The sequence below is a fragment of the Idiomarina sp. 29L genome, assembly GCF_004123135.1.
Lineage (GTDB): Bacteria > Pseudomonadota > Gammaproteobacteria > Enterobacterales > Alteromonadaceae > Idiomarina.
The window spans coordinates 113,316-228,658 of sequence record NZ_SDJS01000003.1; the positions used below are offsets into that span (position 1 = coordinate 113,316).

At 48.0% G+C, this 115,343-nt stretch carries 115 protein-coding genes, 1 other RNA gene and 1 pseudogene (2 of these 117 cut by a window edge); 40 read left to right on the forward strand and 77 right to left on the reverse strand.

Annotation, left to right across the window (positions count from 1 at the left end; translation table 11 throughout):
* The 3 genes from EST55_RS07910 to nspC form a co-directional block, all read left to right on the forward strand.
* Window positions 1-99 carry the final stretch of a prolyl oligopeptidase family serine peptidase gene (locus EST55_RS07910; RefSeq protein ID WP_129497085.1) on the forward strand. It extends 2,070 nt beyond the left edge of the window, so only the last 99 of its 2,169 coding nucleotides appear in the window; its start codon lies off the left edge, out of view; it ends in the stop codon at window positions 97-99.
* 84 nt (window positions 100-183) lie between these two features.
* Window positions 184-1,383: a saccharopine dehydrogenase family protein gene (locus tag EST55_RS07915; protein WP_129497086.1), complete on the forward strand. Its 1,200-nt coding sequence runs from the start codon at window positions 184-186 to the stop codon at window positions 1,381-1,383.
* An 11-nt stretch (window positions 1,384-1,394) separates the two neighbouring features.
* Window positions 1,395-2,528, forward strand: a complete 1,134-nt coding sequence (gene nspC / locus EST55_RS07920; RefSeq protein ID WP_129497087.1) for a carboxynorspermidine decarboxylase — start codon at window positions 1,395-1,397, stop codon at window positions 2,526-2,528.
* A gap of 30 nt (window positions 2,529-2,558) precedes the next feature.
* Here the strand turns inward: nspC and EST55_RS07925 are convergent, their stop codons facing one another.
* From EST55_RS07925 to acs, 7 genes are read right to left on the reverse strand one after another with little or no spacing between them, the layout of a single operon-like run.
* Entirely contained in the window at window positions 2,559-3,191 is a 633-nt protein-coding gene (locus EST55_RS07925; RefSeq protein ID WP_100691593.1) for a tetratricopeptide repeat protein, read from the reverse strand.
* A gap of 28 nt (window positions 3,192-3,219) precedes the next feature.
* Window positions 3,220-4,005: a type III pantothenate kinase gene (locus EST55_RS07930; RefSeq protein ID WP_129497088.1), complete on the reverse strand. Its 786-nt coding sequence runs from the start codon at window positions 4,003-4,005 to the stop codon at window positions 3,220-3,222.
* A gap of 9 nt (window positions 4,006-4,014) precedes the next feature.
* On the reverse strand, window positions 4,015-4,998 hold the full coding sequence (birA, locus tag EST55_RS07935; protein ID WP_129497089.1) for a bifunctional biotin--[acetyl-CoA-carboxylase] ligase/biotin operon repressor BirA: 984 nt from the start codon (window positions 4,996-4,998) through the stop codon (window positions 4,015-4,017).
* 28 nt (window positions 4,999-5,026) lie between these two features.
* Window positions 5,027-6,016, reverse strand: coding sequence for a UDP-N-acetylmuramate dehydrogenase (murB, locus tag EST55_RS07940; protein ID WP_129497090.1), 990 nt, complete (start codon window positions 6,014-6,016; stop codon window positions 5,027-5,029).
* A 23-nt stretch (window positions 6,017-6,039) separates the two neighbouring features.
* Entirely contained in the window at window positions 6,040-9,495 is a 3,456-nt protein-coding gene (locus tag EST55_RS07945; RefSeq protein WP_129497091.1) for a PAS domain-containing hybrid sensor histidine kinase/response regulator, read from the reverse strand.
* A complete protein-coding gene (locus tag EST55_RS07950; protein ID WP_100691588.1) occupies window positions 9,492-10,124 on the reverse strand; it encodes a response regulator transcription factor in 633 nt (210 codons plus the stop codon). The genes EST55_RS07945 and EST55_RS07950 overlap by 4 nt, the downstream gene beginning before the upstream one ends.
* A gap of 21 nt (window positions 10,125-10,145) precedes the next feature.
* The gene (gene acs / locus EST55_RS07955) at window positions 10,146-12,086 is read right to left on the reverse strand and encodes an acetate--CoA ligase (protein ID WP_129497092.1); all 1,941 of its coding nucleotides are present in this window, start codon (window positions 12,084-12,086) and stop codon (window positions 10,146-10,148) included.
* Window positions 12,087-12,287: 201 nt separating this feature from the next.
* Here acs and EST55_RS07960 point away from each other — a divergent pair, with 201 nt between their 5' ends.
* A complete protein-coding gene (locus EST55_RS07960) occupies window positions 12,288-13,457 on the forward strand; it encodes a DcaP family trimeric outer membrane transporter (RefSeq protein ID WP_129497093.1) in 1,170 nt (389 codons plus the stop codon).
* Between the two features lie 84 nt (window positions 13,458-13,541).
* On the opposite strand, the gene EST55_RS07965 is transcribed toward EST55_RS07960, so the two are convergent.
* Window positions 13,542-14,849 (reverse strand): alkaline phosphatase, encoded by a 1,308-nt coding sequence (locus tag EST55_RS07965; RefSeq protein WP_129497094.1) that lies wholly within the window; start codon window positions 14,847-14,849, stop codon window positions 13,542-13,544.
* Window positions 14,850-14,942: 93 nt separating this feature from the next.
* Entirely contained in the window at window positions 14,943-16,253 is a 1,311-nt protein-coding gene (xseA, locus tag EST55_RS07970) for an exodeoxyribonuclease VII large subunit (RefSeq protein WP_129497226.1), read from the reverse strand.
* 148 nt (window positions 16,254-16,401) lie between these two features.
* On the opposite strand from xseA, the gene EST55_RS07975 reads away from it, so the two are divergent.
* A complete protein-coding gene (locus EST55_RS07975; protein ID WP_129497095.1) occupies window positions 16,402-17,316 on the forward strand; it encodes an alpha/beta fold hydrolase in 915 nt (304 codons plus the stop codon).
* Window positions 17,313-18,584 (forward strand): O-acetylhomoserine aminocarboxypropyltransferase/cysteine synthase family protein, encoded by a 1,272-nt coding sequence (locus tag EST55_RS07980; protein WP_129497096.1) that lies wholly within the window; start codon window positions 17,313-17,315, stop codon window positions 18,582-18,584. Before EST55_RS07975 ends, EST55_RS07980 begins: the two co-directional genes overlap by 4 nt.
* A gap of 64 nt (window positions 18,585-18,648) precedes the next feature.
* Here the strand turns inward: EST55_RS07980 and EST55_RS07985 are convergent, their stop codons facing one another.
* From EST55_RS07985 to gspC, 13 genes are all read right to left on the reverse strand, one after another.
* A complete protein-coding gene (locus EST55_RS07985; RefSeq protein WP_100691583.1) occupies window positions 18,649-19,470 on the reverse strand; it encodes a mechanosensitive ion channel domain-containing protein in 822 nt (273 codons plus the stop codon).
* Window positions 19,471-19,546: 76 nt separating this feature from the next.
* Window positions 19,547-20,293 (reverse strand): type II secretion system protein N, encoded by a 747-nt coding sequence (locus EST55_RS07990; protein ID WP_129497097.1) that lies wholly within the window; start codon window positions 20,291-20,293, stop codon window positions 19,547-19,549.
* The gene (locus tag EST55_RS07995) at window positions 20,290-20,808 is read right to left on the reverse strand and encodes a type II secretion system protein M (RefSeq protein ID WP_129497098.1); all 519 of its coding nucleotides are present in this window, start codon (window positions 20,806-20,808) and stop codon (window positions 20,290-20,292) included. The genes EST55_RS07990 and EST55_RS07995 overlap by 4 nt, the downstream gene beginning before the upstream one ends.
* Window positions 20,809-20,812: 4 nt before the next feature.
* Window positions 20,813-22,018, reverse strand: a complete 1,206-nt coding sequence (gene gspL, locus EST55_RS08000) for a type II secretion system protein GspL (protein WP_129497099.1) — start codon at window positions 22,016-22,018, stop codon at window positions 20,813-20,815.
* Window positions 22,019-22,021: 3 nt separating this feature from the next.
* Window positions 22,022-23,002, reverse strand: coding sequence for a type II secretion system minor pseudopilin GspK (gene gspK, locus EST55_RS08005; RefSeq protein WP_129497100.1), 981 nt, complete (start codon window positions 23,000-23,002; stop codon window positions 22,022-22,024).
* Window positions 22,992-23,675, reverse strand: a complete 684-nt coding sequence (gene gspJ / locus EST55_RS08010; protein WP_129497101.1) for a type II secretion system minor pseudopilin GspJ — start codon at window positions 23,673-23,675, stop codon at window positions 22,992-22,994. Before gspJ ends, gspK begins: the two co-directional genes overlap by 11 nt.
* Window positions 23,665-24,057: a type II secretion system minor pseudopilin GspI gene (gspI, locus tag EST55_RS08015; RefSeq protein WP_129497102.1), complete on the reverse strand. Its 393-nt coding sequence runs from the start codon at window positions 24,055-24,057 to the stop codon at window positions 23,665-23,667. Before gspI ends, gspJ begins: the two co-directional genes overlap by 11 nt.
* The gene (gene gspH, locus EST55_RS08020; RefSeq protein ID WP_240665282.1) at window positions 24,054-24,641 is read right to left on the reverse strand and encodes a type II secretion system minor pseudopilin GspH; all 588 of its coding nucleotides are present in this window, start codon (window positions 24,639-24,641) and stop codon (window positions 24,054-24,056) included. Before gspH ends, gspI begins: the two co-directional genes overlap by 4 nt.
* On the reverse strand, window positions 24,616-25,053 hold the full coding sequence (gene gspG, locus EST55_RS08025; RefSeq protein ID WP_088767601.1) for a type II secretion system major pseudopilin GspG: 438 nt from the start codon (window positions 25,051-25,053) through the stop codon (window positions 24,616-24,618). Before gspG ends, gspH begins: the two co-directional genes overlap by 26 nt.
* Window positions 25,054-25,055: 2 nt before the next feature.
* The gene (gene gspF / locus EST55_RS08030; protein ID WP_088767600.1) at window positions 25,056-26,282 is read right to left on the reverse strand and encodes a type II secretion system inner membrane protein GspF; all 1,227 of its coding nucleotides are present in this window, start codon (window positions 26,280-26,282) and stop codon (window positions 25,056-25,058) included.
* A gap of 3 nt (window positions 26,283-26,285) precedes the next feature.
* Window positions 26,286-27,770, reverse strand: coding sequence for a type II secretion system ATPase GspE (gspE, locus tag EST55_RS08035; protein ID WP_129497103.1), 1,485 nt, complete (start codon window positions 27,768-27,770; stop codon window positions 26,286-26,288).
* Window positions 27,763-29,826, reverse strand: a complete 2,064-nt coding sequence (gspD, locus tag EST55_RS08040; RefSeq protein WP_129497104.1) for a type II secretion system secretin GspD — start codon at window positions 29,824-29,826, stop codon at window positions 27,763-27,765. The genes gspE and gspD overlap by 8 nt, the downstream gene beginning before the upstream one ends.
* Before the next feature lies 1 nt (window position 29,827).
* Window positions 29,828-30,676 (reverse strand): type II secretion system protein GspC, encoded by an 849-nt coding sequence (gene gspC / locus EST55_RS08045; RefSeq protein ID WP_240665283.1) that lies wholly within the window; start codon window positions 30,674-30,676, stop codon window positions 29,828-29,830.
* 164 nt (window positions 30,677-30,840) lie between these two features.
* Here gspC and hslR point away from each other — a divergent pair, with 164 nt between their 5' ends.
* Both hslR and hslO read left to right on the forward strand, forming a co-directional pair.
* On the forward strand, window positions 30,841-31,248 hold the full coding sequence (gene hslR / locus EST55_RS08050; RefSeq protein ID WP_129497106.1) for a ribosome-associated heat shock protein Hsp15: 408 nt from the start codon (window positions 30,841-30,843) through the stop codon (window positions 31,246-31,248).
* A gap of 2 nt (window positions 31,249-31,250) precedes the next feature.
* Window positions 31,251-32,075, forward strand: a complete 825-nt coding sequence (hslO, locus tag EST55_RS08055) for an Hsp33 family molecular chaperone HslO (protein ID WP_100691571.1) — start codon at window positions 31,251-31,253, stop codon at window positions 32,073-32,075.
* 53 nt (window positions 32,076-32,128) lie between these two features.
* On the opposite strand, the gene der is transcribed toward hslO, so the two are convergent.
* The 9 genes from der to ndk form a co-directional block, all read right to left on the reverse strand.
* Window positions 32,129-33,568 (reverse strand): ribosome biogenesis GTPase Der, encoded by a 1,440-nt coding sequence (der, locus tag EST55_RS08060; protein ID WP_100691570.1) that lies wholly within the window; start codon window positions 33,566-33,568, stop codon window positions 32,129-32,131.
* A 3-nt stretch (window positions 33,569-33,571) separates the two neighbouring features.
* Window positions 33,572-34,807, reverse strand: coding sequence for an outer membrane protein assembly factor BamB (gene bamB / locus EST55_RS08065; protein WP_129497107.1), 1,236 nt, complete (start codon window positions 34,805-34,807; stop codon window positions 33,572-33,574).
* The gene (locus EST55_RS08070) at window positions 34,807-35,421 is read right to left on the reverse strand and encodes a tetratricopeptide repeat protein (protein WP_100691568.1); all 615 of its coding nucleotides are present in this window, start codon (window positions 35,419-35,421) and stop codon (window positions 34,807-34,809) included. The genes bamB and EST55_RS08070 overlap by 1 nt, the downstream gene beginning before the upstream one ends.
* Window positions 35,422-35,425: 4 nt before the next feature.
* Window positions 35,426-36,703: a histidine--tRNA ligase gene (hisS, locus tag EST55_RS08075; RefSeq protein ID WP_100691567.1), complete on the reverse strand. Its 1,278-nt coding sequence runs from the start codon at window positions 36,701-36,703 to the stop codon at window positions 35,426-35,428.
* 71 nt (window positions 36,704-36,774) lie between these two features.
* A complete protein-coding gene (gene ispG / locus EST55_RS08080; protein ID WP_088767591.1) occupies window positions 36,775-37,893 on the reverse strand; it encodes a flavodoxin-dependent (E)-4-hydroxy-3-methylbut-2-enyl-diphosphate synthase in 1,119 nt (372 codons plus the stop codon).
* Window positions 37,894-37,941: 48 nt separating this feature from the next.
* Window positions 37,942-39,027, reverse strand: a complete 1,086-nt coding sequence (locus EST55_RS08085; RefSeq protein ID WP_100691566.1) for a RodZ domain-containing protein — start codon at window positions 39,025-39,027, stop codon at window positions 37,942-37,944.
* 20 nt (window positions 39,028-39,047) lie between these two features.
* Window positions 39,048-39,503 (reverse strand): tetratricopeptide repeat protein, encoded by a 456-nt coding sequence (locus tag EST55_RS08090; protein WP_100691565.1) that lies wholly within the window; start codon window positions 39,501-39,503, stop codon window positions 39,048-39,050.
* Window positions 39,504-39,536: 33 nt separating this feature from the next.
* Window positions 39,537-40,673 carry a bifunctional tRNA (adenosine(37)-C2)-methyltransferase TrmG/ribosomal RNA large subunit methyltransferase RlmN gene (locus EST55_RS08095; RefSeq protein ID WP_100691564.1) on the reverse strand — a complete coding sequence of 379 codons (1,137 nt, stop codon included), beginning with the start codon at window positions 40,671-40,673 and terminating at the stop codon, window positions 39,537-39,539.
* A gap of 12 nt (window positions 40,674-40,685) precedes the next feature.
* Window positions 40,686-41,117, reverse strand: coding sequence for a nucleoside-diphosphate kinase (gene ndk, locus EST55_RS08100; protein ID WP_053953948.1), 432 nt, complete (start codon window positions 41,115-41,117; stop codon window positions 40,686-40,688).
* A gap of 174 nt (window positions 41,118-41,291) precedes the next feature.
* On the opposite strand from ndk, the gene msrA reads away from it, so the two are divergent.
* Window positions 41,292-41,837 carry a peptide-methionine (S)-S-oxide reductase MsrA gene (gene msrA / locus EST55_RS08105; protein WP_100691563.1) on the forward strand — a complete coding sequence of 182 codons (546 nt, stop codon included), beginning with the start codon at window positions 41,292-41,294 and terminating at the stop codon, window positions 41,835-41,837.
* Between the two features lie 21 nt (window positions 41,838-41,858).
* On the opposite strand, the gene EST55_RS08110 is transcribed toward msrA, so the two are convergent.
* The 3 genes from EST55_RS08110 to trmJ are packed head-to-tail and all read right to left on the reverse strand — an operon-like array spanning window position 41,859 to window position 44,296.
* Window positions 41,859-43,013, reverse strand: a complete 1,155-nt coding sequence (locus EST55_RS08110; protein ID WP_100691562.1) for an IscS subfamily cysteine desulfurase — start codon at window positions 43,011-43,013, stop codon at window positions 41,859-41,861.
* Window positions 43,014-43,036: 23 nt separating this feature from the next.
* Window positions 43,037-43,513: a Fe-S cluster assembly transcriptional regulator IscR gene (gene iscR / locus EST55_RS08115; protein ID WP_088767585.1), complete on the reverse strand. Its 477-nt coding sequence runs from the start codon at window positions 43,511-43,513 to the stop codon at window positions 43,037-43,039.
* Window positions 43,514-43,573: 60 nt separating this feature from the next.
* Window positions 43,574-44,296, reverse strand: coding sequence for a tRNA (cytosine(32)/uridine(32)-2'-O)-methyltransferase TrmJ (gene trmJ, locus EST55_RS08120; RefSeq protein ID WP_100691561.1), 723 nt, complete (start codon window positions 44,294-44,296; stop codon window positions 43,574-43,576).
* 131 nt (window positions 44,297-44,427) lie between these two features.
* Here trmJ and suhB point away from each other — a divergent pair, with 131 nt between their 5' ends.
* Complete coding sequence (gene suhB / locus EST55_RS08125) at window positions 44,428-45,204, forward strand: inositol-1-monophosphatase (protein ID WP_100691560.1); 777 nt, start codon at window positions 44,428-44,430, stop codon at window positions 45,202-45,204.
* A 41-nt stretch (window positions 45,205-45,245) separates the two neighbouring features.
* Here suhB and EST55_RS08130 read toward each other — a convergent pair whose 3' ends face one another.
* The 10 genes and pseudogenes from EST55_RS08130 to EST55_RS08175 form a co-directional block, all read right to left on the reverse strand.
* A complete protein-coding gene (locus EST55_RS08130; RefSeq protein WP_088767582.1) occupies window positions 45,246-45,416 on the reverse strand; it encodes a DUF3545 family protein in 171 nt (56 codons plus the stop codon).
* A 165-nt stretch (window positions 45,417-45,581) separates the two neighbouring features.
* Window positions 45,582-46,037, reverse strand: a complete 456-nt coding sequence (locus EST55_RS08135; protein ID WP_100691559.1) for a hypothetical protein — start codon at window positions 46,035-46,037, stop codon at window positions 45,582-45,584.
* Complete coding sequence (locus EST55_RS08140; protein WP_100691558.1) at window positions 46,034-47,377, reverse strand: diguanylate cyclase; 1,344 nt, start codon at window positions 47,375-47,377, stop codon at window positions 46,034-46,036. The genes EST55_RS08135 and EST55_RS08140 overlap by 4 nt, the downstream gene beginning before the upstream one ends.
* Before the next feature lie 11 nt (window positions 47,378-47,388).
* On the reverse strand, window positions 47,389-48,192 hold the full coding sequence (locus EST55_RS08145) for an SDR family oxidoreductase (RefSeq protein WP_100691557.1): 804 nt from the start codon (window positions 48,190-48,192) through the stop codon (window positions 47,389-47,391).
* A gap of 78 nt (window positions 48,193-48,270) precedes the next feature.
* Window positions 48,271-48,978: a nuclease-related domain-containing protein gene (locus tag EST55_RS08150; RefSeq protein WP_100691556.1), complete on the reverse strand. Its 708-nt coding sequence runs from the start codon at window positions 48,976-48,978 to the stop codon at window positions 48,271-48,273.
* Between the two features lie 66 nt (window positions 48,979-49,044).
* Complete coding sequence (locus tag EST55_RS08155) at window positions 49,045-49,344, reverse strand: Rho termination factor N-terminal domain-containing protein (RefSeq protein ID WP_088767577.1); 300 nt, start codon at window positions 49,342-49,344, stop codon at window positions 49,045-49,047.
* Between the two features lie 14 nt (window positions 49,345-49,358).
* The gene (locus EST55_RS08160) at window positions 49,359-49,556 is read right to left on the reverse strand and encodes a hypothetical protein (RefSeq protein ID WP_088767576.1); all 198 of its coding nucleotides are present in this window, start codon (window positions 49,554-49,556) and stop codon (window positions 49,359-49,361) included.
* A 125-nt stretch (window positions 49,557-49,681) separates the two neighbouring features.
* Window positions 49,682-49,867, reverse strand: coding sequence for a cytochrome b/b6 domain-containing protein (locus EST55_RS12405; RefSeq protein WP_276318899.1), 186 nt, complete (start codon window positions 49,865-49,867; stop codon window positions 49,682-49,684).
* 64 nt (window positions 49,868-49,931) lie between these two features.
* Window positions 49,932-50,255 (reverse strand): annotated as a pseudogene (locus tag EST55_RS08170) (catalase); the annotation flags it as partial.
* 84 nt (window positions 50,256-50,339) lie between these two features.
* Window positions 50,340-50,738: a DUF393 domain-containing protein gene (locus EST55_RS08175; protein WP_100691555.1), complete on the reverse strand. Its 399-nt coding sequence runs from the start codon at window positions 50,736-50,738 to the stop codon at window positions 50,340-50,342.
* 193 nt (window positions 50,739-50,931) lie between these two features.
* Here EST55_RS08175 and EST55_RS08180 point away from each other — a divergent pair, with 193 nt between their 5' ends.
* From EST55_RS08180 to EST55_RS08195, 4 genes are all read left to right on the forward strand, one after another.
* Complete coding sequence (locus EST55_RS08180) at window positions 50,932-51,807, forward strand: DNA ligase (protein ID WP_100691554.1); 876 nt, start codon at window positions 50,932-50,934, stop codon at window positions 51,805-51,807.
* Window positions 51,808-51,888: 81 nt separating this feature from the next.
* A complete protein-coding gene (locus tag EST55_RS08185; RefSeq protein ID WP_100691553.1) occupies window positions 51,889-52,167 on the forward strand; it encodes a type II toxin-antitoxin system RelE/ParE family toxin in 279 nt (92 codons plus the stop codon).
* Between the two features lie 9 nt (window positions 52,168-52,176).
* Window positions 52,177-52,464, forward strand: coding sequence for a HigA family addiction module antitoxin (locus EST55_RS08190; RefSeq protein WP_100691552.1), 288 nt, complete (start codon window positions 52,177-52,179; stop codon window positions 52,462-52,464).
* An 18-nt stretch (window positions 52,465-52,482) separates the two neighbouring features.
* Window positions 52,483-52,833, forward strand: a complete 351-nt coding sequence (locus EST55_RS08195) for a VOC family protein (RefSeq protein ID WP_198511816.1) — start codon at window positions 52,483-52,485, stop codon at window positions 52,831-52,833.
* Between the two features lie 46 nt (window positions 52,834-52,879).
* On the opposite strand, the gene EST55_RS08200 is transcribed toward EST55_RS08195, so the two are convergent.
* From EST55_RS08200 to EST55_RS08210, 3 genes are all read right to left on the reverse strand, one after another.
* Window positions 52,880-54,205 (reverse strand): type II toxin-antitoxin system HipA family toxin, encoded by a 1,326-nt coding sequence (locus EST55_RS08200; RefSeq protein ID WP_100691551.1) that lies wholly within the window; start codon window positions 54,203-54,205, stop codon window positions 52,880-52,882.
* Window positions 54,202-54,522, reverse strand: coding sequence for a helix-turn-helix domain-containing protein (locus EST55_RS08205; protein ID WP_100691550.1), 321 nt, complete (start codon window positions 54,520-54,522; stop codon window positions 54,202-54,204). Before EST55_RS08205 ends, EST55_RS08200 begins: the two co-directional genes overlap by 4 nt.
* Before the next feature lie 365 nt (window positions 54,523-54,887).
* Window positions 54,888-55,961, reverse strand: a complete 1,074-nt coding sequence (locus tag EST55_RS08210; protein WP_129497109.1) for a PIN domain-containing protein — start codon at window positions 55,959-55,961, stop codon at window positions 54,888-54,890.
* 231 nt (window positions 55,962-56,192) lie between these two features.
* On the opposite strand from EST55_RS08210, the gene EST55_RS08215 reads away from it, so the two are divergent.
* From EST55_RS08215 to EST55_RS08225, 3 genes are read left to right on the forward strand one after another with little or no spacing between them, the layout of a single operon-like run.
* On the forward strand, window positions 56,193-57,200 hold the full coding sequence (locus EST55_RS08215) for a histidine kinase (RefSeq protein WP_092842133.1): 1,008 nt from the start codon (window positions 56,193-56,195) through the stop codon (window positions 57,198-57,200).
* A complete protein-coding gene (locus EST55_RS08220) occupies window positions 57,193-57,906 on the forward strand; it encodes a response regulator (RefSeq protein WP_164976534.1) in 714 nt (237 codons plus the stop codon). The genes EST55_RS08215 and EST55_RS08220 overlap by 8 nt, the downstream gene beginning before the upstream one ends.
* A gap of 29 nt (window positions 57,907-57,935) precedes the next feature.
* Entirely contained in the window at window positions 57,936-58,784 is an 849-nt protein-coding gene (locus tag EST55_RS08225) for an acyl-CoA thioester hydrolase/BAAT C-terminal domain-containing protein (RefSeq protein ID WP_100691547.1), read from the forward strand.
* A 157-nt stretch (window positions 58,785-58,941) separates the two neighbouring features.
* Here the strand turns inward: EST55_RS08225 and EST55_RS08230 are convergent, their stop codons facing one another.
* Window positions 58,942-60,933 carry an LTA synthase family protein gene (locus tag EST55_RS08230; RefSeq protein ID WP_129497110.1) on the reverse strand — a complete coding sequence of 664 codons (1,992 nt, stop codon included), beginning with the start codon at window positions 60,931-60,933 and terminating at the stop codon, window positions 58,942-58,944.
* Between the two features lie 109 nt (window positions 60,934-61,042).
* On the opposite strand from EST55_RS08230, the gene EST55_RS08235 reads away from it, so the two are divergent.
* Genes EST55_RS08235 through EST55_RS08255 form a run of 5 tightly spaced genes read left to right on the forward strand, consistent with a single transcriptional unit; the run spans window position 61,043 to window position 65,674 of the window.
* A complete protein-coding gene (locus EST55_RS08235; protein ID WP_110076790.1) occupies window positions 61,043-61,405 on the forward strand; it encodes a diacylglycerol kinase in 363 nt (120 codons plus the stop codon).
* On the forward strand, window positions 61,393-62,088 hold the full coding sequence (locus tag EST55_RS08240) for a phosphatase PAP2 family protein (protein WP_100691544.1): 696 nt from the start codon (window positions 61,393-61,395) through the stop codon (window positions 62,086-62,088). Before EST55_RS08235 ends, EST55_RS08240 begins: the two co-directional genes overlap by 13 nt.
* Window positions 62,069-63,658 (forward strand): phosphoethanolamine--lipid A transferase, encoded by a 1,590-nt coding sequence (locus EST55_RS08245; protein ID WP_100691543.1) that lies wholly within the window; start codon window positions 62,069-62,071, stop codon window positions 63,656-63,658. Before EST55_RS08240 ends, EST55_RS08245 begins: the two co-directional genes overlap by 20 nt.
* 40 nt (window positions 63,659-63,698) lie before the next feature.
* Window positions 63,699-64,298: a response regulator transcription factor gene (locus EST55_RS08250; protein WP_232709775.1), complete on the forward strand. Its 600-nt coding sequence runs from the start codon at window positions 63,699-63,701 to the stop codon at window positions 64,296-64,298.
* Window positions 64,295-65,674: an ATP-binding protein gene (locus EST55_RS08255; protein ID WP_100691541.1), complete on the forward strand. Its 1,380-nt coding sequence runs from the start codon at window positions 64,295-64,297 to the stop codon at window positions 65,672-65,674. The genes EST55_RS08250 and EST55_RS08255 overlap by 4 nt, the downstream gene beginning before the upstream one ends.
* A 108-nt stretch (window positions 65,675-65,782) precedes the next feature.
* Here EST55_RS08255 and EST55_RS08260 read toward each other — a convergent pair whose 3' ends face one another.
* The 4 genes from EST55_RS08260 to gcvT all read right to left on the reverse strand — a co-directional run bounded on the left by EST55_RS08260 (window position 65,783) and on the right by gcvT (window position 71,031).
* Window positions 65,783-66,394: a tyrosine-type recombinase/integrase gene (locus tag EST55_RS08260; protein WP_129497111.1), complete on the reverse strand. Its 612-nt coding sequence runs from the start codon at window positions 66,392-66,394 to the stop codon at window positions 65,783-65,785.
* A gap of 134 nt (window positions 66,395-66,528) precedes the next feature.
* The gene (gene gcvP / locus EST55_RS08265) at window positions 66,529-69,417 is read right to left on the reverse strand and encodes an aminomethyl-transferring glycine dehydrogenase (protein ID WP_100691539.1); all 2,889 of its coding nucleotides are present in this window, start codon (window positions 69,415-69,417) and stop codon (window positions 66,529-66,531) included.
* 99 nt (window positions 69,418-69,516) lie between these two features.
* Window positions 69,517-69,906: a glycine cleavage system protein GcvH gene (gene gcvH, locus EST55_RS08270; protein ID WP_088767557.1), complete on the reverse strand. Its 390-nt coding sequence runs from the start codon at window positions 69,904-69,906 to the stop codon at window positions 69,517-69,519.
* 45 nt (window positions 69,907-69,951) lie between these two features.
* Complete coding sequence (gene gcvT / locus EST55_RS08275; RefSeq protein ID WP_129497112.1) at window positions 69,952-71,031, reverse strand: glycine cleavage system aminomethyltransferase GcvT; 1,080 nt, start codon at window positions 71,029-71,031, stop codon at window positions 69,952-69,954.
* A gap of 141 nt (window positions 71,032-71,172) precedes the next feature.
* Here gcvT and EST55_RS08280 point away from each other — a divergent pair, with 141 nt between their 5' ends.
* Window positions 71,173-72,015, forward strand: coding sequence for a LysR family transcriptional regulator (locus EST55_RS08280; RefSeq protein WP_100691537.1), 843 nt, complete (start codon window positions 71,173-71,175; stop codon window positions 72,013-72,015).
* Window positions 72,016-72,130: 115 nt separating this feature from the next.
* Here the strand turns inward: EST55_RS08280 and EST55_RS08285 are convergent, their stop codons facing one another.
* Genes EST55_RS08285 through EST55_RS08300 form a run of 4 tightly spaced genes read right to left on the reverse strand, consistent with a single transcriptional unit; the run spans window position 72,131 to window position 76,343 of the window.
* Complete coding sequence (locus EST55_RS08285) at window positions 72,131-73,303, reverse strand: FAD-dependent oxidoreductase (RefSeq protein ID WP_100691536.1); 1,173 nt, start codon at window positions 73,301-73,303, stop codon at window positions 72,131-72,133.
* A complete protein-coding gene (gene ubiH / locus EST55_RS08290) occupies window positions 73,300-74,466 on the reverse strand; it encodes a 2-octaprenyl-6-methoxyphenyl hydroxylase (RefSeq protein WP_100691535.1) in 1,167 nt (388 codons plus the stop codon). Before ubiH ends, EST55_RS08285 begins: the two co-directional genes overlap by 4 nt.
* Window positions 74,448-75,770, reverse strand: a complete 1,323-nt coding sequence (pepP, locus tag EST55_RS08295; RefSeq protein ID WP_100691534.1) for a Xaa-Pro aminopeptidase — start codon at window positions 75,768-75,770, stop codon at window positions 74,448-74,450. The genes ubiH and pepP overlap by 19 nt, the downstream gene beginning before the upstream one ends.
* A gap of 3 nt (window positions 75,771-75,773) precedes the next feature.
* The gene (locus tag EST55_RS08300; protein WP_088767551.1) at window positions 75,774-76,343 is read right to left on the reverse strand and encodes a UPF0149 family protein; all 570 of its coding nucleotides are present in this window, start codon (window positions 76,341-76,343) and stop codon (window positions 75,774-75,776) included.
* Window positions 76,344-76,476: 133 nt separating this feature from the next.
* On the opposite strand from EST55_RS08300, the gene zapA reads away from it, so the two are divergent.
* Window positions 76,477-76,788: a cell division protein ZapA gene (gene zapA / locus EST55_RS08305; RefSeq protein ID WP_100691533.1), complete on the forward strand. Its 312-nt coding sequence runs from the start codon at window positions 76,477-76,479 to the stop codon at window positions 76,786-76,788.
* Between the two features lie 27 nt (window positions 76,789-76,815).
* Window positions 76,816-77,000, forward strand: a non-coding RNA gene (gene ssrS / locus EST55_RS08310) — 6S RNA.
* A 12-nt stretch (window positions 77,001-77,012) separates the two neighbouring features.
* Here ssrS and EST55_RS08315 read toward each other — a convergent pair.
* Window positions 77,013-78,599 carry an amidohydrolase family protein gene (locus EST55_RS08315; protein ID WP_129497113.1) on the reverse strand — a complete coding sequence of 529 codons (1,587 nt, stop codon included), beginning with the start codon at window positions 78,597-78,599 and terminating at the stop codon, window positions 77,013-77,015.
* A 47-nt stretch (window positions 78,600-78,646) separates the two neighbouring features.
* On the opposite strand from EST55_RS08315, the gene EST55_RS08320 reads away from it, so the two are divergent.
* From EST55_RS08320 to serA, 3 genes are all read left to right on the forward strand, one after another.
* The gene (locus EST55_RS08320) at window positions 78,647-79,234 is read left to right on the forward strand and encodes a 5-formyltetrahydrofolate cyclo-ligase (RefSeq protein WP_100691531.1); all 588 of its coding nucleotides are present in this window, start codon (window positions 78,647-78,649) and stop codon (window positions 79,232-79,234) included.
* Window positions 79,235-79,313: 79 nt separating this feature from the next.
* A complete protein-coding gene (gene rpiA / locus EST55_RS08325; protein ID WP_088767548.1) occupies window positions 79,314-79,985 on the forward strand; it encodes a ribose-5-phosphate isomerase RpiA in 672 nt (223 codons plus the stop codon).
* The gene (gene serA / locus EST55_RS08330) at window positions 79,985-81,211 is read left to right on the forward strand and encodes a phosphoglycerate dehydrogenase (RefSeq protein WP_100691530.1); all 1,227 of its coding nucleotides are present in this window, start codon (window positions 79,985-79,987) and stop codon (window positions 81,209-81,211) included. Before rpiA ends, serA begins: the two co-directional genes overlap by 1 nt.
* On the opposite strand, the gene phoU is transcribed toward serA, so the two are convergent.
* From phoU to EST55_RS08405, 15 genes are all read right to left on the reverse strand, one after another.
* Window positions 81,208-81,930, reverse strand: coding sequence for a phosphate signaling complex protein PhoU (gene phoU, locus EST55_RS08335; RefSeq protein WP_088767546.1), 723 nt, complete (start codon window positions 81,928-81,930; stop codon window positions 81,208-81,210). The genes serA and phoU overlap by 4 nt on opposite strands.
* 10 nt (window positions 81,931-81,940) lie before the next feature.
* Complete coding sequence (gene pstB, locus EST55_RS08340; RefSeq protein WP_088769337.1) at window positions 81,941-82,759, reverse strand: phosphate ABC transporter ATP-binding protein PstB; 819 nt, start codon at window positions 82,757-82,759, stop codon at window positions 81,941-81,943.
* A gap of 32 nt (window positions 82,760-82,791) precedes the next feature.
* Window positions 82,792-84,453 (reverse strand): phosphate ABC transporter permease PstA, encoded by a 1,662-nt coding sequence (pstA, locus tag EST55_RS08345; RefSeq protein ID WP_129497114.1) that lies wholly within the window; start codon window positions 84,451-84,453, stop codon window positions 82,792-82,794.
* A 22-nt stretch (window positions 84,454-84,475) separates the two neighbouring features.
* On the reverse strand, window positions 84,476-86,743 hold the full coding sequence (locus EST55_RS08350; protein ID WP_129497115.1) for an ABC transporter permease subunit: 2,268 nt from the start codon (window positions 86,741-86,743) through the stop codon (window positions 84,476-84,478).
* A 164-nt stretch (window positions 86,744-86,907) separates the two neighbouring features.
* A complete protein-coding gene (locus tag EST55_RS08355; RefSeq protein WP_129497116.1) occupies window positions 86,908-87,888 on the reverse strand; it encodes a phosphate ABC transporter substrate-binding protein in 981 nt (326 codons plus the stop codon).
* Between the two features lie 101 nt (window positions 87,889-87,989).
* On the reverse strand, window positions 87,990-89,285 hold the full coding sequence (gene phoR / locus EST55_RS08360; RefSeq protein ID WP_129497117.1) for a phosphate regulon sensor histidine kinase PhoR: 1,296 nt from the start codon (window positions 89,283-89,285) through the stop codon (window positions 87,990-87,992).
* A 17-nt stretch (window positions 89,286-89,302) separates the two neighbouring features.
* Window positions 89,303-89,989 (reverse strand): phosphate regulon transcriptional regulator PhoB, encoded by a 687-nt coding sequence (phoB, locus tag EST55_RS08365; RefSeq protein WP_129497118.1) that lies wholly within the window; start codon window positions 89,987-89,989, stop codon window positions 89,303-89,305.
* 96 nt (window positions 89,990-90,085) lie between these two features.
* Complete coding sequence (locus tag EST55_RS08370; protein WP_129497119.1) at window positions 90,086-90,997, reverse strand: AEC family transporter; 912 nt, start codon at window positions 90,995-90,997, stop codon at window positions 90,086-90,088.
* Window positions 90,998-91,077: 80 nt separating this feature from the next.
* On the reverse strand, window positions 91,078-92,043 hold the full coding sequence (locus EST55_RS08375; RefSeq protein WP_129497120.1) for a porin: 966 nt from the start codon (window positions 92,041-92,043) through the stop codon (window positions 91,078-91,080).
* A gap of 128 nt (window positions 92,044-92,171) precedes the next feature.
* On the reverse strand, window positions 92,172-93,449 hold the full coding sequence (locus tag EST55_RS08380) for a tetratricopeptide repeat protein (protein WP_129497121.1): 1,278 nt from the start codon (window positions 93,447-93,449) through the stop codon (window positions 92,172-92,174).
* 11 nt (window positions 93,450-93,460) lie between these two features.
* A complete protein-coding gene (locus EST55_RS08385) occupies window positions 93,461-94,066 on the reverse strand; it encodes an energy transducer TonB (RefSeq protein ID WP_126752433.1) in 606 nt (201 codons plus the stop codon).
* 6 nt (window positions 94,067-94,072) lie between these two features.
* Window positions 94,073-94,480, reverse strand: coding sequence for a biopolymer transporter ExbD (locus tag EST55_RS08390; RefSeq protein WP_053953732.1), 408 nt, complete (start codon window positions 94,478-94,480; stop codon window positions 94,073-94,075).
* Window positions 94,481-94,501: 21 nt separating this feature from the next.
* Window positions 94,502-95,032: a MotA/TolQ/ExbB proton channel family protein gene (locus EST55_RS08395; protein ID WP_088767536.1), complete on the reverse strand. Its 531-nt coding sequence runs from the start codon at window positions 95,030-95,032 to the stop codon at window positions 94,502-94,504.
* Between the two features lie 2 nt (window positions 95,033-95,034).
* A complete protein-coding gene (locus EST55_RS08400; RefSeq protein ID WP_129497122.1) occupies window positions 95,035-96,414 on the reverse strand; it encodes a MotA/TolQ/ExbB proton channel family protein in 1,380 nt (459 codons plus the stop codon).
* A gap of 12 nt (window positions 96,415-96,426) precedes the next feature.
* Complete coding sequence (locus tag EST55_RS08405) at window positions 96,427-97,227, reverse strand: DUF3450 domain-containing protein (RefSeq protein ID WP_129497123.1); 801 nt, start codon at window positions 97,225-97,227, stop codon at window positions 96,427-96,429.
* A gap of 188 nt (window positions 97,228-97,415) precedes the next feature.
* Between EST55_RS08405 and EST55_RS08410 the strand changes: the two genes are divergently transcribed.
* The gene (locus tag EST55_RS08410) at window positions 97,416-99,149 is read left to right on the forward strand and encodes an ATP-binding protein (RefSeq protein ID WP_129497124.1); all 1,734 of its coding nucleotides are present in this window, start codon (window positions 97,416-97,418) and stop codon (window positions 99,147-99,149) included.
* 60 nt (window positions 99,150-99,209) lie between these two features.
* On the forward strand, window positions 99,210-100,100 hold the full coding sequence (gene rdgC, locus EST55_RS08415) for a recombination-associated protein RdgC (protein ID WP_129497125.1): 891 nt from the start codon (window positions 99,210-99,212) through the stop codon (window positions 100,098-100,100).
* Between the two features lie 6 nt (window positions 100,101-100,106).
* Here rdgC and EST55_RS08420 read toward each other — a convergent pair whose 3' ends face one another.
* Window positions 100,107-100,955, reverse strand: coding sequence for an HDOD domain-containing protein (locus tag EST55_RS08420; RefSeq protein ID WP_129497126.1), 849 nt, complete (start codon window positions 100,953-100,955; stop codon window positions 100,107-100,109).
* 98 nt (window positions 100,956-101,053) lie between these two features.
* Between EST55_RS08420 and EST55_RS08425 the strand changes: the two genes are divergently transcribed.
* The 8 genes from EST55_RS08425 to srmB all read left to right on the forward strand — a co-directional run bounded on the left by EST55_RS08425 (window position 101,054) and on the right by srmB (window position 111,008).
* Window positions 101,054-102,715 carry a Zn-dependent hydrolase gene (locus EST55_RS08425; protein ID WP_129497127.1) on the forward strand — a complete coding sequence of 554 codons (1,662 nt, stop codon included), beginning with the start codon at window positions 101,054-101,056 and terminating at the stop codon, window positions 102,713-102,715.
* A 417-nt stretch (window positions 102,716-103,132) separates the two neighbouring features.
* Window positions 103,133-103,873 (forward strand): metalloregulator ArsR/SmtB family transcription factor, encoded by a 741-nt coding sequence (locus EST55_RS08430; RefSeq protein WP_129497128.1) that lies wholly within the window; start codon window positions 103,133-103,135, stop codon window positions 103,871-103,873.
* Window positions 103,860-104,900 (forward strand): ACR3 family arsenite efflux transporter, encoded by a 1,041-nt coding sequence (gene arsB, locus EST55_RS08435; RefSeq protein ID WP_129497129.1) that lies wholly within the window; start codon window positions 103,860-103,862, stop codon window positions 104,898-104,900. The genes EST55_RS08430 and arsB overlap by 14 nt, the downstream gene beginning before the upstream one ends.
* Window positions 104,901-104,902: 2 nt before the next feature.
* Window positions 104,903-105,898: an ArsJ-associated glyceraldehyde-3-phosphate dehydrogenase gene (locus EST55_RS08440; RefSeq protein WP_129497130.1), complete on the forward strand. Its 996-nt coding sequence runs from the start codon at window positions 104,903-104,905 to the stop codon at window positions 105,896-105,898.
* On the forward strand, window positions 105,898-107,106 hold the full coding sequence (gene arsJ, locus EST55_RS08445) for an organoarsenical effux MFS transporter ArsJ (protein ID WP_129497131.1): 1,209 nt from the start codon (window positions 105,898-105,900) through the stop codon (window positions 107,104-107,106). The genes EST55_RS08440 and arsJ overlap by 1 nt, the downstream gene beginning before the upstream one ends.
* 272 nt (window positions 107,107-107,378) lie before the next feature.
* Window positions 107,379-108,869 carry a SulP family inorganic anion transporter gene (locus tag EST55_RS08450; protein WP_129497132.1) on the forward strand — a complete coding sequence of 497 codons (1,491 nt, stop codon included), beginning with the start codon at window positions 107,379-107,381 and terminating at the stop codon, window positions 108,867-108,869.
* A gap of 14 nt (window positions 108,870-108,883) precedes the next feature.
* On the forward strand, window positions 108,884-109,732 hold the full coding sequence (locus tag EST55_RS08455) for a universal stress protein (RefSeq protein WP_129497228.1): 849 nt from the start codon (window positions 108,884-108,886) through the stop codon (window positions 109,730-109,732).
* A gap of 22 nt (window positions 109,733-109,754) precedes the next feature.
* Window positions 109,755-111,008, forward strand: coding sequence for an ATP-dependent RNA helicase SrmB (srmB, locus tag EST55_RS08460; protein ID WP_129497133.1), 1,254 nt, complete (start codon window positions 109,755-109,757; stop codon window positions 111,006-111,008).
* Here srmB and EST55_RS08465 read toward each other — a convergent pair.
* The 4 genes from EST55_RS08465 to pomA all read right to left on the reverse strand — a co-directional run bounded on the left by EST55_RS08465 (window position 111,005) and on the right by pomA (window position 114,580).
* Complete coding sequence (locus EST55_RS08465) at window positions 111,005-111,337, reverse strand: VanZ family protein (RefSeq protein WP_129497134.1); 333 nt, start codon at window positions 111,335-111,337, stop codon at window positions 111,005-111,007. The two genes, srmB and EST55_RS08465, sit on opposite strands and share 4 nt — an antisense overlap.
* A 12-nt stretch (window positions 111,338-111,349) precedes the next feature.
* Window positions 111,350-112,804 (reverse strand): tRNA uracil 4-sulfurtransferase ThiI, encoded by a 1,455-nt coding sequence (gene thiI / locus EST55_RS08470; protein ID WP_129497135.1) that lies wholly within the window; start codon window positions 112,802-112,804, stop codon window positions 111,350-111,352.
* Between the two features lie 67 nt (window positions 112,805-112,871).
* Window positions 112,872-113,810: a flagellar motor protein MotB gene (locus EST55_RS08475; RefSeq protein WP_129497136.1), complete on the reverse strand. Its 939-nt coding sequence runs from the start codon at window positions 113,808-113,810 to the stop codon at window positions 112,872-112,874.
* A gap of 2 nt (window positions 113,811-113,812) precedes the next feature.
* A complete protein-coding gene (gene pomA, locus EST55_RS08480) occupies window positions 113,813-114,580 on the reverse strand; it encodes a flagellar motor protein PomA (protein WP_100691507.1) in 768 nt (255 codons plus the stop codon).
* 180 nt (window positions 114,581-114,760) lie between these two features.
* Here pomA and EST55_RS08485 point away from each other — a divergent pair, with 180 nt between their 5' ends.
* Together EST55_RS08485 and EST55_RS08490 are read left to right on the forward strand one after the other, a co-directional pair.
* The gene (locus EST55_RS08485; RefSeq protein WP_129497137.1) at window positions 114,761-114,997 is read left to right on the forward strand and encodes an exodeoxyribonuclease VII small subunit; all 237 of its coding nucleotides are present in this window, start codon (window positions 114,761-114,763) and stop codon (window positions 114,995-114,997) included.
* Window positions 114,994-115,343 carry the start of a farnesyl diphosphate synthase gene (locus tag EST55_RS08490; RefSeq protein ID WP_129497138.1) on the forward strand. It continues 538 nt past the right edge of the window, so 350 of the gene's 888 nt are visible here — the first part of the coding sequence; the start codon lies at window positions 114,994-114,996; its stop codon lies beyond the right edge, outside the window. The genes EST55_RS08485 and EST55_RS08490 overlap by 4 nt, the downstream gene beginning before the upstream one ends.

The following is a 115,343-nucleotide window of genomic DNA, read 5'->3' on the forward strand; positions in this document are numbered from 1 at the left end:
CCAACGTGGATGAAAATTGAGTCAGCAGCTGAGAAATGGGCATTTTTACACAAAGAACTCAATGTAAACAAAGAGAAGAGAAGCTCGGCTTCTCAATGATGATTTTCAAAAAATGTGCTATCTTTCGCGACAATCTTATTCGTAAAATAAGTCCGTTAACGATTTCTGTGAAGGATAGCATTCATGTCTAAAGTTCTTATTATTGGCGCTGGCGGTGTCGCCGGTGTTGTTGTTCAAAAATGTGCGCGCTTGCCGGAAGTATTCTCTGAAATACACTTAGCCAGCCGTACCTTATCTAAATGTCAGGCACTTCAAGAAAAAGCCGGCAAAGAGCGCGTTGTTGGCGTGTATCAGGTTGATGCTGATGACGCTGCAGAAGTCGCCGAGCTTATTCGTGGCATTAACCCGTCGCTGGTTATCAATGTCGCTCTACCCTATCAGGATTTACCAATTATGGACGCTTGTTTAGAAACTGGCGTTCACTACTTGGATACCGCTAACTACGAGCCGAAAGACGAAGCGAAATTCGAGTACTCGTGGCAGTGGGCGTACCAAGATAAGTTTAAAGAAAAAGGCTTAATGGCGCTTTTAGGTGCTGGCTTTGACCCGGGTGTAACCAACGTATTTACTGCTTACGCGGCTAAACATTACTTTGACGAGGTTCATTACTTAGACATTGTTGACTGCAACGGTGGTGATCATGGCCAAGCCTTTGCAACCAACTTTAACCCGGAAATTAATATCCGCGAAATTACTCAGCGCGGCAAATACTGGGAGAATGGTGAGTGGCATGAAACCGACCCTATCAGTGTTCGTAAAGACTTAGACTATCCAAATGTTGGTGTGCGTCCGTCTTACCTGCTGTTCCACGAAGAGTTGGAGTCTCTGGTTAAGCACTTCCCAACCATTAAGCGTGCGCGCTTCTGGATGACGTTTGGCGACCAATACTTAACTCACCTGCGTGTTTTAGAAAACGTGGGCATGACCTCTATTGACCCGGTAGAGTTCGAAGGCAAAAAAATTGTGCCTCTGGAGTTCTTAAAAGCGGTATTACCTAACCCGGGGTCACTGGCAGAAGGTTACACCGGCAAAACTTGTATCGGTACTTATGTCACCGGTATGAAAGACGGCCAAGAGAAAACCATTTTCATCTACAACAACTGTGACCACGCCGAAACGAACAAAGAAGTTGGCGCGCAGGCCGTGTCATACACTACCGGTGTTCCAGCCATGATAGCTGCTTCCCTCATGCTTCAGGGCGAGTGGATGAAGCCCGGTGTATGGAACATGGAACAATTTGACCCGGATGAGTTCATGAACCGTTTGAACCAGTATGGTTTGCCATGGCACGTACAAGAGTGCGACAAGCCATTTGAGAAGTAAGTGAGTCATCGATGAGCCATTATTTATCGCCGGATATTCCGTCGCCATGTTACGTGCTGGATGAAAAACTACTGCACCGCAACCTAGAGCTTATGCAATACGTCCAGGAGCAAAGTGGTGCAGACATTATTCTTGCGCTGAAAGGCTACTCTATGTGGTCAGCGTTTCCGCTCATTAAACAGTACTTAAAAGGCTGCACCGCAAGCTCGGTATGGGAAGCTAAACTGGCCGCCTACGAATTTGGTCGTGAAGTTCATGCCTACGCGCCGGCTTATAAACAAAGCGATATTGATGAGCTAATGCCGCTGGTAAATCACTTGTCGTTTAATAGCGTGACCCAGTGGCAGCGCTATCGCGATCAAGTGGCAGAAGCTGGCGTTTCTATTGGTTTACGCATAAACCCGGAACACCAAGAGGCGGACACCGAGCTGTACGATCCGAGCGCTCCCGGCTCGCGACTAGGCATTAGAGCCAGCGAGTTAAGCCAGCACGATTTAACGGGCGTTGAGGGCTTACACGTGCACAACTTGTGCGAGTGTGACTCCTTCGCATTAGAGCGTACGCTGGAAGCGGTAGAAAGTCGCTTCGGTGAACAACTTAAGCAGGTTAAATGGCTTAATTTAGGTGGTGGTCACTTAATGACCCGAAAAGGTTATGATGTCGAGCACCTAATAAGCCAACTTAAGCGGCTGCGCGAAACTTACGACCTTCAGGTGATTTTAGAGCCCGGGTCTGCGGTTGCCTGGCAAACCGGACCATTGGTTTGTGAAGTGGTGGATATTGTCGAGAACAATGGCTCTATCGCGTTGCTTGATATTTCAGCGACAGCGCACATGCCTGACGTACTGGAAATGCCTTACCGACCAGTAATTACCGGTGCGGCTCTACCAGGGGAAAAGGCCTTCAGCTACCGCTTAGGCGGCAATAGCTGCTTAGCCGGCGATGTCATTGGTGAGTACAGTTTTGATCAAGCACTGGCTGTGGGTGACCGCTTAATATTTGAAGATATGATGCATTACACCATGGTGAAGACATCGTTTTTTAATGGTGTACAGCATCCTGCTATTGGTATATTGCGCGAAGACGGACGCTTTGACTGCATACGAGAGTTTAGTTACGAGGACTTCCGCAGCCGTCTCTCATAGTCTATTAGAGACGAAAAACGTAAGCGGCCACTATTCCAGTGGCCGTTTTGCTTCTTCTACCACAGAAGGCGGCATGCGCTCTGATAATTGCGCTAATTGTTGCTGAATTTCCCGATGTTTAGCCGTATCGCCGGTCACCGAGTTATGCAGCCAATGGTAGGCGTTTTCGTAATCATACGGACTGCCATGACCATTCAGTAAGATACTGGCAAAGCGCTGCTGGGCACGGAGGTTTCCGAGAGACGCCGCCTCACGCAAATATAAAATGGCGCGTTCAATGTCCTGCTGTACCAACCGCCCCTCATGATAATATCGCCCTAGCTGCTCAAGAGCCTCGACTAAACCTTGTTCTGCCGCCTTTTCCATATACAGCAAGCCAATTTCAGCATCTCGCTCGTAGCAAATCCCCCAGGCTTTCATATCACCGTATAAGAATTGATACGTTGGTCGACGTTCCAGCTCTGCCTGAGCTTCAATGTCTTGTGCCAACTGGCAACGATCAATATCGCGAACCTGAGTAATGTGCTCATTGGTGGCAAACATCTCGACCAATTCTGCGTCAGAATACAGCTGAACCGCTTCTATGTCTTGAGACTTCGCTGGTAAAGTTAATAAAAGACCACTTATTGCGGCTGCCACTAACGCTGCTTTATGCCACGCCATTTTTGACTCCAGTTCGCTTATTCAATCACTACTGTTCGTTATCGGCACAAAGTCGCAAACCCTTAAACGTTAAGTCATCAATACGACAGACACTATCACTTAAATGAGAGGCCAATTGCTCGCTATCACCGCCGGTCACAACTACGGTAAAGGCTTCATCGTTAAATAACGAAGGAGACAGTTTAGCGGCTTCATACACAACACCTACTAAACTTGCTTCAATACCGTGCAACATTCCCTCTCGGGTACTGACGCCCGGCTCCAGCTTTGCCTTAGCACTATGCTCAACAGGAACATTCCCCAGCTGTGCGGTGCCCTGACCAAGGGCATTGAGCATTAGCTGTCGACCGGGCACTATCCAGCCACCTAAATGCTGACCTTCGCGAGTCAGCCAGTCCACCGTCAATGCTGTCCCCGCATCGATGATAACAGCATGCCCTTTGACCGCTTTGTGACATCCCAATAGAACCAACCAACGGTCAGCGCCTAAGGCTTCCGGCTTGTTTTTATACGCATTCTCTACGCCCAACTGCGACGCCCGAGTGCGTTGCCAACGTACACTAATACCAAGCTCAGCCAATGACTGATTAAGCATATCAACCACTTGTACGGACGCCACACTGACACCTAGGGCTTCTGTCGTTTTTTTAATTTGCTCACGGTTAATCACACCAAGCAAAATGTCCTTTAATGAACGACTCAAGTCATTCAACCAATGTTGATGTTCAATCGCACCTAAGGCTTGAATAGAGTCAGTGGACTTATCCCACCAAGCAAACTTACAGCGCGTGTTACCCGCATCAATGAGTAGCATCTAATGACCTTAATGTTGTAAACGTAAACTAATTTCGCCGCCAAAATAGCGTTTCACGCCCGCTTCATCCTGAACCAACAACGCACCGTTTTCATCAATGCCGCGACAGGTTCCTATACATTCGCGTTGTCCCATTATTAAGCGTACCGGCTTATCAAGAAACTGATCGTAAGCACGCCAGCGCGCCTGAAATGCACTAAGACCGGCTGAATCATATTCAGACAGGCACGCCAGAACTAACTCCCGGACTCGCGCTGCTATCAGGTTACGCGACATAAAAGCAGGCGCTTCACTACTGATATCCGTCCATGCCTGATCAATGCTTTCAGCCACACGTTCAGGCATTTTTAAATTAATACCTATGCCAATAATGCTATGCGCAGAGCCATCTGCCAGCGTTTCTAAGTCGACTAAAATACCAGACACCTTTTTGCCTTTTATATAGACATCATTCGGCCATTTTAGACCAACACCTTCAATACCCAACGACTCAAAACACTCGGCCAAGGCAACACCTACCGCCAGGCTCAGCCCCATAGCCCCATGAATGCCCTCTGCCAACGGCCAATAAACACTGAAATATAAATTACTGCCAAAAGGCGAGATCCAGCGTTTACCCCGCCGCCCCCGACCTGCTGTTTGAGCCTCAGCAAATACCGAATAGCCGGCGGCCAGAGGCTGCTTTTGCGCCAGTAATTTAAGCTCATCATTACTGGAGTCAACAACCGAGTAAACCGCAAAATCAGGTGCTTCATGAAAATGTTCAGTGGCCTGCTTTATCTTTTCTTTATCGAGCAACTCCAGCTGTTGTGACAGTTTGTAACCTTTACCGCTAACCGAAAACAGTTCGAGGCCGAGCTCCTCTAACTTATGAATATGTTGGTTCACCGCCGCTCTGGAAATGCTCAGCTGCTCCCCCAGCGACTGCCCGGAGTGAAATTCGCCATCTGATAATTGCTGAATCAGTTGATCAAGTCGCTGTGACTGCTTCATTATGCTCGTTCCTTGCTCTTTGAAGCGTTCATAAATCAATTAGTCCGTGAGCGCCTACCAGCCGAACTTCCGGCTCAAGTGTGACACCCGTTACATCATAGACTCTGTCCTGAATTTCTTGTGCTAACGCCACCAAATCAGAGCCCTGAGCTTGTCCGTTATTAATTAAGACCAAAGCCTGTTGAGGGTTGACCCCAACATCCCCCACCGACAATGATTTCAAACCCAGCTTGTCGATAAGCCAACCCGCCGCCAGCTTTACAGAGCTGTCGGAAACAGGGTATGACACTAATCCGGGCAATTTAGCCTCCAGCGCCTTTAAGTGCTCCACCGATACCACCGGGTTTTTAAAGAAACTGCCGGCATTAGGTGTCACTGCCGGATCCGGTAGTTTCCGCTGGCGAGTTTCAATCACTTTGTCAAAGACAGCCTGTGCAGTCACCGGCGTGGACAGGTCATTTAACGGCGCGTAATGCGTCACCGGCTGCCAGTTTTTAGGCAAAAGGAAGCTGACTTCGGTTATAAACCAACGTCCCGGCGTTTGTTTGAAAATACTGTCGCGATAACCGAACTGGCAATCCAACGGCGTAAAATACGCCCAGTGACGTTTTTCAACGTCCCATGCGGTCACCAGCTCAATGAACTGCGATACTTCAACACCATAAGCGCCAATATTTTGCACAGGTGCGGCTCCGACAGAGCCAGGGATCAGCGCCAGGTTTTCCAAACCGTTAATGTCTTTTGAGCGAAGTTCGCTAACCAACGCATGCCAGTTTTCGCCACCGGCAACGGTCACCCGGAAAAACTCAGGCAACTCATCAACCTGAATGCCTTTCAGGGCGTTATGAATGATGGTTCCCTGAAAGTCTTCAATAAACGCTGTGTTGCTGCCTTCCCCCAGCAAATACCAGGGCTCTCGCGGTTGTAGCGTGGTCAAATCATCCGTGTGCGTAATCTCAACAAAATCAAAGCACTGTGCCGGTAAGCGAAATGTGTGTAAATTCGATAAATCCCTCAAGCGAGGCCTCGTAATATTGCTGGTTATTTTCGCATGCTAATATATTTCAAAAACGCTTTTAACGCAGCCGGTTTTACGGGTTTTGGTAAAAACTGCAGGCCTAATTGTCGTGCCGACTGCTTCACCGCGTCGTCACTCATTGCCGTTACCAAGGCAGTAGGCACTTTATGTTGCCATTGCTCCCATAGCGCTTCAGCAAGTGACAAACCATCGCCATCACCCAATTGATAATCGACCAGTATGCCGTGTGGCACTTCTTCAGGGTGGCTTTTCGCGTAATCTACCGCTTTGGCGAAGCTATTCACGGTCACCGCCTCGCACTCCCATTTATTCAACAGAGCACTGACGGCATTCAGGTTTTCACGGTCGTCATCCACCACAAACAACCGCAACGATGCATTCGGACCTTCGTCCTGCTGACGCTTAGGTTTGTTCACCACTTGGGCGCTATTACCCAGAGGCACACGAACGGAAAACCGCGAGCCTTTCCCCTCAACAGAAGTAACCTCAACCTCGCAGCCCAACTGCTCGCCCATTCGCTGAGCGACGCTCAATCCAAGTCCAACGCCTTCGACGTTCTGGTTTTGAATGCGATAGAAGGCGTCAAATACTTTGTCTTGCTGCTGAGCGGCTATGCCAGGTCCTGTATCCCATACCGAGATTTCCAGTTCACCGCCTTTTTTACGGACCCCGAGCAAGACACTGCCCTTAGGAGTGTATTTAATAGCATTAGACAAGAAGTTCTGCACAATACGACGTAAATACGTCGGGTCAGTGAATACCGGTCGGTCAACATAAAATGCCCTAAAATCCAGATGCTTCTGATCGGCCAGCATGGCGTATTCTTCGATTAATGGGTTCAGAACCGAGCTTAATTGCACGTGCCGGAACTTCGGCTGTAAAGCGCCTTGGTCCATTTTAGCTATCGACAGCAGCGTAGAAAGCAAGTGTTCAGTAGAGCCAAGTGCGGTATCCAGTTTACCCAATAACTGCTGGTTTTTATCGGACAGCTCTTTTTCATGTATGGCGGACAAGTACAGGCGTGCGGCATTCAACGGCTGCAAAATATCGTGACTGGCCAGCGCCAGAAAACGCGTTTTTGACGCGTTAGCTGCCTCGGCTTCCGCTTTCGCCTTTTTAAGCTCTTCTTCTACCTCGCGACGGCGATCAATTTCTGCGGTTAACTCTTGGTTTATCTCACGAATTTCCTGTGTACGAACATCAACCCGCTGCTCAAGATCGATATTAGCGTCTTCCAACGCCTGCTGTGTTTCTACGTGCGAAGTAATATCGGTAAAACTGGTGACAAAGCCCCCGGTGGGTAATGGGTTACCGACCATTTCGATGACACGACCGTCGGCTCGTCGACGAATGAATCGGTGCGCTGACCCCATTTGCATATACCGCAAACGCTTATTAACAAGCTCATCGACGTCGCCCGGACCACATTCGCCCCGTTCTGCGTTGTAGCGAATGAGAGTGGCAATAGGCTGCCCCGGTTTCACCATGCCTTCCGGATACTCAAACAAGTCTAAATAGCGTTTATTCCAGGCAACCAAACGAAGCTCGGCATCGACTACGCTAATGCCCTGCGCTAAATTTTCAAGTGAGCTGAACAGTATCGATTGCTGAGTTTGCAGGGCTTGCGTGGTGTCGTCAAAAAAGTGCACCACTTCTTCTAAGTTAAGCTGTTTGTCCCGCAGTGCCGCATCAACCAATGAACGCGCCGTGGCAGATCCTAACACGCCAGCTATCGCGCGCTCGACAAAGCCAATAAACGACTTATCAGCCAGCTCCTCAGGAACTAAATCTTTCTCTTCCGGCTGCTGAAAATACTGCATAAGCTGTTGCGCACGCTGGCCGCCTAAAAAGGTCTTCAGCAACAGCATCATGTCGGCGTTAGTAGCATTGTAGTCTTTGTGCAAATGTTGCTGTTCGGGGAGTTTTGCTTTGGGTTTAACAAAGGCGGTTGCCTGAATCCGGTCAACCAGCCTGGGCCGTGCTAACAGTGAAAATGCAATGAAACTAAAGGCGTTGAGCGCCAGGGAAACAACCGTGCCCCGGGTTATAATTTCAACGTCGGTGAGCTCAGGGTAAGAATACAACGGAATTAACACTGCCAGTACCCAACCAATAGACCCCGCGCCAAGTCCAGCATAAACACCACGAGCGTGACCTTTACGCCAGTATAATGCCCCCAGTAACGCAGGCAGCAACTGCAATACCAGTGAGAACGCCAGCAAACCGATACTCACTAAATTGGTCTTCGCCGCCCAGAAGTAATAACAAAAGAACGACAGCACCATCGTGACTGCGATGGCGACCCGACGAATTAACAGCAGCGCCCGATCATATTCCCGCTTGCGCTGCTGCAACGGCAGCTTAGAATCGCGTTGCAGTAATATCGGCATGATAACGTCATTGGTTATCATGGTACTTAGTGTCACCGACGCGATAATCACCATCGCGGTAGCCGCTGAAATACCGCCTATAAAGATAATAAGCGACAACCACAGCTGGTCTTTAAGCAGCGGCAACTGTAATGAAAAGGTTGAACCGTCTCCGCCGTTGCCTATGAAAAAACTTCCGGCAATAGCAATAGGAATAATCGCTGCGGCGGTTAAACTTAAATAAACAGGAAATCCCCAGCGGGCGGTTTTTAAATGCCGAGTGTCAACGTTATCAACCACCGCTACGTGGAACTGTCTGGGCAGACACAAAATAGCGCCAGCTGCCATCAAGGTTTGAACAATAAACTCAAACTCACCAAACTTCGCAAAAGACCATTGTGGCGCTGTTACCGAAGTGAATTGACTCAGCAGCGACGGACCAGAGCTTTCTGCAAGTAGCGACCAGGCAAATACCGCTGCTGCCATTAACGCCACCAGTTTTATCATCGACTCAACCGCAATGGCTAAAATCATACCACTACGATATTCAGTCACTTCCACATGACGTGTTCCAAAAAGCATGGCAAATATCGCCATCAACGCCGCAGCACCCAGTTCTTTTATAGAAAACTCATCCATCACACCGGTGCTTTCCGTTAGCACCGAAAAGCTGACACCCACCGCTTTCAACTGCAGCGCAATATAAGGAATAATGGCGGTAGCCGCTATGGCAGTAACGGCAACGGCTAAGCGCCGACGCTTACCAAAGCGAGAAGAAATAAAGTCGGCAATTGAAGTGATGTTCTGTTGCTTACTGACAGACACCAGCTTTTCGAGCACCCGAATGCCAAACAGAAACAGTAATATGGGTCCCAATAAAATAGGGAAAAACGCCCAGCCTTCGGTAGCGGCATTACCAACCGCTCCGTAGTAAGTCCAGGAGGTGCAGTAAATAGCCAATGACATGGAATAAACCATTGGCTTGTGGCTGATTTTATTTGCCCAGGAGCCTAAACGGTCGCCCCAGGTCGCTACGGCAAACAGAAAAATGACATACGCCAGAGAGGCGAATACCAGCAACCAAGTCATAACTGTAAGCGTTCAGCAACCAGTACAGCTTGAGTACGGCTGTACACTCCGAGTTTACGGAATATAGCCGTGATGTGGGCTTTAACCGTCGCTTCAGTAATACTTAACTGATAAGCGATTTGTTTATTCAGAAGGCCTTCATGTAAAAAGTGAAGTACTCGATATTGCTGCGGTGTTAGTTCAGAGACTTTACGTGCCAGCTCCTGATCTTCGTCAGAAATCACGTCCAAACGTTCACGCGACTCTTTAGGCACCCAGGTTTCACCTTGCAATATGGTGTCTATTGCTTCGGCTATTTCCGCTGACGGCAATGACTTAGGAATAAAACCAAGCGCCCCAAAACCAATGCATTTAGCGACAATGGAAGCCTCCTCACTGCCGGAAATGATAGCAACAGGTAATAACGGATAATCTTCGCGCACCCGAATAAGACCATATAAATCGCCACTGCCCGGCATATGTAAGTCGAGTAACAATAAATCGACGTCATCATCCTTGTTTAGCGCGGCTAATGTCGAATCTAAATCTTCGGCTTCGCGTAGGGTAAGTTCAGAAAAGTGATTCGCGAGAGCGCCTTGCAGCGCCTCGCGAAACAATGGGTGGTCATCTGCGATTAAAAATTTCGCCATGAGATTCCAAATTAAGTGACATTATTTATTCATTCTGTTTTCTATCAATGAATCTACCACACTTGGATCAGCAAGCGTAGAGGTGTCCCCCAAATTCTCATACTCGTTGGCAGCAATCTTACGCAGAATACGACGCATGATTTTACCTGAACGGGTTTTCGGCAAGCCCGTTGTCCAGTGAATCAGGTCAGGCGTTGCAATTGGGCTAAGCTCAGAGCGTACCCAGTTACGAACCTCTTTGGTCAGCTCTTCCGTCACTTCCACACCTTCAACTGGCGTAATATAGACATAAATGCCCTGACCTTTTAAGTCATGCGGGTAACCAACAACCGCCGCTTCGGCCACCGACTTATGCGCGACCAATGCACTTTCAATTTCAGCCGTACCTAAACGGTGTCCCGACACATTCAGGACGTCATCCATACGACCCGTGATCCAGTAGTAACCATCGGCATCACGACGAGCACCGTCGCCACTGAAGTAACGGTTTTTGAACGTTGAGAAGTAGGTTTGCTCAAAACGCTCGTGGTCGCCCCACAGTGTCCGCATTTGGCCCGGCCATGAGTCATTAATCACCAAGCCACCTTCGGCTTCACCCTCTTGTACATTGCCTTCACTATCGACTAATGCAGGTTGAATACCGAAGAAAGGGCGTGTGGCAGAGCCCGGTTTCAGGTCAGTTGCGCCCGGTAACGGCGTAATCAAAATACCGCCGTTTTCGGTCTGCCACCAGGTATCCATGATTGGGCATTTACCATTACCAATAGCACGGTGATACCACTCCCAGGCTTCCGGGTTTATCGGCTCACCGACACTACCTAAAATACGCAGGCTTTCACGGGTCGATGTTTTCGCCGCCTCATCACCTTTTGCCATTAATGCGCGAATAGCGGTTGGCGCGGTATAAAGAATATTCACCTTATGTTTATCGACTATTTCACCGATACGGCCAACCCCCGGGTACGTTGGCACCCCTTCAAACATCAATGTGGTTGCACCGTTGGCCAGTGGCCCGTACACAATATAAGAGTGTCCGGTTATCCAACCAACATCGGCTGCACACCAGTAAACATCGTCATCATGATAATCGAAGACATATTCATGCGTCATCGACGCATATACCATGTAACCGCCGGTGGTGTGCACTACCCCTTTCGGCTTACCGGTAGAACCAGAAGTGTAAAGAATAAACAGGGGATCTTCGGCGCTCATCACTTCCGCCTGACACTCGTCACTGACATCGCCAATAAGCTCGTGCCACCAAACATCGCGCCCCTCTGTCCAGTCCACATTACCCTCTGTCACACGACACACAATACTGTGTTCTAATGAAGGACAGGCACCGTCAGACAAGGCTTTGTCGACATTCGCTTTAAGTCCAATGGTGCTGCCGCCGCGACGACCTTCATCAGCGGTAATAATGGCCTTTGCCTGACAGTCGTTGATACGGTCAGCAATGGCGTTTGGCGAGAAGCCACCAAAGATAACTGAATGAACCGCACCAATACGCGCACAAGCTAACATAGCGTATGCCGCTTCCGGCACCATCGGCATATAAATAGCGACACGGTCACCTTTACCAATACCTAATTTTTTCAAGCCATTAGCAAAACGAGATACCTCTTTATGTAACTCGCGGTAGGTGATGTGTTTGTCTACACTAGGGTCGTCGCCTTCCCAGATAATCGCTGTTTTATCCGCTTTATCGGCAAGGTGGCGGTCGACACAGTTATAACAAGCGTTTAAAGTGCCGTCCTCGTACCATTTGATGCTGACTTTACCCGGCTCAAACGTTGTATTTTTGACTTTGTTATAGGGTGTGAACCAAGTAATGCGCTTTCCGTGTTCACTCCAAAAGCCTTCAGGATCATCAATGGACTGCTGGTACAGTTTTTTATAACCGTCATTGTCGACTTTAGCTTTTGATTTTATGTGGTCTGGAACTGGATACAGTTGCGACATTACCTCTTCCTCCTTATTCGCAAGATGGTAACTGTTGTACGTTTTACGCGCGTTAAACACTATTAGACCATAGTCTAGATTGATAAAAATTGACCAATTAACGACACTTAACGGCAATATTTCTTAGTTATTATCAAATAATAACGACGTAAGGCTTCTCTATAATTAATAACAAACTTGGCTGACATGGGAGAACACACGATGGCCTCAAGTAAAACAAACAAGTTTAAGTATACGGCGGCAGCAGCGGCTGTACTTGGTGTGGCAAGCTTTGGTGCGCAAGCTCAAAGTTCAGAGTTTGACTTTGGTGGTTTTGTAAAGCTCGATATGATGGTATCGGATTATGCGGATGGCTCTGCGCCAAGCAGTGGTAGCATCGCACGTCAACAGTATATACCCAGCTTAACTCCAGTCGGTAGTGAAGGTGACGACATGGCTACTGACTTTCACGCCCGCCAGTCTCGCTTTTTTATAACCAATAAAACAGAACTTGATAATGGCGAAACTATTACTGGTCATATAGAGATGGACTTTATGTTGACGCCTGACGGCGACCAACGTATTTCTAACTCCTACAACCCGCGCCTACGTCACGCTTTTCTTAAATACGGTAACTGGACATTCGGTCAAACCTGGTCAAACTTCCAGGACTTAAACATTCTGGCAGAATCCGTCGACTTCATCGGTATCACTGACGGTATTGTCTTTAACCGTCAGGCTCAAATTCGTTATACCTCTGGTGGTTTTAGCGCCTCAATTGAAAACCCTGAAACCACAGTAACTCCCGCTGGTGGCGGTCGCATCGTTTCCAGCGATGGCTTTATGCCAGACGTCACCTTCAAATACACGGGTAAGTCTGACAACTTGACCTGGCAGGCTTCTGCACTGTTGCGCCAGCTGACTTATGACGTGACGCAAACCGGTGATGACGAAACGACTTTCGGTTACGGTGTGAGCTTTGGTGCTAAATACACCTTTGGCATGGATGACATTCGTGCATCCATTACCACCGGCTCGGGTTTAGGCCGCTACTTAGGTCTTAACACCTGGAACGGCGCCTATATCGATGCTAACGGCGAATTAGAAGCCATTGACTCGACCGGTATCTCATTTGCGTACCGCCATTTCTGGACTGAGAAACTGCGTTCAAATGTTGTTTATTCACGAGGCTGGGCTGACAACGATGGAGAATTACTGGCTCTTGCTGGCGACATGACTGAGTACACACAACGCCTGGCGTTTAACCTCATGTATTCACCGGCTTCAAACCTGACCTTTGGCGCAGAAATTTCACAAGCCAATCGTGAAACCGAAGCCAATGTTGACGGCGACTTAAACCGTCTACAACTGATGGCGATGTACAAGTTTTAAACGATATACCCAACCAAAAACGCCGGTAACCACAATGGGTTACCGGCGTTTTTTCTGTTTGGATACTCTCTAATCAGACAGCGTTTACTTCACAATCTCAATAAGCCGCTTGCCAATATCCGTATTATTCATGTACCCACGAAAACCTTCCGCATAAGGTCCTTTAGCAAACACAGGAACATCAACAGCCGTATGGCCACTTGTTGTCCAACCTGTACCGGTAATATCACCCGTAATATAAACCAGCGCATCGTGGATGGCGTCTTCTCGCTCTTTACCTTCTTGCTCAGCAGCCAGCGCCAGCTCGTCGATATAGTCTTGAGTCAGTTCAAAATTCACTTTGTCAGCCACATACTCAGGCCACTGCTCGGCGTCCATATTCAACAGTTCATTGCGCATTGTCGCAATAGAGCTTTCAATGGACATGACCCGATCGGAATACCATGCGTACTCACCATCGCGTCCAAGGGTTAACCCTCCAGTTGAGTGGTCTGCCGTCATCACTAATAACGTATTAGGGTTGTCTTGCATAAAATCAGCGACAACCGATAACGCTTTATTGAGCGAGTCCATCTCATGCACAGCACAGGCAATGTCGTTAGCATGACCGCACCAGTCAATTTGGCTGCCTTCAATCATGAGCGCGAACGGCTTGTCGTCACCTGACAATAAACGTAACGCATTGCTGGTCATTTGAGCCAGCGAGTCTTTACCTTCATCAATTGCATGCGGCAGACCTTTTGGTGCGAACAAGCCCATGACCGGCGCCTGCTCCACTTGATCTAACATTTGCATGTCCTGAACTACCTTCAGGCCACGTTGCTCAAGCAGTTCGACCCAGTTCTTGTCGTCACGAATAAAATACTGCTGACCGCCGCCGAGCAGGACGTCATAAGATGCTTCGTCTTCTATGTACTGCTGCGCCATTAAGTCAGCAATTTGATTGTATTCATAGCGCGACGGATGATGAGAGAAAAATGACGCCGGTGTCGCATGATTAATTTGTGAGGTCGATACAGAGCCTGTCATATAACCACTATTTTTAGCGTATTCCATGACTGTTTTTAACGACGTTTTATCGTTATCCACGCCAATAGCGCCGTTATACGACTTTTCGCCTGTCGCTAATGCCGTCGCGCCCGCCGCCGAATCGGTTACCCAGGTATCGTCTTCAGGATAGGTCGTTGCTGCTCCGGTTAGATAGTGATCAAACTGTGTTTCTGCAATCTTTTTGGTGTCTAAATCTGACGTGGCATAGCGGTAAGCACTGATAAACTCGAAGCCCATACCGTCGCCAATCACATAAATAATATTGGGCTTCTGCTCTTCGGCTACTGCGCCTGATGCACTCATTGCAAGCCCGATAGCTGCGGCCGTTAATGTTTTTTTCATACAACAACTCCGTCTGGTTCTGTAACACTCATAAGACTATGAGCAAGATTATATCAAGCACTCAATGTCAGTGATATGACAACGAACCGCAATTTAATTGCGCCTCGCCGTAAATGAACTGTCGGCCAGGCGCACATCCACTTGCTCGCCGCTGGCAACATCATCGGCCCGGCGCACCACCGTGCCATTGTCTTTACGAACAATGGCATAACCCCGTTCCAGCGTATTCAGTGGGCTCACCAAATTCAGTGCCTGCATCAACTGCCCCTGCCGAGACGTTTTGTCTTTTAATAATCGTGTCATGGCTTGTGGCAAACGTTGCTGAAGCGTTGTCAGCTGCTGTTGGTGCTGTGCCAACCGTTTTTCCGGGTGTACCGCTTTTAAACGCCCGCTGAGGTGCGTGTGCTGCTGACGCTGACGCATCAGCTGCTGAGTCAGTGCCCGGCTCGCACGTGCCTGCAATTCGTCTGCCAGTTGCGACTGTTGTTGCAACAATCGTTGTGGGTGCTGCTGTTGCAATCGGGTTTGCAGAAATTGCCACTGCTTCTTAAGGCGCTGGACATGCCTGAGCTGAGCCTGTTGCAACCGCTGCATCAGGGTTTGCGCTCGCTGCAACTGTTGTTGCTGATCTTGTGTGACCAACTCTGCTGCGGCAGATGGTGTTGGCGCACGGACATCTGCCACAAAGTCAGCTATGGTAAAGTCAATTTCGTGACCCACCGCACTAATAATTGGCATTGGCGCGGTCGCAAGCAGTCGAGCAAAGCCTTCATCATTAAAACACCAAAGGTCTTCAAGAGAGCCACCACCTCGCGATACCAGCAGCACATCGACTTCATTCCGTTCAAAAGCCGTTTGAGCCGTAGACTGCAGCTGACCAACGGCAGCTTCTCCCTGAACCGAAGTGGGGTAGATAATCACTTCGACGCTGGGGTCTCGCCGTTTCATCACCGCTAATATGTCTTTTATTGCCGCCCCGGTTGGTGAGGTCAGCACCCCAACTTTGCGAATGTGTTCAGGTAACGGTCGTTTGCGGTCTGACGCAAACAGGCCTTCAGCACCGAGCTTTGCTTTTAACTGCTCGTAACGCTGTTGCAGTAAGCCCTGTCCGGCGTCTTCCAGGTGTTCGACAATAAGCTGATAGTCACCGCGAGGCTCGTACAGGGTCACTTTTGCTTTCACTAAAACTTGAGAGCCATTTTGTGGACGCATAGTCGCCCGCTGATTAGCCCCGCGAAACATGGCACAGCGCACCTGTGAACGTTCATCTTTCAGCGTGAAATACCAATGCCCAGAACCCGGCGCCGCAAAATTTGAAATTTCGCCTACCAGGCTTATTTGGCGGAAACCCTGCTCAAGTAATTGCCGAATCTCACCATTTAACTGACTGACCGAGTAAACCATCGACATATTCGACCTCCATTCAATGCGCTGATACTAGCACAGAATGCAAAATAATAATTTTACATTTAGACGTCTAAATGTCTTGACGGCTTTATATCTGTTTATTATTGTCGCTGTATTGTTTTTTTTTGAATTAACGGAGGCCGCTATGGTTCTTCCTATCGCTCGTTCATTTCATGCTCAAACACCTTATGGTCGTTTAAAAGGCTACCGTTATGGCTTTCCCGACACTCCAGCGATAGTCGTGCAGGGTGGAATCAGCGCGACCGGAAAGCTTTGGACGCCTTCCGGCGACGGGTGGTGGCAATCCCTGCATCGCCTTTTTGCAAACACAGACGATTACCAATTTATTAGCTTTGACTACTTTGGTGGGTTAGGCGGTTCAGATTGCCCGGACACTCCGTTGTCTGTAAAAGAGCACAGCAACGCCATTCATCATGCGGTGCAATCAATATTACCCGATGAATCACTACACGGCTGGATAGGCGGATCATTTGGTGGTGTTTTAGGCCTGCAGTGCGCACTGGACCACCCTGACGCCATTGACCGGCTAAGCGTCGTTGGCGCGGCTCATAAACCATCGGTGCACTCATCGTTATTGCGTTATTTCCAACAAGCGCTCATACAGCGCTGCAATGATGCTCAGTTGGGTGTGGTTCTAGCCAGAGCACTGGCCATGCTTAGCTATCGCAGCGCTGAAGAATTTGAGTCGCGGTTTCGTAACAGTGATGACGCTTTCGAATACTTGCTTTACAAGGGCGAGCAACTGCTTAAAGAAAACGGTAACAGCTCGCGTAGTTTGTTCACTCATTTAACACCCATATTAAACGAGTACACCATCAACCCAGAGCTCATTGAGACGCCCGTGCATCTGGTCGATTTCACCAGCGACGCCATTGCGCCACCCAGTTTAGTGGCTGAACTTGAAGCCTTGCTACCTAACTGTACTTCACGTGTGTCGGTTGAAAGTGAATACGGCCACGACGGATTTATTAAAAACGTGCCTGAGTACGGCACGTCGTTAAAACACTTTTTATTTGAAACGCATTTGGAGACCACATGAAAGACGAGACGTTATCCATCCATCATGGCTACGACACCGACCCCACTACCAAGTCGGTCGCCACACCCATTTATCAAACGGCATCTTACGAGTTCGATAGCGCGCAGCACGGGGCTGATCTCTTCGACTTGGCGGTAGAAGGCAATATCTATTCACGCATTATGAACCCGACTAATGATGTGCTCGAAAAGCGGGTTGCCGCGCTTGAAGGTGGTGTTGCCGGGTTGGCGGTCGCGTCAGGCATGGCGGCTATTGAATACACGCTCATTACTCTGGCCAGCCAGGGCGACAACATTGTTACCACTCCGCAGCTTTACGGAGGCACCTATACGCTGTTTCGTCATATGCTCCCGTCGCTGGGTATCGAAGTACGCTTTGCTGCATCAGACAATGCGAAAGACATTGACGCACTCATTGATGAGCACACCAAAGCCGTTTACTGCGAAAGTATTGGTAACCCTGCGGGCAACATTGCCGACTTAGAAGCATTAGCAGGCATAGCGCATGGTCATGGTGTCCCCCTGGTTGTCGATAACACTGTCGCCACGCCGATTCTATGCAAGCCCATTGAACACGGCGCAGACATAGTCATCCACTCGTTGACGAAATACATTGGCGGGCATGGTAATTCCATCGGTGGACTTATTGTTGACTCCGGGCGCTTTGACTGGCTGGCTCACAAAGAACGGTTTCCTCAATTCAGTCACCCCGAGCCTGCTTATCACGGTGTGATTTATACTGACGCCTTTGGGCCGGCTGCGTTTATCGCGCGAGTGAGAACCGTCGCTTTGCGCAACACCGGTGCCTGTTTGTCGCCATTTAATGCCTTTTTATTGTTACAGGGGCTGGAAACTCTGGCTTTGCGTATTGAGCGACACTGCGAGAACGCAAAAGCAGTGGCCGACTATCTGCTGCAACATCCGAATGTCGACTGGGTTAACTATGCCGGTCTGGCGCAGCACCCACATTATGAACTTGCCAATAAATACATCTCCGGAGGGCTGCCAGCTTCATTATTGACCTTTGGTATAAAAGGCAGCTACGAGGCCGGGGTTCGGTTTTACGACAAGCTTGGCTTGTTTAAACGGTTAGTTAATATCGGTGACGCTAAGTCTCTGGCCTGTCATCCGGCGTCTACTACTCACAGACAGCTGTCAGAACAAGAGCAAGTGGCGGTTGGTGTGAAACCCGAAGCCATTCGCTTGTGTGTCGGCATTGAACACATTAGCGATATTATTGCTGATATAGAACAAGCTTTAGCGGTTTAACCCCCAGAAAAAAGAAAAGCCACCGACCGGTGGCTTTTTAAAGCGAATAAAACAACGCGTGCTCTTATGCGTCGTCTTTTTTCAAATGCACATCCATTTGTGGGAATGGAATACCAATGCCTTCCTCGTCTAAGCGATCTTTAATGCGCTCCAGTAAATCCCAACGGGTTGGCCAGTAATCTTCGTTTTTGACCCACGGGCGCACGTTAAAGTCGACAGAAGAGTTACCCAAATTTGTCACCGTAACCACGGGCTCTGGGTCTTTTAGCACTCGCTCGTCATTGGTAATAACGTCCATTAATACTTGCTTGGTTTTCTGCAAGTTGGCGCTATAGCTCACGCCAATAACCAAATCGATACGGCGCAACTCTTCGCGGTTATAGTTAGTAATGGGGCCGCCAATAATCTCCGAATTCGGTACGAAGACAATTTTACGATCCGGTGTTTTTAAAATGGTTTGGAAAATATTAATTTGCTCGACCGTACCGGATACGCCACCGGCATCAACGTACTCGCCAGCACGGAACGGACGAAACATAATGAGCAATACGCCCGACGCAATATTTGATAGTGAACCCTGCAGCGCAAGGCCAATAGCCAAACCGGCGGCACCTAGAATCGCAATAAAGGAAGTGGTTTCAACACCGACGTGTGACAGTGCCATCATTATAGCCGCAATGAAGATAACCGCTTTTACAATTGCGCTCACAAAACTGATAACCGCGCCGTCTACTTCACGCTTTTTCATGCCTCGCGACATCACTCGTGTCACGCCATTCGCGACTAATTTACCAATAATTAAAATGGCAATCGCGATAATGAACTTAATCGAAAACTCGATAAGCATATTCTGATTGTCATTTATCCACTGAACAATACTGTCCATAACACGTCCTTATTTAACAAAAGCTGAATGAGTATTCTTTAAAAGTAACGCTTATTGCGACGCCTCGCAAATAACTTCACAGGCGGAACGAATAACGTCCCTGCTCATCTGGCTGCCCCATATATTGAATAAGCTTTGCCAGACCTTCCGGCGTTCGCGGTGTTGGCTTGACCGTACCTGACGCTTGAATATCCTGGCTGTTAATACTGGCATCCACTTCCAAACTCAAGTCGTTGTCGCCTCTCATGATTAACGCAACAGAGTTATTATCATGGCAACCCAGCTCTACCGGGAAGCTACCCAGCGACTGCCACTGTCCGTTGACCAGCACCTGTATATTGTCCCCGCTGGCATTGCCAACAAGATTGTCGCACCAACGAACAGGGCCCGGCGCGGTCACTACATACTCGCTCACATCAAGTTCCCAGCGACCTTTTGTTTGCAGTGGTAGTCTGGTTTGGGCCATTTCAAGTAGCGCGGCTAAACTGCCACTCGCCTTGATATTCTGCGCCCCAACACGGGTCGAACTAGCTAATAAACGTCCCTGCAGCGAAAATGGATTATTCTGTTTTGGTACTTTGACATCAACAACCAGATCACCGAGGAAAATCGATGACACTTGCCAGTCCCAGCTAAGATCGTTAATGACATTACCATCGACCACGACTTGCCCGGCGGCTCCTTGCCATAGGGTTCCGGACACTTGTGACAACTGGACGTTATTAGGCAATGGCAGCCAATAAACAACGCGCGCGGGCAATAGCACCAGCAAAGTGACTAAATACACCAAAATTAACCAAGGCAACCAGCGCTTTAATTTCATGAGACGTCTTTCACCAATAGTTTTCTTAAACGGACGTTACCGGGCTGCTCCAAACGCGCAATATCAGCGCCAGTTAGCTGCAAACCAAAGTCACTTTCCAGTGCATTCATAAACTGAAGCAACTGGTTAAATGGTACGGTATCAACAGTCACCAAATACTCTTCCCCCTGAGGCTGAATGCGCGCCAGCTCAATATCATATTGTGCCGCTGCCTGATTAATACGTTGGCTTAACGACCCCTTCACTGTCGAGTTGGTTGACGCTTTACCCTCCAGGCTTTTATAACGAGCGATAGCCTGCTGTACCCATTGATACTGATTTTGTTGTGCTGCCAACTGAGTCTCGGCCTGAGCAACCGCTTGCGCACTCGGCAACCAAATAACGAAGTACAAAAACGCCGCACCCACAACAATTGCTAAAGCGCTTAGCAGACGCTGTTCACGGCTGTTAAATTGCTGCCAGCGGTTATAAGCAAGCTGTCGGTAAGGTTCAAAAGTTGCTTTCAATTTGTCCATAACGTTACCCCTGAAGCTCAATGGTCAATGCGCCCGACACCTGGTCTCCGCGATTATTCATAGAGCCAGCTTCTATCGCCACGCCGTTATTTTGAGCCGCTCGCTGAAAGGCTTCTAACTGTGAAAAGCTGTCCGCCGTTGCTTGTAGCCTTAACTCATTATTCTGAAAACGCAGCAATTCAAGCTTAACCGACGGCTCAGCCTGAAATGCAGGCTGCAAGCTGTCGAGAGCAGCTAAAACGGAACGGTCTGAGCCCCCAGAGCCGCCAGCTCTATCGATTTTTTGCTGCAACTGTGCTCTTAAATTGACAATACGGGTTTCGTTTGGAAAAGCATCACGGTAAAGCTGCTCAGACTTTGCTTGTAACGAAGCGCGCTGCTGCTCCAGTTGCCAGTATTTTATGCCGTTTAGCGCAACGGCCAACACAAATAATACGCTGGCAGCTATTGCCAGCGGCTTCCATGGCAGGCTTGATGACTGCCGCTGCTTCTTAGCTCGGAAAGCGCCTTGCCGAAGGTTAATTTCGGCGTTGCTTTGCAGCGCTGCCACAGCAATTGTCATGGGAACTTCAATGTCGGCCGACTCTAATACGGTAGGAGGCTGAGGCCAATCCAGCGGCCCATAGTGAACAATTTTTTCCGGCGAGTCATACTCACTGCTTAGAATGGGCGCAAGTTCAGAGAACGCCGCTTGCTCCACGGCGAAACCTTGCCAGGTCGACGTTCTGACCAACACGCTGTGACCAAGCTCAATAGCGTGCCATTCGTTATCGTGGGTCGGCAGTAGGAAAGTATCAGGCAACCAACGGTTAGACTCAATTCCTGATTCTGACAGAACACCCAACCACTGCTGCATATGGGCTTTCTCTACAACAGCTACAGGTACGGTCGAGGCTTTTGTCTCAGGCCAGGCAAAATGCAACGTGTCTATGTCTGCCGCAAGCTCCTCTTCTAAAGCATAAGGGATGACTTTATCCAAATGCTTTTTACTACCCGCTGGTAGGGTCACCTGGGTTAAGAAAACGTCTTGACCCGGAATAGCAATTATCACCTCACTGCGGGCCGCTTTATCGGCTAACTGTGACAGCTCAGCGGTTGATTCCAGCTCGCCGCTTGCAATAAGTTCCTGCTGTTGTGAATGCCACAACAACCAGGGAATGCTTTCCGATGTTCCAAAAGCAGGCAGTCGTATTATTAGCGTTTCCTGCATTCTCTATTCTCCCATTGCACGATATAACGTCGTCACTTCGCCGTTACTCACATGCAGTACTGAACGGGCTTTCATTTCAACCTCGCCCCATTGTATGTATGCGGTTAACTGAAAGTATTCACTTTCAACATCAAGCTCTGACAGTTCAGCGTTAAGCTCGGCTTTAACTGTACTTATCGCTTCAAGCTCACTCACCTCGTCGTTAGACTCATAGCCCGCTTCCGGCCGGTTTGCTAAGAGCGACTGTGCGTCCTGAAACGACATTTTTCCTTCGGTAAGAGCAGTCAGTAAAACTGCCTGTTCTTCTTTAAGTGTATTCACATTAATCGCTAAGGCGGTTTCATGCGGAATAGCGCAGACATAAGGTCTCAACTTCCTGACAATTTCCTGACTGTATCCTCTAACCATGCGCAGTTCACTAATATCCAACAGTAAGCTGTTTGCCGCTAAATAAGGCTTTGGCAACCCTTGATAATCAGGGTCTTCTGCTCCGTTAGAGCCTGAAAGTTGAGTATCTTCGTCAAGCCAGTCAACCAAGCTGTCGGTTAAACTTTCTGCCTGGTATTCGTCAAGCTCTACGCTTTGTAATAACGCTTTGTACTGACGTTTGCGTCGCTCCAGCGTGCCTGGGTCTTCGTCGTCTGTCACCAGACTGTTTACATTAAAACAACTGGATAAGTCTCTCACACGAGCGGCAATCTGCCCACCTTCCACGGGAAAAGGCCCCGTCCGACTGGCCCAGCCCTGCTGGTTATTAGCCACGCCGTCATTCTCATTGAGCTCGCGTTTTAGTGCTTCTTTTAGAACCTCTTCGGCACTTAACCACATCCAATAGCTTTGTTCCGCCTGCTGCAAATTACCCATCCGGGTTATTTGCATTTGCAGTTTGCTACCAAGGTTCACCGCAATGACCGACACCAGAGCAATCACCAACATGACCGTTATAAGCGCAGCACCGTTATTACGAGACACTTTAGTCCGCATTCGACTCTCCCGCACTTTGTCGTTCAGCCAAACCTTCACCGGCAACCAGAAATACCCGTTTAATTTCGCCGTACTTCTCAGTTTGCAGCGTCACTTCGATGGCTTTGGGTAGGTCGCCTTCGCTACGCCACTCCGCGTTCCAACCTTGGTCCAGGCCTCTATTACCGTCACTTTGGCCTGCGTCCCTGTAAAAGCGGAACGACAAATCAGTCACGCCATCCAATAACGTCTGTATTGTCGGCTCGTTACTCCTGTCATTCACAAACGAATAACTGACTCGCTGTAACTGACCGTTCATAACTCGATAAATAACCGGCTGCAACTCTGCTCGCGGCAGTACGTCACCCGGATTGTCAAAACCACTGCGTACAAAAGCCAGCACACCACGTTCTGAATCAAAATAACCCACGTCATTGCTTAAATACTGATGCGTCACCTCGGTATCGTTAGGCCGAGTCGGCTTTGCTACTATTTGCCGAATGTCCTGCTGCATTAGCAACTGACTGAATTGCAGTTGCTCCAGCGCTTCACGGCGATCGCTCGACTGCTGCTCGGTACTCACCATTTGGCTAAGCACTTGATAACTGGCTATACCTATCACCGCAAAAATCGCCATGGTGACCAACACTTCAACCAAGGTGAAGCCGGATTGTTGCTTAGGGTTAACGCCCATTTCCACCACCTTTGCCAGCGGAGTCAGGCTTTCGCAAATAGCGCGTTAGTCGGTAATGTTCTCGCCCATTTTCAGATTTTGACACCGTCACTGTGACAGCGACCACGTTAGGTGTCACCGTTTCGACCACCTGTTGCTGCCAATGCCATATCGTGCCGGCTTGCTTTGCGGTGCCTTTTTTATTGTCCTTTACCGGCCAAGCCTGGGTCAGAGACAATTCTGCGATTCGGTTTGACGCCACATACTGAGCAAAGGTTTTGCTCTGTAAGTCGCTTAAGCTGGTTAAATGACTGCTCGCCGCCTGTAGCGCAGCCAAAGCAGCCAATCCGAAAATTGACAGTGCAACCATGACTTCAATAAGTGTAAAACCTTTTACCCTCATTGCTCAGGCGCCTCTTTTAATACCATCAGTTGCCAGCTATTCTCGGTTTTTACCCAACGTTCTGCACTCATATCATTCGCATTTTCAATTTTTACGCTGAAAGCCGTCATTTCACCACTTGGTAAAATCAGCACGTCAGGTTGCTTTGTTTCAGAATCATCGTCCTGCTCGGCCTCATCGCCGTTACCAAAGACACCTTCATTAAGTTCTTCGTTTTGTGCCAGCTCGGCCATGTCCTGGCTAAGCAACTGCCAACTTATCGGCCATTCAGTCTGTTGAGGTTTCAGTCCTCGCGCACTAAACGTCTGCCAACTTTCATCCTGCCATACCAGGAACTCGTAGCCATTGTCATTAAAGGCGATAGCAAGAGGCTGCTGTCGTACCATGGCATACTCTCGAGCGTATTGAAGTTGTTGCTGCAGTGCAATTGCTGAATCTTGAGCAGAGTTTTGCTGACGATTACTGCCCGGTAACGTCAGCATTACTGAGCTGGCAATAAGACCAAGAATGGCCATGACCAGCATCAGTTCAATCAGTGTGAATCCTTGTTGCTGCGGCCTATTGGTCACGATCGTTGTTGCCAATCATCCAACTACCGAAGTCGTCTTCAGTACCTGGTTGACCATCTGGACCCGCTGAGAAAATATCAATATCGTCGTACTGCCCGGGGTTCAACAGCAAGTAGTCATTACCATAAGGGTCTTGGGGCAAGCGACGAATGTACCCACCCGTGCGGTAGCTGCGCGGCTGTGGATCCAGGTTTGGTTCATTAACAAGCGCCTCTAACCCCTGCTCAGTGGTCGGGAACATGCCGTTATCCAAGTGATACTGAGCCAGGGCATTTTCCAACGCCACAATATCAGCAATGACTTTTTGCTGGTTCGCTTTTTCCTGGTTACCCAGCACGTTAGGTAAAACCATGGTCGCCAAAATACCAATAATGGCAATAACCACCATAACTTCAACGAGTGAAAAACCGGATTGATTACGTCTCATAACTAAAGTCCTACACTATTATTTAACTGCAATATGGGCTGAATTATCGACAATACAATAAAGAAGACGATGCCCGCCATGGTGACAATCAGCACAGGCTCAAACACCTTTAAGCTGACGGTTACTAAGTTTTCAAATTCTTTGTCCTGGTTGTCGGCACAACGCTTTAGCATCTGCTCAAGCTCACCTGACTTTTCACCCGCGGCTATCATGTGCAGCATCATGGGTGGGAACAGACCGGTTTCCTGAAGCGCCGCTCTCAATGACGAACCTTCTCTGACTCGGTCAGCGGCTTCGTCAACCGCTTCCCTTATGGCTAAGTTACCAATAACCGAAGAGGTAATGCGTAAGCCATCCAGTAATGGCACCGCCGATGAGGTTAAAATGCTTAGCGTTCTGGCAAAGCGTGCCGTACTGACTCCTCGTATGACTTTCCCCAACATGGGAAGTTTCAGCAAACGATAGTGATATTTTAAACGATTCGTGTCTTTTCTTAGCCACTGACCGAACAGTAATAATACAACCACCAACCCCACTACGAGCCAAAGTCCCCAGTTTTGCAAAAACTCACTAATAGCTATCATCGCCAGCGTTGTCGGAGGCAGCTCTTGCCCCATCGTCGCAAAGTTTTCGACAATTTGAGGTACTATTGATACCAACAGGAAAACGACGATACCAATAGCCACCAGAGTCAGCATCAGCGGATAAATAAGCGCCTGCGTCAACTGACTTTTCATGTGTTGCCGTTGTTCTGTGTAATCGGCTAGCTCTTCAAGTACTTGGTCTAAGTGGCCTGACTTTTCACCGGCAGCAACCATTGCCGTATACAGCGAGTCAAACACCCCGGGGAATTCCGCCATTGCTTCAGCAAGACCATAACCTTCAACCACTTTACTTCGTACAGACATCACCAGCTTTTTCATGCGTGGCTTCTCGGTTTGATCAGCAACAGCCAGTAAAGCCTGTTCAATGGGGAGTGCTGAACCAACTAAGGTCGACAGTTGACGTGTAATAAGGGCAAGATCCTGCGCCTTCACCTTGCGCAGTGTAAAGCCCCAGCGGTTTTGTGCACTTTGTTTCTTTTCTTTTTCGGCAGCCGCTGCAATCGCAACAGGCATCAACCCTTGTTCACGGAGCATTTGCCGAACCTGACGCTCGGTATCGGCTTCAAGCACGCCCTTTTTCTTACGCCCATTATTGGCTATTGCCTGATACTCAAATGCTGCCACGTATTACTCCTCGCGAGTGACTCGCAAGACTTCCTCTAATGTCGTCTTGCCTTCCAGCACTTTTTGCAAACCATCCTGCCGTATACTGGGGGTGGACTGACGAATGTATTTTTCAATTGCCTGTTCACCATGCCCGTTATGCACCAATTCGCGCACATGGTCATCTATCTGAAGCAGCTCGTGAATACCGGTACGCCCTCTATAACCGGTATGGTTACATTCATCGCAACTGCCCGCCCGGTAAATAATTTCATCCGAGTCATCACTCAGCCCTAATATCTGACGCTCTTCAGCATCAGGCGTGTGTGGTTGGCGACAACTACTACACAAGGTACGAACTAAGCGCTGAGACAGCACCGCCAGTAGACTTGAGGACAACAGGAATGGTTCAACCCCCATATCTTCCAGGCGAGTAATAGCACCAGCCGCGGTGTTAGTATGCAGCGTGGATAACACTAAATGCCCAGTAAGTGACGCCTGTACCGCTATTTGGGCGGTTTCTACGTCTCGAATCTCACCCACCATCACCACGTCAGGATCCTGACGGAGAATGGCCCGCAAACCACGCGCAAACGTCATATCAACTCTCGGGTTTACCTGCGTTTGGCCAATGCCGTCAATGGCGTATTCAATGGGGTCTTCCACCGTCAGAATATTGCGATCTTTCGAGTTAATCTCGCTCAGTCCGGCATACAAGGTCGTACTTTTACCCGAGCCGGTAGGACCCGTCACAAGAATAATGCCATGCGGCTTATGAATCAGCTGTTGGAAGATATTGCGGTTCGTCTGTGTCATTCCCAGCTGCATTAAATTCAGGCGGGCATTATTTTTATCAAGCAAACGCAGAACGACTCGCTCACCGTGGTTCGACGGCATTGTCGATACCCGCACGTCGACCGCTCGACCGGCTATCAGCAAAGAGATACGACCATCCTGAGGCACCCGTTTCTCTGCAATATCCAGTTGCGCCATGACTTTAATGCGCGAGACCAGCAGCGACGAGAGCTTTCGATTCGGCCGTAATACTTCACGCAAGACACCGTCAATACGGAAGCGAATCAGCAACGATTTTTCGAACGTCTCTATGTGAATATCCGATGCGCCTTCTTTTATCGCCTCACTTAACATGGCGTTAATGAGTTTGATAATAGGTGCATCGTCTTCACTTTCTAATAGATCTTCGGTTTGCGGTAATTCGTCCGCGAGTGAGAACAAGTCAGACTCATTCCCAATGTCTTCCATTAGCTGTTTCGCTTCCGACGAATCACGCTGATACGCTTGCGTCAACAGCGCTTCAAAGTCGTTGGCAGGGTGTTCTTGCAAGGTAAATGGTTGACCCAGTTTGCGTCGCACTTCCCTAAGCGCTTGTGCAGAGACGCCAGCTCGGCAATGCACAACCATAGGTTCGCCCGACTCCACCACAACGCCGAAGCGTTTGGCAAAACCAAAAGGCAGTCGTGTTGTCGCAATAGCACTCGCGTCAGTCATTCTCTGTCTCTGGCTGTTTGGTATCCATGTACTCCTCAAAGCCCGGCGGCAGCGTCAGTTCGCTGTCCCACTCATTCATTACCGGAGACTCTTCCATTGGCATTAAGGAAATACCGCGCGAACGTTCATCCAACTGCAGTGCCCGCATGTAATTATACTTGGTCGAGCTGATTTCGCGCATGCGCTTGCCGTCGCGAACTATCGTGGGGCGAATAAATACCATTAAGTTACGCTTTTGCTTAGACGTTGAGGTCGAGCTAAACAGTCGTCCTAATACCGGGATATCGCCTAACAGTGGTATTTTAGACACCGACTCTTGCACGTCTTCATCAATCAGCCCACCCAACACAATGGTTTCACCATCGTCTGCCATGACAGTGGTTTTCATTTCGCGCTTATTAATAATAACGTCCACAGAGGTTGCGCCACTTAAGCTGGATACTTCCTGCTCAATGGTCATTTGCACGGCGTCGCCTTCGTTAATTTGCGGTGTGACTTTTAACTTTATACCCACTTCCGTTCGATCGACCGTCTGGAATGGATTGTCATTGTTGTCACCCGTGGTTGAACCGGTAATGGTGGGAACTTCCTGCCCCACTAAGAAGCTGGCTTCTTCGTTATCAACCGTCACAATACTTGGCGTTGCCAAAATATTGGAATTGGTATCTTGAGTTACGGCTTGCACGACGGCAGCCCAGTCATTTTGAATGGTGCCAAACATCATACCGTTAACCGAGCCTAGCAAGTTGGCTAGTAAAGAGATGTCGCCGGGTTCGTCGGGTTCAGTGGTTGTCACCTCGACACCGCCATCAGTAATTCGAGTCGTCGTCGTACCCGGTCTTTCTCGCGCCTGATAAGCACCCGCAGCCAGGCTACCAATAGGCACCTGATTGCCGGTATTGTACTGAACCATACCGCCATCTTCGCTTATCCACTGCACGCCAAAGTCGACGTTATCGCCTTCCATAATTTCGACAATAATCGCTTCAACCTGGACCTGCGCACGGCGAATATCCAGGTCATGAATGACCTTCTCTAAGGACGCCATCATGTCTTGCTGAGCCGTTATCACAACAGAGTTCGTCGGTTCATGCGGACTAATGCTCACAGAGTCGTTATTATTGCGTCGGCGAGTTGTGTTGGTATTTGACGTTTGTTGTTCACTTTCAGCCTGTATTGAGCGACTCACGTCGTTTAAAACCTCGACCACTTCCGGCGCCTTTGCGTACTTCAGATAGAAAACTCGGGTATTACCTTCCGACTTTAAGTCCTGATCGAGCTGTTTAATTAGCTTAACGACACGCGCTCTGGCCCGCGGCTCACCACTGACAATCACTGAGTTACTGCGCTCATCCGCGACAATTTTAGGAATGAGTAACGGCGGCGTACCGTCATTGTTACTTTTTTCATAAAGCGACTGAGCAATGCGTACTATTTCACTGGCCGATGCGTACTCAAGGTGAATCATGTCAACGTCCTGGTCACCAGCACGGTCCACTCGCTCAATAATTTCAACCAAACGCTGCACCGTTTCAGAACGGCCCGTCATCATAATGACATTAGACGGATCATAACTGACCACCATGCCACCGCCACTTTGATCGTTCAGCTGACGCAGTAACGGCGCTAACTCACGTACAGACACATTCTCAACCGGCACAACACGCGTGACCATCGCATCGCCGGAGCCTCGGTTATCAGCGCCCATAACAGGGATTGAAGACGTTTTCGCATCGCGGTCGCGAATGACTTTAAGTACCCCTGACTCCATTTCAACCACGGCAAAGCCATAGACTTCCAATACATTCAGGAAAAACTGATAGTACTGCTCTTCGTTCATAACATCGTAACTGCGCACATCAATTTTTCCGCGCACATTCGGGTCAATAATGATGGTTTTTCCAAGGTTACGACCAACCACCTGAATAAACTCGTTGATGTCGGTATTTTTAAAGCTGGCTGCGTACTCTTCCGCCGTTAATGGCGTACTCATGACCGTTACTGCCAACCCCAGGGCTCCGAGCCAATTTCTTAAGCCTCTTCTTGCCACTGACATATTAATTTTCCTGTTGTTCCGGTAGCTCAAACGACAGCTCCATCCGTTCACCATCGCGCTCTATTTCAATTGATACTTGTGTTTGATTAGCCAACTCTTCGCTGGCTAACATGGCTTGTTCCATATCGGTTAAATCGTAGCCATTGATAGCGACCGCCAGGTCGCCATTTTGAAACCCTGCCTGCTTAAAAAGTTCAGGATTTTTAGCCGACTTCAAGCGATAACCGATTAGCGAACCACCTTCCATTGCCGGCGAGATACTGACGTACTCCATAATGGACGACGGATCACTCGCTATCGTGCCAAGCTGAGTTTCAACAAATTCGGTGCGGCTACTCTCGGCGGGCTCATCTGTGCTTTTTTGTTCTGCCGCAGCCTCATCCACCGTGAGCGATAATGCGGGACGATCCTCACCAACATCTTCCATTACTAGCGTTTCAAGTCGTCCGTTGTTATCCAAAATGACTCTGTCTGCGTAAATTTCTTCTACCGTTACACGAGAACTGCCGATACTTTCGCCGATAATATAAGTTCGCTGCTGGCTGCCTTGCTGAATAATGGCCGCGGAGCGCTCAGGGTTAGAGCTTGCCGATACACCAATAAGACGTACATTTAGCGTGGTTTTCGGCGCATTGCGCGAGTTTCTCGGACCTTGCACTTCTGACTGACCAAAAAGATTCAGTGCCTGAATACGGTTAATATCGATGGTATTGCCGGACTGTGACGTCGAGTTAAACTTCGGTACCGTCGGCTGAAGGTTCTGAGGTTCACTGGGTGACAGCAACGACCAGGTGAACTCGGCAAGCAGCACCGCAACGCAGAACCACAGAAAAGCGGTTAACGCGAGCATGAGTCTGCGCCAATGGGCTGAATTCGTAAAATACTGTTTAAGTCTGGCAGTCACTTTATTCTTATTCTTGTTACACTGACAAAAGAGATTCATGCATTCTAGCGCAGCGAACATGAGTCAACAATCGCTTAACACAAACTTTATAACGAAATGATTGCGGTTTTATGACAAAGAAGCAAAAGAGTACATCGTCTGACACGGGTGTTCGTCTGGATAAATGGCTTTGGGCGGCGCGCTTTTACAAAACCCGCGCTTTAGCCAGAGAGATGGTTCAATCGGGTAAAGTCCACTATGACGGACAACGCAGCAAGCCATCTAAAGTGGTTCAGGTGGGTGCTATTATTACATTGCGTCAAGGCTTCGATAGCAAAGAGGTTGAGGTGCTTGAGTTAAGTGAGCAACGCCGCGGTGCTCCGGAAGCTCAGCTTCTGTATCGTGAAACAGAAAAAAGCATCGCAAAACGCGAAGAAAACGCAGAAGCAAGAAAGCTTAATGCATTGTATAATCCACATCCTGACAGACGTCCTGACAAAAAGCAGCGACGTCAGCTAATTCGTTTTAAAAAGGAGTGACCATGGAGTACCCAACGGACCAACTATCGCGTTATACCTTTAACGACCATGATGTTCGCGGCGAGCTGGTTCAGCTGACCAGCAGCTACCAGACCTTAATCCGTGGTCATAACTACCCGGCGGCCGTACAAGAAGTGTTAGGCCACATGATGGCTGCGGTTTCTCTACTGACCGCAACATTGAAATTTGAAGGGCATATTGCGGTTCAGTTGCAAGGCGACGGTCCCCTCAACTTCGTTGCCGTTAACGGTAACCATAAGCAAGAGCTTCGCGGTATTGCCCGTTTAAGAGCAGAGCTGGAAGGCACGGACTTACGTTCAATGATTGGCAAAGGTCAATTAATTATCACATTGACGCCGGACACAGGCGAGCGTTATCAGGGCGTCGTTAGTGGCGACGCCGACTCTATTGCTGAAATGTTGGAAAATTACTTTGAGCAGTCCGAGCAATTACACACCAAGGTATGGCTTCATGCTGACGGCGAGCACGCAGCGGGCATGTTATTGCAGCGATTGCCGTCGTCAGGTCAGGATTTAACAGGGTTTGAACACTTAGCAACCCTGACTGACACCATCACCGCTCAAGAGCTTTACACCGTGCCGGCTGAAGAGCTGCTGCACCGTTTGTACCATGAAGAAACCGTGCACTTGTACCCGGCTCAGCCCGTCAGCTTTGTGTGTGGCTGTTCTCGTGACAAGACTCTTGATGCATTAGCGTCGGTTAAGCCTGAAGAGCTAAAAGAGATATTGGACAGAGACGGCGAAATTGTCATGACTTGTGACTATTGCCTAACCGAATATGTTTTTAAGCCGTCTGATTTTAACTGAGTGACGCTTGGCAACAAAAAAGCCCGATATTTGTTGATATCGGGCTTTTTTCATTACTTCTTCTTTTTCAAAAACTTCATTAACCGCTTTCGCTTGCGTTGCTGCGACAAGGTCAGCTGGTTTTTCTTGCCGGCAAACGGGTTCTTCGGTTCTTTAAATTCAATCTTTATCGGCGTTCCCATAATGCCTAATGCTTTTCTAAAGTAGTTCATTAGGTAACGCTTATACGAGCCTGGTAAGTCAGTCACCTGGTTACCATGAATAACGATTCTCGGCGGATTATAGCCGCCTGCATGCGCATACTTGAGTTTAACCCGGCGTCCACTAACCAACGGCGGTTGGTGCTCATCTTGCGCCATTTCCATTATTTTGGTCAATTTAGACGTACCGATACGCTGTGTTGCACTAGCATAAGCTTCTTCAACCGACTCAAATAAATGACCAACACCGGTTCCATGCAAAGCAGAAATGAAATGCAAGCGGGCAAAGTCAACAAAACCTAAGCGACGATCGAGCTCACGCTTAATTTCTTCTTTATGGTCACTTTCCAGGCCGTCCCACTTATTCACGGCAATCACAATGGAACGCCCTGCATTCAGCGCGAAACCGATAAGATTCAAATCCTGATCGGTAATGGTTTCTCGTGCGTCAATAACGACAAGAACAACATTGGCATCTTCAATGGCTTGTAACGTCTTCACCACTGAAAACTTCTCAATGGCTTCGCCAATACGACCTCGACGACGAACCCCGGCAGTATCAATTAAGATGTACTCGCGCTCGTCACGCTGCATCGGAATATAAACCGAATCTCGGGTAGTGCCTGGCATATCGTAAACGACAACCCGCTCTTCACCCAGAATGCGGTTAGTGAGTGTTGATTTACCCACATTAGGTCGACCGACAATGGCGAGCTTAAGCGGCAGAGCTTCATAATCTATCTCGTCATGTTCGAGATCTTCAGAATCCTCTTTGGTCGACGCAATAACATCAGGGTAGTCATCAGCCAACGGCTTAAAGCACGTTGTCAGTAGCTGTTCAACACCTCGTCCGTGCGCCGCCGCAATACCATATAACTCACCCAGCGACAGCGAGTAAAAGTCCGCCATTGCAGAGGTTGCATCAATGCCATCAATTTTATTGCAGACCAAATACACTTTTTTATTCTGTTTGCGCAGGTGAGTCGCTATCGCTTGGTCGCCGACGGTGACACCATCTCGCGCATCAACCAGAAACAAAACCACATCGGCTTCATCGACTGCCAGCAATGACTGCTTAGCCATCTCTTCATCGATACCCTCTTCATCACCGTGAATACCGCCGGTATCGACGACGATAAACTGATAACCGTCGTAGTTTGCTTGTCCATACTTTCGGTCTCGGGTCAGCCCGGGAAAGTCCGCTACCAACGCATCGCGAGTGCGTGTTAACCGATTAAACAAGGTGGATTTCCCAACGTTTGGGCGCCCCACGAGCGCAACAACTGGTAGCATTATTTATTCATTTCCTGAGTTTATATCAATAGCGATAATGTCGCCGTCACGAGTTTGCACGTAAGCAACGTTATCACTAATAGCGGGAGCAACGTAAACGCCGTCGCCGCCGACATGATAACGTCCTTTAATTTCGCCTGTGTCATCATCAAGCCAATGCAAATAACCTTCAAAGTCGCCTACAAGTATGTGACCTCGATGTCTCGCCGGCGCGGATAGTTCACGGCCAAACAGGCGAGTATTGCTCCAACGTTCAATACCACCGTTTTGGTCTAACGCATAAACATGGCTATTTACATCGGTTAAGAAAATTCGACTTGCGGTTACCAGCATATTTTCGAAGGATTTATAGTCACGTTTCCAGCGAACTTCGCCGCTCATCAATTCAAGTGCGACCAATTCACCGTTATAAGCAACCATATACAGAGTGGTTCCTTGTGACGCCGGTGCCGCATCAACGTCGGCTAAGCGCTCAAGCTCAGTACCACCGCTGGCTTCGCCAATCGTCTGCGTCCACGCTTGCTGGCCGCTGTCAGAAATCAGTACCATGCCGTTGCCGTTGCTGTCACCGACAATGACACCGCCGCTGATAATAGCGGGCGCTGAAGCACCACGAACCGACAGCATAGGTGTTTGATACTCATATTCCCACTGCTGCTCACCGGTCGATGCATCAAGACTAATCACCTTGCCACCACCCGTATGAACGACGACTCGGCCTTCGCCGACAGCCGGATCCGACATGACCTCGTTACCCACCTCGGTGTGCCAAATCAAGTCACCGGTCTGCGCATCTAGCGCAATAACATCGCCATTCTCGGTGCCAAGAAACACACTGTCATACTGGGCAACTAAGCCGCCAGAAATTCGTGCCGGGAAGGGGCTGGCAAAAAGACCATCGAACCAACCTTCATCACGTGCCTCGTCAAAAGTAATAAGGTTACGTAAATCAGTCTGCCAAACCTTTTTACCGTTGGTTTTGTCCATAGCTCGCACTATGCCAGCTCGGTCAGCCGCATAGACATTGCCATACTCAACCACCGGGCTTAAACGAGAAAAGTACTCGCCGATGCCATCACCGACAGACTCACTCCAAAGTACTCGCGGCGACACCTCTTCGTTAATTGATTGAAGGGTTGCGAATTTAGGCTCTTCGTCGTCTGAGCTTGAACAGCCCACGGCGATTAACGCTGCCGACACTAGCGCGACACTTTTTACCAGAGATTTAATAGACTGCATTATGATTTAGCCAGACTGTTGAGTTTCATTTGCAGCGCAGGAGTCAAAGACTCATCCGCTTCCAACGCGCGTTGATACGCTGCCCGTGCGTCTTCGTTTTGGCCTTTATCAGCCAAAATATCACCTTCAATTTCAGCGGCAAAACCTTGATAGGCATCCGGGTAGGTACCACGGACTAATTCAAGCGCTGCATCCGTTTGCTCCTGAGCAACAAGTACACGAGCAAGGCGAATACTCGCCAGCGCTCTAAGGTTATTGTCCTCTGTGTTATCGACCACTAACTGCAGCGAGGTTACCGCTGTTGCCAGATCGTTTTCATCGACCGCTTCTTTGGCTAATTGCAACGCGACCAAGTGCGCATATGTGTTTTCGGTATTCTCTGAAACAAAGTTTTGTGCTTCTACAAGCGCATTATCACTGCCTTCCGACAGTGCTGCAGTTAACTGCTCGTACTTTGATGAAGCCAGCTGTTGCTGTTCCATTGTGTGTTGGTCGTAAAAGCGCCAGCCATAAAACAGACCGAAACCGATAACCGCACCGGCGACGATACCCTTACCGTGCTCTTTCCAAAACTCTTTAATTCGTTCGACTTGTTGTTCTTCTGTATTGTCCACCAGACTACCCTCTTGTCAGTGGCTGCAAACGTTCTATCAGCGCTTGCCAGCTCAAAGTTTCTTGCTGCTCGTCAGTACGTAATGGCTTAACCGTTACTTGCTGTTGAGCGATTTCATCTGCGCCGATAATCAGAGCAACTTCAGCCCCGGATTTATCCGCTTTTTTCATTTGTTTCTTCATCGCACCGCCACCACAGTGCGAAACTAATCTTAAATCCGGTAATTCATTTCTCAGCTGTTCGGCAATGCGTGGCGCATTAAGTTCCGCATCTTCACCCAGAGGCATTAAGTAAGCATCGACCGTGCGTCGTGGTGTCAGCTTATTTTGCTCTTGAAGCAAGAGCACCAATCGCTCCATGCCCATAGCAAACCCAACGGCCGGTGTCGCTTTGCCACCAAGCTGCTCTACCAAGCCATCATAACGACCACCTGCACATACGGTGCCCTGCGCTCCCAGTGCTGTCGTGACCCATTCAAATACAGTCCGGTTGTAATAATCAAGTCCACGAACTAAACGTTCATTTAATGTGTACTTCACACCTGCGTTCTCTAATCGAGATGTCAGCTGCTGGAAATGCTCACGAGACTCGTCGTCCCAATAGTCCGATAACTTTGGTGCGTTCTCGAGAAGCTTTTGCGTGTTCGCGTCTTTACTATCAAGTATGCGTAGCGGGTTTGTCTCCAAACGGCGCTGGCTGTCTTCGTCCAGTTCGCTTGCGTATTCGCTCAAATAGCTCTTTAAGGCGTCTCGGTAATTTGCGCGCGCGTCATTGGAGCCAAGAGAGTTCAGTTGTAGCTCAACTTGATCCGCGATACCAAAGGCTTGCCATAAACGCGCAGATAATAAAATCACTTCCGCGTCAGCGTCAGCGCTATCAATACCAAAAGTTTCAATACCAAACTGATGAAACTGACGATAGCGCCCTTTCTGAGGACGCTCGTAACGAAACATCGGTCCCATGTACCACAGTCGCTGAATTTGGTTATACAGCAAACCATGCTGGTTACCGGCACGAACGCAACTTGCTGTACCTTCAGGACGCAGAGTGACGCTCTCTCCGTTTCTGTCGTCAAACGTATACATTTCTTTTTCAACGATATCAGTCACTTCACCGATAGAGCGTTTGAATAGCTGAGTGCTTTCCAGCACCGGCATACGAATTTCACTGTAGCCATAACTGGCTGCGACTTTACGGATAATGGACTCAACTTGCTGCCAGGCTGGACTTTGATCAGGCAACAAGTCGTTCATGCCACGAATTGCTTGTATTGTATTCGCCACGGAACCTTCTCGTTTGGTAATCGCTACAAAAATAAGCGGGTATTATAAGGATTTTCGGGGTGCGGGTAAAATTAACCGTTAATTTCTTTTACGTCGATTTTATTAGCTTCTGCCGCCTTCACCTGCGCTCTAATTTGCGCTTCAAGCTCATCCACCAAATTTGAGTTATCTAGACGTTGTTTTTGGCGTTGTCCATCTATGTACAAGCCACTTTTATTTTTAGCACCAGCCAAACCGACTTTTGACACTAAAGCTTCACCCGGACCATTTACGACACAACCGATAACAGAAACATCCAACGGCGTGGTAATGTCTTCCAGACGTTGCTCGAGCTGGTTAACCGTATCAATCACATCGAATTCCTGACGTGAACAACTCGGGCAGGCAATAAAGTTGATTCCCCGCGAGCGAATCCGCAGAGATTTGAGAATATCGAATCCGACTTTAATTTCTTCGACCGGGTCTGCTGCTAACGACACCCGCAGAGTGTCACCAATACCTTCGGCAAGTAGCATCCCTAAGCCAACAGCCGACTTAACCGAGCCACTTCGCTTACCACCTGCTTCAGTAATGCCCAGATGCAGAGGCTGGTCAATTTTCTTGGCCAACAGTCGGTAGGAGTCGACCGCTAAGAAAACGTCAGATGCTTTGACGCTGACTTTAAAGTCGTGAAAATCGAGCCGGTCAAGAATATCGACGTGTCGCATTGCTGATTCGACCAATGCTTCGGCAGTCGGCTCGCCATACTTTTCTTGTATGTCCTTTTCCAGAGAGCCACCATTCACGCCGATGCGAATAGGGATGTTTTTGTCACGAGCCGCATCAACCACGGCACGAATGCGATCTTCCTTACCGATATTACCTGGGTTAATTCGTAAGCAGTCAGCGCCGTATTCAGCAACCTTAAGTGCAATACGGTAATCAAAGTGGATATCGGTAACCAACGGCACAGAACTGCGTTGCTTTATCTCTTTAAAAGCTTCCGCAGCGTCCATCGTGGGAACAGATACTCGAACGATATCAGCACCCGCCTTGGCTAGCGCATCGATTTGAGCAACCGTCGCATTAACATCTGTTGTTTCCGTATTGGTCATAGATTGCACGGCAATCGGCGCACCATCACCAATAGGCACATTACCTACATATATACGGCGTGACGGACGGCGCTTAATTGGACTTTCGTGCATCATATTACTTACTTAACCTCTACGACTATTTAGGTTTTAATGTACTTGTCTTTACTCAGACATTGGCACAGTAAAGCGTGCAACTCGTTCACGGCGGAACTGACTCATATCAACGTCTTCACCATCAAAGGTAATGGTTGCAGCTTCCGGCTTACACATAGTTATTGAGAACGGAGGTTCGCCCGGAACCGCCATAGTATACCCCGCGGCCTTCACACCGACAGCTTGTGTTTCGCCTTCTGCATCGTCCACTTTAACCCAGCACTCTTGGTTAAACTCGAAGATTAAGCGGCTCGCAACGGCTTCTTCTACCACTGGTTCATCTTGAGCTGTCGACGCCTCTTCCTCGTCGACCACAGCCGATTCAGTTTGCGGGTCAACATTCGTATCTTCTTCAGCAGGCTGTTCTGTCCGAGTGTCCGCAGCGTCTGTGTTTGTCTCAGTTTGAGCTTCAACTTCTGGCTCTGAAGACTCCGGCGCTGCCTCTGTATTATTTTGAGAGCTCAACTCATTTGTCGATATATTAGTGTCAGACGATGACACCTCTGATTCCAGTACCGCTTCTTCAGTATTCGGTTCAATATCCGGTTGTCGCGGTTCTGAACTGATTTCTATAGAACCAACATCACCAGTCTCTTCAACCTGACTATCAATCGCGGATGACTGAGCAGGTTCTTCAGAACTCATGCCTGAATCCTGCCACCACCAAATCACCAAACCCACCACGATAATAATAACCGCGTACGTAATGAGCATTAGACGATTGTCACTTTCCTGGTGCTTCTTACGTCGCGAAAAGCTTTGCATTTGCGTACTTTGAACTTCTTGGTAGCCTTTTGCTTTATAGGCTTCAAAAAGCATTTTTTCGTCAACATCTAATAGCTTTGCATAAGCACGCAAATAACCTTTAATAAAGGTCGGGGTCGAAAACGTTTCGTAATCGTCCGCTTCTAGTAATTCTATGATTTGTTTTCGCAAACGCAGCTCATCAGCAACTTCTCGCTGACTTAACCCTTTAGCTTCACGCGCTTGTCGCAGAATATCACCGGGTCCCTGAACTGGCTGTTGTTGTGATTCTTGCGCCGCGTCAGAGTCCGCTGGATTGTTCTCTTTATTTGGTTCGTTTTCAGCAGTCATGATTGTTAGGGTGTTCCCTGTTAAGGCTGACTTGCGTAATGACCTTTGTTCTTCTCACACTGAGCTCTGTTTTGCTGGCTCTTTGCATGATAGGGATACTGGGCATCAAGTGAAACTTTATCGAAATACCTGAGCGCATCGTCCCATTTTCCAGCCATACACAATGCAACCGCATAGTTGTTATACAATGCACCGCTCATAGGTTGCCATGATAATGCCTGTTGGTAAAGTGACAAAGCAGAATCTGTCTCATTTGCTGCCAAATGCCATTGCGCCATAGCGATTACAGCATTTAAAGAGTGAGGACTATCTTCCAGCGCTGCTTGCAAATGCGGTTTAGCCAACGCCAACTTACCTTGAGTAAGGTAAGCAACGCCAAGCTGTAACCGTACGTCTTTACTTACAGGCAATGGGTCATTGGAACTGGCGGTACAACCCATTAACGCCAGTGCTATCAATAGCAAAGCGGCTCGCATTATCACACTCCTTGTGGTTGCGATTCATTGGTTTTACGAAGTCTTTACAGCAATCCCTTCACCACCACGCTGCATTTGTTGGCGCTTAAGAATACGCTTGGTTCGGTCAATAACATCACCAACCAGCTGACCGCAGGCTGCGTCGATATCATCCCCGCGGGTTTTACGAACCATAACAGTAAAACCGTATTCCATCAGGACTTTAGCAAAGCGGTCAATACGCGAGTTGCTTGAACGCCCGTAGTCTGACCCAGGGAACGGATTAAATGGAATTAAGTTTATTTTACTCGGGGTATCTTTTAGTGTTTTTGCCAGCTCATGTGCTTGATCAGTCGAGTCATTCACATGATCTAACATGACGTATTCAACCGTGACTTTATGCTGAGCTTTGGACTGTTCAACATAACGGCGGCTGGACGCCAGAAATTCTTCAATATCGTATTTCTTATTGATGGGTACTATTTCATTACGCAATTCGTCATTTGGAGCGTGCAACGAAATAGCCAACATCACGTCTATGCGTTCGCGCAGTTTCTCAAGCGCAGGAACCACGCCCGAAGTACTTAACGTTACGCGACGTTTTGACAGACCAAAACCAAAGTCATCCAGCATTAACTCCATTGCCGGAACGACATTGTTCAAGTTTAACAGAGGCTCACCCATGCCCATCATAACAACGTTGGTCACCGGTTTAATGCCGGTTTTACCGTACGCGCCTAATAGCTGGTTCACTCTCCATACCTGGCCAATAATTTCTGCAACCGTCAGGTTACGGTTAAAGCCTTGCGCGCCTGTTGAACAGAAAGTGCACTCAAGCGCACAGCCGACCTGCGAGGACACACATAGAGTTGCGCGATCGCGCTCCGGAATCCAGACCGTTTCCACGTCCTGGCCGTCAAACAACGTCATTGCAAACTTGATGGTTCCGTCTGACGACTGTTGTTGTTCGCGAATTTCCGGTGCGCGTATTTCCGCAACTTGCTTGAGCTTTTCACGCAATTTCTTGTTGAGATTCGACATCTCGTCGAAGTCATCGACACAAAAATGATACAACCATTTCATAACCTGATCGGCACGAAATGGCTTCTCTCCCATCTCGCGGAAGAACTCTCTCATTCCTTCGCGATTCAGGTCGAGTAAATTCACTTTTTTATCAATTGCGTTGGTCATAAAGCTCCGTTCTTAGCGTGTACGTGGGCAGATTTCTTCGTCGCTGAAGAAGTAAGCGATTTCGCGCGCAGCTGTTTCAGTTGCGTCTGAACCGTGTACCGCATTTTCGTCGATAGTTTCAGCATAGTCGGCACGCAGAGTTCCTGCCAGTGCTTCTGCTGGGTTCGTTGCACCCATGATTTCACGGTTTTTCAGTACCGCATTTTCGCCTTCAAGTACTTGAACAACGATAGGGCCTGAGGTCATGAACTCAACCAATGCACCAAAGAAAGGACGCTCTTTGTGTTCAGCGTAGAAGCCTTCTGCTTGTTCTTTGCTTAAGTGCATCATTTTTGATGCAACAATGCGCAGACCAGCAGACTCAAAACGGTTGTAGATAGCGCCGATAAGGTTTTTAGCAACCGCATCAGGCTTGATGATTGATAAAGTGCGCTCTAAAGCCATGTGTATTCACTCCAATAAAGATAGGAAAAATTAGTCGCGCGGATTATACGTGAGAATACGCTCGAGATCGAATCCAGAATGATTGTTTTTTCGTTCATTCTGATTTAGCATGGCAAAACAAATTAGCCATATAGACGTCTATTTAAACTTAAGTAGACATATGAGGAGTAAATCATGGCAACGAACAAAACAGAGCAAGCAACACTTGGCGGTGGGTGCTTTTGGTGTGTGGAGTCGGCATTCTTACAAGTCAAAGGCATCGAGTCGGTCAAGTCGGGGTACACGGGCGGTCACGTCGAAACCCCAACCTATGAGCAAGTTTGTACGGGCGACACAGGTCATGCTGAAGTTGCACAACTCACCTATGATCCTGAGCAAATCTCTTACCGCCAAATCTTAGAAATCTTTTTTACGCTGCATGATCCGACGCAGGTGAATCGCCAAGGCAACGATGTTGGTACTCAATACCGTACCTCTATTTTTTACCATAACGATGCGCAAAAGCAGGAAGCTGAAAGCATTATTAAGGAATTAGAAAACGACGGCGCCTTTGCTGACCCAATAGTCACCGAAGTGACTGAGCTGGAGACCTTTTACCCGGCTGAGGACTACCACGAGAACTACTATGCGAGAAACCCGGAAAACCCCTATTGTCAGGCGGTGATTTCACCGAAACTGGCAAAATTCCGTAAAACGTTTTCAGGGTTATTAAAAGACTAAGTGCTTGGCGCAGCGCTTTTACTAGCGTTGCGCCAGAGTTTTATAGGTCTTCAAAATATGCTCAACCGCATGCTCAATATCGGCTGAGATTGTGCCTCGACCAAAACTAAACCTCAGTGAAGCATGCGCCAACTCATCGTTGACACCAATGGCTCTTAGCACATAGGAAGGTTCTACACTGGCAGAGGTACACGCCGAGCCAGAGGACACCGCCAAGTCTTTAAGCGACATGAGCAAAAGCTCACCTTCAACATTAGCGAATTGCACATTCACAATATGAGGCACACGCTGAGTGTCGCTGCCATTAAGCTGAATGCCCTCTTCAGCCAGTAACGGCGACAGAAAATGCTGACGCATAGTTTCAAAGCGCTCAATGTCGGTACTGAGTTTTTCTGCAGCTAACTCTGCCGCCACACCCATACCAACAATTTGGTGTGTTGCCAGTGTTCCTGAGCGCATTCCGCGCTCATGACCGCCGCCGTGCATTTGAGCCGCAATGCGAACACGCGGTTGACGACGCACGTATAAAGCACCAATACCTTTCGGACCATACATTTTGTGGGCAGAAATCGACATTAAATCGATAGGTACATTTGCCACGTCTATCGGTAATTTACCGGCGGCCTGTGCTGCGTCAACATGAAACAAGGTGCCATTCTCACGGCAGATAGTGCCAATAGTGTCTATATCCTGAATAACACCAATTTCATTGTTGACCCACATAACACTGGCCAAAATGGTGTCTTCACGCAGAGCTGAACGAAGCTCATCCAAGTCAATAAGGCCGTCACTGTTGACGTCTAAGTAAGTGACTTCAAAGCCTTCCTTTTCAAGCTGAGCACAGGGGTCAAGCACGGCTTTGTGCTCGGTTTTGACAGTAATAATGTGCTTGCCTTTATCGGCGTGGTAGTGCGCAACACCTTTTAACGCGAGATTGTCTGACTCGGTCGCACCCGAGGTGAAAACAATTTCGCGGGCATCGGCATTAATTAAGTCGGCAACTTGGTGCCTTGCAATATCAACTAACTCTTCAGCTTGCCAACCGTATTTATGAGAACGTGACGCTGGGTTTCCAAATACCCCGTCCATGGTTAAGCAGGTTGCCATTTTTTCTGCCGCTTCAGGCGCTACTGGTGTGGTTGCGGCATAATCCATGTAGATGGGTTGTTTAGGCACGAAAGTCCTCCTGAAAAGTGCCGTTACAGTTGGCAGTTAACTTTTATGTCTTCGTCCGATGCATGGCGTAAGTGCTGGCGTTGCATAACATCACCCACATCAGAGTTCTTCATCAACTCGGCTAGCGTAATGCCATCCAAAAAGTCAGAAATTCGATCGCTCAAACCTTCCCACAATGAGTGCGTCAAACAGCGCTCGCCACCTTGGCAGTTGGCTTTACCCTGGCACCGCGTTGCATCAATTGACTCATCGACGGCATGAATCACTGAGCCTACCGAAATATCAGCGGGCTCACGTCCTAGTCGGTAACCACCACCAGGTCCCCGCACACTGTCGACTAATCCATGCTTGCGCAAACGAGCAAACAACTGCTCTAAATAGGACAAGGAAATGCCCTGACGCTCTGAGATGTCCGCCAATGGGATGGGACCTTTTGCTGAAAACAAAGCCACATCAAGCATTGCGGTTACCGCGTATCGGCCTTTTGATGTCAGACGCATAGCAATTTCCTCGGGAAGTGTTATTCGTAAGTTGAAATTCTACATTCCCGACTATTTTAGTCAAGTATTGTCGACCGATTTATCCACAGACGCGAGCATTCCTCGCAAAATATTGATCTCGCTCTCTTCCGGACGCGCCCGATTATAAAGACGTCGCAATTTCGTCATCACCTGCCCCGGATGCTTCGGATTAATAAAGCCCGTATTTGTCAGTGTGGCTTCTAAATGGTCATAAAAACGCTCTAAATCATCCACTCGCGGGTACTCAGGAATCTCGGCTTCGACTTTCTCCTCCGCCTCAAGCCATTGCATGCGCACTTCGTAACAGACTGACTGAACGGCCATTGCTAAGTTCAGTGAACCATATTCCGGGTTGGTCGGAATATGCAGGTGAAAGTGACTTTGCTGAAGCTCTTCGTTCGTTAATCCACTACTCTCACGACCAAAAACCAGCGCAACCTTATGCTGACTAGACTCTTGCAACACTTTTGCAGCTGACTCACGAGGACCGAGTAAAGGCCAATCCAGAGTACGGTTGCGAGCACTTGTCGCGACCACCAGTCCACAATCTGAAATTGCATCGTGCAAGTTATCAACAATGGTCGCGTTCGCCAGAATATCTGTTGCGCCAGCGGCGAGTGCTGATGCATGACTGTCTGGCTCCTGCACCGGGTCAACCAAGGCTAAGTCAGACAGCCCCATGGTTTTCATAGCGCGGGCGACTGAGCCGATATTTCCGGTATGAGAAGTGTTCACCAACACAATGCGTATATTGTCGAGCATGAGTATTTCCTTTGCTTTGCGCGTTAACGTCTCGGCCTATTCTGCGAGGTTATCGAAAAGTTTGGCATGATACCCCAACACTGGTATGATCCGCGACCGAAAATTGTTCTTTTACAGCACAGGTAATTGGTATGCATCCGATGTTAAATATTGCGGTGCGCGCAGCGCGTGCGGCCGGCAAAATTTTAGTTAAAAATTTCGATCAGGGTAACCCTGTAGAAGCCGAATCTAAAGGCTTAAACGACTGGGTCACTGACATGGATAAAGCCGCTGAACAGGCTATTATCAACACAATTAAGAAGTCTTACCCCGATCACGGTATTATTGCAGAGGAAAGCGGTACTCAGGCTGGAAAAGAAAATGATTTCCAATGGGTTATCGATCCGCTGGACGGTACGACCAATTACATGCGCGGTATCCCCCATTTCTGTATTTCTATTGCATTGCTTCACAAAGGTTCTGTGCAGCAAGCTGTTGTTTATGATCCCATTCGAGAAGAGCTCTTCACTGCTTCACGCGGTGCGGGCGCGCAATTGAATGGTCGTCGCTTGCGTATTTCTCCAAAAGTTGAGTTGAAAGGCGCCATTTTATCAACAGGCTTCCCGTTCAAAATGAAAAGTCGATTGCCTGAATACCTGGAAATGTTTAATAAGTTATTTGAGCACTGTGCGGATGTACGCAGAGCCGGTGCAGCGGCACTGGACTTAGCCTACGTTGCAGCCGGACGCCACGACGCATTCTGGGAAATGGGCTTAAAGCCCTGGGACATACTCGCCGGTGAATTATTGGTTCGCGAAGCCGGGGGTATTGTTAGTGACTTCCAGGGCGGCCATAACTATGTACAGTCAGGCAACATTGCCGCGGGCGCCCCTAAAGCCCTCAAGCAAATGCTCGCAAAAATTCGCTAAAGCAAAAACGCCGCTTGAAATGAATCAAGCGGCGTTTCTTTTTAGAGTTCGATTTCTTCTAAGTCGAGGTCTAGCGAGTAATCCATTTCGGAGAGTTCTTCCCGCAGCCGATACTTTTCTTTCAGCTGCTCTATTTCACGCCATTTACGTTTTGCGGCGCGACCTTTGCCAGATTTGTCATTTACCTTTTGCAGTTCTTCTGAATGATCCATGGTAAGACCTCCTGCTTTTTATACGACTTTATTCTTATGGTTTTTGCGATGGTGTTAGCGCACTTGTTAACAAAAACACCACAACTCATAAGTACCACACACTTTGATACTTTAAAAGCTTTTTGTTGCAGTTTTGTTAACTAATAATGGCAAAGCTGTGAAGAATCAGGTGATAAGATCTATTTGCGGATAGTTGGTTTTAAAGAACTCTCGCACCGAGTCTAGCTGTTGGATGGGAAAGACATAATGGTGGCTAATTTGATAGTTAAAAGGAAAACTCAGAATAGCCGAGCTTTTATTGTACTCACCAACCGCTACGCGCTTTAACTTAGTTGAAGGTACCTGCTCAAGGCCGACCCGAAGCTTATCACCTTGAGCATCGAGCAATGCCATAATATTTTTCACCTCACTTCTATTATGAGACCGAGAAAAGGCATCGGGAGTGATATAAAACGCAAACAAAACCATTAACGCGCCATACAGCTGCCCCCAAAGACTTAGATCGAAATAGAAAAAAGTCACATACGGAGCGAAAATCAAAACAAACTGAAGCCACTTGGGTAAATCACGAAGATAGTTCGCGAGGTTATCTTTCAATTTGCCGGCTTCAACGAATTTCATGACGTTTTATCCTGCTTATTTTTATACATTCTTTCATCGGCTATTTTTAATAGGCTCGGTATTCCATTATTCGTTTCAGAGCTTAAAGAAAAGCCGATACTTAAAGAAGGAGCGATAGAGCCTGTTTCGGTCTGGAGCGCTTTAGATTCGACATACTGTTTTATCTGATTTAGCTTTTGCTCAGCAACGTTATTATTATCAACCCGATTGAGTATCACCAGAAACTCGTCCCCACCTAAGCGGGCAACAATATCAGACGCTCGCGTTGATTCTTCAAGCGACTCAGCAACAAGCCTCAGCATGTCGTCACCGACTTCATGGCCAAGAAGATCGTTAATTTCTTTGAACCGATTTAAATCAATTGCCAATATACAAAACTGTGCACTATCTCGTTGCTTACTAAGGAGCTTTTCCAAGTAGCTGAAAACAAAGCGCCTGTTAAAAAGGCCCGTCAATGGATCTTGATTAGCCAGCTTCCTCTCTGCTCTATAGTACCGCCATAATAAGTAAACTCCCCCATAAAGTATGGCGTAGAGTGCGATTATGCCCCAGTAACTAGCCGTCAATGCTAACTTCTGCCTATCGGTCAGCGTCGTATCGAAGTTCGCCGCAATCCACCACTCACCATTAGGAACAACAATTTTTCCTTGGTAATCTGCATTATTAAAAGAGCTTACATCTCCTTCAAATACCTCACCCTGTTGCCCAAGACCATTGACTCCCCGAAGAGCGATTTTCGCATTGCTCATGTTCGATAACCCAGAAGCTTTCATCAGCTTCTCGTAGTCAATAACAACGCTTATTGAGCCCCAGTAATTTTCGCTTCGTGGGTAATCGTCAAATATCGGTAGTCGGGCAATAATTGCCGTCCCGCCCTGCACTAGCTCCAATGGCCCTGCAAGATAAACGTCTTTTGATAGTCTCGCAGCTAGTACGGTTTCGTACTGCGAAGGAACCGTTCGAAAGTCCAGGCCAATCGCCTTCTCATTTCCCTCTGCTGGAAAGTTCTTAGCGATAATGTCGTCTGGAGCAACCCCTATATTTCTTACATTCTCGGACTTTTCCAGCATTCTGCGGGCTATGGCGTGAAAATTTTTATAAGCTATTTCAGGGTCAATACTAAATACGGTCGCTAAGCTGTCTGATAGAAAGACATCTCTAAATAAAGAAGCTTCCAAAGTGGACTTGGCGAGCAGCAGTTCTTCTAAAGCTTCGTCATTGGCGCTTTGCTGCAGCCTGTCCGCCGAAAGGCTAGTCACCCAGCTCGACAAAAACACGACTGGAATAAGTCCAATAACAAATAAAACCAGCGCCACTAACGGGCTTTTCTTCTTAACCACATACTCACCAATTAATCGCTTGTTGCAGAAAAACTTCCAGCTAAAACGCCACCGTCTATTGTGAGTTCAGACGCGTTAATATAGTTTGCCTCGTCTGAAGCTAACATGACACAAAGTAGCGCAACTTCCTTAACATCCCCAAACCGTCGCATCGGGCAGGCATCAACAATTTTCTTAAAGTTAACTTCACGCTGTGGTCCTGAGCCCAGCATAGGATCCCAAATAGGTGTCATAATGGCGGCAGGATGGACGGAGTTGCATCGAATCGGCAGCCCTTCCTGAGCACAATAAAGCGCTACCGTTTTCGTGTGATTCCGAATTGCAGCTTTCGAAGAGGCATAGGCAGCCGCTCCGGGAATGCCTACCAGGCCCGAACGCGACGACATATTAATGATACTTCCTGCACTTTGGGTTTTACGCATAAATTGAATGGCATGTTTACACCCCAGAAACGTACCATCCAAATTAACCGCATGCACTTTGCGCCAGGCTTCCAATGATGCTTTTTCTGGGTTATGTACTTCGTTAGCTGACTCCAAACCAGTAACACCTGCATTATTAACCAAGCCGTTTAGACGACCCAGCTTGTCTTCAATCCAGCCAAATAGTTCTATCCACTGCTGCTCCTCAGACACATCCAGGGGATGGAAGAACGCGTTCTCGCCTAACTCTTTAGCTATTGCTTCAATATCGCTTTTAAGCGTATCCGTTAAAATAACGGTCGCGCCCTGGGCATGGAATTCTCGAGCGATACCTTCACCGATACCTCTCGCAGCTCCTGTAATTAATATGACTTTATCCTTTAAACGGTTCATAACACTCATCCCCTTACACGAGCTTACTGACTCAACATTAAAGTTTATAACACTGGATTAACATAAGCGAAATAGCAACTAGCAAGAACGTCGCTTAAGACTGACCAATTGTTGAATAACCTTTTCCGTGTTCTTCGGTGACCGCTTCGGCTGATAGCTAAGAATATATTCAACCAGCCCTTTGCGCTGGAAAACGGGTACACTGGGTTGTGAAGACAATTTAATCCGTGCGTTACGGTGCGAGAAAAAAACAGCCCCCTCTATCCAGGTGGATGCGCGATTTTTCTTCAGGTGTTCAGCTAAAACATGAACCTGTTTTTTTAACTGCTTTATTGGGTTGCGGACTTTGGTTTTATAACAGCCACCCTTACGCCCTATTTTATGAGCTGTCCAATTAGCCGCCTGCTCATCCCCCGTTACTTTAGAGTTGTTGTTCTTCACTTCTATTACGAATACACCGTTAGGACCCACCACAATCAAATCCAGCTCAGTAAAGCCGCGTTTGGTTCGTGGGTTAGGTACATCAATTTGGTTAAACAAAATATAGCTATCGGGGAGTTTTTCTAAAAGCTTCAGTGTTTTTAATTCGCCCTTTGCACCTGAACGCTTAGTGGATGCTGCACCTAAAATACTGAACAGATAAATTAACCCAACAATCCACCAAAATTTTGGCAAGTTATACATTAAAAAGCCCGCAATAGGTGCGCCAATAACAGCGACCCAAATGCGGGCTTTATTCACTTCCTGAGAGAGACGATTCCGAGTTATATAACGTGTGTCGGCCATGACAAATTGACTGCTTGTCCTTATTACTGATGACCCTATTAAACCACCAAAGCCGCCAATCGTCAGCTACTGCTTTTGCCGTATCGCCTCAATCAATTCGTCTTTACTCATTTGGCTACGATTATCAATATCAAGCTGCTGGGCTCTGTTATAAAGTTCTTCCTTGGTACGTTCTTCCAGCCGAGTGTTAGGGTTACCAGTACCTTGAGTGGTGGTGTTATCGGTAACCCCTTCCTCTCGCCGCTGCTTGTTCACGGTGCGGCTGGCAATTTCCTCGGCTTCGTCTTCACTCTTGCCGTCATCCAGCTGCGTCTGCTTGATATGCTGATACATGCGCTCGTCTTTATCACGCCAAACGTCAGGCATAAGCACTTATCTCCTTAGCGAGAGTCCTTGCCACGCTGCTCAGGGGCAATTTGCTTGTCTTTCTGAGAGTGCGTGTCATGCGTTGAGTTTGGCCGACGATGATCTTCGCGGCTCTGGTTCTCTTTGTCCTGCTGTGACTGTAGCTTGCGCTTTTCTTCCTCAGTCAGGTTTTCATCGTGTTCACTCACTTTCGATTTCATTGGACCAGTCATACAAACTCCTTAACCGTCAAAAGGTATCGATGTATTTTGTGACCTTCATAGTTAAGTGTAGTAAAGATAAGCCTAAATAAAAGATCGCCTGCTGATCTTTACTCCCCCATTAATAAAAACAGTAGCTAGAGCATGCTTCTCAGCACCTTGTCCTTGCGAATAAAGTGATGATGTAGTGCAGCTGCGACATGCAAAGCAACCAGTGCCATAAGGGATATTGCTAACCAGCCGTGCAATTCTCTAAATACGGCATAGTTCTCAATATCGACATTCAGCGCAGCCGGTAAGCGGAACCAGCCAAATACGTCAATGGGTCGCCCGGCTCCTCCAGCTCACCCATTAACACTTCTTTTGCTCTGCGTCGGTAAGACTCCGCATAACCGGCGGCGTATTCATCGCGATGCGCCACTGCTGGGTTGGGCTCATAGCAAAGCTTAAAGCGAAGCGGCGCACAGGTGCTTTTAAGTCGGGTGCGGTTGGGTTGTTACCCGCTACCGAAAACCGCCCAACAAAAGGCGTTACCTCTCGCCCAAATAGAGAAGCTACGGAGTAATCAGCTAACTGCCCATTAGAACGAAACTCCCCTGTCACGCAAATGCCCTTAGCGTGGGCTCTTCGGAACCCTTCGTGAACAGTTTCGCCCTGCTGCAAGTTCACAAATTGCTGCGCAGTGACTTGAGGGGGCTTTTCGGCTGCCATTGTGAAAACTGGTGCTAGCAATAACGCCAAAGATATCTTTTTCATATTGAAAGTACTCTGCTTATAATTTTCGGTTAGCGCTTATCAGTCTATTGAACACTGTGCGCAGCGCTCTTTACCCGTTAATAACTTGGATACACGGTTGCGGTTACGTGCAAAAAATAAATACGTTTTGTCAGCGAACCACCGAATAACCGGCCAGCGCAGAGGGGCAATCATCCAGCCTTTACCCACTAGCGACCAGGCGGCATAGGTGACATCCAGACCGTAGATCATGTCACCGGAACGGGTCTGCCCATGTAAATACTGGTTAGCCTTAGCAACGTCAACTTGAGGGTATCGTTGATTAAAGTCCGGCTCATTAATATTCTCGAACGTTATTTGTCGTTTCTCATCAAGCTTCCTTAAATGCCGCATTTCCTTAACGCATAGCGGACATCCGCCATCAAAGAAAATAATAAGTTTCGAACTTTGTTGTGACATTAGAACCACCTTTTGCAAACTTCATTTTCTTATACGCCGTTTTCGCACATTTGACTTATAACGTAATGCGAAAATCAGTTTGCTTAGCTCATAATACGACATCGCCACGCTGCCAACTTTAGCAACCGATGCTAGTCTCTGTATGACACTTGGCGCAAACGCGCTGCAACTCAATCAAAAATAAGAGGCAAGGATGCCAACACTCTCTAAAGTTCGTTTCATTTACTTAGCGGCACTTTTTATCGCTGCCTTTTGTAGCTTCCCCGCAGCCGCGTTGCAGACAGCAACGCAAACCCAACTCGCAAAAGTGTATGAAGAAAACACGAACATTCCTATTAGCGACTACTTAGTCAGCGAAAAGTATGACGGTATCCGAGCTATTTGGACCGGCGATCAACTGTTAACCCGGCAAGGGAGCCCAATATCAGCTCCTGAGTGGTTTACTGCGCCATTACCTGATGCCTGGCTTGATGGGGAACTATGGACAAAACGTCAGAACTTTGAGGACTTGAGTTCTATTGTCAGAACGCAAATACCAGAAGAAAAACGTTGGCGCCAAGTGAAGTATATGGTGTTTGATATGCCTGACACTCAGCTGCCTTTCGAAGAACGATACAAAAACTATTCGAACTTAATTGAGCGAATAAACAAAAAGCATATCAAAGCGGTTAAACAACAGAGGTTTACCTCCAACGATGAGTTAAGCAAACACCTGCAAGCTATGGTTGAAAAGGGCGCAGAAGGCCTGATGCTACACTTGGCAACGGCACCTCATCAGTCTGGCAGGAGCGACGCTTTATTAAAGTTGAAACCTTATTTCGATGAAGAAGCCAAGGTTATCGCCCATTTGCCAGGCAAAGGAAAATACACCAATATGTTAGGGGCTCTACGCGTTCGAAATGAACAAGGCATTGAATTTTCTATTGGTACTGGGTTTACAGATGCAGAACGCGCTAACCCGCCACCTGTCGGGGGTATCATTACCTACAAGTACCATGGCTACACTAATAATGACGTACCGCGCTTCGCCAGCTTTTTACGAGTTAGAGAGGAGCTCGAAGATGAATAACTTTCCAAGCAGGATGTCCATACGTAATATACCGAAACTAGAAAAATTGACACCCGATACGTTATAGGGTACAGTTTAATCGTGATCCGAAACTTCAAGCACAAAGGTTTGGCTAAGTTTTTCAGGTTCGGTAGCGCCGCAGGGATTCAGGCCAGCCACGCAAAGAGGCTTCGGCTTATTCTCGGTAGGTTGAATGCGGCATCTGGCACAAAAGATATGGATTTGCCAGGTCTTCGACTTCATGAGCTCTCCGGTAACCGCTCTGGAATTTGGTCAGTGACGGTCAGTGGAAACTGGCGCGTGACCTTCCGATTTGAGGATGGAGATGCAGAGATAGTAAATTATGAAGATTATCACTGAGGTATTCGTATGCTAATGCACAACCCCCCCCACCCTGGCGAAGTTGTACGAGAGCTTTGTCTCGAGCCTCTTGGCTTATCTGTAACCGCTGCAGCGGACGCTTTGGGCGTAAGCCGGAAAACGTTAAGTGCTGTTCTGAACGGCAAGGCTGGTATTAGCCCTGAAATGGCTATCAGACTATCAATCGCATTTAATACTTCAGCGGAAAGCTGGCTAAACCAGCAGTCCCAGTATGAACTCTGGCATGCCGAGCAACATCGTAAAGAACTCAAGGTTAAGAAGCTCGTTGCCGCATAAAAACCCTAAGCGAGGCATATGATGAATTCAACCAAAATTAATTACATTGAACTACCGGCGCGGAGTCTTGAAGCTACCAAGCGCTTTTTTCAACAGGCCTTTGGCTGGGAGTTTGTAGACTATGGCCCAGAATACTCTGCTATTCAAAATGCGGGGCTCGATGGCGGCTTTTACCAATCTGATTTGGTTGCTCAAACATCGACTGGCAGCGCGTTGGTGGTTTTATACAGCAAAGACCTTGAACAAAGTTTAAAAAGCGTTGAAGACGCAGGCGGTAAAATCATTAAGCCTATATTCGATTTTCCCGGTGGTCGACGCTTTCAATTTACTTGCCCTAGCGGCAACGAATACGCAGTGTGGTCGGAATAATTAAACTGCGACACATAATCCGCATTGTTATCCCGATAAACGCGTCTCAGGCAAAGTCTTTCAGCTTCAGATGGCTGCTAATGAAATCTGCCAGCGTTTTCGGTACGTCGTGCGCTTTAGCTAACTCCCGCCACTTAGACACCGCGCTTATCACATCATCAATAATCGCATCAATTTCTTTGCGCTCTACCTTTGGTAGCTGAACGTCTGCCAGCGCGTAAAAGTCGGCGCGAGTATGGCCGCTGCGCTTGCCATTTAACGACATCCAGTGCTGCTCTACCCAGGGGTTTCCGGGCTTAAAGCTAAAGGCCACATCGTAAGCCGGGCTCAATCGCCACTGTGTGCCTTCCAGCATAAAACCAAAGTTCTTTGAGTGGTCGTCGTGGTTGGTGGCTACGTGGTTGAACACCATGCGGCGGAACAAATCCATAGCATCCGCCCGCGGCAGCCTCAGCTGGCGGGCAACCTGAAACATCTCTTCATAGGAAAACGCGCCAATGTCGTGATAATTCACGTGCTTAATAGCGGTCAGCGTTTGAATATGTTTTTTCTCGTTGCCGACTCTGTCGAAGCGCTTGGTCACAAAATGGCGTCGGTCGCCTTCATCCAGCAGGTGGCATGGCATCATATGAATGCCGGCTTGGGTCGCCATTAAGTAATACACATACTCCATGGCGCCGTAACCTAACGGGTCGCCAAAGGTTTGCTGAGACGGGTCGCGCTCTTTTACGCCGTCAAACTTCAGCAGGTAATGCTCAAACCCTTCGGGCATAAGCCCCTGCCCTGAACGAACCTGACTGAAGTCTTTATTAAACGCCAGTACCGCTTTTGGTCTTGCGCCACCGGCGCTGGTGCCAACCGCTAATAAGGCCTGCATCATTTCTTTGTCTGCCGCGTCGTCAAAGTGCGTGCGTTGGCGAAAACCAGTCCGAGCATCGAGCACGTCCTGCGCTAATTTCATTAAGCTCTCAAGCTCAATGTCTTTGTTTTTGGCGTTGGTTTGATTCTTACGCGCAGGGTGATATTCAAGCGCCCCCATGCCCCGCTCGCCGGTATACTGAAGCCTTTCAAGCGGACTCAGAGGCTCTGTGCGATCGGGCTGTTGCGCAACCCACTGGTTCAGTACCGCATTACCAAAGTCATCGGGCAAAGAGTCCGCGAGCATGCCAGGCAGGCCTCTAAAGGTATCCCAATTTAATCCAGGGAAGGAGTAAATTCGTCCCTTCTCGGCGGGCATGGTTAAAGGCGCTAGCGGAATGTTTTTTTCGACAAATTCAGATAAGTACTCGAACCGCGCCGCCGTGTCGCCTTTGTTATAATTTAAGGCACCGACAGGCTCACCTTTGTAGCGAACTTCAATGGTATTAATCACCAGTCCAGCTCCTCATTGTCAGCAGGTTTCACACGCGTTTTACCGCTCGCTCGTTTCTTCTGTTTGGTGCTACTTTTGAGTAGTTGCACAGGAGAAACGCCCTCGTCCGGGAATGCAGCCAATAAATTGTCGATATGCCCTAACGCCTGAAGAATTGCGACATAGGTGGGTAAGGTGCTTTTACCACCCTCGGCGGATTTAACCGCATTAAGGGAGACATTCGCTAAGGTCGCTACGTCCTCCTGAGTTAAATCCTGGTTCAGCCGATACTGCCTGACTCGCTGACCAATGATGGTTGAAACGCGTTCTGAATTCATATAACGAACCTTAAATAGGCTTTAAACTGATAAATAGAGTGTAGCAGACTGTTTAAGGCACGCAATTATATTTATATAAAAGCCCCTATATGGGTTATAAAGTATTTAATTCAAACTAAAATACTTTAAAAGGACTATAAAATATTTTGAATAGGATTGTTAATAACACTTGATTTGAGTATGAATTGATAGTCCGCTTCGTGCCAATTTAGACGCCATACTTGTATCTCCATACCGTTGTTGACAACAACCCAGCTGAAAATCCATAGTATTTATGAAGTATCAATTATCCATCCTCAGAAACATAGCGCCCGGGTAATAGGCGCTTGTGTGCAAGCGTTCTGATTGAAGTGCTTGCTAAATTTTTAGCGCCAATCTGGCTCATTTTCTTCAACAGCTACTTCAATACCACCCGATGTGCCTGCAATATAAAGACCATCAGCTTTGGCATTTACTAATTCACCATCTATAAACTCATAATGCAGGAAAACCTCAACAGTATAAGTTGTTGAAATTATGCTAGTTCTCAAAGTGCTATCAAATGTGTAAATCCGGCCGTCCTCGCGATCATAGATGCCATTATTGAAATCGGGGCCGATCACTGTCACTTCAAACTCTACATCTATATCGAAGGTAATTTGGCTTTCCTCGTCATCAATGTATAGTACTGACGGCTCTATATTCCCAAGGTTTAAAACTGAAAGACCACCATCAACCTCTGCATCCTCCCACATCGAAGAGTTATAAACGTCGCAGTCTTCGAGAAATTCAGTAATTTTCTGCTTAATTGATTCCTCATTATCAATAAAATATTGCTTTACTTGTTGGTGTCTGACGCTCGTATGAGTCGTGTAAATATCCAGAAGCTTATCTAACGACTCCACAGAAATGAAGTTAGCCTCTTCATCACAAAATGCCTTCAAGTCGCCATCATCAGAGACGATGTAGATTTTCTCGTCATTTTGAAGATACGATTTTAGCGACAGGATTGAAATCGCATCCGGAAACTCAGCTTTCTTCTTTCCTTCACCAAATGGTGGCCTTGTTTCGAAGTATAAAGACAGTAGCTCTTCAGCATTAATTTGATCAGCTTCAACTACTTCAGTCGAGCATGCCTTCATAAACTCTTCAAAAACATCCTCTGACTTTTTGTATATGTCATCATCTGATATTTCTTCAAACAACCCCTTAATCTGTTCGTCATCCAGCGATGAAAGAAGTCGGGCTTTTCTTCGGAAGGTCTGGATAGCGTTTATCGCATCTTTAACTGAAAGCGCAATTTTAGATTTTACTTCGCGCTCAACAACGCTTGTAGATACGTGAAAGAACTCATTCGCCTCGCAATATTTCCTAAACGATCTAAATGCTGCACCGTCAAAGTGAAGTCCTGCTTTCACGAATGACTGTGTATCTATGAATACTTTTCTCGTTTCTAGCACAATTTTTCGTCCTGAAATTTAACAGCCTTTAAGCCGACCATGTAAAGTCGGTAACCTTACAAGCGACTCTACCTTGTAAGGATTTAAAATCCAATGTCCGTTTTTCGCTCAAAGCGGACGAACCCTAGCGACAGTTCAACACGTTAATTTGACCATTCAGTCAGAAACACAGTGACACTCAGCTTCAGGGCTTTAATAATGTCTGCATAACCAAAAGCAGCGGACATACCGATGCCAGAAATCACTAAAAAAGAACTGTTTATTGCATTACTCGGGTTAAGTTTTATCAGTGCCACGATTACCTTTCTCGACTGGTGGCAGCGAGGACAGGTTGGAACCAATGACGCTCTGTTAGCTGGAGCTGTTGCGATTATCTTCCTATTTTGGGTACCTATTTCTTCGGCTGTATTCGCTATCAAAAGGCTCGGCATCAACAATATTTTCTATGAGCTGCTTCTATGGTTTGGCTGCTTTTATATCGGCTATCGAATCTGGGGCTTTGCTCTAGCAGGCATTTATCCAGGTGTTGAATTTGGTTGGCTTGACGTCTTTTTCATGTCAATTCCCTGGGCTATTGGAACGTATATTCTTTATCGTGCCTACAGAGCCTACAAAGCATTACAAACCGAACGTTTGCTGCGCCAGCATGCTGAGTTGAATCAACTCAAGCACTCCTTGCATCCTCATTTCTTGTTTAACAGCCTTAATACGTTAACGGCTTTCATTACGTCGAATCCAAAAAAGGCAGAGCTGCTGACTCACGATTTAGCATCCGTGTTGCGACATATCCTAGATACGAATAATGTCGATACCATCAGCCTCAAACATGAATTAATGATCCTACAAAAGTGGCTGAATATAGAGCGTGCTAGGCTCGGTGATGATTTGAAAATCGATATAGACATTGATGAAGCAACTCTAGATGTGCAGATTCCCCCATTTTTGTTGCAACCAATACTGGAAAACTCAATTAAACATGCCACGCGGCTTCCAATTGAATTAACGTTAGCGTGTAGAGCTCGTGGCAGTGCTTTGCAGGTTATTATCCGCGACAATGGTCCCGGTTTTCCTGACATAGTCCTGGCTACTCAACCTGAAAACTTAAAGCATTCGGGACTCGGTTTGAGCACGACAATCCGACGGATTGGCCTTATGCGCCATGCCAATATCCAGCTGTCGAATGACCCAGAGTCTAAGGGAGCGGTTGTCAACATCAGCTTGGAGTCCAATCATGATTAATACTCTTTTTATCGTTGACGATGAATACGCAAGTAGACTGAAGCTGAATCAGCTTATAAGTGCATTACCCGAGTGGCGTATTGAAGCCGAGCTAAGGTCCGGAGAGGAGCTTTTTCAGCATCTTTCAGAGTCACAACCCGATGTCATTTTACTCGACATTAATATGCCAGGACTGAATGGAATCGATGTGCTGTCGCAATTAAACCGGCAACACTGCAATAGCGAAGTTATCTTCACAACGGCACACAGCCGTTATGCCGTTGAAGCCTTCAACGGTGCCGCCGCTGATTACGTTCTCAAACCGATTAGCCTACAACGACTTCAGCTCGCACTTGAACGAGTCGCTGAGCGGCTGCGACTAAAACGAGCCCAAACGCTGCCACAAACATTGATTAGTCAGGTGGGGCAACGTATGAGAAACGTAGGAATTGAGGATATCGATGCCATTATTATCGACAACGGGACGCAAGTCGCCCATTGCGGTTCGCAGACTTACCCTTTAGACAAGACATTAACTGAGCTGGAGCAACAACTGCCAGCACACTTTCTCCGTGTCCATCGTGGCGCAATCATTAATCGGCTTCGATTGAGCGAAGCCGAGCGCTGGCTTAATGGGCGCTTGCTCTTAAGATTTATTCACTCCGAGCTGGAAGTATTAACCAGCCGAAATGGCGCACGCCAACTAAAAAGGCACTTAACGATGTAGTGCTTAACCCTAAAAAATAAGGAAAAACAATGAAAAAATTAATAACACCATTTTTACTGGTGGGGGCTCTTGCGTCCTGCGAAAACGCACCAGCACCTGATTTATACACCAATTACATTAGCGACGGAGAAGCACACCCGTTAGTCATTTTGGTAGGAGGAAGTGACGGTGGTAATTACTTTGCCAATCCAAATATGAAGCCGTTGATGGATAGATATCACGATTATGGATTCTCTGTTGCATCAATGGGTTACTTTGATACGTTGGGAACGCCCGATAGCCCTATTGAGCTGTCTTTAAACGAAATTGACGCGCGTATTAAGGCAATAACTGAAGACTCGAGCATTAAAGGTCAGTGTGTTGCACTTCTCGGTTTCTCAAAAGGTGCGGAATTATCTTTGTTGCTTGGCAGCCATTTTAATACGGTTAATCACATTGTTGCTGCATACCCGAGTCATGTTGTCTGGAATGCAGTGAAAACACCAATGAGCTATTCAAGCTGGAGCATCGACGGACAGCCACTACCTTACATTGAGGCCCCTTTATTATCTTTTGACATGCTATCCGGAATTTTTACCGGTGAGTACCGAAATGCCTTTACTGACGCTTTATCTGAAGCTTCCCCAAAAGAGTTCAACGATGCTGCAATTCCTGTCGAGAAGATCAAAGGCTCGGTTACGCTGGTCTCAGCAAGGCAAGACCAAATTTGGCCTTCATTCGAAATGGCTAATAAAATTGAACAAAGGTTGTCAGATAATAGCTATGAGAACCCCGTGCTGCATATCGATTTGGATGGAGACCATTACAGTTATAACAAAGAAACAATGGATACTGTCTTGACTCATCTAAAACATGTCATGGGTTCAGAATGTAACTAAGTATAAGCCAGCGTGTTTGCTGGCTTTACTTTAACTGCACTGACTAAGAATAAATTGCCAGATAATATTAGGAGTGTCCGCTCTGAGCGAGAAGCGGACCAACTACAGCCCCAGTAGTAGCCGCGCATTCGCTCAATTACTAATTTCTAGCTAGGATCTATTCGTTAGAAAGCTTAGTTAAACTTTCTGGGACAAAATATGCTCGGTGTTGATATAGCCAAGAAGGCAATAATGCATGAGCTAGTGCCTCATTACGCAACTGCTGACTGATGTTTTGGTCAGCCACAAAGGCGCTCTCATCGAAGTCATAGTGACCGGTTTTATCCTCTCCAGGAGTTAAAATCGCTACTCCTTTGGGTGTCATCCATGCGTAGTTATTACCAAATTGCATCATGGCACGATTAGCCGGTGGCACGTTATCATTCGAAATGTCCTGGCCTATCGCCGGGGTCCAAGCTGAAACGCCTGCAAGCGAGATAACCGTAGGCATTAAGTCAATCTGACTGGTAATTTCATCAATCTCTTTGGGTTGAATAGAGCCACCCAGAATGAGTCCTGGAATACGAAACTTTTGGATCGGAACTAACTCGTTTCCATAGACGCGCGTATCGTGATCAGCGACAATCAAAAAAATCGTATTTTCCCAGTAATCACTCGCCTTTGCTTTGTTGATAAACTTACCCAGCGCAAAGTCAGCATATTTGACAGCGTTTTCTACCGAGTTCTTGGGCGCAGAATAGAGCTCGACTTCATCGTCTGGAAACTCAAATGGTTCGTGGTTTGATGAGGTAAACACCAAGCTAAAGAAGGGAGCTCCCTTTTTAGTTAGCATCTCAAACCTTTTATGAGCGGTATTAAACAGGTCCTCATCGCTCGCTCCCCAGCTACCGACAAACTTGGGGTTATCAATGTCACTCTGACCAAGAATAGACTGAAAACCATTACTTGCGAAAAAACTTCCCATGTTGTCAAAGTGGGTTTCACCACCATAAATAAACTCAGTGAAGTATCCCTCACGCGACAACAGGTCAGCAGCGGTATAAAAATTTTGCTGAGACAGTGAAAGTTTCACGGTACTTCTTCCCGGTGTGGGTAAGAAGCTTGAAATAACCGCCTCAATACCACGAACTGACCGAGTGCCAGTTGCGTAAAGCTGCTGAAACCACCACCCTTCCTTACTAAGTCGCTTTAGGTTTGGTGTGACATTAATCCCACCGAGATCTTCAACAAAAGTCGCACCTAAACTTTCCTCCAAGATAACGACAATATTTTTGGGTTTGTCGAAGCTCCGGGAAGCTTTATTAAAGTGCACTGTGGGGTATTCGTCAGATGGAAATGTCTTGCCTGCTAAGTGTGGCTGGCTTTTAACTATGTTAAGAATTTTCTCTAAACTGGCATCACCGTATATACGAGAGGCATTTTCCTCGTGCCTCATGCTGTAAATTGCGTATTCAAGCGAATAGGCCGAACTGATAACTAAACTATTCACCAAAGCATCCGATGTCACCGCAAAAAATGCTGGGTTCGCCGGGCGATGCGCTAACGTTGACCGCACACCGGCAAAAACAATTACCATCAAAAGCGGCCAAACAATAAGCGCCCTGCCAGTGTATTGTTTATGACCATAAGTTGTCTGGTTCAGTCGCTTAGCAAGCTTACCGAGTCCGAATAAGCAAATACCCAACACTACCGCGGTCAAAAGTAACCAGACTTTAAACCCTCCCCAAAGGGTGCTTAACACTTCCCTCGGGTACTCTAAATACTCAACAAACAGACGGTTAGGTCGCAAGTCGTATTGCATAACAAAGGCGGGCGTTGAGACCTCCATAAACGTGATATAGGTGATAGCAATAATCAACCAAACGCTTTGAACTGTTTGCCAAGCCCTCACACCCCAGCGATTTAAAAATAATGGCGCGAATAGCAATAAAGGTAGCGTCAGATAACCCATCTGAACGATGTCTGCTCTGAGGCCCATTAACATCAAGTAACTGAGCTCTCCTGCCTCAGTTACGCGTTCAAACTGCCATATAAATAATAGTAAGCGACTAACACTCAGGATAATTAGACCCAGCGAAAAACCCGCTATAAGCGTCCGGTATTGGAATAGCGACGACTTCAGTTCTTTTAATAAAGGTGTATTGCTCATTAGTAGCCCAACTTAGCTCTGATAATGAACGCGATACTAAAGAACGAACCTTAAGCTGAACTTAATATTGACTGTTTACTATGCAGTTTTTATTTCTCAAGAGGTGACTATGAAACCAGGAAAAACTGGCATAGCCCGAATCATCGATGCAACGCAATATTCCATGAAAGGGCTCAGAGCGGCGTGGTGTTTTGAAGCAGCTTTTCGACAAGAGGTACTTTTATTGTTGGTGTTGTTGCCAGTTTTAGTGATAGCAGAGCTTGAGCTTTCAGAGCGGTTGCTAATGTTCATGTCATTGCTTGGTTTACTTATTACGGAGCTACTAAACTCCGCCATTGAAACGGTTGTCGACCGCATTGGCGCCGACTTTCACGAGCTCAGCGGTCGAGCAAAGGACATCGCCTCGGCTGCAGTATTCATTGCTATCTGTCAGTTCATCGTCGTTTGGGTAGCTGTATTATGGCCGCTTTAAAGTCCATGACGGTTTGGAGGCGTTGGGCAAGTGTTTTGGCGGTTTTTGTCGCTATATTACTGGTCGTAGAATTTCTAGAGCTTAAGTTTTTAGTCGCCAATGCGTTATACCAGCTTGAAGGGGGACAGTGGTCTTTAAGGCACCACTTTATCACTGAAACGATTCTTCATGACGGTATACGGAAGCTTAATCTCGCATTTGTAGTGCTTGTCCTAGCCTTAACCGTGGCTCAGTTCTTATCAAGCAAAGGGGAAAGCAAGCGGCGCCGGTATGTATTGTTACTCTTATCGGTTTTGTTGTCTTTTGGTTTAGTGAATTACCTCAAGGCGATGCTTGGTATGGACTGTCCTTGGGATTTGCAGTTATACGGAGGAGTCAAACCATATATCAGTTTATGGTCGTTCAACGACACTCATTTTGGCTCGGGTCGGTGCTTTCCTTCGGGACATTCAAGTATTGGCTTTGCCTGGATTGCTCTGTACTTTTTCTGGCGTAAAAACAGGCCTCTTCTTGCGAAAGCTTCGCTAATTCTCGCACTTTCTTCCGGCTTTTTACTTGGAGCTGTTCAACAGCTGCGGGGCGCGCACTTCTTTATTGATGACATAACAACAGCATTCATCTGTTGGAGTGTTTCTTTATTTATCTTTCATATAGGTGAGCAATATGCAGCGACTGACGCTTAATTTTCCAGTTCTATTAATACTCGTTGCGGCTTGGCTTGCTCTAGCATACTCGGGTCCTCTTGTGAGTGCGTTGAGTGAATACGGGGTTCATGGGTTCACGCAAGTCAAACTGATGGTGTTCATTGCTTTTTTCTATACTGTTGCGCTCGCCATCAGTCGATGCGTTAATGCTTTTAAGCCATTCGCAATATTGTTGTTTGTTCTTGCTGCTCCTGCACTTTTTTACATGTCGGAATATGGCATTATCATTGATGCAGATATGATAATTAATGCAATTGAGACCGATACGGCTGAGGCTCGTGAACAACTCTCGGGAAGTTTTTTTGAAACCTTCATAACACTTGGTGTTATCCCATCGCTATTGCTGGCGTATATAAAACTCCCCACTTCCAGTGCGACAACAAAAATAAAACAAGGTCTTGCAGCGGCGACTTGCTTTTCAATATTAGCGGTCGGTATCGCTTACACCAGTTATGACGACTTCGCGTCTTTATTTCGCAACCATCGAGATGTGAAGTACAGAGTTGCTCCTTTCAACGTCATATCATCAACCGTCTCGGCTTTGAAACGAAAACTAGAAACCCCAACTCAATTTATAAGACTAGGGCAAGATGCCGTTCAGGTAGGTACGTCTGAAAAACCGAGAGTCATGGTAATCGTTTTGGGTGAGACAGCGCGTGCGGATCATTTTGCAATCAATAACTATGCTCGACCGACAACGCCTTCACTGAATGCGCTCATGACATCAGAGCCAATATTCAGCTATAAAAAAGCTACGTCTTGTGGAACGGCAACTGCTATTTCAGTGCCGTGCATGTTCAGTTTTTTAACCGCTGATAATTACTCGGATGTTGCTAGAAACTCGAGTAATGTATTAGATGTTTTAGAAACTGCTGGTATTAATGCAACATGGATAGAAAATAACTCTGGCTGCAAAGATGTCTGTAACCGAATTAAAACCGTCAAAATGAGCGAATCCCGATGTGAAGAATCGCAATGCTATGATATAGATATGCTCGAACAACTCAAATCTTGGTTAAGCAATTTGCATCAAGACTCAATTATTGTGCTTCATCAAATGGGAAGTCACGGGCCTGCCTATTACGAACGGTCGCCTAACGAAATGAAACGGTTTTTACCCGAATGTAAAAGCCAAGAGCTGTCGAATTGTTCTGTGGATGAAATCACTAATGCATATGACAACAGTTTGCTCGTGACCGACCAACTGGTAAGTCAGGTCATAAAGTTATTGAAAAGCCACACTGAACTAGACAGCAGTATGATGTATGTATCTGACCATGGTGAATCACTCGGTGATAACGGTATCTATCTGCATGGCTTGCCTAACTGGATAGCTCCAGAAGAACAGCGCCACATACCCTGGATAGTATGGCCGTCCGACATATTCAGTGTAAGTAAACACGAAACGAGCGCTACTATCAGCCATGATAATTTCTCGCACACGATCCTGGGCTACTTTAATGTTGAAGCCTCTGTTTACAACGAACACCTTGACTTGACTAAACCTGATGGACGGTACGCACATGCGTTTGCTACTACTAGAAGATGATAGGCATTTGGCGGAAGGAATAATCAAGGGTCTGAGCCGAATGGGATACTTAGTTGAACTAGCGGCAAACTTGTCTCAAGCTGAGAGCGCCCTTAGGACAGATAAATTTGATCTTGCAATATTTGATCTCGGACTGCCCGATGGAAATGCCGTACCACTGATTAAAAAGTTAAGGAAAGCAGGCCAAGAAATCCCGATTCTCGTACTTACAGCGTGGGATGATATTGATACTAAAGTACTGGCATTAAACGAAGGCGCCAACGACTATGTGGTTAAGCCTTTTGAATTACGCGAATTAGAAGCGCGTATTCGAGTGCAGGTTCGCAAAGCAAACCAGCACTTAAACGATATTATAACCTGTGGGCAGCTGACTATTAACCTATCATCACAGGAATGCCGTTTTCGTGACAAAACGATTAATTTAACTCGACTTGAGTGGCTGCTACTGAAACAGTTAGCGCTGCATAAAGGAAAAATAGTGAGTAAAGAGCAATTAGCCAGTGCGTGCTATGGGTGGGAAGGCGATCATGAGAGTAATTCGTTGGAAGTGCACATCCACTATTTACGCAAGAAAATCGATGGTAGCCTTATCTCAACTATAAGAGGTCTAGGTTATCGCTTACAAGATGGATCATCATGAGCCTGTGGTCACTTCGTCGTTCATTGGTTGTTGGCATCAACTTAGCCGTTGTTACTGTACTCGCCGCCACCGCGTGGGCTAGCTACCGAGATATTTTGCATGAGCTGGATGAGGTTTTTGATGCGCAACTGGCTCAAACCGCAAAGTCACTCGCGACATTTTATGCGCCGCCCAAAAATAAACTGTCAGTCACTCAAATAATTCCGATATCCGCATATGATGATGTCGGTGAGGGTAGCTCCACTGAAGAGAAAGGTCCCAGCGGTCATAAATATGAGTCTAAGATTGGCTACCAAATTCATGGTGTTGACGGTAATTTGCTGGCTTCAACAAACCAGCCTCAATCATTGAGCCTTAAGGGTTTAGAAGCCGGTTACCATACATTAAAGAGTGACAAAAACACGTGGTTTATCTTTAGCTACTTCGAGGAATCGAAAGACATATGGGTTCATACTTTTCAGCGTCAGGATGTTCGAGGTGAGCTGAGTGGCTATTTAGCCTCAGAGCAACTCTATCCACTATTATTAATGTGGGTTCCAATAAGCCTAATAATACTGTTCATCGTTTATATTGTCCTAAAACCCGTAAACCGTTTTGCTGCCGACCTAAGAGCTAGGGAGTTAAATAACTTGTCGCCAGTTGAGTCCGAGCTACCCAATGAGTTGGTTCCGATCCGGCAAGCACTAAATCGGTTGTTGCATCAAATTAAAATGTTTTCGGAACGCGAAAAGCGGTTTGTCGCTGATGCTTCTCACGAACTGCGCACACCGTTAAGCGCAATCCAAGTACACGCCGAAAATGTCATTTCAGCTGATTCACTTGGCGATGCCAAGCACTCTGGCAAGTCAATTTTTTACTCCGTGGAGCGAATGTCACGCCTCGTTAATCAACTATTGTTGTTGAACCGGCTTGATAGCCTAAACTTTACTGAAAAGTTTGAGGAAGTTGAAATCAGTAAGTTGGTCTCTTTGGCGCTAAATAACTTACCAATTAATAAAGTGGAAAATCACCAGTGGCACATTGATGTTTCCTCTATTCGAATAATTTGCGACGAAACTCTTATCGTTAGCGCTTTAACCAACCTGTTGTCCAATGCAATGAAATTTTCGCCGAAAAATTCGAAAATACAGATAGTCGCGACCGAGGCGGCTAATAGAGTCATTATCAAGGTTGCTGATGAAGGCAAGGGCGTCCCTGAAGAAATACTTGAGCGCTTGGGAGAGCGTTTCTATCGACTTCAAGAGCATAGTGGTGTATCAGGATCTGGTTTAGGCCTGTCGATTACACATAAGATAGTGCAACTGCACCATGGAAAAATTTCATTCAACAATGCCTACACCACAGGCCTTGAAGTACATATAGAGTTACCTAAGTGAAACTTTGGAGAATTGAGCGTATTTTACTGTTGGTCCCCCTAACGATTAATATCATGAGATTCTAACGTCCGCTCTTGGCACGGGGCTGCCGTAGCAGCCCACTAACAGTTAGACCTCAATTGACTCAGAAATATAAAGCGCGTCATCCACTTCAATTCCGAGGTAGCGTACAGTGCTTTCCAACTTTTTGTGGCCTAATAAAAGTTGGATAACTCTGAGGTTCTTAGTTTTCTTATAGATAAGATATGGCTTGGTCCTTCGCATTGAATGAGTGCTGTACAGCGAACTGTCCAATCCTAGTTTCTCGATCCAGCCATGAAATATCCGGTTGTACTGGCGGGTCGAGATATGTTCTGCATCAGTAACTCTCGATCTAAATAAATAATCTGATTCTGATAGATTCGCTTGCCTGATCCAAGCGGATAGCGAATCTCTAGTTCCTTGAGTTATCTCGAACTGTACTGGACAACCTGTCTTCTGCTGCACAACATGAGTCCTGGTAAGCAGCGAACGGCCACACGAAACATCCGATACTTTCAGTTTTACTAAATCACAACCCCTAAGCTTGCTATCTAACCCTAGATTGAAAAGAGCCAAATCTCTTGCTTTCCCTTCAAGTTCAAGGCGTATGCGAATGCCCCAGATATGGGATATCTGGAGTGGCTTTTTCTGTCCTATAATTCGATTTTTATTCCACGGATATGCTTGTTGAACTGCCATGATTAATCTCCAGTTAGTACTGAGACTTAAGTATGGCCTTTAAAAAGAGTAAAAAGCCCGCTAAAAAGCGGGCTTCATATTCATGTCAGTGATACATCGAACCTGACGTGGAACGTCAGGCTACATCACAAAACTTACCTATACTCTTCAATGCTCGGGCATGAGCACATCAGGTTACGGTCACCGAACACGTCATCAATACGGTTTACGGTTGGCCAGAACTTGTCGTAACCAACGGCTTCAACCGGGTAGGTTGCTGTTTGACGGTCGTATGGGCGGTCCCATTCTGCATCGGTAATGTCCGCCAGTGTGTGCGGTGCATTCACCAGTGGGTTGTTGTCTTTCGGCCAGTCACCAGATGCTACTTTATCGGCTTCGGCTTTAATGCTGACCAAGGCTTCAATAAAGCGGTCCAGCTCGGCTTTAGACTCAGACTCGGTCGGCTCAACCATAATGGTACCGGCTACCGGAAAGCTCATAGTTGGCGAGTGGAAACCGTAGTCTTGCAGGCGCTTAGCCACGTCAATTTCGGCAATGCCGGCGGCGTCTTTCATTGGACGCAAGTCGATAATGCACTCGTGCGCAACTCGGTTGTTGCGGCCACGGTACAGAATTTTGAAGTGCTTACTCAGCTTCTCAGCAACGTAGTTGGCGTTCAAAATAGCGGTTTCTGACGCTTCACGTAAGCCGCGTCCGCCCATCATGGCAATGTACATCCACGAAATGGTCAGAATGCTGGCACTACCAAACTGAGCAGCAGATACCGCGCCATTGCCCGCTTTAGGGCCGTCGATATTAATCACCGAGTGGTTCGGCAGGAATTCAGCCAGGTGCTGCTTCACGCCAATAGGACCCATACCCGGGCCACCGCCACCGTGCGGAATACAGAAGGTTTTGTGCAGGTTCAGGTGCGATACGTCCGAGCCAATGTAACCCGGTGAGGTTACGCCAACCTGTGCGTTCATGTTGGCACCGTCCATGTATACCTGACCGCCGTAGCTGTGAACCAGGTCACAAATGTCTTTAATGCCTTCTTCGTAAACACCGTGCGTTGACGGGTAAGTCACCATAATGCACGACAAGTTATCGCCCGCTTCTTCGGCCTTGGCTTTTAAGTCGTCCATGTCCACGTTGCCGTGTTTGTCACAGTCGACCACCACCACTTTCATGTTGATCATTTGCGCTGACGCTGGGTTAGTACCGTGCGCAGAGCTTGGAATTAAGCAGATATTGCGGTGCCCTTCGTTGCGGCTCTCATGGTACTTCTGAATAGCCAGCAAGCCAGCGTATTCACCTTGTGCACCCGAGTTCGGCTGCATCGACATAGCGTCGTAACCGGTAATATCCAATAGCCATTCAGACAAAGTGCCGACCAACTCCTGGTAGCCTTGTGCCTGCTCTACCGGGCAGAATGGGTGTAGCTGACCAAACTCAGGCCAGGTAACCGGAATCATTTCAGCGGTCGCATTCAGTTTCATGGTGCAAGAGCCCAGTGAAATCATGGAATGGTTCAACGCTAAGTCTTTGTTTTCCAGTTTCTTAATGTAACGCAGCATTTCGGTTTCTGAGTGATACTCGTTGAATACCGGGTGCTGTAAATAGTCTGACTGACGTACCAACGCAGCAGGAATCGACTCAACATCTCCGCCCGCAACACGGCTGTCCAGTACGTCAACGTCCAGACCATGATTCTCACCAAACACCACATTAAACAGCGTTTCAACATCGTCACGCGTTTTCGCTTCATCTAAGCTAACGCCAAATACGCCTTCGCCATCAACGCGCAGGTTAATACCCGCCGCTTTTGAACGCGCTAACACGTCGGTTGCGTTGTCTTTCATTTCAAAGGTTAAGGTGTCAAACCAGTGGCTGTTCACTAGCTTCACGCCTTTGTCCTGCATACCTAAGGCAACAATGTCAGTCAGGCGGTGAATGCGGTTGGCAATACGGCGCAAGCCTTGTGGACCGTGATACACAGCGTAGAAAGACGCCATGTTCGCCAGCAGCACCTGCGCGGTACAAATATTCGAGTTCGCTTTCTCACGGCGTATGTGTTGCTCACGCGTTTGCATGGCCATACGCAGTGCCGGGCGGCCGCGAGAGTCTTTAGAAACGCCAATGATACGACCAGGCAACGAACGCTTAAACTTGTCGCGAGTTGCAAAAAACGCCGCGTGAGGGCCACCGTAGCCCATCGGCACACCGAAACGCTGAGCGTTACCGAAGACCATATCAGCGCCCATTTCGCCCGGCGACTTAAGCATTAACAGGCTCATTAAGTCAGAAGCGACGGCAACAATGGCTTTTTTCTCCTGCAACTCACCAATTAATTGTTCGATGTTGTGCAGCTGACCTTGTTTGTCCGGGTATTGCAGTAACGCACCGAATACATCATGGTCGGACGCTTCACGTGCAGGACCAACAATAATGTCAAAGCCATAGTACTCGGCTCGGGTCTTCACTACGTCGATGGTCTGTGGGTAAACATTGTCGGCAATAAAGAAGGCGTTAGACTTCTTGTTTTTAGACACGCGCTTGGCCATCGCCATGGCTTCCGCTGCTGCTGTTGCTTCATCAAGCAAAGATGCGCTGGCTAAATCCAGGCCGGTTAAGTCCATGGTCATTTGCTGGAAGTTCAGCAGCGCTTCTAAACGACCTTGCGCAATTTCCGGCTGATAAGGTGTGTACGCTGTGTACCAACCCGGGTTTTCCAACACGTTACGTAAAATAACGTTTGGCACGACCGTATCGTAATAACCCATACCAATGTACGAGGTGAAAATTTCGTTTTTCTGAGCAATGGTTTTCAGGCGAGCTAACGCCTCACGTTCCGTTTGCGGCTCACCAACTTGCAAGAACGGTTCGCGCAGTATTGCGCCAGGCACCGTGTCTTTGGTTAAAGCTTCTAAAGAATCCACACCCAGCTCTGCCAACATGGCTTTTTGCTCTTCAGCACTTGGGCCAATGTGGCGACCGATGAACTCATCGTGGTGTTCTAATTGCGTCAGGGTAGTACTGCTCATTTAACTCAGCCTCGTACATTTATCGATAGTAAGAAACAACGAACCCCGGTTAATTTCCGGGGCTCAGGACGCTTAGTCATTGGTACAAAGTCCAATGGCTTAGTCTTCGTCTATTGAAGCCTCGTATGCGTTCGCGTCCAATAAATTTTCAAGTTCACTGCTGTCATCCGCTTTAATACGGAATAACCAGCCATCGCCATAAGGGTCGTTATTAACCGTTTCTGGCGCATCTTCCAAGTCTTCGTTGACTGCAACAATTTCGCCTGTCATTGGTGCGTAAATGTCTGATGCCGCTTTTACGGATTCAGCAACAGCAATGTCGTCGCCTGTTTCAACTTTGTCACCAACGTCTGGTAACTCAACGAAAACCATGTCTCCTAACAGCTCTTGCGCGTGCTCAGAGATACCAACGGTAAAGGTGCCATCACCTTCGTCGCGCACCCACTCGTGAGTTGACGCGTATTTCAGATCGGCTGGAATATTGCTCATAATGACTTCCTGTAGTTCAAAATCGTTTATTGTGATGAAACAGAATTATAAAACAGATTGACCGTTTCGCACGAAGCCCGGTTTGACGACCTTCACCGGTACTTGTTTCTTACGCATTTCAACGTCCGCAGTATCACCTACTGAAGCAGGTACACGCGCCATTGCGACTGAGAAACCAAGCGTAGGCGAGAATGTACCAGAAGTGATGACACCTTCGCCACCCTCTACGGTCACTTTTTGACCGTGACGAAGCACACCTTTTTCTTCCATCACCAAGCCTACCAGCTTGTCGTGACCTTCCGCTTTTTTCTGCTCTAAAGCTTTACGGCCAATAAAATCTCTGTCTGCTGGCTCAAATGCCACACCCCAGCCCATGTTAGCTTCTAATGGTGTGATATTTTCGTCCATGTCCTGACCGTACAGGTTCATGCCGGCTTCTAAGCGCAGAGTATCGCGTGCGCCCAGTCCACAAGGAGCAACGTCCGCTTCTAACAGCTGGTTCCATAGTGCTTCTAATTGACTTGCCGGTACGACAATTTCATAGCCTTTTTCGCCGGTGTAACCCGTGGTCGCGATGAAAAAGTCACCTACTTGTTTGCCAACGAATGGTTTCATGCCGTCAATTTCAGCGTATTGTTCGCTTGAAAGTACTTTCTGAATTTTATCGGCAGCGTTAGGACCTTGCAGCGCAAGCATGCCCATATCGTCACGCTCTTTCGTTGTTACGTCAAAATCCGCAGCAACCTTTTCAATCCATGCTAAGTCACGGTCACGAGTGGCTGAGTTGACGACCATACGATAAGACGTTTCAGAGAAGTGATACACGATAAGGTCATCAATAACACCGCCGTTTTCGTTCAGCATGCTGGTGTATTGTGCTTTACCTTCTGTTTTAAGCTTAGCCACGTCATTAGCAAGCAAGTAACGTAAAAACGCCTGAGCCTGAGCGCCTTCAACGTCAACAATGGTCATGTGAGACACATCGAAAACACCGCAATCACGGCGTACCGCGTGGTGCTCTTCAATCTGTGAGCCATAGTTCAGCGGCATGTCCCAGCCGTGAAAGTCGACCATTTTGGCACCAGCTTTTACGTGTGCATCGTACAGTGGCGTTTTGCTACCCATAACGCGTTCCTTATCTGTTCACTTTATGTGCGTGTTTATGGGCGCAAATTATAGGCGTGATTGACTTAAACTTAAAATCAATAATGCTTATAATGCTATTAATTTTTCAAATACCAAGTAAGCACTTTATAAAGCAAACCAATGAAACATTTATCATTAGAGGCATTACGCAGTTTTAGCGCCGTTGTCGAGTTAGGCAGCATGACGCTGGCCGGTGAACGGATGGGGCGCTCCCAGCCCGCTATCAGCCTGCAACTCAAAAAATTGGAAGAACAGCTTGGCGTCGAGTTGCTTGTTCGCCAGGGCAATGGCTTTACGTTGACCCCTGACGGCGACGTTCTGTTTGACTACGCACAGCGTATGCTGGCACTAAACGATCAGGCCTGGGCTCAATTCGAGCCCCAGCAAGTCAGCGGTAAAGTACGCTTGGGCATTACCAGTGAATTTGCGTCTAGCTTATTGCCGAAAGTGCTGGGCCAGTTTGCCCAGGTATACCCTCAGGTTACGTTGCAGGTAACCTCGGGACTGAGTAAAGACTTACTTTCCCGGCTGGGACAGCAATTCGATATTATTCTGGCTTTGCGCGAGCAGACCAATAAAAGCGATGTGTTAATTCAACGGGAGGAGCTGGTTTGGGTCGGTTCCCCGGCATTGGTTGAGCAACCCAGCTTGCCGTTAGTCGTCGCGCCGGATGGCTGTATTTACCGACGTCGGGCTGAGCAAAGTTTACAGCGTATTCGGCAGCCCTATCGAATTACTTATACCAATACAGACTTCTCCGGACTCACCGCGGCGTTGAATAGTGGACTGGGTATAACGGTTTTAGCCAAAAGTACCGTGCCCGAGAGTGTCTCAGTCATTGATGCTTTAGCAAATGGGCAAAGCCTACCAACACCCGGGTCAGTGAACGTCATTATGCGCCTGGCTGGTGGCGCTTCCAGCGCGGCCTCGCAGTTAGCCGATTACCTGAAAGCGCGAATTTAAAGATCGCACCTGATGCAATAGCATCAGGCTACATGACACGTGTAGCCTGACGTTATTACGTCAGGTTATGAATTTGAGTCGTGTAGCCTGACGTTATTACGTCAGGTTATAAGGTTTAGGCGACAGCGATTTCAGCGAGTTTTCTTTTTAAGAGCGTCAATTTATTCGCCACACCAAAGGCTATTGCGCGCAGTCCTTTGACCACCGGATTGGCAGTACCAAAGCCGCGCTTGAAGAGCTCCATGGCAGCTATCATAACTTGAGTGTCAGCTTTGCGGGAACGCTGATAGGCCCCCAGGCGTTTGGTTAAATCATTAGGCGCTTTTAAGTCTATGCCCTGTAGCTGTTCGCACAGCTCTTTCACGTCACCAAAGCCTAAGTTAGCGCCCTGCCCGGCAAGCGGATGTATGGTATGTGCGGCGTCACCAGCCAACACAATGCGCTGATGAAACCACTGCCGTGCGTACTGCATTCTTAAGGGAAAAGCTTTTACGTCAGACACGCACTCACACGCGCCCAACACTCGCCCTGACTCAGTTTCTACCTGTTTAGCGAATCGTTCCGGGCTTTCATTCAGTAACGCCACTGCTAACGGCTCGTCCGCTGACCAGACAATAGAAACAGTATGTGGGTCGGGCGTGGGTAGCAGCGCCAGCGGTCCTGTCGGTAAAAACACTTGTCGCGCCACGCCATTATGAGGCTGTTTAGTACGAATGTTGGCGACAATACCGCGCTGCTCGTAGTCCCAGAAGCTAATGGGTAACTCAGCAAAATGACGTACCTGCGAGCGCCCGCCGTCCGCGCCAATAATAAGGCTGGCGGAAAGTAACTGCTCACCCACTTGTATTTCTGCCAGGCTGCTGTCATTGCCCGCGCTCATTAATTTCCAGCTGTCTGTTTTAATGATTTCAACGCCAGCCTGCTCCGCGCTTTCCCATAGAAAATGCTCGGCCACATTGTTCTCGACAATGGCGCCAATATCTTCCGCGTTAATTTCTTCAGCAGAAAATTCAATATGGGCAGAACTGTCTTTGTCCCACACTTGCATGCTGTTGTATGGTCCGGTGCGGTGCGCTTGTATTTTCTGCCAGGCACCACAATCGGCAAGCACACTGCGACTGCGGTCGTTTAACGCGCTGACCCGCAATGCCAGCTCTTCAGTGAGTTCAGGCTGGTCGTGGCGTTCTATGACAATGACTTGCCGCCCCTGCTGCGCCAGCTTAGTAGCGAGACTCAGGCCTATCATGCCGCCGCCAACAACAACAATGTCAGTGTATTTGCGTGTCATGGTTTCATCCCCATGGTCAGTCGGGCAAAGCTCGATTTTAGAGGGCTACAGTGCTGCAACAACATGAGTACACCGTTCCGTCCTAATATCGTTGGCCAAAACTGATTGGAGAACCCTCTAACTAAGCCATCGGTTAAGCGGATAATAGACTCGTAGTCGCGCTCGCGTTGCTGTTCGTAGTCGGTCAGATGCTGGAATGCGCCCGGATCCGTCGCATTGTTCAAGGCCTCACAAAGCTGCTCTACGTCACGCAGCCCCAGATTAAACCCTTGCCCGGCGATTGGGTGCAAAGCGTGGGAGGCATTACCAATAATCACCGTGCGGTGGTGCGTTGAGCGTTTTGCCCGGCGCAGAATAAGCGGATAGAACACGCGCGGCGACACCGATTTAAAACGCCCGGCTCGATAACCAAAAGCTTTCTGACAACGCTCCAAAAACTCTGAGTCTGTCCATTGTTCCGCTTCGGCCAACTGCTTTTCGGTAAAGCTCCACACCAACGACGCGTCGTTTCCTTTCATAGGTAAAAGGGCAATGGGTCCATTTTCGGTAAAACGTTCGTAGGCCCAGCCATTGAGGGGCTGCTCAAGCGTCAGTGTGGCAATACAACCGTACTGTCCGTAATCGGTCACGTCTGACTTCAGTCGTAACTGCTCACGCACCAGCGAGTTTTGGCCGTCGGCGCCAATCAGCAGCCGACAATTCACCCGCTGTTGGTTGTCCAGTGTCACGTTTACCTGTGATTGTTCTTGCTCAATACGCTCGGCACGCACGCCGCCTAACCAGATAACGTTATTCAGCGTCTGGCAGCTGTTATATAAGCGTTCTACCAACTCAGACGCGGCCACGACTTTGCCCAAGGCTTCCACGCCCTCGTGCTCCGCATGAAGTTCTGTACCGCCAATGAAACCGCGATCGGAAATATGAATATGCTTTATGGGCTCGTGGGTAATATCCTTCAGCACGCCCAGCTTTGACAAACGATGGGCCGACGCAGCGGCCAGTGCAATAATTCGTTTGTCGTTGGGCGGGCCTTCTTTGCGGGGTTCGCAAATAACAATGCGCCAGTCCGGACGCTGTTGCGCCAGCATCATGCCGGTTAATGCACCAACCAGACCGCCGCCAACAATAGCGACATCGGCAGAGGTTATTTGCCGTTCATCCATGCTTCTATCTCTTCTATGGTTTTAGGCACGTCGCTGGTCAGGTTTTCATAACCTTCGGCGGTGACCACCAAATCATCTTCGATGCGAATGCCAATGCCACGCCATTTCTCATCGACATCGGCATCTTCCGGAATATAAATACCCGGCTCGACCGTCAGCACCATACCCGGTTCAAAAGCAACGGGTTTGCCGTTGTCGTCTTTGTAGCGTCCCATGTCGTGTACGTCGAGTCCCAGCCAGTGTCCTAAGCCGTGAATAAAGTACGTTTTCCAACGCATGGCTTCAAAGGTTGTGTCCGGATCACCATCGATAATGCCCAGTTCAACTAAACCGTCGTTAATGACACGAGCCGCGGCGTTACTGGCATTAACCAAATTACTGCCGGGCTTTATTTCTTCAAACGCTGCGTACTGTGCTTTTAATACCAACTCATACAAGGTGCGCTGCGTATCACTGAATTTGCCATTGACGGGGAAAGTACGAGTAATGTCGGCAGCATACCCCTGATACTCGGCGCCGGCATCGACCAGGATCAAATCGCCATCGTTCAGTACGTCTTTATTGTCGGTATAGTGCAGTACGCAGGCATTGGCACCGCCACCGCAGATCATTCCATAAGCCGGATACAGCGCCCCGTTCATAGCAAACTCATGATGCAGTTCGGCACCCACCTGGTACTCGTGTTTGCCGGGCGCCACAAAACGCATAATGCGACGAAACGCGTTGCTGCTGATACGCGCCGACTCACGCATAACGTCAATTTCAGCGTCCGACTTTATCAGTCGCATGTCGTCTAATAACGGTCTTAAATCGCGCAGACTTTGCGGCGGCAACTCGCCGCTGCGACGAGCGGTTTGCTGTAGTTGGTTACGGGCACCGTTAATCAACTCGCCGACTTCGGCCTGATCGCTCATAAGGTAAAACACGCTGTCCATACCTTTCAGTACATCCGGCAGTCGTTCCTCAAAAGCGTTTACGTCTTCCGCCACGTCCACACTCAATGCCTGCTCGGCATTTTCATAGCCCAACCGCAAACCATGCCAAACTTCCTGCTGCGGGTCTTTGTCCTGGCAAAACAGCAGGCTTTGCGGTTGCTTGTCATTAATAAGTACCAGCACCGCATCGGGTTCGGCAAAGCCGGTTAAATAGAAAAAGTCACTGTTTTGCCGAAACGGATACTCGGTGTCGTTACTGCGCGTGACTTCGCTGTTACCGGCAATAATGGCAACAGTGCCCAGTGGCAAACGCTTCATGAGCGCTTGCCGACGTTGTGCAAACTCTTCTACGGAAATTACGGCGGTCATAAATTAATGCAGTGTTTTCGGTGGTTGGTTGGCTGGCTGCTCTTTGCGGCCTAACTCGGTGTAGCACATCATGGCCGATACACGCAGATATTCGACAATTTCAAAGTAAGCGCGCTCTTCTTCCTCGCCACCACCTTCTTCGGTGAACTCAATTTTTGCCAGTTCGACCATGTCTTCTATGGCTTCTTTTAAGTCAGCGCTTAAGGTCGCCATACTTTGTTGATTAACACCGTAGCCTGCAAGAAACGCATTCACCCAGCCAGCTAAGGCATTTAGACGCTCCGGCAATGGCTCGCCGTCTTCCGGCAGCAGTAAACGAAAGCCCAAATCGTGGTCGCCCAGCGAATGTTCAATTTCTTCCGCTTGTTGCTGTAATAAGTTTTTAAGCTCAGTTGGAATACTTTGGCCGTCGTAGGCTAAGTCTGACAATATCGCCATGAGTTCGTCGCTTTGAGCGTCGCTGCCTGTTGCGATTAAGCCGGTCAGCATGCCTTGTACTTCAGAAACGCCTGGCGTCATATCGTAACCAGCATAAAGTTCGGCTAAACGGTCATAATTAAAGCGTGTGGACATGAATTCTCGCCTTTTGTGAATCTTGCCCTAATCCTAACACTGGCTTTACATAATCGCTAGCTGACAAACGCCCGCCGCTCGTGCCATAATGCAGTTATTCACGCTGATGAGTCAGTTGCAAGGAGTCTTTTGAATGGCCGCGAAAACCATGGATATTAAATTGCTGGAGCGTAACTATAAGGTTGCCTGCCCTGTGGGTCAGGAAAGCGCGTTGCAGCAAGCGGCAGATGCTCTAAACAGACGCCTTGAAGAAACCAAGGAACGAACCCAACTGACCAATGTCGAACAAATAGCCGTGATGACCGCACTCAACTTGTGTCATGAATGGATACAAGACCAAAATGAACAGTCGGCCAAAACGGCCAAGCTTGAAGAGAAAATTCAACTGCTTCAGGCGACAATTGAACAGGCGATGAGCGAGCAGCGCTCGCAACGTAATCGCTAATTTGACAATACAGTAACCCTTTTCTGCGGTTCCCTGGGGTGTTAGCCAGCAGGCTTATGTCCCTGAGCCGATGCTTGTATTAAAAGGGGATCACTGGCCCGTCATGAGCAAGCCCGGCACGCACCGGGAAGCCTACGACGGATACCAATTGCTCCCCGCCTTGAACCAATGGGTTCAAGGGCTACAGCCAGCAGCGGCACCTTGGGGAACCACCACTTCATACATTATTCCGCGCGTTTTGCTTTTTCTTTTGCGACAAGGCGCTTCACGTCGTCCAACAACGCCTGCGCGTCGTAAACAATACCGTCTTTAATGGTGTATTTAACGCCTTCTGTGCGCATCGGCTTGTTCTGGTCGTTTAATTTGAAATGACCGGTGCCATACAGCACTTTAAAGTTCGCCAGCGGGTTTTCCTTAACAATAACCATGTCGGCTTTTTTGCCCAGCGCAATACTGCCAATGTCGTCTTCCATGCCTAAGGCTTCCGCCCCTGCAACCGTTGCCGCATGGATGACTTCCAGTGCGTTTAGACCAGCCTCACGGAGCAGTTCCATTTCGCGAATGTAACCAAAGCCATAAATTTTATAGATATAGCCTGCGTCAGAGCCCAACGTAATACGGCCGCCGTTGGCGTGATAATCTTTCAGAAAAGCCATCCACTTGTCGTAGTTGTTTTTCCAGGCAATCTCATTATCGGTGGTCCAGTCGAACCAGTATGAGCCATGTGCATAACGGCTGGGCTCGAAGAAGTCCCACAGTCTTGGCAGTGTGTATTCGTCGTGCCAAATGGCTTGGCGCTCACGCATAAGATCGCGCGAGGCTTCGTAAATTGTGAGCGTTGGGTTAATGGTAAAGTCGAGCTCAATCAATTCGTCACGCACCGCGTTCCATTTGTCAGAGCCTGGTTCCGCCGCTTGTTTCCATAAACGCCCGGCTTCTTCGAAACGGTGTTGTTCATTGTTGTAATTGTAATGCGCCGGATAGTCCTGAATGCGCTGATCTTCGAACAACGCTTCCGGCAAGCCATACCAGTGCTCCATTGAGGTCAGCCCCAGCCGCGCCGAGTCCAGCGCATTCATGGACATAACGTTGAGCTGAGCGTGGTGCATCATGGTACCCAGGCCTTGTTTGTTGGCTTCATCAAGCGCGGCTTCCATGACTTTGCGTGACGCGCCAAAGAACTTAATGCCTGCAGCCCCCTGATCTTTTATGTAGCGTACCCATTCTCGCGCTTGCTCAGCACCGTAAATAGGCTCTTCCCAACCTTGTCCGAAACCGACATAAGGCACAATGCGCGGCGAGGCAATGTCGTTGTCCTGCGCCTGCTCCTGATGCCACTGCACCCAGTCCAGACCGTTAAAACTGCCGGGTTCACGAATGGTAGTAATGCCGTGTCCGAGCCAAAGTTTCAAAACGTATTCGGCCGGAATACCTTTTGCTGAGCCGCCGATATGAGCGTGCATGTCGATAAACCCGGGCAGAACATAATGCCCGGACACATCCATTTCTTTGTCGCCGCGACCTGCTTTCGGACGACGCGAGTCAATAATAGGCACGCCGGGGTTACCCACACTGACAATTTGAGTAATACGGTCGTCTTCAATAACGATATCGACAGGACCTTGTGGCGGCGCGCCTTCGCCGGTAATGAGGGTTCCGCCACGCAAAATTAAGCGGTCATAGGGCCCCTCACCTTGCTCGCGCTCCGGTGCTTTAGGTGGTGCCTGCATTAACGGGGCAGAAAACACCTGAGAGGAAGCTGCAAGCAACAAGGCTACGCAGGTGAAAGCTATCGTTTTTATTGTTTTCATCGGTTATCCTCGACACATTCGTTCGGCTGACTGACACAAACTTTAGCATGACCCGACAAGAACTCCGACGCAAGTTACAGCAAATTCGCCGCAGCTTACCCCAGGACTATGCCGAAAAAGCGGGTCAAGCGGTGGCAGAGCGCATTGCACAGCGGCTAAAAGGGCTGTCACCTGAACAAAAGACGGTTGCGGTATACCATAGTTTTTCCGGCGAGCTGCCCACTCAGCGGGTTATTGAGCGGCTTTGGGAAAACGGTTTCCAAACGGTGCTGCCAGTGTTGCACCCATTCGCTAAAGGCCACTTACTGTTTTTACGTTACGCACCCGATACCCCTATGACCTCCAATAAATATGGTATAGAAGAGCCCGAACTGCGTGTAGACAACGTGGTGCCCCTCAGCAAGATTGATATTTTGCTGCTGCCGCTGGTCGGTTTCGATACAAAAGGAAACCGCCTGGGCATGGGAGGCGGTTACTACGACCGAACATTAGCGCAGTGGCATAACGGACATACACCCCATTTATTCCCAATTGGGCTAAGTTATGACGAGCAGCGGGTCGATGAGTTGCCTGTTGAAGCCTGGGATATTCCTTTGCCGGAAATTATTACGCCAACGAGACACTGGCAATTTTAACGGTTTTCGGTGTAAAGCGTTCGATAAAAACCAACAAAAACCTTATACTGACGCTAAAAGTCAAACGGGGAGTTTTACCATGTCAGGCAATGCAGATTCACTCAAAAAAGCCGCTGCAGAAGCAGCTATGCAATACATTGAAAACGGCACTGTTGTCGGTGTTGGTACCGGTTCCACTGTCAATTTCTTTATTGATGAGCTGGCCAAGCGGAAAGACGATATTGAAGGTGCGGTATCAAGTTCTGAGGAATCGACCAAACGCTTAAAAGCCCATGGTATTGAGGTATTTGACTTAAACTCAGTTGCCGACATTCCTATTTACGTTGACGGTGCCGACGAAATTAACGAGCACGGCCAAATGATAAAAGGCGGCGGTGGAGCATTAACCCGCGAGAAGATTATTGCGGCGGTGGCGGACAAGTTCGTTTGTGTCGCCGACGACAGTAAACGTGTGGGCTTGCTGGGTCGTTTCCCGTTACCGGTTGAGGTGATTCCTATGGCGCGCTCTTATGTGGCGCGGGAAATCGTCAAGTTAGGCGGTGACCCGGTCTGGCGTCAGGGCTTTACCACTGACAACGGCAACTGGATACTTGATGTCCACAACCTGGACATTATGAAACCCATGGAGCTTGAGTCTGACCTGAACAATATTGTCGGCGTAGTCACTAACGGCTTATTCGCCCAGCGTGGCGCAGACGTGGCGCTTATTGCACGCGAAGACGGCGTTGAAACATTGAAGGTAGCAGGCTAATGCAAAAGTCATTGTCGAAAGACAAGATAAAAGTTTTATTGTTAGAAGGTGTGCACGACAGTGCCATACAGCTGTTTCGGCATCACGGTTATTCCAATTTAGAGATTTTGCAGACGTCACTTAACGAAGACGAGCTGTGTGAGAAAATTAAAGACGCGCACATTGTCGGCATACGCTCGCGCAGCCAGTTAAATGAGCGGGTCTTTGCGGCAGCAGAGAAACTCATCGCAGTCGGTTGTTTTTGCATTGGCACCAACCAGGTCGACCTTGAGGCGGCGAAAAAGCACGGTGTTATTGTATTTAACGCGCCGTTTTCCAATACTCGCAGTGTGGCGGAGTTAGTGCTGGCTGAAATTATTATGCTGCTACGCGGTATTCCTGAAAAGAACGCAGTGGCTCACGAAGGTGGCTGGCTAAAATCGGCAAAACAGTCTTTTGAAGCGCGCGGTAAAATACTGGGCATTATTGGTTATGGTCACATTGGCAGTCAATTAAGTGTGCTTGCCGAGCAATTAGGCATGCACATTCGCTACTACGATGTGGAAGACAAGCTACCAATGGGCAACGCTCAGTCAGTGGCCACGCTCGATGATTTATTAGCGCAAGCAGACATTGTCACACTGCATGTACCGGAAACCGAACAAACCCAGTGGATGATAGGCCGCCGTCAAATAGAGCGAATGAAGCCCGGCAGTTTATTGATTAACGCGTCGCGCGGCACAGTCGTGGATATTGACGCGTTGGCTGACGCCCTGTCTTCGCGCCATATTGCCGGTGCTGCCATTGATGTGTTCCCGGTGGAGCCGAAAGGCAATAACGATGAGTTTGTGTCGCCGCTGCGTGGTTTGAAAAACTGCCTGCTGACGCCACACATTGGCGGCTCAACACTGGAAGCACAAGAAAACATTGGTGTGGAAGTCGCGGGTAAATTGGTGCGTTATTCTGACAACGGTTCGACACTGTCGGCGGTAAACTTCCCGGAAGTCAGCTTACCCACACACGCAACCACACAGCGACTGTTACATATTCACAAAAACCAGCCGGGTATGCTGAATGCCATTAACCGTATAATTAGTGACAACCAAATAAACGTGGCGGGTCAGTATTTACAAACCGACGAGACGGTCGGTTACGTTGTGATGGATATCGACAGCGACAATGGCGCCGATATCCTGCAACAACTGAAAGACATTCCGGGCACCATTCGAGCCCGGCGTCTGTTTTAGTCAGCTTTTTTCCCCAAAACCGTGCGTTCCATGCTCTCCGGTGAGACATGGCGCACGTCTTTGCCTTTCACAAAGAAGATAATGTACTCGGCAATGTTCTGACAGCGGTCGCCCATGCGCTCTAATGAACGCGCTGACCACAGTACATCCATAATCTTCGGTATCGAGCGTGAGTCTTCCATCATGTAAGTCATTAGCTGACGCGTCAGTGCTTCGTACTGGCGGTCGGCCTGCTCGTCCTGTTGGTGTACGTCGTAAGCCGCTTCCAGGTCCATGCGTGCAAAGGCATCGAGTACTTTGCGCAGCATGCTGAGAATGTGCTGACCTAAGTTCTCCAGACTCACTAACAACTGCTGCTGATCTTTGTTGAAGCTCTCTTTTGCCACTTTGGCAATACGCTCAGCTTCGTCACCAATGCGCTCTAAGTCGGCGATGGTTTTAATAATGGCAATGACCAAACGCAAGTCACTGGCTGCCGGCTGACGTTTCGCAATAATGTGCACACATTCTTCGTCAATCTGCACTTCCAGCTTATTGATTTTATGGTCACTGCTCAGGACTTTTTCGGCCAGTTCAACGTTGCCTTTTTGAATGGCTTCCAGAGCATCGCTGATTTGCTGCTCGACCATTCCGCCCATGCTCAATACCCGGTTACGCACAGCCTCAAGTTCTTCATTGAACTTACCGGAAATGTGCTTACTCATGTTCATTTTATCCATAACACTCTCCTTAGCCGTAACGACCGGTAATGTAGTCTTCGGTTTGCTTTTCCGACGGTGTCGTAAATAACGTGTCAGTGTCTGCGTATTCTATCATTTTACCCATGTACAAAAATGCGGTCTGGTCTGACACACGCGCCGCCTGCTGCATGTTATGGGTAACAATAACCACAGTGAATTTTTCTTTCAGCTCGGTAATAAGCTCTTCAATCGTTAACGTAGAGATTGGGTCAAGCGCTGAGGTTGGCTCGTCGAGCAGTAAAATTTCAGGTTCAATAGCAATAGATCGCGCGATAACCAAACGTTGCTGCTGACCACCCGACAGACTGAACGCACTGGCGTTCAGACGATCTTTAACCTCGTCCCACAGAGCCGCGCCGCGAAGCGACGTTTCTACCGCTTCGTCTAATACGCGTTTATCTTTTACGCCTTGCAAGCGCAAGCCATAGACCACGTTTTCATAAATGGACTTAGGAAACGGGTTAGGACGCTGAAACACCATACCAACGCGGCGTCTTAGCGCAGCAACATCAACGTTTTTGTCGTATATGTTCTGGCCGTGCAGCTCTATTTCGCCGTCAATACGGCAAATTTCCACCAGATCGTTCATGCGGTTAATGCACCGCAACAGTGTCGATTTACCGCAACCTGACGGCCCGATGAACGCCGTGACGCGATTTTTTGGAATGCGCATGGAAATATCATGCAACGCCTGATCTTCACCGTAATATAAGTCCAGGTTCTTAATATCCAACGCGGTTTGCTCAGCTGGCAAGTTGTGTAAGTCCAGCTTTTCCATGTTGCTTGTACTCGGGTTTACCGAAATCATAAATTCTGACCCTTTCGCTAATTCATCAAACTTTAGTGCTCAAGTGAGCGGTATTTTTCACGTAAATGGTTACGCACACCAATGGCCGTCAGGTTCAGACCCACAATGACGGTAATCAGTAAAAATGAGGTGGCGTAAACCAGCGGTCGTGCCGCTTCAACGTTCGGGCTTTGGAAGCCAACGTCGTAAATATGAAAGCCTAAGTGCATAAACTTACGGTCTAAATGTAAGTACGGGAAGTTGCCATCGACCGGCAGCATAGGCGCAGACTTCACCACACCCACCAGCATTAGCGGTGCGACCTCACCCGCGGCTCGTGCAACAGCCAAAATAAGCCCCGTCATAATAGCGGGTGACGCCATTGGCAAAACAATACGCCAAATGGTTTCCCACTTAGTGGCGCCTAGCGACAAGCTGCCTTCTCGCAACGACGGCGGAATACGTGACAAACCTTCTTCGGTTGAGACGATAACTACCGGCAATGTCAAAATTGCCAAGGTAACCGCCGACCACAACACACCCGGCGTCCCAAAGGTTGGGTTCGGCAGCGCTTCCGGATAGAAAATTTGGTCTAAGCTGCCACCAACCATGTATACGAAGAAGCCAAGGCCAAACACCCCGTAAACAATCGACGGTACACCCGCCAGGTTAATAACCGCAATGCGAATGAGCTTGGTGACTGGGTTCTTACCCGCATACTCGTGCAGGTAAACCGCAGCTACAACGCCAAATGGTGTCACAATAATGGACATTAGCAGCACCATAAATACGGTACCGAAAATGGCCGGGAACACACCGCCTTCCGTGTTAGCTTCACGTGGGTCTTCACTCACAAACTTGCCAATTTGCTGGAAAAAGTGCCCCAGTTTGGCGAAAAAGCCCATATCGTTCGGGAAGTTAACATCCAGCACTCTATACATAGGTACTTTGACATCTTCGCCACGAAAGTCTTTAACCACTAGCGCGTCGCGCTGTGCCTGCTCACGTAAGTCGAACAGCTCCTTTTCGTAAACCTGATAATCGGCATTTAATTGCTCACGCTGTGCCTGCAATTCTGCGATAGCCTGATCGGTCAATTCGCCCTGTAACTCCAGACGACGGCGCTCCAGTGAGAGTTCATTCAACTGGTAGTTAATAGACGATATTTCGCCTTCCTGTAACCCCATAGCTTGCTCATTCAGCTCGACCGCCCGCTCAACTCGCTCAAACATGACTTCACGGAAATTGTCGTCGCTTTGCTTTGCAACAACTTCGCCGTTCTCGGTCACGGCAGTAATGCGTCCATAGAAGTTACCGTCTTTACTGCGCTCAATGACCGCCATGTTTTTTGGCGTGGTGTCTTCGGTAACCAGTGACTCCAGCACCCAAGTGAAATCGAGCGGCACATACTCACGGTTACCTATTTTCATTAGATAACGTGTGACAGTTTCTGACTCTATGTCGGCTAGTTCGACCATTGACTGTGGTAATCGGGTGGTCGGAACCACTTCTGAGTCGTACACCTCACCAATAATGTGCTTGGTGCTGCCGTCGGCCTGCATAATGTCCATTTCATGAATGGCAGAAGGCCAGAAGAATGACAGACCGCGCCAACCAATCATGATAACCAGCCCAATGACGGCAATTAGGCTGACGCTGACCGAGCCGGCCGTTAGCCAAATCCAGGGTTTTCCGGTTCTAAACCACTTTTTCATCGTTAAACCTCAATTCCGCGGATTACATTGAGCTGTATTTGTCGCGCAAGCGTTGGCGCACAAATTCAGCAATGGTGTTAAAGAAGAAGGTGAATATGAACAACACAAAGGCTGCCAGGAACAGAATACGGTAATGCGAGCTGCCCACTTCCGACTCTGGCATCTCAACCGCAATGTTGGCAGACAAGGTGCGCATACCTTCGAAAATGTTCCAGTCCATAATAGGCGTGTTACCGGTGGCCATAAGCACTATCATGGTTTCACCCACAGCACGACCAAGCCCCATCATCACTGCCGAGAAAATTCCCGGACTGGCAGTAAGTAACACCACTTTGGTCAACGTTTGCCACGGCGTAGCGCCCAGTGCTAATGAACCGTTGGACAAGTGCTTAGGCACGCTGAATACGGCGTCTTCAGCGATGGAGAAAATGGTTGGGATAACCGCAAACCCCATCGCAATACCAACCACCAGCGAGTTACGTTGGTCGAAGGTAACGCCCAGCTCATTGGTGATAAAACGACGGGCATCACCGTCGAACACCACGTGCTCAACCCAAGGGCTTATTTCAAAGGAGAACCAGCCCACCGCCAAAACAACAGGAATAAGCAGTACCGCAGCTCGGCCGTCATTCACCTTGCTCTTAATGTTAGTTGGCAACTGGCTCCAAAGCGCCGCCATTAAGATAATGGCCAGTGGCACCAGTAATAGTACGGCGACAAACCCGGGGAGGTAGGCCTCCACTAAAGGCGCCAGCCACAAACCAGCGAGGAAACCAAGAATAACCGTTGGCAATGCCTCCATAATCTCCACGGTCGGTTTAACGTACTTACGCACCGATGGCGACATAAAGTACGCCGTGTAGACCGCTGCGGCTAAGCCAATAGGTACCGCAAACAGCATCGCATAGGCGGCGGCTTTTATCGTACCGAAAGAAATAGGCACCAAACTAAACTTTGACTCAAAGTCGTCAGAGCCTGAGGTTGACTGCCAGGTGTATTCTGGCTCAGGATAGCCTTCGTACCAGACTTCCTGCCACAAACCGCTCCAGCTGACTTCCGGGTGCTCGTTATCGACATCATAAAGACCGTAACCGTCTGCTGTTTTCATCAGCAAATAATTGGCTCGCGGATCGACCATGACAGCTTGAATTTCAGCATCGGCAGGCTTGCCTTGGTATAGATCAGCTTCTGCCGTAGTGTGAAAAATGTTCATGTCGCCGTTTTCAGACAAGGTATAGAACGTACGGCGATAGTACTCGACTTCGATGTTGGTTACCGGTGAGCCGGCGTCGAAGCTGCGAATATATTGATACTGGCGTCCATCTTCGCCCGGGACTTCAAACCATTGCGATACTTTGCCCGAGTCATGCGTTAACAATACCGATGACGCGCCGGCCAATAGGTACATACCGGTGGCATTTCCGAGCTCACGCGTGCGCATCGGCAGCAGTTCACGTTCCGTAACGTTACCGCTGATAGAGATATCAAACACATGCACGCGGTTGCCACGGCGAACAATAACCTGACGTAAGTCTGGCGTCACAACCAGGCCATCAATAGCGGTATTTAAAGGTATTTCGGTGTAGTTTGGCGTCAATGTGACGGCGCCAGTCATGAAGTTTTCTTCGGCTACAAAATGTGTGATCAACAAGCTGCTATTTTCAACAGCAGCAGCGAATAGCATACCATCGCCATCGGTTTCATAAGCCAGCTTTTCAAGGGCCCGCCCTTGTTCGTCAATAACTAATGGCTCGCCGTCGTTTTTCACTTCGAACCTTGGCGTAATAAGCCGTTCCACTTTATCCGTTGCAGCGGTTGCTGCCGTTTCCGGGAAAGTAACGGAGAACTTAGGCTCAACAACCAGCGCTTCACCCGACGCTAACCCATAAGCGTACTGCTTATTTACTGGCAGGGTCTTTGCAAAACTAGTGATACTTTCTGATTCAACGAAGGTCTCACTCAGTAATATGTCACCTGAACGACGATCGTTTTTGTCGATAAGCGAAAAAAACTGCAGCTCACCACTTTGTAAAAAGCGATAACCAATTTCTGCCTGTTCTTCCATACCGACCGCTTCAACCTGACCCGACTCAGGTAGGTTAAAACTGTTCACTTTTTTCAAGCTCACCGACTCGAATATCGGCTGCACCACATAAAGAAGGTAAAAGAAGATCAAAAGCAGTGCGACCAATACCATAACGCCGCCAGCCGTTACGCCATAACGTGCGAAACGGTCTTTGAACAATCGCATGCGATTGGCCGACAGCTGTTGGGCAGATTGTGTTGCCATTGTGACCTCAGATTCTAAAATGACTTCAAGTTTAACTGAGTGATAGTGTAGTAAAGTTTTATGACAGTACTGTTACAGTACCGTCATATTTTCTTCACCAAACTGTAAAAATAGAAAAAAGCCGGCAGTTTCAAAGAACTACCGGCTTTGTTATTCCGTTATTTTTAGTGGCTAAGACCTAGCTTTTTAAGCTCAGCTTCAACAACTTGTTTAGGTAAACCAATGTAGCCATCTTTGTTGACAATGTCCTGACCTTGTTTTGACAGAATCATTTTCATGAACTCAGCTTCAGCTTTACCTAAAGGTTTGTTCGGGTGCTTGTTCACGTAAACGTAGAGGAAACGTGCCAGCGGATATTTACCGGCTAACGCTGCTTCACGTGACGCTTCAATGAAGTCGTCGCCATCACCTTTAGCAATCGGTACCGCTTTAACACCTGAGGTGACATAGCCGATACCTGAGTAGCCAATCGCGTTCAGTGACGTAGACACTGACTGAACAACTGACGCAGAGCCTGGTTGTTCATTTACGTTAGCACGGAAATCACCGTCACACAGTGCCACTTCTTTAAAGTAACCATAAGTACCCGATACCGAGTTACGGCCGTAAAGCTGTAAGTCGCGGTTAGCCCAGTCACCGCCTAAGTCCAGGTCACCCCAACGGTTGACTTGCTGGTTCGCACCACATTTACGAGTTGACGAGAATATTGCGTCGACTTCCGCAATGGATAAACCTTCGATTGGATTATCTTTATGTACGAAAACCGCTAACGCATCGATAGCAACTCGCACTGGGGTTGGCTTGTAGCCGTGGCGTTTCTCAAACGCTTCAATTTCTTTTGACTTCATAGCGCGGCTCATTGGGCCAAAGCTTGACGTCCCCTCGGTTAATGCCGGTGGCGCAGTTGAAGAGCCCGCAGCCTGAATTTGGATGTTAACGCTTGGGTACATGCGCTTAAATTCTTCGCCCCAGAACGTCATCATGTTGGCCAGTGTGTCAGAGCCCACTGACGATAGGTTGCCTGATAAACCGCTAACTTTTTCGTACTCTGGTAGGTCCTCGGTTGCTGCTGCCAGCGTGCTGAACATTAAAGTGCCCGCTGCGACTAAACCAGTTAATGTCTTGTTCAAAGTAGATTGAAACATGTTTTTCACCTCTGTGGGTTTTGTCTGAATTCAAGAAATCGTTCTTCGATGATGAGTAGTTTAAGAACGATTTGTGACAGCTTTATGACAATGTGAAAAATTTATGACTTAATTAATCCATGCGGCAGCTGAAATGCAAAACGGCTGCCTTTACCGGGTGTACTGCTAATATCCAGTTGAGCGTTATGATGTTCGATGGCTTGTTTCACAATAGATAACCCTAGCCCAGTTCCGCCACTGGCGCTATTTCGGTCTTCATCAATACGATAAAAACGTTCAGTCAATCGCGGTAGGTGTTGCGCGGGTATGCCTTTGCCATTATCGGTGACACTGAACTCGACACCACCTGACGTTTCTTTCCAGCACACCTCTATTTCGCCGCCTTCCGGAGTGTAACGAATGGCGTTAGTAATGAGGTTCTGCATGGCACTGCGCAGCAATGACTCTTTGCCATAGATGCCAATAGGGTCAACCTTGAATATAAGGTTATGCTGCTTCTGTTCGTTGAGGCGATGGGCTTCTGTTTGCAGTTGTTCCAGTAAAGCAGGTACGTTAACTTCGTGATCAAACACATCATCACTTGGCGTTTCCATGCGTGACAGAACCAGTAGTTGGTCAACCAGATTGGCCATGCGATCACTTTGTGCATTCATGTTCTCGACTGCTTTTTTTAGCATCGCCGGTGGTGTTTGCTCCGGCTCTTCCATCATTTCCAGATAACCCTGCAACACAGTCAGTGGCGTTTTTAATTCGTGCGATACGTTAGCAACAAATTCACGCCGCATAGAGTCCAGGCGTTTAACCTGGGTAACATCGCGTGCGACTAATAGGTACTGGTCTTCGCTGTAAGGCATAATGCGAATTTCGATGTCGAGACTGTCACGCACCGGTGAGGGTATCGTCAAAGCATCGTCAAACTGCCCTTTACTAAGGTATACCGAGAATTCCGGATGACGAATAAGGTTGGAAAGTCGTTGTCCTGCGTCGTCCGGCCAACGAAGGCCAAAATAAAATTGCGCGAGTTTGTTGCTCCACAACAGAGCACCGTCTGCACGAAACACAATAGCTGCGTCCGGCAATGCTTCTGCCGCCTCCCGGAAGCGTCTTAACAAACGGGCTAACGACTTGCGCCGCTTTTGACTGCGCCGTTGCGAACGATAAATGCCGTCGTAAATATAGGACCAGCTACCCGGCGCAGATGGCGGCATGAGCGTACGACTTTGCCACAGCCACTTAATGAGCTTTTGCTGATAAAAGTAATGCCAGCAAACCAGGCCCAGTAAGGCAAACGTCAGCAGTGGCCAGAGAACATCGAACAGCCAACCAACAAAAATAAACGGCAGCAAAAAGAGAGCGAGATTACGCAGCGACTGCCAGTTTGAATAGTCTCTGTCCATATCAAGCAGACCCGCTGTTAGCGACTTGAGAAACGATAACCAACTCCACGAACGGTCTGGATTAAACGGTCGTAACCATGGTCAGCCAGAGCTTTGCGTAAGCGGCGAATGTGGACATCAACCGTTCTGTCTTCAACGTACACGTTTGTGCCCCACACGTGATCCAGCAACTGCTCGCGGCTGTACACCCGCTCTGGGTGTGTCATAAAAAAGTGCAGTAACTTGAATTCGGTTGGCCCCATGTCAACGCTGTTGTCACCAACCGAAATGCGGTGCGATACGGGGTCGAGCTTTAAGCCTTCAACTTCCAGCGGCTCGTCTAACACCGTTGGCGCCACACGTCTAAACACGGCACGCATACGAGCCATCAGTTCTTTCGGGGAAAACGGCTTAGTAATATAGTCGTCAGCCCCCACTTCTAACCCTTTTATTTTGTCTTCTTCTTCCCCGCGAGCAGTCAACATAATAATAGGAATATTGCGGGTGAAGTCATCGCCTTTAATTTTTTTGGCGAGTTGAATGCCTGAGCCACCGGGAAGCATCCAGTCAAGCAATACCATGTCGGGGTATGGCTCGGCAATTTTACCGACAGCGGCGTCAAAATCATGAGCTTCGACTGCTTGATAGCCGTGTTGCTCCATAACAAAGCTCAACATCTCACGAATAGGTGCTTCATCTTCTACAATTAGAATTCTACGCGACATGTGTTTAGTCCCTTATTGGATCAGTTGAGCCAATTATTACTAAAGAATATGACATTTTTATGACCAGCGACACATTGCTGTAAAATTTCTATTGTTTTAGGCCAAATACTGCATTAATTCATAGGTTAACGGCAGCGTGATAAAGGCCAGCAATATGCCATAACCGACCATAGCAGCTGACAGCCGCGGCGCTAACCCGGCCATAATAGCGACAGCTCCTGCGGTTATCATTGGTGGCATGGCAGCTTCAAAAACGGTGACCTGAATCAGTGTGTTATCAAACCCAAAACTGAACAGCAGTAACATAGCAACTGCCGGCATGAGTACCAGCTTGGTTAACAAGCCAATGGCCAATGGTGTTTTACTGCCCTTGGGTAAACGGAACTTCAGCTGAAAACCCACGGCTATCATAATGACCGGCACTAGCGTAACGGCTAATGACTCAATCAAGCGCTGAAAAACATCAGGATAATTCAGGTTTTTGGTCAAGAGCGCCAGCACTAACGCAATAAATGGCGGGAACGTCACAATTTTTTTCAATACACCTGTGACGGTTGGCGTCTCGTTCTGGTCTTCGTAAAGCGCAATAATAACGGTTGAGTAAATAGCTAAACCGAAGAAAGAGCCAAATTGGTCATAGAGCAAGCCATAGGCTATCGCGTCACTGCCGTAAAAAGCTTCTATCATCGGAAAACCGAAGAAAGAAGTATTCCCTAAAGGAACACAAACTAACAGAGCGCCGATAATTTCTTTGCGCCATTTCAGTGCCCTGCCAATAAGGAAGATAAACACCGCACTAAATGCCAGTAGCACCCAGGGAATAATAACCGGAATAAGTAAGTCAGTGGAAAATTCAAGGCCTGGTACTTTGCTGAAAATAACGCCGGGTAGCGCGGCATAAATAACGTATAAATTGAGAACTTCGGCCGTGTTGTCGGGACACTTCCCGGAGCGTTTTAGAATAAAACCAATAAGTAGGTAAAAGCCAAGTACCGCCAGGTTGGTCATGGTAAATACAGAGGTTGAGAGTGACGCCTATAGTGTAGCCTGACCGAGACGATCAGGCTACATCAGTCTTTGTTAGACGCTTACCAGGAGAAGTCGTGACGAATGCCTACAGCGAAGAAGTCTTGTTCTGCGCCGGGTGTTGCACCACAGCCACGGCTTTCATAGGTGGCTATGTCACACTCACGACCGGTGTACCATGCGTATACACGAGTATCGCCGGTAAAGTGGTAGTCCGCACCGAATGAGAACGACGCATCGCTTTCACCACTTTCATCGACCGACTGGTACTGACCTTTTAATACCCAGTTATCGATTGGGTAGGTTGCGCTCAGTAAGTAACCGTCACCGTCTTCCAGACCGTCGGTGCTTTCAAACTGCTGCAGCGCAGCGCCTAGTTTGAAGCCACCTAATTTAGTGTGGACGCTTAACTGTTCAGTGTCGTAACCGTCAACGTCACGGTCAACCGCAATAGCAGCGTAAAACGGCGTTTTCTTCAGTTTGTCGTCACCGTACAGTAACCCCATCGACACGCCGTCTTCCTGCGCATCGCCGCCAGAGGCGATATAGGTAACACCGAACGTGAAGTTATTGTAGGTTGGCGAGTAATAGGTCACGGTGTTGTCCGGACGCTCCTCACCAACGAATAAACTTTTTAAATCCGCTTCGTAATCTTTAAACGCATCGATAGAGCCTTGCGAGTCTTTCAGGAAAGTGTCGTAACGACCTATCATGACTTCACCAAAGTTGCCGCGTAAACCGACGATTTGGTTACGGTTAGTTACGGCATCTTTATCATCACTGGAGTCCGCTAAGTCAACACCAAACTCAAGCTGGTAAAAAACTTCTAAATCATTTTTCAGTTCAGCCGCGCCTTTAAAACCAAAGCGCGACGAGTTGCTAACAACGTCGGTGTCAGAGCCGTTGCCGGTATCATTGCTTTGTAACGATACATTAGCTCGACCGTAAACGGTTAACGTACCGTCATCGTTCGCAAACGCCGGGAAAGTCGCACCAGCAATTAACAACGCAATTAAAGACTTTTTCATAGAATCCTCATTAACTTATAACCCAACTGCCCAATTCTTAACCGCATTATAGACACGATAAGAATTATTGCAGTTATTTTTCTGCCATGAGTCAATTCTATGTCTTTTTTGTTACAGCTTTATGACAGTTAAAAGTTACTAAGCGCTGCCAAGTGTTCCTTTTGCTGATACTGTGCCTTTGCGTACTTCAACCACTGCTTTGCTGTTGCTGCTGTTTTTTCATACTCACTTGCCTGTTCAAAGGCTTCCAGCGCCAACTTGTAGTCTTTCAAGTTTAGTGCCGCCATACCTTCCACTAAGTGCAAATGCCCTAGGTTAGACACCTGCCCTTTATTACGGCTACGCGTAACGTACTCGATGGCTTGATCATTATTGTTCAGGTTTAAGTGCAGTTGTGCGATTTGAGCGGCGAAGTTACCGTGGTCAACTTGCTCTGATGCTTTTTCATAAGCTTGAATCGCTAGTTCGTATTCTTTTGCTTGAGCGTAAGCCTGCGCCATAAATTTCAGGTTATCGACAGTAGCGTCGACCACACCTTTTTGTATTGCACTATTTAACGTTTCTGCCGCTTTGAATGGCAGTTCGTTGAAGTAATACGCTTGCGCTAGCTGACGCCAGTCGCTGGCTTTTTCAATAAAGCCCTGTTGATTGGCTGCTTCCAAAACCGCTAGCTGCTTTTTATCCTGCTCCAGCTGAGCATAAACGCCAGCCAATTGCAGCCAGTATTCCGGCTTACTGTAATCAGTGACCAGGCGCTCCATAACGCGCGCAACTTGTTCGGTTTGTTCCAGTTCATAATGCAACGCGCGTTTAAGAATCAACCAGTTTTCATCGGGAGTTTTGCTATCAGCGTCAGCATTAGCAATGGCTTTATCAATAAGCGGCAGCGCTTTAGTAAAGTCTCCCGACTGGTAAAACGCCTGCGCTTTCAGGACCCAGGCTTTACCTAATTCGTCTGGCTCGGCCAACGTCTCCCAACGCCCCAGAAACTCAACAGAGCGCTGATACTGGCCTTCGCTTAACGCCAGCTGAGCCAGGCTAAACAAGGTGCTTTTTTTAAGCGACTCGGGTATCGGCGACTCATTAACAACTTTCTCAAAATAGTGAATGGCCTGGCTTATTTGATCCTGCTCATAATACATAAAGCCATAGAAGTTCCAGAGCATGGCGCGCTCATAACTGTTCATACTGTCGGCTTTACCTTCAATGTCTGAAAGAATACTTAACCCTTCCTGCACATTGCCATTGTCGGCTTGTTCCTGCGCCCGCGCCAGCTGACCATATACTTTTTCACGCAGGGCTGGCACACGTTCGGTTTGTTGTGCACCTCTTTGTTCCGCAAGAAGGGGCTGCGTTAATGCTATCCAGCCACTTAAGGCGGCAATAACCACAAATTTCATATTCATAAGTCACCCAATCAGTTCATTTCGAAGGTCATGCGGTTTCTGACTCCGTCAACTTCTACCGCTTCGCCGTCAATGACCCTTGGTTTGTATTTAAACTTCAGTACCGCATCCATGGCGGCCTGGTCAAAAATGCCTTCCGGCTCAGCCTCAACAACGACAGGATCGCGCACTGAACCTTGTTTGGTCACAGTGAACTCAACCACCACATAGCCTTCAATCCCACGCTGTAGTGCTCGTCGAGGGTACGCCGCCTGCACTTTCACAATAGGCAGATACTCGCCGTCACTGGCTTGCAATGACATACCATTACCAATGTCTGCCCCCGCGTCCATACTGGCAGAGAAGTCATAACCTGAGCCGCTATCTGCATCGGCAATGTCGTTATCCATTTGCGGTTGCGGCAAGTCTTCCGGCGGTTGCTCTGGCTCCGGTGGGCGCTCAGGCTTGCGCTCTTTCTCCTGCACTTCTTCAGGCTCTGGTGTGCGCACAAAGTCCAGTACGCTACCTCGCGGCGGCTCGCTCATTGCCCCTTCGCCACCGCTTATTAGCGACTGCATTAAGTAAAACAGGCCAATAGTGACAAACGCGGCGACCAATAATGCTGCCAAAAGTCTCATTGCGGGTTACTCTTCGTCAGTTGCAACAGATACGTCATACACACCGGCGGCTCGCGCTGCATCCATTACTTTAATAAGCACGCGTGTATTCGACTCTTCGTCGGCCTGAATGACCACAGAACCTTGCGGGTTCTCTGCGTATAAGCGTTCGATATTAGCCTGCACCGCACGCACATCCACCTGACGCTTGTTTATCCAAATTTCGTTGTTATCACTTATCGCAACTAAGATGTTTGCCCTGTTTTTCTGAACCGCGGTGGCGGCATCAGGACGGTTTACATCAATACCCGCTTCTTTCACAAAAGAAGCGGTAACAATGAAGAAAATAAGCATAATGAACACCACATCCAGCATGGGCGTCATGTCGATGTTGCTCTCTTCTTCTTCGATTAAGTTGGCAAAATGCTGTTTCATCGTTATTTCCTCAGCCTCACCTTAGTGACGCTCTAAAAGTATTTTGTCTTCTAGTTTCATGCGCTCGCGACGAGTAGTGCGCTGCAGCCAGGTGGCGGCGAATACACCGGACAGCGCGCCGACCATACCGGCCATTGTCGGGATAGTGGCTTTTGACACCCCCGAGGCCATAGAGCGAGCGCTGCCGGTACCTGTGACGGCCATTACGTCGAACACTTCTATCATGCCGGTCACAGTCCCCATCAGACCCAGCAACGGACATAACGCGACTAAGGCTTTTATCACCGGTAAGTTGCCCCCTAGTGCCAGGCTGACGCGTGAGATCATTGCCTGACGAATTTGCTCCGCGTTCCAGGACGACTTGTCTTCACGTTGCTGCCAGCGCTTTAGCGTGTCTTTAACGCGCGCACGATGCCCTTTCAGGTAGTAAAAAATACGTTCGAGAATCATTAACCACATACTAAAAATAAGGATTCCGATAACCAGCAGGACTTGCCCGCCGGCCTCGATAAAGTCTCGAATCGCATTATTAAACTCGATGAGAAATAACACGGTTACTCTCCTCGCTCTGAGCGCTCCGCAATAATGCCGGACGCCTGCTCCTGCAATATGTGAATCAGGTTTTTACTGCGAGTGTGTAAGGTGGCAAACAGTAAGGTCATGGGTATTGCGACCACCAAGCCGAGTACGGTTGTGACCAGGGCTTGTGAAATACCACCGGCCATCAGTTTCGGGTCACCTGTGCCGAACAGCGTTATCGCCTGGAAGGTATTGATCATACCGGTCACGGTACCCAACAGACCCATCAACGGTGCGACCACGGAAATGATTTTTATGAACGTCAGGTTGCGCGTAATTTTAGGAACTTCGCGCAAGATACCTTCACTGAGCTTCAGCTCCAGCGTTTCGGTGTCGGCTTGCGGGTACTTGTCCTTAATAAGCATGACTCGACCCAGCGGGTTGTCCTGACTTGGCTTGTCTTTCTTAAGCTGACGTTTCACTTTGTTGCCCAATAGCATCAGTGACACAAAGCGCTCTAACGCAAACAGCAAGCCAATAGCACCCAAAGCAAGAATGATATAACCCACGGTACCGCCTTGGTCGATGCGCTCACCTAAGCTCGGTGCCTGAACTAATAAGCCAAGAATTGAACCGCCCGTAGGGTCTAAACCGAAAGTCACAATGCCACTGTCGGTTTGCTGAATATTTTCAGCAGTGTCCAGGTAACGACCTGACGGTTGGCGTACCAGCTCAGCAACAGATCCGGTTGAAGTCATGCGTTCTAGGTACTTGCCGTTTGAAACTAGGTTAAAGGCACCAACGCGAACCACTTCTTGTTCAGCTTTGTCGCCGTTGGCTGCTGTCACCTCAGTCGTGAACTCAGCCACTTTACCCGACTCGGTCATTTCCTTTTGCAGAGCAAACCAGACACTTTCAATGTCTTCAATAGACGCCAGCTTCGACGAAGAACTCATATTCTCTGCCAGCTCTTTAAGCGCGTTTGACCGGCCTGGGTACTGCGCTGAAATAACCGAGTTGTCGAACTTGCCTGAAGCGTCATTAGCCACCTGCTGCAGCACACCAAACAGCTCTTTGAGTGAGCCCATGCGCTGAGTCAAAGTGTCGCTTAAGTTGCCTAAATCGACTTCGTTCTGTTCAAAGTTAGTTTCCAGTTGCTCGGCGCGTTGCTCCAATTGATTTCTTTGGGCAATAGCGTCTTCGAGCATGGCTTTTTGCTCTTGCTCTTTTTCGCGGAAACGCTGTTCGCGTTGCTTATTGCTTTCTGACTGCGAAAACTTCCCTTGCTCTAATTGCTGTAGTAATTCATCTAAATTAATCGGGTCCTGTGGCAGCGGCGCGGCTAGTGCAGCGCTTGAGGTCGCTGCCAGCGCAATCACCGAGAACCACTGGACAATGCGTTGTGTTAGCTTCATGTGTGTGACTCCTTATTGACCAGCAGCGGTGTTGGTAGCGGCTTTGTTAGCGAAGACAGGCATCATCAGCATGTCCGGTGCTAACTGTTTTCGGGCTATGCGGATAGCTTCTTCAACGGCAGGTAAGTGCTTACTATCGAGCTCTTGCCAGTTGCGCTCCTGTTGGTTCCAGATACCCAGGTGCTGACCGTCACGCGTTTTATAAATAAGCGCCACGCGGCCAATACGCAGGAAGGTAACGTCTTGTTGTTGCCCGTTTATTTCGTGCTCTGCGGTATACGCTTCAATATTGCGCCCATAATCTGCTTCAATTTGGTAAGCTTCCATAACACGGCGGAATTTCTCAGAAACGTCGACGTTGGCGCGCTCCATTAAGTCATTAAGTTGTGCTAAGCGCTCGCTACGTTCGGTTTGCAGGAAGGGAACGTCCAGCTCAACAAAAGACTCGAGAGAGTCGATCATGCGCAGCATAAGCGGTGTAATTTGACGCTCGACATAACTGACCTTGTCTATTGAGTCATTGATGTCCTGCTTTTCCTGCTCCTGGTTATTGATTTGCTGTTCCAACTGAGCGGTATAAACTTTTAAACCATCAATTTCTTTCATGATGCGTTTATACTGTTGCAGACGCTCTTGCATGTTGTCTGAGATTTGGTCGATGGTCAGTTGCGATTGACGCGCAGACTGGTTAATTGATGATGCTTGCTCAACAACCGGTTCAAGCTTGTCTTGCTCTTGTAATGGAGCTGAGTGCGCTTGCGCTAAAAGCGCAGAACTTAAAACCAAAGCGCCAGCCGAGGTAATGAACTTCATAAGTTATGCCCCTTGTGAATTAATTTGTGGCAACTTTAGTGAGTTTTAGTGACAGCTTGATGACCGAAGTGTGTCAGTTTTGTGTCAATTACTCTGGAACGAGGGCGCGTTGCTTTATTGCGTTATGAACAGCAATGATTTAGTTTAAGCTTATATTTATTTACAAAAATCTTACGCACACCTCATATATGGCCATCAAAAGTATTTCATCATCACTGCTGACAAGGGTTCTGTCCGTTTACTTTGTGCTGACATTCATCGTCACAGCAGTACAAATCGGTGCCGAATACTTTGATACCAAACGTATCTTGATTGCCGAGCTTCAAAACCAACAACGCACTTTTAATGGCTCTCTAACTCGCTCGCTGTGGGAGTTTAATAGCGATCAAATTGACAGTATTGCAGACGGTCTCATTGGTATTCCGGCTATTGCCGGTGTATTAATTCGTGATGACGCCGGTAATATTTTGGTACAACTGGGCGAAACCTCGGAAATGTCTGACTTACCGGAAGAAACGAGTGAAGGCGTTTTACTCCCTGAACGCAATGGTGTTTTTGGCTACCACAGTTCACTTATTTTCGAGTTTTCCGGGCACTCCACAAAGGTTGGTGACGTTAGCCTGTTTTCAACGCGCGACATTGCTATTGACCGGATTAAAGTCAGCCTGGGCTTTATTATTGGTAATGCACTCATAAAAAGTACTTTCTTAATTATTCTGTTCACGGTCGCGTTCAGCCGTATGCTAAGCCGCCCTCTCAATGACTTAACACAGCAAATAAAAAGCTTCAGGCTGGACAACCTGGAGCGTTCGCGAATTCGCTTAAAAGACCAGCATAATAACGAGCTGGTACTGATTGAGCAGGCTTATAACCAACTTCTCGATAACATTGAAGAGTACCAGGCCGATTTGGACCGTACTCAGAATAAACTGAAAGCAGCTAATAGGCAGCTGGATGAACAGAACGCGATTCTAGAACAGGAAGTGGCTCGTAAAACCTCTCGTTTGAGCCAGGTAATGCTCGATCTTGAGCAGCGTAAAAACGAGCTGGAAATGCGACAGGAAAAGCTCGAGAGAGAAATTAGTCAGCGTCGTACAATGGAAAACACGCTGCGTCAGTCTAACCAGCGGCTTGAGTCGTCGTTGAACCACTTACGCGAAACCCAGCAACAACTCATTGAGTCGGAAAAAATGGCCTCGCTTGGTGGCCTTGTTGCGGGCATTACTCACGATGTGAACACACCCATCGGGATTAGTGTGACTGCGGCCTCATATCTGCGTGAGAAGTTAGATTCACTGGATACCGCGTTAAGCAATAAAGAACTGACGCAGCCTCAACTGCAAAAATTTATCGAGGAAGGCAGAGAAAGCTTAAGCCTACTCGATAACAACCTGCATCGAGCGTCCGATCTTATCAGTAGCTTTAAGCAAGTGGCAGTCGACCAGGCGTCTGACGCCATTCGTGATATTAATGTGAAGCGCTACATAGAAGAGTTGATTCAGTCATTGCAGCCACATTTGAAAAAAACGCTGCATAAAATTGAGCTCAACTGTGCCGATGACTTATTTATTCGGTGCCCGGCCGGCGCGTTGTCGCAGATATTCACTAACTTAATTTTAAATTCGTTACGTCATGCCTTTGACGGCGTTGAACAAGGTACCATGACCATCAATATCGAACTTCGTGACAGCACGCTTCATGTTGTTTATGAAGATAATGGTAATGGTCTGTCTGAAGAGAACCTTGGCAAGCTGTTTGATCCCTTCTTTACCACCAAGCTCAACGATGGTGGCAGTGGTCTGGGTACCCATATTGTGCGTAATTTGGTCACTCAAACACTGAAAGGCGATATTGACGCCACCAGCGAACCTGGTCACGGCCTAACTTACACCTTTTCGTTTCCTGTACAGGTTTTAAACTGACAGCAACGTTGTTAGTCGATACAATTCAGGGTTTCTAATGCCGGACAGGAACCCTAATTTATGTGGTTTAAAAACCTTCGCTTTTACCATTTCAGTGAGACTTTTTCATTACCCGATGATTTTGCAGAGCAGCTAGCTGAACATACATTTCACCCGTGTTCACGAACTGAACAAAGCAGTTTTGGCTGGTTCTCCCCCTTTGGCCCAGACAACGATACGTTAACGCACAGCGTCGGTAATTGTTGGCTGCTATGCGCCAAGCGCGAAGAAAAAGTATTGCCCAGCACCGTCGTCAACGCACAACTGGATGAAAAAGTCCGCCAAATTAGTGAAGCTGAAGGCCGCTCTGTGCCACGCAAGGAAAAACAAAACTTAAAAGAAGATTTGATTCATCAGCTGTTGCCACAGGCCTTTAGTCGTTTTCGTCTTAGTTGGGGCTATATTGACTTAGACCGACAGTTTATTGCGGTTGACGAGTCAGCAGCAAATAAAGCGGAAGACTTTCTCGGTTTATTGCGTGGCTCGGTTGGATCTTTACCTGTCAGACCTTTCAGCCCATCAGAAGCCGTTGAAGTATATTTGACCGACTGGTTGCAAAAGCAAGAGATTCCTGCCCCTTTTGAGCTTGGCGACGAAGCGGAACTGCGTTCACCTCAGGCTGACGGTGGAATCATTCGCTGTAAGCAGGAAGACCTGACTCGTGACGACATTCAAGCCCATTTAACCGCAGGCAAACAAGTGACTCGACTGGGCTTAGTTTGGCAAGAAAATCTCGAGTTCATTATTGAGTCCGATATGGCGCTGAAACGTGTCAAACCGACTGACGTGTTGTTAGACGCAAAAGACGATTTAGTTGATCCAACACCAGAAGAAAAGGTCGATGCCGACTTCGCTTTAATTAGTGGCGAAGCCGGTCAGTTATTCGATGACTTGAAAAAAGCGTTCGCATAACCCGGATTAGCCAAATAAATCCAATATCTGGTGGTAAGACTCTTGAGTTGAGTCTTGCTGCCAGAAGTCCTCGCTTTCTATAATCCCTCTTAATTCATACTCCACCACGGTAACATTGTGTCTTTTACTGGCGTTATTGCCTGTTAATAGGCTGGCTAAATGCACAATATCGCAATAATTCACGGTAATGGCGTCATCCAGATTCATGCGCCCTTTATTAAAATGTAACGGTACCTGCACTAAGTTTGGTGTGAATTGCCAGTATTTCAGAATGTTAGTACCCAGCGGTGAACTTAACTGTGAAATGCATTCGTTAATAAACGTTGGATTGGCAAAACTGTCCTCAAACTCACTGGCCATTCTTAAAATAGGCGTCACGCCAATTCTGGATACCATCCCTGCCAGCAAAGAAACATCCTGGTGCAACCGGTGCCCTATTCCTCTGCGCTGAAGATCTTTCGTGATAACCACCGATGCAGCGGCAATTTCTCTGCTCTCTTTGATATATTGTTCTGAGAACATCTTCACAATGTCGTTGCCAGGCTCAAATACCTGCTCCATGGCCATTGCAAAAGCCAAGGTGCGAATTCGACGCATACCTATACGTGTTAGCGCCTGCATCAGGCTTTCAGCTTTATTGCGGCCCCCCAGATAAGCACTGTTTGCCAGACGTATTAATCGAGCCGACAATACGGCATCTTGTTGAATGATGTGCGCCAAATCGTGCAAGTTGCAATCAGGATCAAGTGTTGCGTTACGCACTTGCTCAGCCGTTTTCGGCAAACCGGGCAACGTTAGTTCGTCACGCTGTAACCGTTCATCAATGAGTAAATAAAGCGCATTCTGCGATGCCATTGAGAGATCCTTTTTTATGGTTATTCTATTGCTTCTAATCAGGCATAGCAGTAGATTAACAGAACTTTCCAACAACTCAATTTGACAAAAGTATCATTATGAAAAAATCAGCCTTTTTTATTGCCCCGTTAGCGCTTGCTATAGCCGCATGCGGTCAACAATCAACAACTGAAGATACCCAAAGCGCGGCTCCAAAAAGCTATCAATTGATTGAAGGAAAAGAGCACCGGCTCGATATTTACACGCCGTATGAATTGACCAGTGACCTGTCGCATTTATCCAGCGACCAGAAAAAAATGATCGGCTTACTGATTGATGCGTCGAAAATAATGGACGAGCTATTTTGGCAGCAGGCATTCCCCGGAAACAAAGAGAAGCTGCTGACAAAGGTAGAAGAACGCGCTAAAGAGTTCACGGTGATAAACTACGGTCCGTGGGATCGCCTCAACAACAATCAACCGTTTTTAACTGGCTTTGACGACAAGCCTGCCGGCGCCAACTTCTACCCGGAAGATATGACCAAGGTTGAGTTTGAGAACGCTGATCTAGCCAATAAAGACAGTCTTTACACGTTATTACGCCGTGATGAGAACGGCGATTTAATGACGGTTCCTTACTCTGAAGCTTTCAATGAGTCACTAACCGAGGCAGCTGAGTTACTTCGTCAGGCAGCGGATCTTGCGGAAAGTAAAGAGTTCGCCAAATACCTGCGCTTACGTGCCGATGCGTTTTTAAGTAATGAATACCAACCGTCTGATATGGCGTGGATGGACATGACCGACAACGAGATTGATGTCGTTATTGGCCCTATTGAGAACTACGAAGACCACTTGTACGGCTACAAAACGGCATTTGAGTCTTATGTTTTGATTAAGGACAAAGCCTGGAGTGACCGCTTAGCGAAATACGCCGAGTACTTACCTGAATTACAACGCGGCTTGCCGGTTGAAGACGCTTACAAAGCTGAAATGCCGGGCGCTAATGCCCAGCTAAACGCTTACGATGCGGTCTACTATGCCGGGCACTCTAACGCGGGCAGCAAGACTATTGCTATCAACCTGCCAAATGACGAAGAAGTGCAGTTAGAAAAAGGCACCCGCCGTCTACAACTGAAAAACGCCATGCAGGCTAAATTTGATAAGATTTTGGTGCCTATTGCCGAACAGCTGATTGTGCCAGAACAGCGCGAGAACATTACGTTTAATGCGTTCTTTGCTAATACCATGTTCCATGAAGTCGCTCATGGCCTGGGCATTAAAAACACGCTAAATGACAAAGGCACAGTGCGTTCAGCATTGAAAGAACACGCTTCTGCGCTAGAGGAAGGCAAGGCCGATATTCTGGGGCTTTACATGGTCACACAATTGTTTGAACAAGGCGTTTTAGCCGAAGGCGAATTGGAAGATTACTACACCACCTTTATGGCGAGCATTTTCCGTTCAGTGCGTTTTGGTGCATCCAGTGCCCACGGCAAAGCCAACATGATTCGTTTCAACTACTTTGCCGACGAAGGCGCCTTCAAGCGCAATGAAAAAGGCCAATACGCCATTGATATGGACAAAATGCGTGCCGCCATGAATAGCCTTTCAGAAAAAATTCTGACCCTACAAGGCGACGGCGACTACAACGGTGTCGCTGAGCTGGTTGCAACCTTAGGCGTTGTCAGCCCACAGCTCAAAGCCGACCTCGACAAACTCGCCGACGCCGGCATCCCCGTTGACGTCACCTTCAAACAAGGCAAAGACGTACTGGGCCTATAGAGCGGGTGGAGGGATTGAACCACGAGCGCTGAGGTTTCAGGAGCTACTGCGGAGGACGCCCGTGAATACATCCCTGTAGGGCTTGGGCAGCGCCATCCATGGCGCTGCACACCTCCTCAGTAGCTCCCGAAACCATTGGGCGCACTCATGGTCCATTCCCCCACACGACCAATGGTAGATAGGGCCGGTTGCTCACTTGTAAGCGTTACGAGTGTTGAACCTCCTGTGGCGGAGTGTCGAAGGCCAAGGATGGCCTTCGTCAAGCGTTCATGGATGAACTCGTAGCGTCTCCGCCACAGGAGGTTCAATGCTCAAGCGAAACAAGTGACAACCGGCCCTCTTCCCAGCTTGGCTATTGCGCAGTCAATATATTCGGTATAGCATATATATGGGATATCGAATATATGGTGTTACCTGATGACGAAAGTTTTGTTTCTGTGTACGGCAAATTCTGCGCGCTCTTTGATGGCGGAGGCTATTTTTCGGCAGTTTGCTGGTGATGACTTTGAGGTTGCCAGTGCGGGTACTGAGCCGACACAACCTGAACCGGGAGCTTTAGCGGCATTAGAGCACTTGGGTGTTGAAACTGATGGACTGCACTCAAAAGCGCTTGATGAAATTGATCTCAATAGCTTTGATTACGTGATAAGCCTGTGTGATCGGGCTCGCACCGAGTGCCAGACTTTGTGCGGTGATCAGCATTTCATTGCCTGGGACTTTCCCGACCCGGTAACCAGCAAAAAAGCGGATGCATTTAAGAAAACGGCGCATGAATTAAGCGAACGGATAAAGATGCTGTTGCTTATTTTACGCAAGAAAAGTGACCGTCCGCAGCTGTTTGATGCGCCGCATGAGTTCTTCAAAATTCTCGCTGACCCGCTGCGTCTGCAAATGATTTTAATGCTGCAACACCATGGCGAATTATGTGTTTGCCAGTTTGTCGATGCAACCGGTATGTCACAGCCCAAAGTGTCGCGGCATTTGGCGCAGCTGCGCGAATACGGGTTGCTGGCCGACCGTAAAGATCAGCGCTGGGTTTACTATCGAATTAATCCCGCCCTACAGGACTGGATGGCGACTATCATTAAGACTACTGCGACTTATCACGCGTCGTTAATTCCTCAACAAATCAAGGATGTCGATAATGGGTGTGTTTGAACGATTTTTATCGGTTTGGGTTGCTCTGACGATTATTTCAGGAACCTTACTGGGCAACGTATTCCCGGCAATTTTTGAGGTTTTGTCAGGTATTGAGTTTGCGCAAGTTAACCTGATTATCGCCGTACTGATTTGGCTGATGATTTATCCGGTGATGGTGCAGGTAAACTTTGAGTCGATTACTCAAATCGCTAAAGAGCCGAAAGGGCTTATTCTTACCGTGGTCATTAATTGGCTGGTAAAACCCTTTACTATGGCACTGGTCGGCTGGCTGTTTTTCAAAGGCGTATTTGCTGACTTTATTCAGCCGGAGACCGCTAACGAATACCTGGCCGGGGTCATTCTACTCGGTGTTGCTCCGTGCACAGCTATGGTGTTTATCTGGAGCCAACTGACCAAAGGCGATGCCAGTTATACGCTGGTACAGGTGTCGGTTAACGACGTCATTATGATTTTTGCCTTCGCCCCCATAGCCGCCCTGCTGCTGGGGATTACCGATATTATTGTGCCCTGGCAAACGCTACTGCTCAGCGTTGGCTTATACGTGGTAGCACCGCTTATTGCCGGGCTGTTAACGCGCCAACGACTAAAGAGCAAAGCAACATCGAAGCAGCATAATGTCGATTCCGCACTACAAGCCTTTGATGCTCGCATGAAGCCCTGGTCTATTATTGGGTTATTGTTAACGGTAGTGCTGCTATTCGGCTTCCAGGCTGAGGTGTTACTAACACGCCCGTTAGACATTGCCATGATAGCAACCCCGCTGCTGATTCAAACCTACGGCATTTTTGCTATCACTTTTATTATTGCGTTACTTATTAAACTGCCGCACCGCATTGCGGCACCAGCCTGCCTTATTGGCACCTCTAACTTTTTTGAGCTGGCGGTAGCCGTCGCTATTTCATTATTTGGTTTGCAGTCCGGCGCGGCGTTAGCCACCGTTGTGGGCGTGCTGGTAGAAGTCCCCGTGATGCTCTCTTTGGTGTGGTTCGCGAATCGCACAAAACATTGGTTTAGGAGTGAATAATTATGACGATTAAAGTTGGAATTAATGGTTTGGGTCGTATTGGTCGTTTGGCACTCCGGATAGCCTGGGAAAATCCTGAACTGGAAGTCGTTCAGGTAAATGATCCGGGCGCAGATGCGGCGACCTTTGCGCACTTGCTGAACTTTGACTCCGTGCATGGCCGCTGGACGTATGAAGCCACGGCGGAAGATAATGCTCTGATCATAGGCGATACACGCATTGCTTTTCATCAACACAAAACCATTGCAGACAACGACTGGAGTGGTTGTGATGTGGTTTTAGAAGCCTCCGGCAAGATGAAAACCGTGAAGGTGCTCAACGATTACCTGTCACAGGGTGTTAAACGAGTTGTGGTCTCAGCTCCGGTCAAAGAGCCCGGCGCTTTGAACATTGTTATGGGCGTTAATGACCACCTTTATGATCCTGATAAGCATCAGATAATCACTGCCGCGTCCTGCACCACCAACTGTCTGGCGCCTGTGGTTAAAGTGTTGCAGGAAAAAATAGGTATTAAGCATGGGTCTATTACCACCATTCACGATTTAACCAACACTCAGACCATTCTGGACGCGCCGCACAAAGACTTACGTCGGGCCCGCGCCTGCGGCTTGAGTTTAATTCCGACGTCCACCGGTTCGGCTACTGCTATTGTGGAGATTTTCCCAGAGCTGAAAGACAAAATTGATGGACATGCAGTACGTGTTCCTTTAGCCAATGCATCGTTAACCGACTGTGTATTCGAAGTGGAAAAAGCCACTTCTGTTGAAGAGGTTAACGACTGGATGAAAGAAGCCGCAGAAGGTGAACTTAAAGGCATTCTGGGTTACGAAGAGCGCCCGTTAGTGTCGATAGATTACAAAACTGACCCTCGCTCAAGCATTGTGGATGCCCTGTCAACTAAGGTCATTAACGGCACACACATAAAAATTTATGCCTGGTACGACAATGAATGGGGTTATGCCAACCGTGCGGTTGAACTGGTGGAAAAAGTCGGCTAATGCTCAGTCAGCTGTCCCCGGCCATACGCCAATACTTAATTGTTACGGGTAATTATTGGGCTTTTACTCTGACTGACGGCGCACTGCGTATGCTGGTGGTGCTGCAATTCCACCAGTTGGGCTACAGTGCACTGGAAGTGGCCATGCTGTTCTTGTTCTATGAGTTTTTTGGTGTAGTTACCAACCTGTTTGGCGGCTGGCTGGGAGCTCTCTGGGGGCTCAACAGAACCATGAACATTGGGCTCGGTATACAAATTGTGGCACTTGCCATGCTACTGGTGCCCAGCTCTATGCTCACCGTCATTTGGGTGATGGCCGCGCAGGCCTTGTCCGGCATTGCCAAAGACCTCAATAAAATGAGCGCCAAAAGCACTATCAAACTGCTGGTGCCGGACGACAAGCAGGGTCAGCTATACAAGTGGGTAGCGATACTGACGGGATCGAAGAACACCTTAAAAGGCGTTGGCTTTTTCCTGGGCGGACTCCTGCTTACCTTAATTGGTTTTCAGGGTGCGGTACTGGCTATGGCGATAATGCTCGTTGTTGTCTGGACAGGCAGTTTAATCTTCCTGAAAAAGGAGTCCGGCAAGGCAAAGTTCAAGCCTAAATTTAAAGACATTTTATCCAAAAGCCGTCCTATTAATATTCTATCGGGCGCGCGTTTTTTATTGTTCGGTGCGCGCGATGTCTGGTTTGTGGTCGCACTGCCGGTATTCCTTGCCAGTCAGCTTAACTGGAATCATTGGCAGGTGGGCAGCTTTTTGGCCTTATGGGTTATTGGCTACGGTTTTGTGCAAAGCATTGCGCCTAAATTCACAAAAAGCAGCAAGGACGTGCCCAAAACTCAGGCGGTGGTATGGAACGCCCTACTGACGCTGAGCCCGCTAGCGCTTGCTCTGGCACTTTGGCAATACTTACCGATTGCTCAAAGCATTATTATTGGCTTAGGGCTATTCGGTATTTTGTTCGCCATCAATTCGTCGCTGCACAGTTATTTAATTGTGGCTTATTCACGCGCTGACGGGGTGTCGCTGGACGTTGGTTTTTATTATATGGCCAATGCTGCCGGACGCCTATTAGGTACGGTTTTATCTGGTTGGGTGTATCAGCAATGGGGGCTGGTTGCTTGCCTAATGATATCAACGCTGTTATTGGCGCTATCTACCATGGCGATTAGCTTGTTACCTGAGCGGGAGCAGAGTTTGTAGCCTGACATTTATGTCAGGTCAGATATCGCACCTGACATAAATGTCAGGCTACACTGGCGAGGAAAGCACTTGTAGTTGGCACATTTTATGCTAAAATTCGCGCTCTTTTTTTGACCAGCCTCAAACCATAAGGAGCCACCTACGTGCTGACGCGTATTACGCCACCCTAGCCGTCACTTCCTTGTCACAGGTGCGCAGTAGGCTGTTCACTGCTTTTCTGGCCATTCCGGCCGCTTTTATATGTGTTATTTAAAATTTGGTGTCATTTAACTATGTTGAAGTCTATCCAGCAGAACTGGTTTTCTAATATACGTGGTGATTTGCTCTCAGGTATTGTCGTTGCTCTAGCGCTAATTCCTGAAGCCATCGCATTCTCCATCATTGCCGGCGTTGATCCAAAAATAGGCTTATACGCTTCTTTCTGTATTGCTGTGGTTATCGCTTTTACGGGTGGGCGCCCGGGCATGATATCTGCCGCAACCGGTGCTATGGCACTGCTAATGGTCACTCTGGTCAAAGACCACGGGCTTGAATACCTGCTCGCTGCCACCCTATTGACCGGTGTGCTGCAAATAATTGCGGGCTATCTCAAGTTAGGAGACCTCATGCGCTTTGTGTCACGCTCGGTGGTGACAGGCTTTGTGAATGCTTTGGCTATTTTGATATTTATGGCTCAGTTACCTGAGCTGACTAATGTCACCTGGCATGTCTACGCAATGACCGCAGCCGGTTTAGCAATTATTTACGGATTCCCTTACATTCCGGTTATCGGAAAAATTTTACCCTCTCCGCTAGTTTGTATTGTGTCGTTAACCATTGTCGCGGTGTTTTTAGGTTTAGACATTCGCACCGTTGGTGATATGGGCGAACTTCCAGATGCATTGCCGATATTCTTATGGCCTGATGTACCTTTAAACTTCGAGACCTTAGCCATTATTTTCCCTTATTCTGCGGCATTGGCGGTTGTCGGTATTCTTGAATCACTGATGACGGCAACCATTGTTGATGACTTAACCGATACCTCCAGCGACAAAAACCGCGAATGTAAAGGTCAGGGCATAGCCAATATCGGTTCTGGTTTACTTGGCGGCATGGCGGGCTGCGCCATGATTGGTCAGTCGATTATTAATGTGAAATCGGGCGGTCGTACGCGCCTATCCACCTTGGTTGCGGGTATTTTCCTGCTGATTATGGTCTTAGTGCTGGACAATATTTTGGTACAAATACCCATGGCAGCGTTGGTTGCAGTCATGATCATGGTTTCTATTGGTACCTTTAGCTGGAGCTCTATTCGAGACTTGAAGAAGCATCCACTGTCGACCAATATCGTTATGGTGAGTACGGTTGCGGTTGTTGTCGCAACACACAACTTGGCATTAGGCGTTTTAGTCGGCGTGCTGTTAGCCGCCATGTTCTTTGCCAACAAAATCGGGCATTATCTGTATATTAAGTCGGATATTGATGCGGATGGCATTAAACGCACGTATCGCGTTGTCGGCCAGGTGTTCTTTAGCTCTTCTGAGAAGTTTCTCGCCGCATTTGACTTTAAAGAAGGTGTTGAACGGGTTGTTATTGACGTGAGCAATGCCCATTTCTGGGATATTACCGCCGTTGAAGCACTTGACCGTGCAGTAGTGAAGTTTCGCCGTGAAGGTGCTGATGTTGAAGTGGTTGGTCTTAACGAAGCCAGCGCTACGATTGTCGATCGGTTTGGTGTTCACGACAAACCAGAAGCGGTTGATAAATTAATGGGCGGTCACTAAAAAGGAATTCGATGATGAAACATGTTGTTGCTTGTATTGACGGTTCTGCCTCGACACAGTCAGTTTGTGACTACGCCAGCTGGGCGGCGCTGCGTTTAGACACCCCATTAACACTGTTCCACGTGTTGGATGAAGCGCGCTACCCGACTGAAACGGATATGACCGGCAATATTGGCTTGGGCAGTCGCGAAGCTTTACTGGAACAGCTCGCCGAACTCGACCAACAGCGCAGTAAACTGGCTTTAGAGCAGGGTCACCATATGCTGGAAAGCGCGAAAACCCGCGCTCAGGAAGACGGTGTCGAGCAAGTACACCTACGTCAACGTCATGGTGACTTAGCCGAATCGTTGCACGAAATTGAAGACTCTATGCGCCTGCTGGTCATGGGTTTACATGGTGAAAGCACAACCCGCACTAATCGCATTGGCAGCCAACTGGAAACCGTGGTAAGAACCATGCGTCGCCCTATTTTGGTGGCACCTGAAGAATTCACAGAACCGAAAAGTGTTATGTTGGCATACGATGGCAGCGATTCGTCACGCAAAGGCATACGCTTACTTGCTGAAAGCCCGATTTTTAAAGGTCTGCCTTTACACTTGGTCATGGTTGGCGCCGACACTAACGACAACCATGCGGCAATAGAGTCAGCGGCTAACCATTTACGGGAACTAGGTCACGACGTGCGCTTTGAAGTGCGCTCAGGAGAGGTTGAATCAACTCTTCACGCCTACCAGAATGAACACAATATTGATGTGCTGGTAATGGGTGCCTATGGTCATTCGCGCATTCGCCAGTTCTTGGTGGGCAGCACGACCACTAGCATTTTACAAACAACCAACTCAGCTCTGCTGCTGTTGCGTTAATTTGTTTTAAAGAGGAAAAACAATGGTCCCAGACTGGGAAGAGTTAGAACTGGATGATCGCTTAATTGGCGTTCTCAAAGCAGCCGATTTAAACAAACCGGCGAAAGTTCAACAGTTAAGTATTCCACAAGCGCTCGACGGCCGGGACTTGTTAGTGAGTGCGCCGACAGGCACCGGTAAAACCTTAGCGTTTTTATTGCCGGCGCTGCAGCACTTATTGGACTTCCCTCGCAAGCAACCAGGCCCGGCCCGGATTTTGGTGTTGGCGCCGACTCGTGAGTTGGCTGAACAGATTCACCAACAAGCGTCGCTGTTCTCTGAGGCTACCGGTTTGTCGTCGGTGGTGGTCACCGGCGGCATTAACTATGGAAGCCAGTTGTCTCAACTAGAAAAAAGTCACGATCTGTTGGTCGCAACGCCTGGCCGCTTGATGGATTTACTGGAGGCCGAACAGTACAACTTAGAAAGTGTTGAGTGGCTGGTCATTGATGAAGCTGACAGAATGTTGGATATGGGCTTTGCCGCTTCAGTAAAAGAAATGGCGTTGCAGGCCCGACACAGACAGCAGTCACTGTTGTTCTCTGCAACACTGGGCAGCTCTGGGGTTATTAAATTCTCCAAAGAGCTTTTAAATGAGCCCGAATACATCGACGTGCAACCACCCAAGCGCGAACGCGGTAAAATTGTTCAGTGGATTCATTTGGCTGACACCGATGAGCACAAGCGTAAACTTTTAATCTCATCCCTAAAGGACTTTAAAGGTCGTCAGTTTGTCTTTGTTCGCACTCGAGAGCGGGTGGAAATAGTCGCTAACTTCTTGCGCAGTGAATTTACTGATACCCGCAAGATTGTCACGCTAAGAGGTGACATGCCTCAGAATGAGCGCCAGCAAATTATTAATACACTGAAAGAGAGTCAGGATATTACTCTGGTTGCTACTGACGTGGCCGCGCGTGGGTTAGATATTGATGATATTTCGCTAGTTGTTAATTACGACTTACCCAAGCAAGCCGATGTGTATGTGCATCGTATTGGCCGGACGGCTCGCGGTGGGCAAAAAGGTACGGCTATTTCATTAGTCGAAGCACATGATGCATTGTTGCTCGGCCGGATTGAGCGTTACTTAGATACTCAACTCGACAGGCGTGTTATTGAAGGACTGCGCCCTCAGTACAAATTCCCGTCGACAAAAAAATCTAAGCCGAAGAAAAAGACAAAGAAACAGACAAAAGGGAAAAAGTCGGCTAAGCCAAAAAAACCTAAAAAGTCGCGCTAAGAGCGCGACTTTTTTCGTATGTGATGGAGCGCAAAGTAAGCAATAACGCCACAGGCGTCAGCTATCCAGTCATAGACATCGGCACCACGTCCAGGTGCATAACTTTGTGCAATCTCAATGGCCAAGCCATAGCAGGCCAAAAACAATAAAGACAACTTCGCTGACAATGCGAACGCTCTGTGAAAAGTCATCGCCAGCACGAAAAATATTCCAAAATGAACGAGCTTATCCAGGTAGGGAATACTCTGCGCGCCGGTGTTTGGGAATTGCCACAAAAACAGGACCGTCGCGACACTCAACAGAAGAAAAAACAGCAATCGTGCCAGCATAAATACGTCTCTTTAATCAGGCTTATAAACAGATACGTTGTTAAAGCCATTTTCGTGCAATAGCAACGCCTGCATACGGCTCATAATTCCCTGGTCACAATAGAGTAAATAGTCGCGACTCTGGTCTAATTCAGGAAACTTAGACGCCAATTTGAAAAACGGAATTTCGATGACATCCGCACTGACACTCAAAGGTGCCGCTTCAATTTCATCATCGTTACGAATATCTATGATGACACTCTGCTTGCTGAGTTCCGCTGTTGCATCCGGCATTTGCAATTCATTTTCAGTCTGTTCTGCAATGTCCTGCATACTCAATACATTGGATGCGCGCACAACCTGATCTAAAAGATCCGGGTTCAGCTTTGCTTCTTCCGCCTCGATAACGTCAGGCAAGGCTTTCACTGTCGGTTTATTAGAAATGACTCCACAGTACTCAGGAATCGATTTCGCTAACGGTTCAGTGCCTATTTTCTTCGCCTCGTCGACAATTTCTTGTTTGTCCTTAGTGATAAGCGGACGTAATACTAAGGCCGGTGTTGCCTGATCAATCACTCGCAGATTAGACAATGTTTGGCTGGAGACTTGACCCATTGCTTCACCAGTGACCAGCGCTTGCGCTTTAACATAATGAGCAACTTTTGATGCCGCCCGAAGCATTTGACGCTTAAGCACAACCCCCATTTGACCATTATCAACATTCGTCAGAATGTCATCAACGATGGGTGCAAAGTCGACACTGATAAATTTAATTGGATGCGATGAGCTGTATTTTTTCCAAAGGAAATAAGCAATTTGACGCACCGCCACTTCGTGAGCGTCGCCACCTAAGTTGAAAAAGCAGAAATGAGTACGGGCGCCACGGCGAATAAACTCATAGCTGGCAACGCCGGAGTCAAACCCACCACTTAGCAGTGACAACACCGTCTCTTGAGTTGGAATGGGGAAACCGCCAATACCATCAATGCGTTCACCAATAAGATGCACTACTTGATTGGTAATCTGCAGTTGTACTTCTTCATCTGGCCGAGTTAATTGCACACGAGCGTTTTCTGAATGCTTTAAAAGATAACCACCGATGTAGCGTTCAAGCTGCTGAGAATTAAATTCGTGCTTGCCTTGGCGTTTGACTCGCACCGCAAAACTTTTGCCTTGCAGGCGACGATTCCAGTGCTCACCAACGAGTTCAGCAATATCGTCAAAGGTCGTTAATGGCTGCTCAATAACTTCGGCAAACCAGGAAATTCCCGGAGTATGTCTCAGTGCCTCGCGTATCGCGTCGCGCGCGTCGTTGCTATCGGTCTCCGCCGCGACCTCAATACGATCCCACAGCCACTTAACATAAATGGACGAATGTATCGGTGCCAAAATTTTGCGCAAATTATTGGTTAACACCTTACCGTGGCGTTTTCGAACCGATGCGCTTTTAATGGTGATTTCGGCGTGCAGGCGGACAACAAACTTCATAGCAATATCATTTGGCTTTGTGAGAAAGTCGGCAATTATACGTGTCCTAAGCGCCAGAAACCAGCGCTTAGTCTATCACGTCAACCTGTTGCTCAGACTCGGCCGCTTTACCCTGCATCACCGATATTTCAACCCGACGGTTACGGCGACGATTCTCTTCAGAGTTATTAGGAACCAGCGGTTTGGTGTCTGAATACCCCATAACTACCATGCGGTCTTCACTGAAGTCATCCACCTTCATCATTTCTTCAGCTACGGCAACCGCTCGTTTACTGGAAAGATCCCAGCGTGAAGAGTAAATCTCTGACACAACTTGCTCGTTGTCACTGTGTCCGGAAATGGTAATTTCGCCCGGAATCTCTTTAAGTGCTGTCGCTACTTGCTGAATAATTGGGCGGAATTGCGGCTGTAAGAAAGCCGAGCCTTCCGGGAAAGAGCCTTGTTCACGAATGCGAATAATAATTTGCTGACCGTGCTGTTCCAGCTCAATAGTACCGGCTTTTATTTCGTTCTCGAGCTGTTGTTCAATGCGGCGCATGAGTTCTTGTGAAACCTGAGTCATGGCTTCAGTATTTTCAGACTCAGCCTGTTTTTCGTCTTCTTTACTATCGGCTTCCTGACCGCCACGCTCGGTTTGCTGACCGCCGGCAAAGTCGGACTGCCCTTCCTGAAACTCGAGCATTTGTTGAGTCATTTCAACGGTTTGCTGCTGAATGGTTTCTATTGGGGTTGGCTCAGGCCGACCAGGCCGAAATTCCTGAGCGATAACACTGGTTCCTTTGGGTATGTCTTTCACTTCAATTTTATTTTGCACGCCCAGGGCGTACTTCATCGAACCGGCTATCTGTTTAAACTTCAGCACGTCCATTTCGGAGAACGCCAACAGCAAAACGAAGAAACACATCAACAGCGTCATCAAGTCGGCGAATGTTGCCATCCACATCGGCAAGCCGATGGGCGGGCAGTCGCACTCTTCTTCTTCGTCTCTTACTGTCTCAGAGGCCATTCTTACTCTTCCTCGTCACCGTCACCAACGCGCTTTGATTCAGCCAGGTAGTTACGCAAAATACCTTCAATGACACGTGGGTTTTGCCCGTCTTGTATACCGAGTATGGCATCAAGAACCAACTGCTGATTCAGTTTTTCCTGCTCGGCACGCAACATCAGTTTGTTAGCGATTGGAATGGCGATAACGTTAGCCAAAAACGCACCGTAAAGTGTCGTCAACAAGGCAACCGCCATGGCCGGGCCAATGGCTTTAGGGTCATCCATATTAGACAGCATAGCCACCAAGCCAATAAGCGTACCTATCATACCCATGGCCGGTGCGACATCGCTCAGAATTTTGAAAACACGAGCGCCTTCTTCATGGCGCGCAAAACTCATTTTTATGTCTTTCGACAGCGTTGTTCTTACGACTTCTGCGTCGTGACCATCGACCAGCATGTCGACACCTTTACGAAAAAACTTGTTGGGAATTTCCGCCTCTTCCAGCGCCAAAAATCCACCTTTACGCGCAGCATCCGCCATTTCAACCGCCGTATCGATAAGTTCTTGCGGGTGCTCGATTTTGAAAAAGAAGGCTTTGACTAGGACTTTACCGGTACCCAGGAACTGGCTCAGGGAGAAGTTTGCGAGTGTAATAAAAAGGGAGCCACCAAAAACAATGAATACCGATCGTGTATCCATAAACAAACTGATATCGCCACCCAAAACCATTGCCATGACAACGAAGCCAATGGCGCCGATTATCCCAACGAGCGTTGCTATATCCACTCAGTGCTCCTCCCCAATTCACTTTTTGCCATTCAGCTACGCTCCATTCTTAAACAATAGCGCTGCTCTGACAAGCATCTTCTTGTTATGTTACACAGGAATAATGAGATCATCGGCTGACATTCGGGATTCTTTATCGGATAATTAGCCCTAACACACAACAATTGCGCAAGAAGCATTATGTCAGAACAACAAAAAGCCCCTTCATTTGAGCAGGCGCTAGAAGAGCTAGAGTCATTGGTTAATGAACTTGAGCATGGCGAATTGCCACTTGAAAAGTCGCTGGAAAAGTTTGAAAAAGCCATTCAATTAGCTCGTACCAGCCAACAACAACTGCAACAGGCTGAGCAAAAAGTTACGACACTCATGGCTGCTCAGGAAGGCTCTGCCGAGAATGATGACGGAGAAGTGATGTGAGCATTAATGCGTTAACGGCTGATGTGCGCGAGCAAGTCGACGCATTTTTGAAAAAACAGCTGTCTCGTCACTCCATTAACGAACCTTTGACCCGAGCGATGGAGCACGGTGCGCTGCTTGGAGGGAAACGCGTACGCCCCTATTTACTAATGACCATTGCTGATATCTGTCACGGTGATAAGCAGGCCGCTTTAACCGCTGCAGCGGCCATTGAACTCATTCATGCGTATTCGCTGATTCACGATGATTTACCGGCTATGGACAATGACGATTTAAGACGCGGCCAACCTACCTGTCACATAGCCTTTGATGAAGCGACCGCTATTTTAGCCGGCGACGCTCTGCA

Coding starts and splice junctions, on each gene's coding strand:
- EST55_RS07915 (WP_129497086.1), top strand. CDS start 184: ATGTCTAAAGTTCTTATTATTGGCGCTGGCGGTGTCGCCGGTGTTGTT.
- nspC (WP_129497087.1), top strand. CDS start 1,395: ATGAGCCATTATTTATCGCCGGATATTCCGTCGCCATGTTACGTGCTG.
- EST55_RS07925 (WP_100691593.1), bottom strand. CDS start 3,191: ATGGCGTGGCATAAAGCAGCGTTAGTGGCAGCCGCAATAAGTGGTCTT.
- EST55_RS07930 (WP_129497088.1), bottom strand. CDS start 4,005: ATGCTACTCATTGATGCGGGTAACACGCGCTGTAAGTTTGCTTGGTGG.
- birA (WP_129497089.1), bottom strand. CDS start 4,998: ATGAAGCAGTCACAGCGACTTGATCAACTGATTCAGCAATTATCAGAT.
- EST55_RS07945 (WP_129497091.1), bottom strand. CDS start 9,495: ATGACTTGGTTGCTGGTATTCGCCTCTCTGGCGTATGTCATTTTTCTG.
- EST55_RS07950 (WP_100691588.1), bottom strand. CDS start 10,124: ATGGCGAAATTTTTAATCGCAGATGACCACCCATTGTTTCGCGAGGCG.
- acs (WP_129497092.1), bottom strand. CDS start 12,086: ATGTCGCAACTGTATCCAGTTCCAGACCACATAAAATCAAAAGCTAAA.
- EST55_RS07960 (WP_129497093.1), top strand. CDS start 12,288: ATGGCCTCAAGTAAAACAAACAAGTTTAAGTATACGGCGGCAGCAGCG.
- EST55_RS07965 (WP_129497094.1), bottom strand. CDS start 14,849: ATGAAAAAAACATTAACGGCCGCAGCTATCGGGCTTGCAATGAGTGCA.
- xseA (WP_129497226.1), bottom strand. CDS start 16,253: ATGGTTTACTCGGTCAGTCAGTTAAATGGTGAGATTCGGCAATTACTT.
- EST55_RS07975 (WP_129497095.1), top strand. CDS start 16,402: ATGGTTCTTCCTATCGCTCGTTCATTTCATGCTCAAACACCTTATGGT.
- EST55_RS07980 (WP_129497096.1), top strand. CDS start 17,313: ATGAAAGACGAGACGTTATCCATCCATCATGGCTACGACACCGACCCC.
- EST55_RS07985 (WP_100691583.1), bottom strand. CDS start 19,470: ATGGACAGTATTGTTCAGTGGATAAATGACAATCAGAATATGCTTATC.
- EST55_RS07990 (WP_129497097.1), bottom strand. CDS start 20,293: ATGAAATTAAAGCGCTGGTTGCCTTGGTTAATTTTGGTGTATTTAGTC.
- EST55_RS07995 (WP_129497098.1), bottom strand. CDS start 20,808: ATGGACAAATTGAAAGCAACTTTTGAACCTTACCGACAGCTTGCTTAT.
- gspL (WP_129497099.1), bottom strand. CDS start 22,018: ATGCAGGAAACGCTAATAATACGACTGCCTGCTTTTGGAACATCGGAA.
- gspK (WP_129497100.1), bottom strand. CDS start 23,002: ATGCGGACTAAAGTGTCTCGTAATAACGGTGCTGCGCTTATAACGGTC.
- gspJ (WP_129497101.1), bottom strand. CDS start 23,675: ATGGGCGTTAACCCTAAGCAACAATCCGGCTTCACCTTGGTTGAAGTG.
- gspI (WP_129497102.1), bottom strand. CDS start 24,057: ATGAGGGTAAAAGGTTTTACACTTATTGAAGTCATGGTTGCACTGTCA.
- gspG (WP_088767601.1), bottom strand. CDS start 25,053: ATGAGACGTAATCAATCCGGTTTTTCACTCGTTGAAGTTATGGTGGTT.
- gspE (WP_129497103.1), bottom strand. CDS start 27,770: ATGACTGACGCGAGTGCTATTGCGACAACACGACTGCCTTTTGGTTTT.
- gspD (WP_129497104.1), bottom strand. CDS start 29,826: ATGTCAGTGGCAAGAAGAGGCTTAAGAAATTGGCTCGGAGCCCTGGGG.
- gspC (WP_240665283.1), bottom strand. CDS start 30,676: ATGCTCGCGTTAACCGCTTTTCTGTGGTTCTGCGTTGCGGTGCTGCTT.
- hslR (WP_129497106.1), top strand. CDS start 30,841: ATGACAAAGAAGCAAAAGAGTACATCGTCTGACACGGGTGTTCGTCTG.
- hslO (WP_100691571.1), top strand. CDS start 31,251: ATGGAGTACCCAACGGACCAACTATCGCGTTATACCTTTAACGACCAT.
- der (WP_100691570.1), bottom strand. CDS start 33,568: ATGCTACCAGTTGTTGCGCTCGTGGGGCGCCCAAACGTTGGGAAATCC.
- bamB (WP_129497107.1), bottom strand. CDS start 34,807: ATGCAGTCTATTAAATCTCTGGTAAAAAGTGTCGCGCTAGTGTCGGCA.
- ispG (WP_088767591.1), bottom strand. CDS start 37,893: ATGATGCACGAAAGTCCAATTAAGCGCCGTCCGTCACGCCGTATATAT.
- EST55_RS08085 (WP_100691566.1), bottom strand. CDS start 39,027: ATGACTGCTGAAAACGAACCAAATAAAGAGAACAATCCAGCGGACTCT.
- EST55_RS08090 (WP_100691565.1), bottom strand. CDS start 39,503: ATGCGAGCCGCTTTGCTATTGATAGCACTGGCGTTAATGGGTTGTACC.
- EST55_RS08095 (WP_100691564.1), bottom strand. CDS start 40,673: ATGACCAACGCAATTGATAAAAAAGTGAATTTACTCGACCTGAATCGC.
- ndk (WP_053953948.1), bottom strand. CDS start 41,117: ATGGCTTTAGAGCGCACTTTATCAATCATCAAGCCTGATGCGGTTGCT.
- msrA (WP_100691563.1), top strand. CDS start 41,292: ATGGCAACGAACAAAACAGAGCAAGCAACACTTGGCGGTGGGTGCTTT.
- iscR (WP_088767585.1), bottom strand. CDS start 43,513: ATGCGTCTGACATCAAAAGGCCGATACGCGGTAACCGCAATGCTTGAT.
- trmJ (WP_100691561.1), bottom strand. CDS start 44,296: ATGCTCGACAATATACGCATTGTGTTGGTGAACACTTCTCATACCGGA.
- suhB (WP_100691560.1), top strand. CDS start 44,428: ATGCATCCGATGTTAAATATTGCGGTGCGCGCAGCGCGTGCGGCCGGC.
- EST55_RS08130 (WP_088767582.1), bottom strand. CDS start 45,416: ATGGATCATTCAGAAGAACTGCAAAAGGTAAATGACAAATCTGGCAAA.
- EST55_RS08135 (WP_100691559.1), bottom strand. CDS start 46,037: ATGAAATTCGTTGAAGCCGGCAAATTGAAAGATAACCTCGCGAACTAT.
- EST55_RS08145 (WP_100691557.1), bottom strand. CDS start 48,192: ATGAACCGTTTAAAGGATAAAGTCATATTAATTACAGGAGCTGCGAGA.
- EST55_RS08150 (WP_100691556.1), bottom strand. CDS start 48,978: ATGGCCGACACACGTTATATAACTCGGAATCGTCTCTCTCAGGAAGTG.
- EST55_RS08155 (WP_088767577.1), bottom strand. CDS start 49,344: ATGCCTGACGTTTGGCGTGATAAAGACGAGCGCATGTATCAGCATATC.
- EST55_RS08160 (WP_088767576.1), bottom strand. CDS start 49,556: ATGACTGGTCCAATGAAATCGAAAGTGAGTGAACACGATGAAAACCTG.
- EST55_RS08175 (WP_100691555.1), bottom strand. CDS start 50,738: ATGTCACAACAAAGTTCGAAACTTATTATTTTCTTTGATGGCGGATGT.
- EST55_RS08180 (WP_100691554.1), top strand. CDS start 50,932: ATGCCAACACTCTCTAAAGTTCGTTTCATTTACTTAGCGGCACTTTTT.
- EST55_RS08190 (WP_100691552.1), top strand. CDS start 52,177: ATGCTAATGCACAACCCCCCCCACCCTGGCGAAGTTGTACGAGAGCTT.
- EST55_RS08195 (WP_198511816.1), top strand. CDS start 52,483: ATGATGAATTCAACCAAAATTAATTACATTGAACTACCGGCGCGGAGT.
- EST55_RS08205 (WP_100691550.1), bottom strand. CDS start 54,522: ATGAATTCAGAACGCGTTTCAACCATCATTGGTCAGCGAGTCAGGCAG.
- EST55_RS08215 (WP_092842133.1), top strand. CDS start 56,193: ATGCCAGAAATCACTAAAAAAGAACTGTTTATTGCATTACTCGGGTTA.
- EST55_RS08220 (WP_164976534.1), top strand. CDS start 57,193: ATGATTAATACTCTTTTTATCGTTGACGATGAATACGCAAGTAGACTG.
- EST55_RS08225 (WP_100691547.1), top strand. CDS start 57,936: ATGAAAAAATTAATAACACCATTTTTACTGGTGGGGGCTCTTGCGTCC.
- EST55_RS08230 (WP_129497110.1), bottom strand. CDS start 60,933: ATGAGCAATACACCTTTATTAAAAGAACTGAAGTCGTCGCTATTCCAA.
- EST55_RS08235 (WP_110076790.1), top strand. CDS start 61,043: ATGAAACCAGGAAAAACTGGCATAGCCCGAATCATCGATGCAACGCAA.
- EST55_RS08240 (WP_100691544.1), top strand. CDS start 61,393: ATGGCCGCTTTAAAGTCCATGACGGTTTGGAGGCGTTGGGCAAGTGTT.
- EST55_RS08245 (WP_100691543.1), top strand. CDS start 62,069: ATGCAGCGACTGACGCTTAATTTTCCAGTTCTATTAATACTCGTTGCG.
- EST55_RS08250 (WP_232709775.1), top strand. CDS start 63,699: ATGGGATACTTAGTTGAACTAGCGGCAAACTTGTCTCAAGCTGAGAGC.
- EST55_RS08255 (WP_100691541.1), top strand. CDS start 64,295: ATGAGCCTGTGGTCACTTCGTCGTTCATTGGTTGTTGGCATCAACTTA.
- EST55_RS08260 (WP_129497111.1), bottom strand. CDS start 66,394: ATGGCAGTTCAACAAGCATATCCGTGGAATAAAAATCGAATTATAGGA.
- gcvP (WP_100691539.1), bottom strand. CDS start 69,417: ATGAGCAGTACTACCCTGACGCAATTAGAACACCACGATGAGTTCATC.
- gcvH (WP_088767557.1), bottom strand. CDS start 69,906: ATGAGCAATATTCCAGCCGATCTGAAATACGCGTCAACTCACGAGTGG.
- gcvT (WP_129497112.1), bottom strand. CDS start 71,031: ATGGGTAGCAAAACGCCACTGTACGATGCACACGTAAAAGCTGGTGCC.
- EST55_RS08280 (WP_100691537.1), top strand. CDS start 71,173: ATGAAACATTTATCATTAGAGGCATTACGCAGTTTTAGCGCCGTTGTC.
- EST55_RS08285 (WP_100691536.1), bottom strand. CDS start 73,303: ATGACACGCAAATACACTGACATTGTTGTTGTTGGCGGCGGCATGATA.
- ubiH (WP_100691535.1), bottom strand. CDS start 74,466: ATGGATGAACGGCAAATAACCTCTGCCGATGTCGCTATTGTTGGCGGC.
- pepP (WP_100691534.1), bottom strand. CDS start 75,770: ATGACCGCCGTAATTTCCGTAGAAGAGTTTGCACAACGTCGGCAAGCG.
- EST55_RS08300 (WP_088767551.1), bottom strand. CDS start 76,343: ATGTCCACACGCTTTAATTATGACCGTTTAGCCGAACTTTATGCTGGT.
- zapA (WP_100691533.1), top strand. CDS start 76,477: ATGGCCGCGAAAACCATGGATATTAAATTGCTGGAGCGTAACTATAAG.
- EST55_RS08315 (WP_129497113.1), bottom strand. CDS start 78,599: ATGAAAACAATAAAAACGATAGCTTTCACCTGCGTAGCCTTGTTGCTT.
- EST55_RS08320 (WP_100691531.1), top strand. CDS start 78,647: ATGACCCGACAAGAACTCCGACGCAAGTTACAGCAAATTCGCCGCAGC.
- rpiA (WP_088767548.1), top strand. CDS start 79,314: ATGTCAGGCAATGCAGATTCACTCAAAAAAGCCGCTGCAGAAGCAGCT.
- serA (WP_100691530.1), top strand. CDS start 79,985: ATGCAAAAGTCATTGTCGAAAGACAAGATAAAAGTTTTATTGTTAGAA.
- phoU (WP_088767546.1), bottom strand. CDS start 81,930: ATGGATAAAATGAACATGAGTAAGCACATTTCCGGTAAGTTCAATGAA.
- pstB (WP_088769337.1), bottom strand. CDS start 82,759: ATGATTTCGGTAAACCCGAGTACAAGCAACATGGAAAAGCTGGACTTA.
- pstA (WP_129497114.1), bottom strand. CDS start 84,453: ATGAAAAAGTGGTTTAGAACCGGAAAACCCTGGATTTGGCTAACGGCC.
- EST55_RS08350 (WP_129497115.1), bottom strand. CDS start 86,743: ATGGCAACACAATCTGCCCAACAGCTGTCGGCCAATCGCATGCGATTG.
- EST55_RS08355 (WP_129497116.1), bottom strand. CDS start 87,888: ATGTTTCAATCTACTTTGAACAAGACATTAACTGGTTTAGTCGCAGCG.
- phoR (WP_129497117.1), bottom strand. CDS start 89,285: ATGGACAGAGACTATTCAAACTGGCAGTCGCTGCGTAATCTCGCTCTC.
- phoB (WP_129497118.1), bottom strand. CDS start 89,989: ATGTCGCGTAGAATTCTAATTGTAGAAGATGAAGCACCTATTCGTGAG.
- EST55_RS08370 (WP_129497119.1), bottom strand. CDS start 90,997: ATGACCAACCTGGCGGTACTTGGCTTTTACCTACTTATTGGTTTTATT.
- EST55_RS08375 (WP_129497120.1), bottom strand. CDS start 92,043: ATGAAAAAGTCTTTAATTGCGTTGTTAATTGCTGGTGCGACTTTCCCG.
- EST55_RS08380 (WP_129497121.1), bottom strand. CDS start 93,449: ATGAATATGAAATTTGTGGTTATTGCCGCCTTAAGTGGCTGGATAGCA.
- EST55_RS08385 (WP_126752433.1), bottom strand. CDS start 94,066: ATGAGACTTTTGGCAGCATTATTGGTCGCCGCGTTTGTCACTATTGGC.
- EST55_RS08390 (WP_053953732.1), bottom strand. CDS start 94,480: ATGAAACAGCATTTTGCCAACTTAATCGAAGAAGAAGAGAGCAACATC.
- EST55_RS08400 (WP_129497122.1), bottom strand. CDS start 96,414: ATGAAGCTAACACAACGCATTGTCCAGTGGTTCTCGGTGATTGCGCTG.
- EST55_RS08405 (WP_129497123.1), bottom strand. CDS start 97,227: ATGAAGTTCATTACCTCGGCTGGCGCTTTGGTTTTAAGTTCTGCGCTT.
- EST55_RS08410 (WP_129497124.1), top strand. CDS start 97,416: ATGGCCATCAAAAGTATTTCATCATCACTGCTGACAAGGGTTCTGTCC.
- rdgC (WP_129497125.1), top strand. CDS start 99,210: ATGTGGTTTAAAAACCTTCGCTTTTACCATTTCAGTGAGACTTTTTCA.
- EST55_RS08420 (WP_129497126.1), bottom strand. CDS start 100,955: ATGGCATCGCAGAATGCGCTTTATTTACTCATTGATGAACGGTTACAG.
- EST55_RS08425 (WP_129497127.1), top strand. CDS start 101,054: ATGAAAAAATCAGCCTTTTTTATTGCCCCGTTAGCGCTTGCTATAGCC.
- EST55_RS08430 (WP_129497128.1), top strand. CDS start 103,133: ATGACGAAAGTTTTGTTTCTGTGTACGGCAAATTCTGCGCGCTCTTTG.
- arsB (WP_129497129.1), top strand. CDS start 103,860: ATGGGTGTGTTTGAACGATTTTTATCGGTTTGGGTTGCTCTGACGATT.
- EST55_RS08440 (WP_129497130.1), top strand. CDS start 104,903: ATGACGATTAAAGTTGGAATTAATGGTTTGGGTCGTATTGGTCGTTTG.
- arsJ (WP_129497131.1), top strand. CDS start 105,898: ATGCTCAGTCAGCTGTCCCCGGCCATACGCCAATACTTAATTGTTACG.
- EST55_RS08450 (WP_129497132.1), top strand. CDS start 107,379: ATGTTGAAGTCTATCCAGCAGAACTGGTTTTCTAATATACGTGGTGAT.
- EST55_RS08455 (WP_129497228.1), top strand. CDS start 108,884: ATGAAACATGTTGTTGCTTGTATTGACGGTTCTGCCTCGACACAGTCA.
- srmB (WP_129497133.1), top strand. CDS start 109,755: ATGGTCCCAGACTGGGAAGAGTTAGAACTGGATGATCGCTTAATTGGC.
- EST55_RS08465 (WP_129497134.1), bottom strand. CDS start 111,337: ATGCTGGCACGATTGCTGTTTTTTCTTCTGTTGAGTGTCGCGACGGTC.
- thiI (WP_129497135.1), bottom strand. CDS start 112,804: ATGAAGTTTGTTGTCCGCCTGCACGCCGAAATCACCATTAAAAGCGCA.
- EST55_RS08475 (WP_129497136.1), bottom strand. CDS start 113,810: ATGGCCTCTGAGACAGTAAGAGACGAAGAAGAAGAGTGCGACTGCCCG.
- EST55_RS08485 (WP_129497137.1), top strand. CDS start 114,761: ATGTCAGAACAACAAAAAGCCCCTTCATTTGAGCAGGCGCTAGAAGAG.